Origin of the sequence: Marinobacterium sp. xm-d-564, from assembly GCF_013283345.1 — a bacterium.
Classification (GTDB): Bacteria; Pseudomonadota; Gammaproteobacteria; order Pseudomonadales; family Balneatricaceae; genus Marinobacterium_E.
The window spans coordinates 342,004-449,423 of the sequence record NZ_WBYO01000001.1 but is presented as its reverse complement, the minus strand read 5'-3'; the positions used below and the strand labels follow the sequence as shown (position 1 = coordinate 449,423).

Sequence of the window (107,420 nt, the reverse complement as noted above, 5' to 3'; positions counted from 1 at the left end):
TCAAGAAAAACATTACGCTAAATGAATTCACATATAGGTTGCTTGTCTTGTTAAGCTTTTGTGCTCAACCTCAACAAGCGCCCACACGCATTACCTGATTAATTGTTAAAGAGCGTGCCACCGATCTCTTGGTGGCTGCTTGAGTACTCGTCTCAAGCGAGGTGCGTATATTACCGACACCCAATTTTTATTCAACCCCTTTTTTGTAAAAAAACACACTTTTTTGAACATTTATTTTTACTGGGTTTGCAGTAATGAAAAACGCACCTTTAATAAGGTGCGTTTTTTGTAGGAGTGGGAGAAAGATTAGCGCTTACGCTTTTTATCTTTCGCTCGCTTCTTCATCTCTTTAATGTGCTGACGATGTCTCTCTTTTTTAGCCTCCTGGCGACCGGAGAGTTTATTCACTCTGCCAGAAAAAGGGTTATCGCCCGTTTTAAATTGGAAGCGAATCGGTGTTCCGCGCACTTTTAGAAGCGAGGTAAAGCGATTCTCAAGATAGCGCTTATAAGAGCCCGGCAGTGCGTTGGTCTGATTTCCATGCACTACAATGATAGGCGGGTTTGAACCACCCTGGTGAGCAAAGCGCAACTTAATACGGCGATTATTGACCGCTGGTGGATGATGATCAGCTACAACATCTTCAAGCAGACGAGTCAGCTCATTAGTCGACCATTTTTTCATTGCACAACGGTAGGCTTCGTTCACTGACCGATAAAGATCGCCAACACCCGTTCCATGCAGCGCCGAGATGAAGTGGAAACGAGCAAAGGTCGCAAACCCCATGCGGCGCTCTACTTGAGTCTTAACCTTCTCTTTTGCTTCATAGTCCATGCCGTCCCACTTATTCAGTGCAACTACCAGAGCTCGGCCAGAGTCGATCACGAAGCCGAGCATGTTTAGATCTTGCTCAGTGACACCATCACGCGCATCAATGATTGCGACAACAACATTGGCATCTTTGATAGCCTGAAGCGTTTTGATGATTGAGAACTTCTCTACCGCCTCTGTCACTTGACGACGACGGCGAACCCCGGCCGTATCAATTAGAGTGTATGGCTGGCCATCTCGCTCGTATGGAATGTAGATACTGTCTCGAGTCGTCCCTGCATGGTCGTATACCACTACGCGCTCTTCACCAAGCATTCGGTTTACCAGCGTAGATTTACCCACATTAGGGCGACCAACAATGGCGATACGAATATTGCCATCATCTTCCTCTTCCGGCTCTGCGCCCTCTTCAGGGTATGGCACACCGGCTTCATCTAATGTCATATCAATCAACTGACGAACACCGCGACCATGAGCCGCTGCAATGGAGAGCGGATCCCCAATACCCAGCGCATAGAAGTCAGAGCGAGCGATATCAGGATCCAATCCATCGGTCTTATTGACTACAAGGTAGACTTTTTTCTCGTGACGACGCAGATGATCTGCAATCATTTCGTCAGCTGGGTTGATACCTGCACGAGCATCCACAAGGAACAGAACGATATCGGCTTCATCAACTGCTTGAAAAGACTGCTGTGCCATTTCACGGTCAATACCGCTCTCGTCACCCGTGATACCACCAGTATCTATGACAATATAGTCTCGCTCCCCTAGATCACCTTCACCGTACTTACGGTCACGTGTCAATCCAGGAAGATCGGCAACCAGCGCATCACGCGATCTGGTCAAGCGGTTAAACAGGGTCGATTTACCGACATTAGGGCGCCCAATTAGGGCAATTACCGGAAGCATATTGCTCACCTGATTCCAAAAAACAGAAGGCGGCAACCCGCAAGTCAGGTCACCGCCTTATATAAAATTAAAAGGCTTTTGCTATTTTAGCGTTAAAGCACTCAATTTACCCGAGTTACTGAGTACAAATGTTGTATCCCCTACCACGACTGGATCCGCCGTGACAGGTGAACTACCCAAATTGACTCGAGCGATAGGACGCCCGTCGATTTGCGACAGGGCATGTAGGTAGCCCAGAGCATCCCCAAAAATTACTTCGTTACCGACCACTACCGGTGCCGATAAGCCTCGATTAGAAAAATCAGAGTTGCGCCAAACACTGGCTGACGACGAGACATCAAAGGCCTCAACCGCTCCCTTTGCATCTACCGCATAGACATTACCAAAACCGACCGCCAGCTCTTGATAAGTAGAGAAAGATTGAGTCCAGACTGTTGACGCCGTGCGCGGGTTGATCGCTACAACACGACCTTGATACCCGCCGGTCAGAATAAGATCGTTTGCTATTGCAAAGCCACCATCCAAATCCATTAGACGCTCAAACTCGGAACGACCCATCGCATCAGCAGCACGAATCTCCCAGGCTGGAATACCTGTTTCGCCCGCCAGTGCGACTACCTTACCGTTAGCAAATCCAGCTACGACACCATCACTCAGCATGAGGGGAGTACCGGTACCACGAAGCGTCAGTGCAGGCTCTTGAGCATCATAGACCCAACGAGATTCACCGGTAATGCGATCAAAGGCGGCTAGCTGACCATTCACCTGCTGAACAACAACCAGTGACGTGCCCACTTGTGGCTGAGCCGTCACTTCGGACTTCAGCTGAGCTCGCCACTGTTCCGAACCATCTTTTGCAGATAGCGCCACCAGTTCAGCGCTATCAAGAACCACTAATGCTAGATCAAACCCTGCACCGACACCTGCACTGATTTCGGCATCCAGGTCAACGCTCCAGTTCAGCGCACCCGATTCCAGCGCATAGGATGAGATTCGTCCTTGCTTATCAGAGATCAGTAACGAATCGTTTGTCACACCTGGCTTAAACTGGTGAAACTCATCCCCAAACGACGCACCCACATCTGCACTCCAAACAAGGTTGAAGGCTTTCTCTTGTTCAAACGCGACCAACTCTTGTGGGCCGGACTCTTTTTCACCAGAAAAAATACCGCAACCAGACAAAAGACTGGTTGCAGCTGCTACAACAAAGGCACGTCTAATGAGATTCATTACGATGCATCTCCAGTCGCTAAATCATCATATTTCAGTTTAATCACCTGCTTGCGCTGAGGATCGGCCGACGCCATTGCCGCTTCATACGAAGCTCTCGCTTCCGAAGCGTTTCCCATTGCAGCAGCCACATCTCCCTGAACCTCAGCAAATAGTGATGGGAAATCTGAGCCACTTAACTGTGCTAATGACGCTTTAGCTGCTTCAGCTTGCCCTAATCCTAATTGCACTTTCGCTTTACGGATTGTAGCCAAAGACTTCATATCTAATGGCGAGACTTCACTCGTAATCACATAATCGAGCTGCTCAAGCGCACCTTCTAAATCGCCAGCATTCACTGATACACGAGCTAACACCATTGCCGCCATAGGGGCATAAGCGCTCGATGCATAATCTGCGCGAAGATCTTTCCCAACCTGTATCAAGGACGTAACCGCGGCATCATCCAGTGGCAAAGCGGTTGCGACAGGATTGAGAATCGACTCATACATAGCGGAAGCGTTTGCAGCAAAGTCATCTTGATACTGATTCCAGCCACGCCACCCAAACACAGCAGCCACAGCAATTACGACACCCATGATTAGGGATTTACCGTTCTCTTTCCACCAACTTTTGAGCGCTTCAACCTGCTCTTCTTCTGTACGTAGCTCAGCCACTATACTCTCCAACCTAAAGACTAAATTTACCTTTCAATTCACTGACCAGTGAATCTTGAGCAACTCGAACTTGATCGCCATTACCACGCAGCGGTTTTAAACTCACTTCGGACGCAGCACGCTCATCGTCACCGATAAGAATGGCAAAATCTGCTCCACTCTTATCAGCCTTTTTCATCTGACTTTTAAATCCACCGCCGCCGCAATGCAACTGAACTCGAAGGCCCGCCTCGTGACGAAGCGTTTCAGCAACACTCATCGCGGTCGCTAGATTATCATCCCCCATTCCGATGACATAGACATCGATACGTTGACGAACACTCTCAGGAACCAGTTGCAGCTCTTCAAGGAGAAGAACCAGACGCTCGACACCCATTGCGAAACCGACAGCCGGGGTTGGCTTGCCACCTAATTGACTCACCAGTCCATCGTATCGGCCACCGGCACAGACAGTACCTTGGGCGCCTAACGCATCGGTCACCCACTCAAATACGGTCTTACCGTAGTAGTCTAGACCACGCACCAAGCGAGAATTAACACGGTATTCGATACCCGCAGCCTCGAGCAGTGACTTCAACTGTTCAAAGTGTGCTTTGGACTCTTCGTCGATGTAATCATGAAAATGAGGTGCATCGTTCAATAGCTGCTGGGTGTTTTGATCTTTAGAGTCCAATATTCTGAGTGGATTAGACTCAAGGCGACGCTGACTGTCAGCATCTAGCTGATCTTTACGAGCCGACAGATAGCTGACAAGGTCCTCTTTAAACCGTGCACGAGCTTCAGCTGAACCCAAGGTATTTAATTGAAGCTCAACGGAATTGATCAACCCTAAGCGCTTCCAAAGTTGAGCACTCATGATGATCACTTCTGCGTCAATATCAGGACCATCCATACCGAAAGCTTCAGCACCTACCTGGTGGAACTGACGATAGCGACCTTTCTGCGGGCGCTCATGACGAAACATTGGACCAGTGTACCAAAGGCGTTGGACTTGATTGTAAAGCAGGCCGTGCTGTTCTGCTGCACGAACACAACTTGCAGTCCCTTCCGGGCGAAGTGTCAAACTATCACCGTTACGATCTTCGAAGGTGTACATTTCCTTCTCAACGATATCGGTTACTTCACCAATTGAGCGTTTGAATAACTCAGTTTGTTCTACGATAGGGGTACGAATCTCAGCATAGCCATAAGCCTGCAGGACCGTTTTTACTTGAGTTTCTAGATACTGCCAGACCGGTGACTGGTCTGGCAGAAGATCATTCATACCACGAATGGCTTGTAGCTTTGCCAATTTTATAACCCGTAATGTGCGATCTAATTATCGCGATAATGTTAAACGGGCTACATTCTTTCTGGTATGAGGTTCTAAATCAACTGTTGAGCCATCAAAAGTTACAGAACTGACTGCATTCGCACGTCCAATGACAATTGAAAACGGGGCTTTACCTTTGATTGTCAGATCCTGTCCTTTTTTTGATAGCCCGTTAAACAGCGCTTCACCGGTAGCATCTTTGATATTCAGCCAACTGACATCGCTAAATTTAATCGTCACACCATCTGAACCACTCGTATTAACAGGTGAAGCGGTCAAGGGTTCGTTAGGCTCGGACTTTTCCGCCGGTTTGGGCTGCTCTGTTTTGACTGGAACGGCCGCCGTTTTAGATTCGAGATCAGGCGTTTCAGCAGGCTTAGGTAGCTCAATCGCTTTGGGCGCTTCAACCACCGCATCTTCATTAGACTCTTGAGTCATTGTTTTGATAGGTATTGAAAGACCCTCAGACTCTCCTGCCAATGGCGGAAGCGCCTGACTGCTCTGCTGCTCTTCAGGTTCAGAACCACCAAACAAACCGGACAGCCCAAGTGTCGGCCAATTAATTTGAGAAGCCCCAAAAGCAAGACCTGCTAAAAGAGCCGCAATGATGACCAACCGAAAGAGGAGTGTTAATAGCGAACTTGCACGACGCGGGTTGAGTTTCATCACCGTACCGGCGGTCGCTGAACCCGCTGATTTAATGGCTGAGCGGCGTTTAACAGGCCGCTGACCAATAGCCGCATTGTACTGTTCAACAAAGGTCTCAGGATCCAACCCAACTCGATTACAGTAGTTACGAATATAACCACGCGCAAACACCGGCTGACCCAATTGATCAAGGTCACCCGCTTCAATCGCAGAAAAAACAGCACTGGTTAGCTTCAGATCTCGCTGCAGCGCACCAGCAGAGATACCCAATGATTCACGGGCAGCAATCAGCTTGTGGTTTTCAAATCCTGAGAGGCTATCGCCCAATAGATCATGGTCTGTCACAGGCCAGTATCCTTAAATTTATTATACTCTTCGGAATTCGGATAAAGGTTCTTCAAAAGCAGCGCATAACTTGCCGCTTTTGATGGGTTCCCACTATGTCTGGCTAACCTTACACCAACCCAAAGACTTTTGGCAAAGTGCTGGGTCTCTTGAGCATCAAGTTGCTGTTGAAAGATTGCATAGTGTTGAGCGGCCAGTGAAGCCTGTCCTTTATCTAAGTAAAGATCTGCAAGCTCAATATGAGCCGTCACCCGAAGTGGTGACAGTGTCACTGAACGATTAAAGACGTGCTCCGCAGCGGAATCACGATCGATCAGACGGTAGCAGCGACCCAAGTTTTCAAATGCTTGTGCTCGCTGTGTATAGAAAGGATCTTCAGTTGATCTTGCTAAGGCTTTACAGGCCTCTTCAAACCGCTGCTGAGAAAAAAGAAAGGCGCCATAGTTGTTAAAGATCATGGCAGAGTTAGGGTCTGCTTGAGTGGCTCTTTGAAAATATTGATCGGCCAGTTCTGGTTCACGCTCGGCTTGAAACACCATTGCCAAACCATTCAACGCTGGGGCATAGCCAGGGTCGGCCAAAGCAGCCTGTTGAAGAGACTCTTTTGCCGATGCCGTATCACCCGCCTGGAGATATTGCATACCCAGCTTGGTGTAGGCTGCTAGGGCAGATTGATCTATTCGCCCTTTAGGTTGTTCACTCGATGAAAAAGCGGAACAGCCTGCCAAAGTAATAGAGCAAAAAAGAGTTACTGCTTTGAATAGGGACACAAAATACCGTTTAGAAACTTAAAGTTAGTTTCATTAACGATAGTAGAATAGTGTCAATAAATCTAGCTCGTTTGATTGTGAAGTTCGATGTACTTCGCGCTACGACGAGTCTTATCCTCAACCTGGCCGACGAGCTGGCCACAGGCCGCATCCACATCATCGCCACGAGTACGGCGAACGGTCGTTAGAATATTCCCTTTCAACATCTCAGACTTAAATGCCTGAATTGCCTGCTCAGAGGGGCGATCGTATCCAGAATTTGGAAAAGGATTAAATGGAATCAGGTTAAGCTTGCAAGGTACCTGACGAAGCAACTTAACCAGCTGACGAGCATGCTCACGCTGATCGTTCACACCAGCAATCAGTGTGTACTCGATCGTTGCTACACGTCGATCCGACAGCTTATCGAAATAGCGTTTGACCGAAGCCATTAGCTCTTCGATCGGGTAGCGCTTATTGATAGGCACTAACTGATCACGCAGCTCATTATTTGGGGCGTGCAGAGAGATCGCCAATGAGACATCAGCCCCCAATTCAGCAAGCTTGTCGATTTTAGGAACCACACCGGCCGTACTCAGGGTCACACGACGCTTAGAGAGACCATAGGCGTTATCTTCCATCATCAACTGTACTGCATCAAACACAGCATCAAAGTTCATCAGCGGCTCACCCATACCCATTAACACGACGTTGGATACGCGTCGTTCACCACTTGGGTCAAATGGCCCAAAGGAACGGATAGCGACACGAAGCTGAGCGATGATTTCGGCAGCGCTAAGGTTTCGGTTGAAGCCTTGCTTGCCTGTTGAACAGAAGCTGCAGTCCAAAGAACAACCCACCTGTGAAGAGACACAGAGCGTGCGGCGATCCCCTTCGGGAATCAAGACCATCTCAATCGCTGAACCACCATCCATCTGGATGACCCATTTACGGGTACCATCTTTGGACGTTTTATCCAGTAACACCTCTGGCTCACGAATTTCAGCAACCTCAGATAGGCGTTCACGTAGGGCTTTGCTGATGTTCGTCATCTCATCAAACGAACTGGCACCCTGCTGGTGAATCCACTTTAGAACTTGAGTTGCACGAAAACGCTTCTCACCCATCTCCTCAAAGAAATCTTCAAGTTTAGTAGGTGATAGACCGATAAGGTTTACTTTCTGTTCTGCCATGAGCTTTGGACCAAAAAAAAGGCGCCCTCCGATCAACGGAGAGCACCTTGGGCGTCATTATGCGCCGAAGAAGTATTCGATTTCGCGTGCTGCAGAAGTAGCAGAGTCAGAACCGTGTACTGCGTTCGCATCGATAGACTCAGCAAAGTCACGACGGATAGTGCCTTCAGCTGCTTCTTGTGGGTTAGTTGCACCCATTAGTTCACGGTTTTTAGCGATAGCGTTTTCACCTTCAAGAACCTGAACAACAACTGGACCAGACGTCATGAAAGAGACTAGGTCGCCGAAGAAAGGACGCTCTTTGTGCTCTGCGTAGAAACCTTCAGCATCAGCTTGTGAAAGCTGTTTCATCTGCATAGCAGAAACTTTTAGGCCTGCTTTTTCGAAACGAGAAACGATCTCACCGATAACGTTTTTAGCAACAGCATCTGGTTTGATGATAGATAGAGTACGTTCAGTAGCCATGACTGTGTAATCCTTTAATTAAATTATGGGTTAAAATTTGTGCGCGGATTATACGTTATGCGACGAAAGATAAATAGCCCTTCAACCACAACAAAAAAGGCCCGCTTTACGGACCCTTTTCAGAGATGCTTTAGAAGGATCAATGCCCTTCTGATACCTGATTGATGGTGTATTTAGGAATCTCAACAACAAGATCTTCATCACCGACAACGGCCTGGCAACTTAGTCTCGATTCAGGCTCAAGGCCCCAGGCCTTATCGAGCATGTCATCTTCTAACTCGTCGGACTCCTCGAGGCTATCAAAACCCTCACGGACGACGACATGACAAGTAGTGCAAGCACAAGATTTTTCACAAGCGTGCTCAATATGAATATCGTTCGCCAGTGCTGCATCACAGATCGTAACACCCGGCTCCACATCGATCACTTTGCCGTCTGGGCACAACTCTTCATGGGGTAGGAAGATCACTTGAGTCATTACATTTACCTAATCTAATTGATCAACGCGCTGGCCTTGCAACGCTTTTTGGATTGATTGATCCATTCTGCGGGCTGCGAAGAAGTCACTTACTTGGGCGAGATGCTCTACGCCGGACTCTATCGCTTTAGAGCTCGCACCATCACGAAGCGAACGCAGAACGTCAATTTCTGAAAGAAGATCCTGTCGCTCCTGATCGCTCAGCAACTGCTCGCCATCTTCAGCAATCGCCGCTTCAAGCGATACGATTAAACGATCTGCCTCAACCTGCTGTTCACGCAAGGCGCGCCGCTCTTTATCATCTGCAGCAAACTGATAAGAATCCGTTAGCATCTGAGTAATTTCAGAGTCACTCAAACCGTAAGAGGGTTTCACTTGAACCGCACTCTCAATACCGGTTGATAGCTCTTTGGCTGAGACATTCAATAGACCATCCGCATCAACCTGAAAGGTGACTCGGATTTTAGCGGCGCCAGCCGCCATAGGAGGGATACCGCGCAGAGTAAATTGAGCCAGTGATCGGCAGTCATCTACCAACTCACGCTCACCTTGCAGCACATGCACCAACATAGCCGTTTGACCATCTTGGTAGGTTGTAAACTCTTGAGCGCGAGCAACAGGAATCGGCGTATTGCGATGAATTACCTTCTCAACCAAACCACCCATAGTCTCCAACCCTAAAGAGAGAGGGAGCACATCTAACAGCAGCAGCTCTGCATCCGGTTTATTGCCCGCTAAAATATCGGCCTGAAGAGCTGCACCCACCGCCACCACACGATCAGGATCTATGTCGGTATGAGGCTGGCGATTAAAGAACGCCTCGACCCCAGCAACAACGGCTGGCACACGAGTTGAACCACCCACCATCACAACATCGTTGATCTCATCTGGCTTGATGCCCGCATCTTTTAAGGTACGTTTGCAGGCACGAAGCGTTTTCGACACAAGGGGTGCCGTCAACTGTTCAAACTGCTGACGCGTCACCAAAACTTCTTGATCATTAGCCAAGGTTAGAGTGACTGAATCTGAATCCGTCAGTGACTCTTTTGCACGGCGCGCTTGAACCATAAGAGATCGCATAACCGCAGGTGTACGCTCTAGCTCAGGCGCTTGCTCTAGCAACCATTCAGCTAAAGCGTGATCAAAATCATCACCCCCAAGCGCCGAATCTCCACCCGTAGCCAGCACCTCAAACACACCCTTAGTCAGGCGCAGTATAGAGATATCAAAGGTACCGCCACCTAAATCGTAAACCGCTACGACGCCTTTATCCTGTTGATCTAAACCGTAAGCGACCGCTGCCGCAGTAGGCTCATTCAGAAGGCGAAGAACTTTCAAGCCGGCCAGCGTGGCCGCATCTTTGGTGGCCTGACGCTGTGCATCATCAAAGTAGGCTGGAACCGTAATAACAGCCCCTTCAAGCTCACCACCCAAAGATTCGGCAGCACGAGCTGAAAGCGCTTTAAGAATATCCGCAGAGATTTGAACCGGACTCAAATCACCCAAGGCTGTTTTGAGGTAGGGCATCCCCCCCTCGCCTTCTGAAAACTGATAAGGAAGTTGATCGCCTAAAGTTAACACTTCATTTGAGGAGCGACCCATTAAGCGCTTAATGGATTGAATCGTGTTAAATGGATCGTCGCTTACTCTCGACAGCGCTTCAGCACCGACGATGGCACCAGCCTCTGAGTAGTGGACAACCGAGGGCAGCAAATGGCGCCCTGCCTCATCAGAAAGTGTCTCTGCAACACCATTTCTAACCGACGCCACCAGTGAATTAGTGGTGCCTAAATCGATCCCTACCGCCAACTTACGTTGATGGGGATCCAAACTCATTCCGGGCTCTGCAATTTGCAAAAGCGCCATGACTAAAACTCCTCATCGAGGCGATCTTCCATGGCCTCTATCTCAGACAGTAGTTTCTTTAAAAATTGCAGCTTGCGAACAGACTCTTCAGCCGACTCCAAATCACCACCCGCATAAGCCACCTGAAAATGATCAAAGCAGGCTTTTTCCAACGCCACAGTTTGTGACTCTAAAGCTTCTAGAGTAGCGAAAGGGTCTGCTGCTTCGGGCGCTTCAGCTAAGGTTTCGCGAAGCTCCATCTGCTGCATTAAAAAGTCCATTGGCAGCTGCTTTCTGGACTCTTCACCGGTCAGCACACCTTGTAATGAGAGAAGGTACTGTGCACGCGAGAGTGGTGACTTAAGCGTTTCATAGGCGGTGTTGAGGTGAGTACTGTTCTGCACAGCCTGGCGCTGTTCAGCATCACCTTTGTGAGCAAATCGGTCTGGGTGATACTCTTTTTGCAGCTCTCGAAACGCTGTATCGAGGAGTGTACGATCAAGAACAAAACCTGCTTCAAGACCGAAGAGTTCGAAATAGTTTTGAGAAAGATTCAAGAATTAAGCCTTAACCGGTTTAAACATGGAAACTTTCGCCGCAACCACACTCACTGGCGACGTTCGGGTTATTGAACTGAAAGCCTTCGTTGAGCCCCTCTTTGACGAAGTCGAGCTCTGTACCCTCTAGATAGACAAGGCTTTTTGGATCAACAACAACCTTAACGCCCTCAAACTCGTATACAGAGTCTTCACTGTTAAGTTCGTCAACATACTCCAGAACGTACGCCATGCCTGAACATCCTGAGGTCTTAACCCCTAAACGGATACCAATGCCCTTGCCGCGTTTTTCTAAATACTTAGCCACATGGTTAGCAGCTGCTGACGTCATCGAAATTGACATAAAAACCTTCTACCTAAACTGTCTACCAGAGGTTAAATGCGATTACTTCTGCTTGCCGCGGTAATCTTCAATGGCTGCTTTGATTGCATCTTCTGCCAAAACTGAACAGTGAATCTTAACGGGAGGAAGCGCTAGCTCTTCAGCGATTTTAGCATTTTTCAGCTCAGCCGCCTCGTCCAGTGTCATACCTTTGACCCATTCAGTCACTAATGAGCTAGATGCAATGGCAGAGCCACAACCATAGGTTTTAAACTTTGCATCCTCAATCACGCCGTCATCACTGACTTTGATTTGAAGTCTCATTACGTCACCACATGCAGGTGCACCGACCATGCCGGTACCTACGTGTGGATCATCACTTTCCATTTTGCCAACATTACGAGGATTCTCGTAGTGATCAATTACTTTATCGCTGTAAGCCATGCTGATCTCCTCTCACTGAGTATTAGTGATGTACCCACTCAACCTTAGTTAAATCCACACCGTCCTTGTACATATCCCACAAAGGCGATAATTCACGAAGTTTTTCTACGGCCACACGTGCTTGTGCCGCTGCGTAATCCACCTCTTCATCGGTCGTAAATCGACCAAAAGAGAAACGGATCGAGCTGTGCGCCATCTCATCATTGAGGCCCAATGCACGTAGCACGTAAGAGGGCTCAAGGCTTGCTGATGTACAAGCAGAACCAGAAGAGACCGCCAAATCTTTCAGAGACATCAGAAGTGATTCACCCTCAACAAAGGCAAAACTCACATTCAGGTTGCCTGGGTAGCGCTGCTCAACAGAACCATTGATATGAACCTCTTCCATATCGCTGATTTGTGACCAGAAACGATCACGAAGTTCAGCCAAACGCTTATGCTCTTGCTCCATCGATGCTTGAGCAATCGCGCAGGCTTCACCCATACCAACCAACTGGTGAGTTGCCAAAGTACCTGAGCGCATACCGCGCTCATGGCCACCACCATGTATTTGAGCTTCAATACGTACACGTGGCTTACGACGCACATACAGTGCACCGACACCTTTCGGGCCATACATTTTGTGGCCACAAAGTGACATTAGATCGACCTTCATCTCGGCCATATCGATTGGTAACTTGCCAGCACTTTGCGCAGCATCTACGTGGAACAGCACACCGTGCTTACGAGTCAATTCACCGATCGCCGCAATATCAGTAATCGTGCCAATCTCATTGTTGACGTGCATCAGAGAGACAAGAATGGTGTCATCGCGAAGCGCATCTGCCACCATCTGTGGCGTAATCAGACCGTCGCTACCCGGTGTTAGGTAGGTCACTTCATACCCTTCACGCTCTAATTGGCGACAGGTGTCGAGGACCGCTTTGTGCTCAATCTTAGAGGTAATGATGTGCTTACCCTTCTTATGGTAGAAGTGCGCAACACCTTTAATGGCCAAGTTATCCGATTCGGTAGCGCCTGAGGTCCAGACGATTTCACGAGGGTCTGCACCAATCAACTCTGCTACCTGGCGACGGGCAGTCTCAGCCGCCTCTTCCGCCTTCCAACCAAACAGGTGCGAACGTGACGCTGGGTTACCAAAGTTACCATCTGGGGTAAGGCACGCCATCATCTTTTCAGCAACACGAGGGTCCACCGGTGTTGTCGCTGAGTAATCTAGATAGATCGGCAGTTTCATACTCTCTCTCCAAAAACGTTAAACTGAGTTATGGCTCTTATGCGCTGGCAACAGAGGGAATTAACCCGTCAGCTGCCGTACTTTGGCTTTGACGATCTGCAACAGCCATTACATCCCTGCGTTTCAAAAGATCTGCAAGGCTAATATCACTAAGAAAGTTGTGGATCTGATCGCTAAGATCGCTCCACAGATGGTGCGTCAAACAGGTCTCACCGGCCTGACAGTTACCTTGGCTGTTACAGCCTGTAGCATCAATCGATTCATTAACCGCATCGATGATAGATGCTACAGTAATCTGTTCGCACTCCAGATTGAGCAGGTAGCCTCCACCTGGCCCCCGCACACTGGTCACCAGTGCGCACTTACGCAACTTGGCAAAAAGCTGCTCAAGATAGGATAAAGAGATACCCTGTCTTTCAGAAATATCCGCCAAACTGACTGGTCCTTTCTCTTTGTTGAGCGCCAAATCAAGCATCGCGGTTACGGCATATCGCCCTTTGGTTGTAAGTCGCATAAGACCTTCCTACACCCTATTGTGTTAAAGGTATTATCTAAAACCCTACAAAAACAGTCAACTATTAATCCTACAATTTTAGTCAACTATTAATCTTTACGGATTGAGCGATTTATCTTGGTCAAAATGCCACGCAAAATATTGACCTCTACTTTGTCTGGTACCGCCCTTAGTAGCAGTCTTCTTAACCGAGTCATTAACTGTCTTGGATTATCAGGCTCGAGAAACTTAATATCGATCAGTGTCTGCTCAAGATGATTAAACATCAGCTCAATCTCTTTTTGATCTGCCAACTCAATATCCCAATCCACACCCCATTGCGGCGCTTCTTCAACCACCGACTCTTGCAGCGCCATGCGCAGTTCATACGCGATCACCTGCACAGCTGCGCCGACATTTAATGAGCTAAAATCGGGATTGGTCGGAATATGAACATGCAGATGACAAGCGTGCAGCTCTTCATTGGTTAAGCCACGATCTTCACGACCAAACAGAATAGCTACTTTGAAATCATCTGAAGAGTGGGAGAGTCGCTCTGAAACTTGAGCTGATAACTCTCTAGGGTTAACGATCGGCCAAGGGATGTGACGACCTCGAGCACTGGTGCCCACCACCAACTGACAATCCGCAACTGCTTCCTGTAACGACTCAACGACCAGTGCAGATTCAAGAATATCATCCGCTCTCGAAGAGCGAGCATTGGCTTCAGGGTGAGGAAAGAGTTTGGGCTCTACCAGACAGAGTTCAGACAGCCCCATATTCTTCATAGCACGCGCAGCAGCACCAATGTTCCCTGGGTGGGTGGTATTAACTAACACGATTCGGATTTTATCTAACATCTGTCTCTCCCTGAGCGGGCGTGATTCTAACAGATGACGCCATGAATCACATCTGCTCGATAGTAGCGGTTTTGTAGCGGTCTGAGGTATAATGAAATTCGCTCTTTTAACAATTCCGGATACTTACTGATGCAACCAATGGTTAACATCGCCCTACGGGCTGCCCGTCAGGCTAGTGAACAGATCACTCACGCTTTAGAACGTCTCGACCTCATTAAAAGCGAGCAGTCGAGTGTCGCTACTTTTTTAAGCGATACGTGCAAAAACGTTGAACGCACTATTGCGTTTAACATCCAAAAAGCGAACCCACACCACAGCATCTTCGGTGAGTATTCAGGTGAGTACCCAGCTCAAGAAGAGGGCCCTAACCCTTGTGAGTGGCGAGTACACCCTATCGACAGTGTTGTTCACTTTTCAAACGCAATCCCCTCTTTTGCGCTGTGCATTACTGGAACTATCCGCGGTAAAGTTGAACACGCACTGATTCTTAACCCCATTACCGGTGAAGAGTTTACTGCGAGCAACGGTCAAGGCGCACAGCTAAACGGCAAACGCCTTCGTGTCAGCAACAGCAAAGCGCTTGATAGCACTCTGATCGGAACCGGTTTCTTGGGTCGTCCTTCAGACAAGAGCAACCTTGATCTACAACTGAACATTAACCGCGCACTGATTGAAGCGAACGCTGACATTTTCAGCACCGGTTCTGTCGCACTGAATCTAGCTTACACTGCAGCCGGTCGAATTGACGGCGTTGTTCAGAAAGGCGTGGTGGCAGAAGAGATCGATGCAGGCCTACTCATTCTTCGCGAAGCGGGTGGCCTATCGGCTGATTTTACAGGCGGAACTGACATCCGCGGCAAAGGTGAGCTGATCGCCGCTAACCCGAAACTGTTTAAAGCACTGGTTACCAAGGTTCATAGCCTTAAATAATCATTCTAAAGGCGGGTTGATCCCGCCTCTGTTTTTTCTATACTGGGTGTTCTAAAAACAAAAAGAACACAAAAGTGAACGCTCAATCGATATTTACCGCTTCGTCCAGCAACAGCGATCCCGAACTGGCCGTGAAAGAGCTGAAACATCAGTTCAACGATCCCTCAATTCAATTTGTACTGTTCTTCTGTTCAGCCTCTTTCAATCTTGCGAAGTTGGGCTATGCATTAAACGAACAGTTTCATGACATTGGCATTTCAGGCTGCACGACAGCCGGAGAGATAACCCCTAACGGCTATGAGCGCGGGTCGATTACAGCCATTGGTTTCTCTAACCAGGATTTTTGTGTTCAAGTCGGCTCCGTGAAGAACCTGAAACGCTTCACTCTAGGCAATGCTCAAACCATGCTGGATCAGTTGCGGTCACAGTGCACCCTTTCAAGCGCTGCACTGAACGGCTTTGCCATTACTTTGGTTGATGGCCTTTCAATTGACGAAGAGATCTTTCTTGCCACCCTCAACTCTGCACTTGGCTCAATCCCCAGCTTTGGCGGATCGGCGGGTGATGACGTCAATCTAGCCACCACCCATGTCTTTTTTGACGGTGATTTCCATACCGACGCGGCGGCCGTTTTGATGGTCAATACACGATTTGAGTTTGAGGTTTTTACAACCCACCACCTACTCCCAACCGATAACAAGTTTGTGGTGACGGACGCTGAACCGCAAAACAGAAAAGTCAATGAACTCAATGCCGACCTAGCGGCGACCGAGTATGCCGATGCACTTGAGCTATCAGTCGATCAGTTAAATAACGATATCTGCACGCTCAACCCCTTGGCTGTCAAAATTGGTGAGCAGTATTTTATTCGCTCCATCCAATCCATTGAGCCCGATTCCAGCCTGACGTTCTTTTGCGCAATGGAGAATGGCATCGCGTTAACACTGATGCAGCCCAAGGATTTAAAAGAGAATCTGATCGATCTATTCAATGGCATTGAGAGTCGCATTGGAAAACCACAGATAGTGATTGGCTGCGACTGTTTTTTACGACGCAGGGAAGCCGAACTTAAAGGTGAAGATCAGCAGGTTTCAGAACTTCTAAAAGCCTTTAATGTGATTGGTTTGAACACCTACGGTGAGCAATTCTCAGGCATGCATATTAACCAAACTTTTACTGCAGTCGCCATCGGACAGAGACGGTTGAATGAGTCAGTCTGAGTTAGACGCTGCGCAGAAAGAGAACGCAAAGCTGCGCAAGATCAACCAAGCGCTGATAGAGCGACTGGAGTCAGGCGCCGTTCAACTGGCAAACCCCTACTCCGCCTTTGAGCATTCCGTTACGCTTGCTGAACAGGTCAGAGAGCGCACCGATGCACTGAACCAAGCGCTGGAAAAGCTTAACCTAAGCCATAGAGAGCTGAGTCAAGCCAACCAAGTCGCCGAGCAAGCCAATCTCTCAAAAACGAAATTCCTAGCGGCCGTTAGCCATGATCTACTGCAACCTCTGAATGCCGCCAGACTGTTCGCCACCACTCTCGCCGAGCAACCCTTGGATGATCGTCCAAAGTCACTGGTAGATTCGATGACTCGTTCACTCAACGATGTAGAGAACCTTTTGAGAACGCTGGTCGATATCTCCAAGTTGGATGCAGGCGTTGTCCATGCGGATAAAACCAATATCAGAGTTGCACCGATTTTGGAGCAACTCTCAACGGAGTTTGAGGCTGCGGCTCAACATGCCGGACTGAAGTTTAAACATCGAACCTGTAACGCTTGGGTACACAGTGACTCGCTGCTACTGATTCGATTACTGCGCAATCTTCTGACCAACGCGATCCGCTATACCAAAACAGGCGGCGTCCTACTCTCCGCAAGGCAACGTGGTGACAAATTGCTGATACAGGTATGGGACACTGGTGAGGGAATTAGCCAAGAGGATCAGAAGAGCATCTTTGATGAGTTCAAACGACTACCCAATGCGGACAAAGCGCACGATAAAGGGTTAGGGCTTGGCCTATCGATCGTCGATAAAATTGCAAAGGTGTTAAACCATACGTTGACTGTGACATCGACACTGGGCAAAGGATCAGTCTTCAGCCTTGAGATCCCAATTTTAAATAGAGCACAGGAGCCGGCTAACGATCCATCCACCCTCCATCCTTCTCTCTCCTCATCCCTTCAGGGTAAACAGATCCTCGTGGTCGATAACGATGCGACCATTTGTGAAGCCATGAGTCAGCTTCTCACACACTGGGGGGCTAATGTCGCGACCTCACTGAACGGTGAAGCCTTAGGGGATAAGATCGATCTGGGAAGCGTTGATCTGTTAATCGTAGATTACCATCTGGATCAGGGTACCGGCATCGATCTAGCAAAGCGTTTACTTGAGCAGAGCTCCATCGATATTCCTGTACTGGTCGTGACGGCCAACCATAGCCAGAGTCTCAATGAGACGATTCGACAAGAGGGTTTTAGCCTGCTGCACAAACCGCTAAAGCCTTTACTCTTTAGGCAGCGCTTGCGACAGCTGTTGGGCTAGAGATAGATCGAAAAGTCTATGGAAGAGGCTTGATTAGCCGCCTGAACACGGTTATCGACACCCAATCGACGCAGTATTTCAGAGACGTGCGTTTTAATTGTGCTCTCTGAAAGGTTTAACTCATCACCAATCTGTTTGTTTGAGCGCCCTTGGGCAAGCTGCTCTAACACCAAAAGCTGTTTTCGAGTCAGCGCCCTCAGCGTATCGTGAAGCTGATGACTACTATTCTGCTGAGGTGACGCTTGGCGCAACAGCTCTGCAGGCATGTAGAGATCACCCGCCAGTATTTGCTCTATCGCCTTACCGAGGGCCTGCTTAGGCAGAGACTTGGGCACATAACCCACGGCTCCAAGTGCTAAAGCTTGCAGTACTAGTTGTTTATTCTCCTCTGCGGAGACAATGGCAACCGCAACATCGGGATGGTGAGATCGAATGTGTTGCAGTCCTGATAAACCTTGAACCCCAGGCATATTAAGATCCAATAGAACCAGGTCCGGCTGCTGCGCTTCAATGAGTTGATCAACCTCGCTGAATTGACCGCACTCGGCGACTTGCTCATCGGGGTAGAGGTCGATTAAAACATTAACGACCGCCTCTCTATAGAGGGGGTGATCATCAACGACTAGGAACTGGTAAGAAGGCATAGGTTTAAGCGTCTCGAATCATGCCAATGTGAGCAATACCGCACTCATCGTAGACTTCACCATAGGATTGAAAACCAAAGCGCTGATAAAACGCCTCGACGGGTAGTTGTGCCGACAAGCGAATAGCGACACCCGGCGCGAGGGTCTCCAGTATATGAATCGCCTCTTCTGTTAGGGTGTTTGCAAACCCTTTTCCCCGTTCGGCTTTGGGAACTAGGACCCTACCGATCGAGGATTCAGCATAGACTTGGTTGGGTAAGAAGAGTCGTGCATAGGCAACCAGTTCACCGGCACTGTTTTCTAACCAGAGGTGCTGCGCAATCTGATCTTTATCATCCAGATCTTCACATTGACAGCTCTGCTCTAAGAAAAAAACGTTCGAGCGGTGTTTCATGATCTTGTAAAGCTGATCAATCGATAGCTCGTCAAAAGTTTTGAGAAAACGTTTTGTGGTCACTGACTACTCCTTGAAAGTAGTTCGATTCTATCACTACTTTCCCGCACACCACATTGCTCTTTCAAAAACGGTACTTTAGTACCAATTAAAAAGAGCCTTATGGCCGATAGGGGATCTTATCGAAACTCTTCATAGTGAGGTCAGGCTAATCAATAGCCCCTCGACTAAAAAAAACAAATGAGGATTCTTCGATGATCTATGCAAATCCAGGCAGCGCAGGCGCTGTTGTCTCTTTCAAAGCAAAATACGGCAACTACATCGGCGGCCAATGGGTAGAACCAGTTAAAGGCCAATACTTCACAAACCACACTCCTGTAAACGGTGAAGCGATTTGTGAAATCCCACGTTCGACTGAAGAGGATATCAACCTAGCGATTGATGCTGCTGAAGCAGCTAAAGATGCATGGGGCACAACCTCTGTTACAGAACGCTCTAACCTACTGTTAAAAATTGCTGACGTTATCGATGCAAACAGTGAAATGCTGGCGGTTGCTGAAACTTGGGACAACGGTAAAGCCGTTCGTGAAACCCTAGCAGCCGATATCCCACTCTCTTCTGACCACTTCCGTTACTTTGCCGGCTGTATTCGTGCACAAGAGGGAAGCATTGGTGAAATTGATAATAAAACGGTTGCCTACCACTTCCACGAGCCACTGGGCGTGGTTGGACAGATTATCCCATGGAACTTCCCACTACTGATGGCTGCCTGGAAACTGGCACCAGCTCTTGCCGCCGGTAACTGTGTGGTTCTTAAGCCTGCAGAGCAGACTCCTGCCTCAATTTTGGTTCTAATGGAGCTGATTGGCGATCTTCTACCAGCGGGCGTACTTAATATTGTAAACGGCTTTGGTGAAGAGGCCGGTCAGGCATTGGCTAGCAGCAAACGCATTGCGAAGATTGCCTTCACAGGCTCTACGCCTGTTGGCTCACACATCATGAAGTGTGCAGCCGAAAACATTATTCCATCAACCACTGAGCTAGGCGGCAAATCACCTAACATCTACTTCTCGGATGTTATGAACGCTGAACCTGAATTTGTCAGCAAAGCCGTTGAGGGTGCGGTACTAGCCTTCTTTAACCAGGGTGAAGTGTGTACCTGTCCATCACGTCTTCTTGTACAAGAAGATATTGCAGACGAGTTCCTTGCGATGGTGGTTGAACGCGCTAAACAGATCAAACGTGGTAACCCACTGGATACTGACACCATGGTGGGTGCTCAGGCATCACAAGAGCAGTTCGATCGCATTCTTAACTACCTACAGATCGGTCGTGATGAGGGTGCAGAGGTATTGATGGGTGGTGACGTTCACGCAGTGGATGGCGATCTATCCAAAGGCTACTACATCCAACCAACTCTTCTTAAAGGCAGCAATGACATGCGCGTCTTCCAAGAGGAGATCTTTGGACCGGTTGTCTCAGTCTGTACCTTCAAAGACGAAGCGGAAGCACTGGCAATCGCTAACGATACCACTTTCGGTCTTGGTGCTGGTGTATGGACACGCGATAGCAACGTTCAATACCGTATGGGTCGCGGCATTCAAGCCGGTCGTGTATGGATGAACTGTTACCACCTCTACCCTGCTCACGCAGCATTTGGTGGATACAAGAAATCAGGTGTTGGCCGTGAAACGCACAAGATGATGCTGGATCACTACCAACAGACCAAGAACATGCTTATCAGTTACGACATTAACCCACTGGGTTTCTTCTAACGCTTCCAAAGTGCTTGCCCCCGCCAGGGGGCTTTTTTATTCCCAGGATGGGATGTATCCAGCGGTTTCAGGGATGAAATAGAGCTGGGCATATCCAGGATGGGATGTATCCAGCGGTTTCACGGATGAAATGGAGCTGGGAATACCAGCTTTGCTGGCAAAAAAAAGCCGGCTTATTAAGCCGGCTTTCTAGTATCAAGCAACGAATTACGCGTCGTAGGGATCACGTAAAACGATGGTTTCAACACGGTCTGGACCCGTCGAAACGATGTCGATAGGCGCTTCCATTAGCTCTTCGAGCTTAGCGATGTATGCACGCGCATTCTCTGGCAACTGTTCTAGAGTTTGAGCACCGATTGTCGACTCACTCCAACCAGGCACTGACAGGTACTGTGGAGTCACTTTTTCGTAATCTTCACTGCCGTTCAAAGAGTATACGTCGTTACCTTCAGCATCTTTATAGCCGGTACAGATCTTGATCTCTTCCAGGCCATCCAATACGTCCAGTTTAGTCAGACAGATACCAGACACAGAGTTCACTTGAATCGCATGTTTCAGTGCAACTGCGTCGAACCAACCACAACGACGAGCACGACCTGTAGTCGAGCCAAATTCATGGCCACGTTCAGCAAGGCGCTGGCCGATTTCACAATCCAATTCAGTTGGGAAAGGACCACCACCAACACGTGTCGTGTAAGCTTTAGTAATACCTAGGATGTAATCTAGGTAGAGTGGACCAAAACCAGAACCCGTAGAAGTACCACCCGCCGTTGTATTCGAAGAGGTTACGTATGGGTAAGTACCGTGGTCGATATCAAGAAGAGAGCCCTGCGCCCCTTCAAACATGATATTTTGACCCGCTTTACGCATTTCGTGCAGTTTATCGGTCACATCCACGACAAGCGGAAGCAACTCTTCTGCCATTTCGAAACACTCTTTAAGGACCGCTTCGTAGCTTACCGGTTCTACTTTGTAGTAATTCTCTAGCATGAAGTTATGGTACGCCATCACCTCTTCTAGTTTCTTAGCGAACATCTCGCGATCCTGAAGATCACCAAGACGTAGACCACGGCGAGATACTTTGTCTTCGTATGCTGGTCCAATACCACGACCTGTAGTACCGATCTTGGCATTACCGCGAGCGATCTCACGCGCCTGATCCAGCGCAATGTGGTAAGGCAGAATCAGGGGGCAAGCTGGGCTAAGACGTAGACGTTCACGAACAGGAACACCGGTCTCTTCAAGCTGCTTCATCTCTTTTAACAGAGCGTGCGGAGACAACACCACACCGTTACCAATCAAACACTGAACGTTTTCACGAAGAATGCCTGAAGGAATCAGGTGAAGGACGGTCTTTTCACCATCGATTACCAGAGTGTGGCCCGCATTGTGTCCGCCTTGAAAGCGAACAACCGCTGATGCTTTATCCGTTAGAAGGTCAACGATTTTACCCTTGCCCTCGTCACCCCATTGGGTACCGAGAACTACGACATTTTTGCCCATTAGTATCTCAACTATTCGTTTACTTAGAGAGTGGTAACAGTCCACTCAGAATTTTCTTTTACCAGACGACGATCGCAGTGCGTTGGCACTGCTGCATTGTCTAGCTCATAAACCACTCGTTCGCCCTGCGCACGCAGTGCTGCGACAGCTAGGACCAACGATGAATCTTCCATTTTCGGCGCCAAAATCGCCAAACTTGGCTCTGGCACTTCATCCAACGCCAATGTAACCAGTGTTTTCAGATCGGCACTGAAGCCAGTAGCGGGACGCGCACGACCAAAGTCCGCACCGATCTGGTCATAGCGACCACCTTTTGCCAGCGCTTGGCCAAACTTAGGCGAGTAGGCTGCGAAAACAACACCTGTATGGTAGCTGTAACCGCGCAGCTCACCCAGGTCAATGTAGATACCGATTGATGGGTGCGCTGTTTTAACACGATCAGCAATCGCAGCAACGTGATCGACAGCAGCAAGAATGGCCGCGTTATCCGCAAAGAGTTCGCGTGCACGCTCCAGCGCCTGCTCTGAGCCATTTAAGGTACCCAAGGCGGCAAGCTTGTTTTTGATCGAGTCTGATTGATCAAGCTGATCAACAAATTGCGACAGCTCAGGCAACGCCTTACGCTCTAGAATATCGATGTAGCTGGCAATCTCCGCTTCAGAAAGACCCGCTTCGGCAACCAATTCAGTGAATACACCTACATGGCCTAGATCCAGATTGATTGCTCCTTTGACACCGACCTGAACCAAAGTGTCGAGCATCAGAGCGATGACTTCTGCATCACTGTCAACGCCTTCGTGCCCGAACAACTCAGCGCCAATCTGCATGGGGTTGCGCGATGCCAACATATTCACCGCACGAGTGTGAAGTACTGAACCACAGTAACAGAGACGGCTCACGCCATCTGAACGCAGACGATGGGCATCAATACGCGCGACCTGTGGCGTAATATCCGCTCGAATACCGAGCATGTGACCAGAAGTCTCATCGGTCACTTTGAAGGTACGCAGACCTAAGTCACCACCCACACCGGTCAACAGTGACTCAAGGTGCTCAGCAACCGGAGGCATCACTAACTCGTACCCCCAGCCATGAAACAGATCCAACACTCGACGACGAACCAGCTCAACCTCGCGCGCAACGGGAGGGAGCAACTCTTTCATACCGTCAGGAAGTAGCCAGCGATCAGCCAACGCCATTATAAAAAACTCCGATACTCTTTATTTAGAAAGTATGAGTAGTGCAGTGCCTATTAACATAGAGGCCAGGCCAAAAGCACGAAGGGTCTTATCATTCACCATCGCCAGTTGACTCACCATAGAGCGCCAGCGGTGTGGATAGAGAAAAGGAATGATCCCTTCTATCACTAAAACCAAACAAAATGCGAGCCAAAGCTCGTGCCAAAGTTCAGACATCTTAAGTACTGCTAAATCACAAAAAAACCGGGGCACGCCCGGTTGATCAATTTTAACACGAAAACGGGTGCCAATGGCACCCGCTTTTTAACCCGACCTTGGTTTAGTTGGTCGCGTTTGGAGATGCGTTCTGCAGGTAACGGAAGAACTCACTATCCGGCTTCAGCAGCAGTACATCAGATCCATTATTGAATGACTCTTTGTAGGCAAGAAGACTGCGGTAGAAAGAGTAGAATTCACTGTCCTTGTTAAATGCTTCTGCATAGATACGTGCCGCTTCTGCATCACCCTCACCTCGAGTCACCTCCGACTCACGATAAGCGTTCGCTAGGATAACGGTGCTCTGACGGTCAGCATCTGCACGGATACCTTCTGCAAGCTCTTGACCACGTGAACGAAGCTCACGTGCCAGACGCTCACGCTCTGTGCGCATACGTTGGTAGACCGAGTTTGACACTTCAGACGGTAGATCGATTCGTTTAACACGAACATCAATCACGCTTAAGCCTAGCTCTTTTTCACTCAGCTCTGTCAGTGATGAAACGACGGTATCCATCACCTCTTCACGCTCACCAGAGACAACCTCAGTTAGTGTACGAGTACCAAACTGGTTACGCAGACTGGTTTCAATACGCGTCGACAAAAGATCTGCCGCACGGAACGAGTCACCAGAGGTTGCGGTGTAGTACTTCTCTACATCCGAGATAATCCACTTAACGTAAGAGTCTACCACTAGACGTTTTTTCTCTAGGGTAAGGAACGACTGTGGGCGAGTATCCAAGGTTTGAACACGAGCATCGAACTTACGAACGGTGTTCACAAATGGAATTTTAAAGTGCAGACCGGGTTTTAGATCGCTTTCGACCACTTCACCAAACTGCAGCTTCACGCCACGCTCGGTCTCTTTAACGATGTAGACCGAGTTACTAACAATCAACAACACCAATACGGCAAGTACCGATGTAAACATCGAAGTCGGTTTCATATTAACGACCCTCCCGTAGTGTACTAGTGCTTGAGCTGCCGATGCGGTTAATCACCTGCTGCGTTAACTCACGCATGCTGGAGTCATCTAAACGCACAGAGCGTGGCGTGTTAGCAATGGTATCTGCTTGGCGCTTCATCAATTGATCCAGCGGTAGGTACATCATGTTATTACCACCATCGACATCCACCATCACCTTAGGCGTTTTGCCCAACACCTCTTGCATCATATCGATGTAGAGACGTTCACGGGTGACACCAGGAGCCATCTGATATGCTTGCAGAAGTGATGTGAAACGATCAGCTTCACCGCTTGCTCGAGCAACGACTTCCTCTTTGTAAGCATTCGCTTCTTCGATCACACGCTGAGCGGTACCACGAGCTTCCGGAACAATACCGTTAGCGTAAGTTTCCGCCTCGTTTTTAACACGCTGCTCATCCTCACGCGCTTTGATCACGTCATCAAACGCATCTTGAACCTGCTGTGGTGCGGTTGCGTTTTTGATATTGACACGTGAAAGAGCAAGACCTGTGCCGTAACTGTCCATGTAGCTTTGTAGACGTGCCTGAACCTGTGTCGCGAGAATCTCACGACCTTCGGTCAAGATGCCGTCCAGGTTAGTCGAACCAACCGTATGGCGAAGTGATGATTCAGATGCATGTGACAGACTGGTTTCAGGGTCACGAACATTAAGAACAAATGCACGTGGATCACTGATCACATACTGAACCGTCATCTCTACATTTACGATGTTCTCATCACGAGTCAGCATCAAAGAGCCGTGGTCGTGGGTACGAACTCGAGTCACATTCACCTTAGTGACTTCATCCAGTAGTGGCGGGTTCCACTGCAGACCTGGCTGTACAGTTTCATGGTACTTACCAAGGCGAAGAACAACACCACGTTCCTGTTGATCGACTGTGTAGAAACCAAAGCCAGCCCAAGCAACCACTACAACCAGAGCAATGATGCCGAAGAAACCTGCACCAGGTCCTTTAACATCACCACCATTAGAACCACCAGAACCCCCAGAGCGTTTACCGCCAAAGATAGAGTTCAAGCGTTCTTGCAGCTTCTGCAACGCTTCATCTAGATCGGGTGGTCCCTGTTCAGGGCCGCCTGATCCACCACGGCGGCCATTATTGCCACCTGAGTTCCATGGATCCTGGTTGTCTTTACGACCACCGGGCTCATTCCAAGCCATAGTATTGCTCCATTACTTTAAAAATCTAAAACAAGCTAAACTTGTTACCACTGCTCTTCTTCAGCCGGCAGATAGCGCTCATGCGGAATATCTAAACGGCTTAAAATCTTTCTCAGCTCCTTCTCTTGGAGCCTTACCTCTAACCTAATACGACCCTCATCGGTAAACTGTTCATCGACCACCGCGTTTTGTGCAAACAACATGGCTCTGAACTGCCCCTGATTATGATCAAGCTCCACAATCTCGTGGAACATATCATTGGCCAGACGCTCGCGCAGCGCTTGAACAAGAAGATCAGTACCTACACCGGTTCTAGCCGATAACCAAACCCGAACAGGCACGCCTTGATCATCTCGATCGATACGAGGCTCTACACCCTCGAGTCCATCAATTTTATTGTAGACCTCCAGTGTAGGAACTTCATCCGCTCCTATCTCGTGTAACACATTATTAACTTGTGCAATGTGCTCACGACGCTCTTCATCTACCGCATCAATGACATGAAGAAGCAGTGTAGCTTCAACCGTCTCTTGAAGGGTCGCACGAAAGGACTCTACTAGTTTATGGGGGAGGTCTCGGATAAATCCAACCGTGTCAGCCAAAATAACTGAACCAATATCACTTAGCTCTAGCTTTCTTAAGGTTGGATCGAGTGTCGCAAACAGCTGGTCGGCCGCATAGACGTCCGCTTCGGTAATTCGATTAAACAGTGTCGATTTACCTGCGTTGGTGTAACCAACCAGAGAGAGCGTCGGAATCTCTGCACGGGCACGTGCTCTACGGCCCTGTTCTCGCTGCTTACGAACCTTCTCTAGGCGACCGGTAATCGCTTTAATTCTGGCGCGCAGTAAGCGTCGGTCGGTTTCAAGCTGGGTTTCACCAGGGCCACGCAGACCGATACCACCCTTTTGACGCTCAAGGTGGGTCCAACCTCTGATTAGGCGAGTCGACATATGTTCAAGCTGAGCCAACTCAACCTGCAGCTTACCCTCATGAGTTCGAGCGCGTTGCGCGAAAATATCAAGAATCAGGCCTGTACGATCAAGCACTCGACACTCAATTTCACGTTCGATATTTCGTTCTTGGCCGGGGGTTAGAGAATGATCAAAGATAACCAGCTTGGCATCATGCAGGCGCACGAGCTCTGCAAGCTCTTCAACCTTACCTTTGCCTAAAAAGAATTTTGAACTGGGTTCGGAGCGAGTCCCGAAGAGATACTCAACGGGATCAGCACCGGCAGAGAGAGCCAGCTCTTCTAGCTCTCTAGGATTGTCATTCGCATTAGGTCCAGGAAAATCAATGTGGACGAGAATCGCTGTCTCGCCCGATTCGGGACGATCGAAAAACAATTAGAAACCTCAGTCAGCTGGCTTTTCGTCAACCTGAGGTAGTTTTACAGGACGAGATGGAACCACTGTCGAAACAGCGTGTTTGTAAACCATCTGGCTAACGGTGTTTTTAAGCAGAATGACAAATTGATCGAAAGACTCAATTTGGCCTTGTAGCTTGATGCCGTTCACTAGGAAGATTGATACTGGAACGCGCTCTTTGCGCAGAACGTTCAAGTAAGGGTCTTGTAGGGTTTGCCCTTTTGACATAGTCATCACCTTTAGAGTAATCGTTATTAAGAATCTACAACCGCCGCCCAACATTTCAGGCTCGAGACAATCCTCGATACAGCCATTACGTAGAGATAAAATGATATTAGATTCATGGAATCAATGCCAAAGTTTTCTTAAAAAGATTTTCACCAAAGGGATCAATCACCTCTGCACCCTGCCAGCTGCGCAACCATGTCATCTGACGTTTAGCTAGCTGACGTGTCGCTACCACTCCTTTATGGTGCATCTCTTGCCAATCCAATTCACCCTCCAAATACTGCCACATTTGGCGATAACCAACACAACGCATTGAAGGCAGATTCAGATTCAGATCCCCACGCTGACGAAGCCTAACCACTTCCGCCTCAAAGCCTTGCTCCAACATCAGATTGAAACGCAGCTCAATACGCTGATGCAGTTGAGCGCGATCTTCTGGCATTAACGCGACGGGAATGAGGTTCCACGGCAACTCTAGGGCTTTCTGTTCCTGCCAGTGGCTCTCAATACTTCGGCCTGTCATCAGAAAGACTTCCAATGCACGCTGGATTCGCTGTTGATCGTTGGGCCCCAAACGCTCACCCGAAGCCGGATCTAACTGAGCTAAGCGAGCGTGAACGGCCGGCCAACCCTCCTGCTCAGCCTGAGCCTCAATCTCCGCTCTGATCTCTGCATTGGCTTCGGGGAGTTTTGCCAACCCTTCTGCCAACGCCTTAAAGTAGAGAATGCTCCCCCCCACAAGAACAGGCAACTTGCCCTGCGCGTGTGCTTGATCGATTAATTGACGTGCATCCTCAGCAAAGTCTGAGGCTGAATAGACCTCTGTTGCATCTAAAATATCCACCAACGCATGCGGGTACTTTTCCAATGTCTCGCGATCAGGTTTGGCCGTACCAATATCCATCTCTCGGTATATAAGAGCACTATCAACACTGATAATCTCAACGTCCATATGATCAAACAGATTAAGGGCAAGGTCCGTTTTGCCTGAGGCTGTTGGCCCCATCAAAAAGAGTACTGGCAACTTTTCGGCCACTACTGCCCCCTTAGGAAGAGCTTATCCAGCTCATTCATGGTCATCTGCACATAGGTAGGACGGCCGTGGTTGCACTGACCACTTCGTTCAGTCGCTTCCATATCACGCAATAGAGCATTCATCTCTGGAAGCGTAAGCTGGCGGTTGGCCCGAACCGAGCCATGGCATGCCATGGTCGCCAACAGCTCATTAATGCTCTCTTCAATACGACTGCTACTGCCATAAACCTTCATATCGGATAGAACATCACGAACCAAGAGCGACACATCCGATCGAGCCAGTGCAACAGGCACTTCACGAATCACAACAGACTCTTGACCCATTCGCTCAACCGAGAAGCCTAACTTAGCAAACACCTCGGAACGCTCTTCAGCAATATCCACTTCGGCTTCACTTAAATTCAGAGTAACCGGAACCAATAGCGGCTGACTGCGCAATCCATCGGACTCCCATGCACTCTTCATTCGCTCGTAAACAATACGTTCATGCGCGGCGTGCATATCGACCAAGATGAGCCCCTCTGCAGTTTGGGACAAAATGTAGATGCCATGCAGTTGCGCCAATGCAAACCCCATTGGGGGAATATCTTGAGTCTCTGACGACGGGTTCAATGAACCGACCTGACTCTGGCTAGAGTTAGGGTGCAGAGCCCCATAACCGGCCAACTGCTGCTTCACTTCACCGACTGAAGGCGTTGCAGGTCGAACGTAATTAGAGAAGTTAATCCCTGAAGTGCTCCCCCCTAACCCACTGTTTGAACCCGGTGACTGAAGTGAGATGCGCTGCTGATCAAACTGCTGCTGAATCGGTTGAGCCTGCCCCTGCAAAAGGGATGACACAGAGGTATCGCTGTTCTGTTCACCCGGACGCGTTTCCGCGATCACCCGGTGAATGGTACGGAATATGAAATCGTGTACTAAGCGCCCTTCTCGGAATCGAACTTCATGCTTGGTTGGGTGTACATTGACATCAACCAGCGCCGGATCGAGCTCTAGATAGAGAACATAACAAGGGTGTCGACCGTTATACAGAACGTCTGCATAGGCTTGACGAATCGCATGAGTCACCAGTTTGTCACGAATGATGCGTCCATTAACAAAGAAATATTGCTGATCAGCTTGCGAGCGTGAATAGGTTGGTAAACCGATCCAGCCCCACAATCTGAGACCTGAGGCTTCTGCACTGATGTCTAAGCTGAGTGCATTATCAATAAAACCCGACCCAAGTAGAGAGGCTATTCGGCGCTCGCGCATCTGCTCACTGTTGGCAGGCTTCAGTTGATGAACCACACGGTTGTTGTTACTTAGCTGAAACTGAAGATCGAAACGACTCAATGCAAGACGTTTAACCACCTCTTCAAGATGTCGATACTCTGTATTCTCTGTCTTCAAAAATTTACGGCGCGCAGGGGTATTAAAGAACAGGTCACGCATCTCAACGGTTGTCCCTTGCGGATGAGCTGCCGGTGATACCTCAGCGACCATGTCACGCCCCTCCGCTTTGACCTGCCAGGCGCTATCATCATCGACTGAGCGCGACGTGAGAGTTAAACGAGAGACCGAACTGATACTGGCCAGTGCCTCACCGCGAAAGCCGAGGCTTGCCACCGCTTCAAGATCCTCAAGCGCTGTGATCTTGGAGGTCGCATGACGACTCAACGCCAGTGGCAGATCCTCTTTATCGATCCCCTTACCATCATCACGAATACGGATCAGCTTCACACCGCCCTGTTCAACCTCGACCGAGATCTTTTCTGCACCCGCATCGATGGCATTTTCCAAAACCTCCTTGACGACGGATGCGGGGCGTTCTACCACTTCACCGGCAGCGATCTGGTTGGCCAACTGCGGCGATAAAAGATGTATTCGACTGCTCATATTAACCTGCAGGTATCTTTAGAACCTGACCTACTCTAATACGATCAGACTTCAAATTATTATAACGACGCAGTGCGTCCAAACTGACGCCATTACGCTCGGCAATCATTGAGAGACTGTCACCCGGAACCACTTTATGGCTACGATTAATATCCTTAGGCACTTTCCCCTGAGCCTTCAAAGAGGCGACAAGCGTAGCCGCGGGCGGGCGCTTCCAAAAATGACTAATAATGCCGTCAGCAATCGCTTTCGCCATCCGCTTTTGGTACTTAGGATCACGAAGCTTTTTAGCCTCTTGTGAATTCGAAATGAAGCCCGTTTCAACAAGAATGGAGGGGATGTCAGGAGATTTAAGCACCACAAACCCCGCTTTCTCCACGTAGCTTTTGTGCATTTTGGCAAAGCGCGCGATGTTCTGATGAACCGCTAGCGCCACCTCTGAGCTACTGGTACGCGCATAGGTCATCGACATATCCAGCAGCACACTGGCGAGCGTCTCATCTTTATCTTCAAGACTGACACTACCGACACCGCCGATTAAATCAGCTGCGTTCTCTTTTTTCGCCAGCCAACGACCCATCTCACTGGTGGCACCGCGGTTTGAAAGAACCCAGACAGAGGCTCCGCGTGCCCGTTTGTTTTGTGCGGCGTCTGCATGAATCGATACAAATAGGTCTGCATTTTTTTGGCGCGCTTTCTTGGTACGATCACGAAGGCGGATAAAGTAGTCACCGGTTCGTGTTAGCTCAGCACGAAAGCCCGGCTGCTGATCAATCAGCTTTTTAACCTCTTTGGTGATGGCGAGAACAACCTGCTTCTCTTTAAGGCGTCCGGGGCCAAGCGCACCCGGATCTTCACCACCATGCCCCGCATCTAAAACAACAACAATTTCGCGCTGCCCCGTAGGCAAAGTCACAGGCTTAGGCGCAGCAGTGGGTTTTAATTGCGCTCCACCTTGATGGGCCAGATCGATTACCAATCGATCCCCATACTTCTCATTGGGCGCTAACGTAAAACTCGAGGGTTTCACCGGTTGCGATAGATCTAGAACGATACGCAACTTATCACTCTGTTCACCGGTTCGAATGCGACTGATAGGACTTCCCGTCAAATCAACGGTACTAAAATTGGATTTCGCTCGACCCTTGGGTATATCAATAACAATTCGATCCGGATTATCGAGGGTAAACAGGGAGTGTTCGGTGGAGCTATCCAGATCAAAGACCAATCGAGTGCTGTCAGGCGACTGCCACAAGCGCAAACTATCAACCGAAGCAGCCCAAGAGAGCAGAGGAAGCACTAACAGAGCGCAACCAAAGAAGAGTCTCTTAAACTGATTCAACGCTGATTGATTCCTTAATAACATCATTAAGCCTTAACAGACCTCAACTCTTGGAGTCTCTGCACAATGGATTGACCTAACTCGGTGCGAGCGTAGATTGTTATTTTACGTCCCAATGCTTCGGGTTCAAGGAAGAGATCTAGATCAGCTGCCGGCAAGAAACCTTCGCCCTTCTCTGACCACTCCACCAAACAGAGCGAACTGTTCTCAAAATAGTCGCGAATCCCCATATACTCGAGCTCTTCAGGATCACCCAAGCGGTAAAGGTCGAAGTGATAGACCCTACGATCATCAAACTCATAAGGTTCTACCAACGTGTAGGTAGGACTCTTCACTGCGCCTTGATGGCCTAACGACTGAATTACACCACGTGCGAGGGTCGTCTTACCCATGCCAAGGTTGCCATGCAGAAAGAGGACCCCCGAACTCATTGCACGGGAAATCAATGCACCAGCAGCGATTGTTTCAGCCTCATCTGCAAGAGACCATGAGATCGATTGTGTCACGAATTCATTACCCTAATAAACTTCTGATATGAGGAAGAAGGTCTGTCGCAATCAACCCTCTTTCACCCTCGGCACTGGCCATATCACCCGCTTTAGCATGGAGCCAAACACCTATCTGCGCAGAATCTAACAGAGAGTAGCCCTGCGCCAAAAACGTTGCGATGATACCAGAAAGCAGATCCCCCATCCCAGCCGTTGCCATACCTGGATTGCCTAGGTTGCAGATAAAGGCTTTATGACCATTGCAGACAATGCTGCCGGCACCTTTTAACACGATGACACCACCCAACTGGCTCTGAAGCGCAAATGCACTCCCGACAGGGTCAGACTGGACTTCTGCTATAGAACAGCCCAACAATCTAGCAGCCTCACCGGGGTGTGGCGTAAAGACAGCATGAGGATGAAAACCAACTTTATTCTGTGCAATAAGGTTCAGTGCATCCGCATCCACCACAGTCGGTTTATCTAAAGAGTTGACCCTTTCTAAACAGCTGAGAGCCCAATCGCTCTGCCCCAAACCGGGCCCTATCGCGATGGCATCCATGGATTGAATCATCGACTCAAAGGCCGCAATGTCACTGGCTAAACGCACCATCACCTCTGGCGTACGAGAGAGCATCGCTGTGACCGCCGATTCACTATTGGTCAGTAGCGTGACCCGCCCCGCCCCTGTTCTGAGCGCAGCTTCACTCGATAGCATCTGTGCTCCGCCAAACCCAAAATCACCGCCAATTACTACGAGGGACCCTTGACTGCCTTTGTGCGCAGCGCGATTCAGTGGAGCCATTTGGCTCAATGGTTCAGAGATCAATTGACTCTGTGACTCTGGGAAGAGCTCTGCTGGCACGCCCAAGCTATCCACCATCACACGACCAACATAGTCACGCGCTTGATTGATAAACATCCCCTGCTTGGGAGCGATAAAGGTCAAGGTCGCATCGGCCTTAACGGCAGAACCCAAGACAGATCCAGTATCAGCCGACAGGCCTGATGGGATATCCAAAGAAAACACAGGCCTTTGCTGCCGGTTAATCCAATGAATAACAGCAGCTGAGTCTGAGCGAACCTCGCCATTTAGACCGATCCCTAGCAGAGCATCAACGATGAGATCTGACTCATCAGTAAGAGCACTATCAAAAGGGTGTTTTGGAAGGTCATCAGGCAGGTCATTCCACGCCTCCAGAGCTTCACCGGTTAGCTGAACTTCAAAATCAGTGCTAGCCAGAGTGATTGTCACAGCATGACCTGTCTCATACAGCAGCTTGGCTAAAGCCAATCCATCCCCGCCATTATTGCCTGCACCACATACAACAGTAAACGAGCTGGCCTTTGGGTAGAGTCTTGTGATCCAGTGTTGCGCTGATCGTGCAGCACGACACATCAATTGATAACCCGGTATCGGCATAGACTCAATGGCCAAACGATCAATCACTTTGCATTGAGCGGCAGTAAAGAGCGAAGAGCCAATTGGGGACTCATTCATTCGAGGCACTCCTGATGCTGACTTATTTGACGTATAGTAACACCTCATCATGAAAACAAGCTGATAATGACTCGCGTGCACAAGATCGAACTGTCCAATATTGCCGAAGGTTTAAAAGAGAGAGCGAAGCAGCTTGGATTTCAGCAGTGCGCAATCACCCTGCCAGATCTACAACATGAAGCGAGCCACCTGCGTAGCTGGCTGGATAAGCACTACCATGGCGAAATGAGGTTTCTTGCCGAACATTTCGAAAAGCGAATCGATCCAACCCTGCTGGTTGAAGGCACTCAGCGTATTGTTCTACTGCGTATGGACTACCTTCCCGCCGATGTCAGCCTGTTCAAAACGTTGACCAATGCCGACAAGGGTTACATAGCACGTTACGCATTGGGGCGTGATTATCACAAGTTGATTCGAAAACGCATTAAACAGCTTGGACAGTGGTTAGAAGAGCAGTGCCAAACCACGATTAACTTCCGCCCTTTTGTCGACAGCGCTCCGATATTAGAGCGCCCGCTTGCTCGTGACGCTGGTCTGGGCTGGATCGGCAAAAATACACTACTGCTCAATAAAAGCGCGGGGTCTTGGTTTTTTTTGGGCTCACTGTTTACCGATGTCGAGCTACCTATAGATCCACCAGAAACGGCTTCACACTGCGGATTATGCACCGCTTGTTTGGATGTTTGTCCCACCAACGCATTTCCCAAACCCTATGAGCTGGATGCTCGACGATGCATCTCCTATTTGACCATAGAGTACTCTGGCAGTATTCCAGAAGAGTTACGCCCGCTGATGGGCAATCGCATCTTTGGCTGCGACGATTGCCAACTGGTCTGCCCGTGGAACCGTTTTGCTCAGCACACCCAGGAGTGTGATTTCTCGCCACGCCATCAACTCGACGATATCGATCTGATTGAGCTGTTTCAGTGGAGCGAAGAGACCTTTCTACAAAGAACTGAAGGATCAGCCATTCGCAGAACGGGCTACCAGGGATTTAAACGAAACATTGCGGTAGCCCTAGGCAACAGTAAGGGTGGTGACAGAGTCATTGAGCTGCTTGAAGCTTGTTTAGCCTCTAACGAGAGCGCGCTAATAAAAGAGCACGCTCAATGGGCGGTTGAGCATTTAAGAAATCGAACGGCCGATGCGAACGCACTGAAAATTATCGATTTCCCACTTGCTCAACGTTTAGACCTGTAAAAAGTGCTCACGATAGACTTTTAACTCTTCAATGGAGTCACGAATATCATCCAGGGCTAAATGAGCCCCCTTTTTAACCACCTTTTCAGTCACATCAGGGCGCCAGCGGCGTGCCAGCTCTTTCAGCGTGCTGACATCCAAATTACGGTAGTGGAAGAAGGCTTCTAGTTCGGGCATGTAACGATGCAAAAACTTACGATCTTGATGGATAGAGTTTCCACAAATCGGCGAAGCACCCTGGTCGACATGCTCTCTCAAAAACGCCAACATCTGCTGTTCTGCTTCGGACTCACTGGTACGGCTCTGTTTAACTCGTTCAATCAAACCTGAGCCACCATGCTGCTTTGTATTCCACTCATCCATGGCATCAATCAGTGCATCGGATTGGTGAACGGTAATCACAGGACCTTCGGCTAGAGTGTTCAATTCAGAGTCGGTCACAATCGCAGCCATCTCAATGATGCGCTCACGCTCGACATCCAGACCCGTCATCTCTAGATCGATCCAGATAAGATTATCTTGTCGTGACATGCCAAAGCTCCCTTTAAAGTGTCTAATCTTTTATGAACAAAGTATGATGCACAGTATACCGACTAACACAGCGATTTAGCAGAGATTGAATGGCGCAACGTAAAGTTAATCGCCGCCAAGCATGGCGTATTAAGAAGATTCAAGAAGAGCGTGCCGCTCGAGCCAATAAACGTGACACTCAAATCGACTCACAACTCGAAGGGGGCGATTTAGGTGCCGAACAGCGTGGCCTGATCATCTCGCACTACGGAAAACAGGTCGATATTGAAGCCTTAGATGGCGATCGTAGCGGTGAAATCATTCGCTGCCATATGCGTACCCACCTAGGGCAATTGGTGACCGGGGATAGAGTGATCTGGCGTCCCTCCCCCGATGCGGGTGTGGTCGTCGCTGTTGAGGATCGCCACTCTGAACTTAAGCGCCCAAACAATCATGGTGAGTTGAAGCCAGTCGCAGCCAACATCGATGCAATATTAATAGTCATCGCCGTCGAACCCCATGCGCACGCCAACCTGATTGATCGTTACTTAGTTGCCTCTGAACTCTCTGGCATAGAGCCTATTATTGTCTTAAATAAGACCGATCTACTCGATGACAAGCATCGTGAACGATTGATACCTCTTCTGGATAGCTATGCCGAAATTGGCTACCGCACCATCTATGCATCCACAGAGAACTCCAACGGCTTAGATGAGCTGCACGAATTCTTAAAAGATCGCACGACCGTCTTTGTTGGACAGTCTGGTGTGGGTAAATCGTCGCTGGTCAATGCGCTACTGCCTGGCGTTGATCTGAAAGTGGGCGCCCTATCTGAGTCGAATCGAACCGGGAAACATACAACGACCACTGCTCGTCTATTCCACATACCCGAAGGGGGCGATCTCATCGACTCTCCTGGCATCCGTGAATTTGGTCTATGGCACATTGATCCTAACGATCTGATTGACGGATTTAAGGAGTTTCGCCAGGTCACTGGCCACTGCAAGTTCAGAGACTGTAAGCACGAACAGGAACCTGGCTGTGCCTTCTATGATGCGATCGATATGGGCGTCATCAGCGAGCAGCGTTTTTTCAGTTATAAACAGATTTTGGACTCCATGTTGGAGTCTGACTTCACGGTTCGATAGTGAAAAAGCCCTAGCTCAGGTATCATCTCTACTCAATTTAAAGAATCACTCAGGCGGAGTTTTTAGTGAAAGATAAACTGTTCATTCTGTTTCAATACATCGTGCCACAGCACTTGTTATCACGTGCCGTTGGTCGCCTAGCTGAGTGCACAAATAGTCGTATTAAGAACTGGATTATTCAACGATTTATTAAACAGTTTAACGTCGATATGAGTGAAGCGGAGCGCCAGCAACCGGAACAGTTCATCAACTTCAATGACTTCTTCACTCGCGCCCTTAAAGAGGGAGCTAGACCGATTGCTGAGGGCGAGGATGTCGTAGTTTCACCGGCTGACGGGGCAATCTCAGAGATGGGTACCCTTCAATATGGGCGTATTTTGCAAGCAAAGGGACATAGTTACAGCGCTGTTTCTCTGCTGGGTGGTTGTACCGAGCGAGCAAAACCCTTCATCAATGGCGAGTTCGCGACCATCTACCTATCACCAAAAGATTACCACCGCGTACACATGCCAGTAGCCGGCGCACTTAAAGAGGCCTACTACGTTCCTGGTGATCTTTTCTCGGTCAACCAAACCACAGCCAACAATGTTGACAGCCTGTTTGCTCGTAATGAACGCCTAGTCTGTCTATTTGAGACAGAGCGTGGCCCAATGGCGATGGTACTCGTCGGCGCAATGATTGTTGCCGGTATAGAGACCGTCTGGAGTGGCCAGGTAGCCCCTCTCAAAAAAGAGGCTATGAAACTGTTTAGCACAGAAGCTGACGCCCCTCTTCTACTGGAGAAAGGTGCAGAAATGGGCCGATTCAAACTCGGTTCAACGGTGATCCTTCTCTACCCTGAAGGCGTAATCAATTGGCGCGACCATCTAGCGGCCGGCGCACCGGTCAAGATGGGTGAAGTCATTGCCCATCAAACAGAGTCTTAAGTGATACCACAACCCTTTTTAGTGAGCTGAGCTATGAACATTGCGATAACGGATGCCAAACTGTTCTCCGTCGAAGGCGTTGATGCAGCCTCTTTTTTACAAGGCCAGCTGACTGCTGATGTTGCTGCACTTAACACTGGGGAGCACCTCATCGCCGCACACTGCTCAATTAAGGGAAGCATGGTTGGGCTCTTCAGAGTCATGCGCATCAGTGACGAATGTTTTTGGCTGCGGGTCCATCAAGAGATCGCAGAAAGCGCCTTTAACAACCTAAAAAAATACAGCATCTTTTCCAAGGTGGAGCTTAACTTCATAGATAACGCCAATGGGTTTTGCCTATCGAAAGACTATTTAGAGTCAATTAAAAGCTCAGAGAGTGACCGATCCTTTGCTGCTCAAATCGATGCCGAGCATGTTGAGTTCTGGACCACCGATCTTGAAGTACAAAACAGATTGGCCAAGGATGCTACCGACTCATTAGAGGCTTGGTATGAGATCAATGTCCGCGCCGGTATCTTCGATTTAAGAGAGGCTACCCAAGAGACATTCATTCCTCAGATGTGTAATTTACAAGCCATTGATGGCGTCAGCTTCAGCAAGGGGTGTTACACCGGTCAGGAGATAGTAACCCGTTTACAGCATCGCGGTATTTTGAAAAAAGCGATGTACGGATTCACGCTACCGCAGGGCCATTCCATCAGCATTGGGGAGCCACTGTTTAATGCTGACCAAGTTGAGGTCGGCACCGTTGTACTGACCAGTTCAACTGATCAAACCTCTCTACTTGCTGTCATTCAACAGTCAGAAAAAGAGGGGGTGATTTTCACAGAGAGTGGCGCAGCCCTAACCGCTTTGGAACTACCTTACACCCTAGATCCAAAGTTATTTGAATCCAAGCGTTAGCCATCAACCGAACAGATCTGCCTGTCCTATCACCGGCAGCTCCCAGTTGATCTCAGAAAAGCCCTTCTCAGCGAGCCAAGCGTTGGCTTTAGAAAACGGCTGACTACCAAAAAAACCTCGGTGTGCTGATAGTGGCGAAGGGTGAGGTGATTGAATCACCAAATGCTTTGCCTGATCGATCATGCTCGTCTTTTTCTGAGCATAGCTTCCCCAGAGGATAAACACCGTGCCCGTGGAGTGTTCGTTAACCTGCTGAATGATACGATCGGTGACACTCTCCCAACCCTTGCCTTGGTGTGCATTGGCGTTGCTATCCTCTACCGTAAGGACCGCATTGAGTAAAAGGACTCCCTGCTCTGCCCAGGCTTCAAGAAAACCATGTTCTGGTGCAGCTATTCCTAAATCACTACTCAACTCTTTGTAGATATTCCTCAGAGATGGTGGCACTTGAATACCGGGTAAGACAGAGAAACTTAAACCATGCGCCTGGCCTGCCTGATGATAAGGATCTTGGCCAAGAATGACGACGCGTGTCGACTCTAGCGGGGTCAGCTCCAAAGCACGAAACCACTGATCTTGAGGTGGGTATATTGTGACACCCTCAGCTGTTCGTTGATCCAGAAACGCCATAAGAGATTGATAGCTTGGTGTCTCGGATATCTCTTTCAGCAGCTGCTGCCAACCCTTAGAAAGCATCGGCACCTACCTTGAATGCGACTGATTAAAGCTAAGTTCGGCTGAGCTTTTTATGACTCGCCCGAAAAAGGGTGAGTAGTATCGAACCTTGCCAGGCGCATGTGAGAAGTAGCCTGAGATAATGACGATCAGACAGAACAGCACCGTTGTCAGGTGAGGAGCGTTCATCGCTAACAACAGTAGAAAAATTTTAGTAATGACTGCCAAACCCCGCAGTTGAATCAACCAAATTGCATCAACGTAGAGTTCGACCAGTAGCATTAAGGAGCCAGTCGTCAGCGCCAGTATGGCATAGGGCCGCCAAAGCGATTCGGGTAAGTCGTACAAGAAAAAGCCCGCAAAACCTGCAATCCCAAAAAGGTGCAGAGTTCGCAGGCTTATACTGAGATAGCGCTTCGCTGTGAAGTCACGTTTCTGTTTGGGAAACAGCCTCGACAACACAGCAAAACCCTTCTGTACGCTTAATTGCGCTTAAGCGCGTGGACGCATTGCAGGGAATAGAATGACGTCACGAATCGATGGTGAGTCAGTCAGTAGCATCACCAAACGGTCAATACCGATCCCCTCGCCTGCTGTTGGTGGCAGTCCATACTCAAGTGCCGCAACGAAATCAGCGTCAAAGTGCATCGCCTCATCATCACCTGCATCTTTCTCAGCGACCTGTTTGCGGAAACGTTCAGCTTGATCTTCAGCGTCATTCAACTCCGAGAAGCCATTTGCTAGCTCACGACCCGCGACGAAGAACTCGAATCGATCGGTCACAAATGGGTTGTTGTCACTTCGACGAGCGAGAGGAGAGACCTCGGTAGGGTATTCTGTAATGAAGGTTGGTTGCTGCAGAAGGTGTTCAACGGTCTCTTCAAAAATCTCAATCTGGATTTTACCCAGACCCCAGCTATCTTTTACGTCGATATCCAGACGCTCGGCAATCTGACGAGCGGCATGTTCATTCGCCAATGCTTCCGCTGTGATATCAGGGTTGTACTGCAGAATGGCATCAAATACTGACAATCGGGTAAACGGCTTAGCAAGGTCGTACTCAAACGTCTCTAGCACCTCACCCTCTTCATTACGAACCGTATTGATGATGGTTGTTGTGCCTAGCACCTGCTGTGCAACGGTACGAAGCATCTCTTCCGTTAGGTCCATTAGATCTTTGTAATCAGCATACGCCTGATAGAACTCGATCATGGTGAACTCTGGGTTGTGACGTGTTGAGAGACCCTCATTACGGAAGTTACGGTTGATCTCAAATACGCGCTCGAAACCACCGACAACCAGGCGTTTCAGGTAGAGCTCTGGCGCGATGCGAAGATACATATCGATATCAAGTGCGTTGTGGTGTGTCACAAAAGGACGAGCCGATGCACCACCAGGAATCGCTTGAAGCATTGGCGTTTCCGCTTCAAGGAAACGGCGCTCGCTTAAGAACTGACGAATCGCGGCAATCACCTTAAAACGCGTCTCAAACACATCACGGGATTCAGGGTTAGTAATCAGATCAACATAACGCTGACGGTAGCGCATTTCAGTATCTTGAAGCCCTTTGTGTTTATCTGGCAGTGGGCGCAAGCTCTTTGTCAGCAACTGGTACTCTGCCATATCAACGTAGAGATCACCTTTACCTGACTTGTGCAATTCACCGCTAATGCCGACGATATCACCAAGGTCTAGCTGCTTAGCAAAGCTACGAGCCTCTTTGTTAACGTACGCCTGGATGCGGCCAGACATATCTTGGATCACCATGAACGCGCCACGGTTGAGCATCACTCGACCGGCAATAGAGACCTTAATGCCTGCAGCTTCTAGCTCCTCTTTGCTCTTCTCACCGTGTTCAGACTGCAGATCCTCTGCGTAGCTGTCGCGACGAAAAGTGTTCGGGAAGGCTTGGCCCTGCTCACGCAGTGCAGAGAGTTTTTCACGGCGCTCTGCAATCAAGCGGTTTTCATCAAGCTGTGTGTTATCAGACATGGTGTCTATTTCCTGTGTTAACTTTTAGAGACCAGCTTTTAAGCTAGCTTCAATAAACATATCCAGATCGCCGTCGAGCACGCGATCACAATTCGACGATTGAACGCCGGTGCGAAGATCTTTGATACGCTGATCATCCAGTACGTAACTGCGAATCTGACTACCCCAACCAATATCGGCTTTAGTATCTTCAACCTCTTGGGCAGCCTCACGACGTTTCAGCATCTCCATTTCGTAAAGCTTGGAGCGTAACTGCTTCATACAGTTATCTTTGTTCTGGTGCTGCGAACGCTGCGACTGACTCTGTACAACAATTCCAGATGGACCGTGGGTAATACGGACCGCCGACTCAGTTCGGTTGACGTGCTGACCGCCTGCACCGGATGCACGATAGACATCGACACGAAGATCCGCTGGATTAATGTCGATCTCAACATTGTCGTCGATCTCAGGAGAGACGAAGACAGATGAGAAAGAGGTATGGCGGCGACCACCAGAGTCAAATGGGCTCTTACGAACGAGACGGTGAACACCCGTTTCTGTTCTTAGCCAACCGAAGGCGTACTCACCCTCAAAACGAATCGTTGCAGATTTAATACCGGCCACGTCACCGTCAGACACTTCCATCAACTCGGTTTTAAAGCCTTTGCTCTCACCCCAACGAAGGAACATTCGAAGCATCATGTTGGCCCAATCCTGAGCCTCGGTACCACCCGAGCCCGCCTGAATATCTAAAAAAGCGTTACTTGAATCCGCTTCACCCGAGAACATACGGCGAAACTCAAGTTGCGATAACATGCCGCCTAGACGCTCAACTTCACTGCGAACCTCTTCAACGGTATCTTCGTCATCCTCTTCAACTGCCATCTCCAGCAGCTCCAGGCAATCAGCAGTCCCCTCAGTCAGCTCATCGATGGTCTTAATCACAGACTCAAGGCTCGATCGTTCGCGACCTAGCTTTTGTGCATGCTCTTGATCATTCCAAATATTGGGATCTTCAAGCTCACGCTCAACCTCTTCAAAGCGCTCAAGCTTCTCGTCATATTCGAGATAGCCACGCAACTCTTTAGTGCGTTCGGCATACTCTTTAAGGCTGTTAACAATCGGATTAATTTCCATAGTCGAGCAAATGTCCAAAAGGTCTTAAAAAAGGGGGCACATTTTACAGGATTTATCCTCACCTTTAAATCACCGTCTCGGCCTTTATTTCAACGTTTTTCATGCACCTCTATTGAGATAACGGACAAGCTAGTCCATCGTATGGGAATGACAAATTTTATCGATTTAACAGGCACCCTATATGGCTACCTAGCGGTACTCACCTTCCTTGTCGGGTACTATTTTGTGATCAGCGAAGACCGCACTCACCTAGCCAAATCCAAGCCGATGATGGTGGCCGCTGGTTTAATCTGGTTATTAGTCGGCCTTAGCTATTCCATCAATGGCCAACCAGAGCAAGCTGGCGCACTACTGGAACAGACCCTGCTTGAGTACGCAGAGCTTTTTCTGTTCCTGCTCAGCGCCATGACATTTATCCACGCCCTTGAGGAGCGCCACCTATTTTTGGCATTGCGTAGCTGGCTGATTGCTAGAGACTTTTCCCTAAGAACCGTGTTCTGGGTCACGGGTGGGTTGACCTTTGTCCTATCCCCCATTGCTGACAACCTCTCGACAGCGCTACTGATGGGCTCAGTAGTGATGGCTGTTGGCACCAGAACAGCGTCGTTCGTAGTGCTCGGCTTGATCAACGTGGTTATTGCCGCCAATGCAGGGGGCGTTTTCTCCCCCTTCGGCGATATTACTTCACTGATGGTTTGGCAGCAGGAGAAACTAAAATTCCTTGAATTTACCCATCTTATTGTTCCCGCACTGATCAGCTGGTTCGTGCCTGCTTTAGTGCTTAACCATTATCTTCCGACAGGCCCAGCGCAACTCCCGCATGAACAACAATCCATGAAGCCTGGAGCGATCGGCATGCTGATACTCTTTTTAGCCACGATAACGGCGTCAGTGTTAATCCATTCACTTCTGAAATTACCCCCGGTAATTGGAATGATGACGGGGCTAGGCGCGTTAAAGATTTATGGATACCTATTGTCAAAACAGGATCCTCTGTTGCAAGAGAGTGAATTGCGTGGACACCACATGGGTGCGATGACAAAACACCTCAAAGGGGATCACGGTGAAGTCGTCATGCGTTTTGATAATTTCCGAGTGGTTGAACGCGCCAGCTGGGATACATTAATGTTCTTCTATGGCGTTGTACTGAGCGTTGGTGGTTTAGCTGCCCTGGGCTATTTAGCCCTGATCTCAACGTCGCTTTACGGCAACTTTGGAGAGACCACCACCCATCTAATCATCGGCCTAAGCTCCTCATTGATCGATAACATACCCGTGATGTACGCCATTCTGAGCATGGATATGCCGATGTCGACTAACCAATGGCTATTGGCGACCCTCTGTATTGGCATTGGTGGCTCTCTGCTATCGATTGGCTCAGCGGCAGGTGTGGCTCTGATGGGCCAGGCGAATGGCATCTACACTTTCAGAGCCCACCTCAAATGGAGTTGGGCGATACTCCTTGGGTATGCACTATCAACCGGATACCATATAGTTTTTACATTGTGATTTTGTATTCATTAGCGAGCTTATCAACATGCAGAAAAAAATTGTCACCGTCTGGGATCTAAGCACTCGACTCTTTCACTGGCTTCTTGTCGTGCTATTTGGTTTGAGTTGGTTAAGTGCCGAGCTGGGTGGCAACTGGATGATCTGGCACACACGCCTTGGATTTTTAGCAGCAGGCTTAATCACATTCCGCATCATTTGGGGAGTGATTGGCAGCGACTCCTCTCGATTCTCTCAGTTCGTAAAACGCCCAAGCAGCGTCATAGCCTACCTCAAGGGAGAGGGGCAAAGAGACTACAACACACACAACCCTGCTGGCGCACTCAGTGTTATCGCCCTATTAGGGTTAATATCACTGCAAGTGACGACGGGGCTGTTTAGTAACGATGACATTTTTATTGAAGGGCCATTAGCCTACTTAATCTCATACGACGCTCAACTAGCGATGACGGAACTGCATGAGGCGGTTTTTAATCTATTGATGCTGTTTATCGCCCTGCATCTGGCAGCCATTGTTTGGTATCAGCGCTTTAAAGGGGAAAAGCTGGTTCAAGCCATGCTGCATGGTAGGAAGGAGAGTGAAGAGGAAGCACCTAAGATTCGAGGCGGCCTTCCTCTTTTTGTAGCTATCCTAGTAGGAGCGACTGTCAGCTCACTCCTATTTTGGATCTGAATTAAAGGGTTAACGTTTCTCGCGGTAGTTGTCGTGACACCCTTTGCAGGATTTCGCTACAGCACCAAAGGCTGCTTTGGCATCCGCCAATTCACCGCCAGATACAGCGACTAGCTTTTCAGCGGCTTCAGTCATAGCAACAAAGCGCTGATTGACATCATCTAAATTCTCCCAGAGCTCATCTTTGGCAGACGTTTCACCAAAATCAGAACCTTCGATAAACCCCTCAGCCGCAAGCGGCGCTACCGCTAAGAACGACTTAGCGTGATGAGCAAATTGCTCTGCATCATAATCAACCTTACCGCGAACCATGGCACCCATAGCACCAAAGTGCCAACCGTAGGCTTTAAAGATCCCTTGGCGATATTCAATAGCATCTTCCGCTCGATCAGCCTGTGCCAAAGGCGAAGCCAGTAAAGCACAAGACAAAGTCGTTAATACAACTTTCTTCAAAGACATAATCTCTCTCCGAGTTAACACTTAAACTTACAATTGTGGATAGATCAGATTGAGCCAACGCTCAACACGGTCTTTTGTTTCAAAGGACTGTGTATCCTCATCCAAGGCCAAACCCACGAAGGCAGTCTCACAAGGGATTAGCGCTTTTGAGGACTCAAAATCGTAACCTTCGACAGGCCATTCACCTATCAGCTTAGCACCCTTTTGTGAAATCTGTGCGGCAACTGTACCCATCGCATCAAGAAACCAATCGCCATATCCCAATTGATCACCCAATCCAAACAGTGCTACGCGTTTGCCACTGAAGTCGATTTCACAAAAACTCGACCAAACTTCTTCGAAATCTTCTTGTAACTCACCAAAGTTCCAAGTGGGCACACCAATAATCAGTGACGAAGCCTGTTCAACATCGGCATTAATCATGCTATCGATTGAAATTAGCTTTAGAGGCACCTCCCCTGGCCAGCACTCAACCATGAGTTGCGCTACGCGTTCAGTATTGCCTGTAGTACTTCCGTAAATGAGAGGGATCAAAAACTATTTGCCACCCATCGATTGAGAGGCAATTTTTTGAATCTCCTCTTGGGCGTTTTGAACCGTTTTCATATTCTGCTCAGCAGCCGCTTTAAGTGCAGCCTCTAAGCGCTGTGTATACTCTTTTTGCGCTTCGATGAACTCTTCAGGTGATTTTAGACCCTGAAGTGAATTAGCCTGATTCATGGTCGCTTGGATACACTGCTGGGTGTACTCAATCTGCTGATTGGTAATGCGCTGTAGCATCTCTTGTTGAACCTTCGCCAACTCTTGAAATGATTCAACACTCTGTTCGAACAGCTTTGTCATATCTTGAAACATTTGATAATCCTCAATGTCCATTTAAATTGACAGGTTTAACCTGCGCTACATCAATCATTACGTTACTCATAATAGAAATTCAGAGCAAGCGCTGTGGATTATGCAGTGAAAAGGTTATGATAGCGCCACTTTGATAACACTAACGGTTATTGACCATTAATTTGTTGGAATAGAATAGGAGGTCAGGTTTGACCAAAGCTCGTCTATTATCACTAGCCTTTGCATTGGCTCTTCCAGTCATGTCTGTTGAAGCCGCATCCATCATCGCAGCTGAGCGTGCCATTCAGTCAGCCGATTACACCAAAGCCCTTGAAGAGCTTAAGCCTCTAGCCAAAGAAGGTGATTTAGATGCTCTCTATCTAATGGGTACGCTTTACCGTGATGGTCAAGGTGTTGAAAAGAGCAAAGAGGATGCCAAGCAGTACTTCAGCAGTGCCGCTCGCCAGGGCCACCTAAAAAGTATCAATGCGCTTCGCGTCATGCGAAATGAGGTATACCTTGCCGAGTTCACACAACTTCTTCCCAAAGCGGAAGCGGGTGATGCCGATGCACAAAACCGAATTGGTGAAATGTACGAGTTTGGCCAAGGCGTCGAACGCGATCTAAACCTTGCCCTGCAATGGTTCGATAAAGCCTCTCACAATGGTTCACTGGTCGGGCTTCACAACTTGGCTAGAAGCTACAACTTCGGAAGCGGTACCGAGCAAAACTTTGCACAGGCAGAGAAGCTATACCTGCAAGCTGCTGAATCGGGATACTCTGAATCGATGTTCTTCTTAGGCACGCTTTACGCTACGGGTAATGGTAATGACCTCTCTGTAAATCCAGACATTACTGCTTACGCATGGATGAAAGCGGCAGCCAATGCTGGCTCAACGACGGCTCAGACCATTGAAGCACGCCTGCTGATGAAACTGTCTGATACCGAACAGAGCGAAGCCAAAGCACTTGCTGACAAGCTCTCACAGCAGTACATAAAATAACCAATATCAGATGGGTCATGAAGAGCGCTACGGCGCTCTTTTTTATAAGTGAAATATTTTTAATAACTTATTTGTATATAAAATCACCAAACATTCTTGGAAGAGTTATTAAAAGATCATTAGTATTGCCACTCCTAAAAGGAGTCGAGCATGAATACTTTAAACACGACATCTACAGACTTTAAAACCCAGCTTCTTGAGCCAAACAAGCTATTTTGGCTTATGCTCTCTTCTGCTTTGTTGGTTGCTTCCGCTGTTTATGTGTTTAATGAGCACGGCACCTTTGAACTACTTGCTCTCATTTTAGGTGCAGCCCTGGGTGTCTGCTTGCTTCAAGCGTCTTTTGGTTTCACGACCGCATGGAGAGAGCTTATCTCTAAACGTCGTGGTGCGGGCATCCGCGCTCAGATGATCATGCTCTCCCTGAGTGTACTGCTATTTTTCCCGACCCTGGCCTCAGGCGAGCTGTTTGGACAATCGGTCGCAGGATTTGTTAGACCTCTCGGCCTCTCCGTTGTTGCCGGCGCGTTCATGTTCGGTGTAGGTATGCAGATCGCAAGTGGCTGTGCTTCGGGTAATCTTTACCATCTTGGCGGTGGACAACTGAGAGCCATTCCCGTCATGGCAGGCTTTAGTGCCGGTGCGCTATGGGCAACAGCTGACTATGAGTGGTGGACAACCTTGCCACAACTAGCGCCCATTGGATTGATCGAACTGCTGGGTCCAATCACCGCCATCGGTCTAAACCTGCTGTTATTCACTGCTATCTATCAGTTCACTAAACGTCTTGAAATTAAAGCTCACGGCTCGCTTGAAGAGTGTCAAAGTACTGGCACGACCAGCTTTGCAAGCAAACTGATTGCTGGACCCTGGCCACTGATTTGGGGAGCGGTTGGACTCACCATTCTAAACTTCGCGACGCTCGCTTTAATGGGCCGTCCATGGGCTGTCGCCCTGGCTTACCCTGTATGGGGAGCGAAAGTGGCTCAATGGTTAGAGCTCGATCTAGAGATCGACTTCTGGACCTACTGGATGGCACCTGGCCGTGAAGAGGCGCTCTACAACAGTCTCAGCCAGGATCCCGCGTCATTGATGAATGGTGGTGTCATCCTAGGCGCTTTCTTAGCGGCGGCGATCGCCGGCAAATTCACACTCAAGATGAAAATGCCGATTCAAAACTTCTTAGCCTCTCTGCTGGGTGGCGTGCTATTGGGCTACGGTGCAACCATCGCTTATGGGTGTAACATTGGCGCATTTGTAGGCGGTGTGGTCTCTGGCAGTTTACACGGCTGGCTATGGATCTTGTTTGCATTTGCCGGTTCAGTGATCGGACTTAAGCTTCGTCCACTGCTTCGTTTAAAGTAAACTTTTCAGTACACTACGGCTCCGACAAAGGAGTTCAGTATGCCCAGACCGTTTCACGATGATGCTAACCAACATCAACTACCCTCTCTAATCATTAGAGTGATGGCAATGTTCTATGACACTCTGATCATTCTTGCCATTTGGTTCTTAATTGGTGCTGTTGGAGTCATCCTAAATCAAGGTGAAGCGGTCGACAGCTTTCTCGGCCAAGCGGCCTTAAAGTCCGCACTGCTCTGCTCAACATTCCTATTCTTTGGATACTCTTGGACCCGTTCCGGTCAGACGATCGGCATGATGGCATGGCGACTGCGAGCGCAGAGTGAAAAGGGGTTTTCGTTAACCTGGACTCAGGCACTGATTCGCTTTTTTGGTGCCGCTATCTCTATTGTCACTCTAGGAGCCGGTTACTGGGCGACACTGTTAAGTGATGAGCGCCTAACCTGGCATGAGCGCTGGTCAAACAGTGTCACCGTTCGACTACCAAAACCTGCCAAAAAGAGTTAGCGAACTCTAGAGAGTAACCATAAAGCGATGGCAAAGCTGATCGCAATGGGTAACAGCGCGGCCAGTAACGGAGAAAATCCTAGCACCTGACTGGCCGGCGCCAAAAGATCCTGACTGAATTTAAATACCAGTCCAATCACGACACCGGTGATAATTCTTTGGCCTACCGTAACACCGCGCATCGGTCCAAAAATAAACGCAACGCCAATCATCACCAAAGCGATAATTGACAAGGGTTGTAGCAATTTATTCCAAAGGGCTAACTCATAAGAGGTTGAATCCACCCCTTGATCATTCAGATAGCTAGAGTAAGAAGATAGACCTGAGATAGGGAGTTCAACAGGGGGCACCAAAATGACTCGCAGCATCTCTTCCGTCAATTCGGTTGACCAAAAAGTCTCATCTAAATGACCTTTTTCAATACGCTGATCATTGATCAGTGCCGTTAATTCAACGTCAGTTAGCAACCAGCCTTGACGCTCTTCAGAGTAATACCCCGACTTGGCAAAACTGGTTTGTTTGAGCCTAAGCTCTGAATCAAATTGGTGACGAGTGACACCTAAAATTTGCCCGTCAGGAGTGATTGCAGAGACATGAATGTATTCACTCGGTTGACGATACCAGCCGCCACCTTCGAATAATTTCAAATTTTGATTCGCTGCCTTTAAAGCTCTAGCGCTTTGTTGAGCTTCAGGAATACCGATTTGATTTAGAAACAGTGAAAAGCAGGAAATTAAGAAGATGGGTTTTATGACGCCTAAAATAAGTTTTGACATAGAGACACCTGCTGCTCTCATGACTGTCAATTCAGAACTTGAGGCCAAAACCCCTAAACCGATAAGTGTTCCCACTAATGCACTGAGTGGAAGTAATTCAATACAAATACCAGGGATACTAAGAAGGGTGTAAATTATGGCATCTTTTGAAGTGTAACTACCCCTGACGTCTCCAAGCTCATCTAGATAAAGACTAATACCCATTAAACTGACTACAACTAACAAAACAACAAAAATTGCAGACAAGGTGTGAGCAGCGATATAACGATCCAAACGACTTAACATCAAAGAGCTCGCCTTTTAAAACTTTTAAGTCTAGGAAATTTCGGTAACCTTTCGAAAAAACGCTCAATAGCACCCTCAAAAACAAACATACTCAAAGCAATAATAAGCACTGCAATATGGACAAACCATATTAGCCAACTACCAGCGTCACCTTGTTCCACTTGCGCCCTTGCTGCAGTTAAAGCACCAACATAGACTTGGTATATTATGATTGCTGGAATAAGCTTCGAGTACCTACCCTGCCTAGGACTAGTCTTTGATAGCTGAACAGCCAATAAAACAACGATTATGGCCAAAAATGGTAGAGAAAGTCTCCAATGCAGTCTTCCAATATAAAAAGCTGAATCATTCTCTAATAAGGCAAGTGTAGGTAGAGCATCAAAGGCATTAATCGAGAACTGTCGCTCAACATCTCTCATTTTAAGCCCGTACTCATGATACTGAATCTCTTCAACTGAATTGTTCTCTGAAAAGTTATAACGATAGCCTTCCTCAAACACCAAGAAGCGCCCTTGATCGTCAAGAAATCTCTGCGAACCCTTCCTAGCAACTAGAATGTACCGTTCATCCTTCGCATCAATACCCGAAATAAAAACATCAACCAACTCCCCTTCATCACTGACCTGTCGAGCGTAAGTGACTTGTCTTTCGTTTTTACTGACCTGAAATTTACCGGGTAACAGCATATCCAGTTCACTTCGCTCTTTTTGCTCTGAAAGTATCTTTCTTGCCTCCGTCATGCCTGTAGGCGTTAGGTAAAGAGTCATTAAAGCAACTAACAAGGCGATGAAAACGGCTGGCCCAATTGCGTAGCTAGCCAATTTAAAGGGCCCTACACCACAGGCTTTCAAAACAATCATTTCACTATCTAAGTAGAATCGACCGTAGGCTAGCAAGACACCTAAAAACAGACCGAGGGGAAGAAGGAGCTCAAGAATTTTAGGGGTTCTGTAAATAACCAACTCAAGAATAACACTGGTTTGTATCTGACCAGCGGCAGCGTCATTTAGGTAGCCAATTATTCTGGCGCTGAGAATAATTAACAACAAAACAATCACAACAGCAAAAGTAGTCTTGAGTATGTCCAGACTTAGGTAACGATTTATAATCACTAATTAATCCGATAGGTGCATGGATATCCAACAGATGCGATACTGTAGGGCACATTATCACCTAAACCTAAGTGCTTGTCTTGTTAGAGGAAACAGAAATGGATTTTGAGATCGTTAACGGATCGATTGAGAGTGTAGAAGCAGATTGTATCGTTATTGCGATTGCGGCAGACGGTGAACTTTCGGACTCGGCTAAAGCGATTGATAAAGCCAGTTCAGGGGCCATAAGCGATGTTGTTGCATCGGGTGATTTTTCCGGCAAACAGGGCTCTCTGCTTCTACTGCGGAGCCTTCCTGGTATCAACACTAAGCGCATCCTGTTAGCTGGTGTAGGGGCACAGAGTGAACGAACCATCATCAAACAGCAGCAACTGATTAAAAGCGCGGTGGATACCATCAAAACTCTGGGTGTTAAAACACTCTGCTTTGCCCTGGATCGGATCAGCGGCAATAGCGACGACATCTACCGTGACACACGAACTCTAGTAGAAGCTTCGTCGGCCGCGCTCTACCAATACGACACCACCAAATCCAAGTCTGCACCTGCATTAACACTTGAGCACATTCATATCCACCTACCTGAGGAAGATACTGAATTTGGAGAGGGTGCCCTTCTGGATGGCGTTGCTATCGCCAATGGGGTATCAACTGCTCGTGAGCTGGGTAATTTGCCAGGCAATATCTGTACACCTCTCTACTTGGCAGAGCATGCTCAAAATCTTGCGGAAGAGTTCGACAGTGTCAGCTGTGACATTCTAGATGAGAAACAGATAGAAGAGCTGGGTATGGGTGCGCTTCTAAGCGTCGGCAAAGGCAGTGTCATTCCGCCTCGCCTAATTGTATTGAAATACCAAGGTGCAGAGGATGCTAATGAGGCTCCGTATGCTCTGGTTGGTAAAGGCATCACCTTCGATACCGGCGGCATCTCATTGAAACCAGGCCCTGAGATGGACGAGATGAAATTCGACATGTGTGGTGCAGCCAGCGTGTTAGGTGCCTTCGAATCAGTGGCAGAGATGAACTTGCCATTGAACCTTATTACGATCGTTGCTGCGGCTGAGAACATGCCTTCAGGTGAAGCCTCTAAACCAGGTGACGTGGTAACGACCATGTCAGGTCAAACAGTAGAGATCCTTAACACCGACGCTGAAGGCCGACTGGTACTTTGTGATGCTTTGACCTATGTGCAACAGTTCAATCCTCAAGCCGTCATCGATGTCGCGACCCTGACAGGCGCCTGTATTATTGCACTTGGACATCAAGCAACGGGAGTTCTTGCGAACGATAATGAGCTTGCAGCTAAGTTGCTTGATGCAGGTGAATTTGCTGGCGATCGTGGCTGGCAGCTACCTTTATGGGACGAGTACCAATCACAACTGGATAGCAATTTTGCCGATATGGCTAACATCGGAGGTCGACCTGCAGGGACCATTACCGCGGCCTGCTTCCTATCACGCTTTACCAAAGAGGTTAGCTGGGCTCACCTAGATATAGCCGGTGTTGCTTGGAGTAGCGGCAAAGCCAAAGGGGCAACGGGACGTTGTGTTCCTATGCTGACGCAATATCTTCTCGATATTGCTGAGCAGATTGAGGCCTAAACGTGCCTCGCGCAGACTACTACATACTCCCCAGCAGTGATCACGACAGTCGTGAACTGCTGGCGTGTAAACTCTGTGAAAAAGCCTTATCCCTTGGCCAACGCATCCATATACACACTGAAAATGAAGCTGATCTACATCAGCTAGATCAGACTTTGTGGAATTTTCGATCGGACAGCTTTGTACCGCATGCCATACTGGGTACTGAACTTAAATCGCCTGTCTCTATAGCCTGTGGTGAATTGCCCTCAGAACCTATTGATCTGTTTATCAATCTAGGCTTAACCGCACCAGAGGGTTGTCAATCAGCTTCTCGCTGCATCGAGATTGTCACTCAATCCGAAACAGTGCTTGCAGCCACACGACACTCTTGGGCCGCACGTAAAGCAGCCGGTTGGGAGCTACAGAGACAAGACCTTAGAGATCGATCTTAAATTTGTCCTACGGAGGATATTCAATGAAAAAACTGCTTATTCTCCCCCTCCTTGCTGCTGCGGTGATCAGCTACTCGCTCTTTTGGCCAGAGCCTCCAATCAGCGTTGAGTTAGTCCAAGTTGAACAGGGCGCAGTCGAGCAGATCGCCGCTAACAGTCGCTCAGGAACCATCACCCCCTGCCGTCAGTCCAGCTTATCCCTAACCATTGGGGGCATCATAGAGTCAATCAACATTGCTGAGGGCGAGGTGGTCGAAAAAGATCAGACCCTACTCACATTGAACAGTGATGTTCAAAGGGCTCAAATAAAACTATCCAAAGGGGAGTATCAAGCCGCAAAGATCGAAGAGGAACGAGCCTGCGAACTGGCGGATCTTGCAAAACGCGAGCTCGTCCGAGGTCAGTCCCTTAAGGAGAAAGGGCTCATTTCAAACGAACAATTTGATCAACAGGATAGCGAATCAGCCAGCAGCGCCCATATCTGTGAGTACCAAAGATCACTATCAAAACTCGCGGCAGACAAAATTAATCTTCTTAGCATTGATCAGAACCAGCGTACTCTAAAATCTCCGTTTGCCGGTACCGTTAGCAAGATCAACGGTGAAGTCGGTGAATACCTGACCCCCTCACCTCCAGGCATCATGACGCCAGCGGCTGTTGAGTTGCTTGATACCAGCTGCCTCTATGTGACCGCCCCAATTGATGAGGTCGAGGCCTCCCGACTTAAGATAGGTCAATACGCCCGTATAACCCTAGATGCTTTTAGAGGTGAAATCTTTGATGGTGTCATCAGCAAATTAGGCTCTCGAATTTCTGACAATGAGAAGCAGGCAAGAACGCTTGAAGTCGAGGCTGCCTTTATCAATTCTGATGAAGATATGACGCTTTTAGTGGGATACAGTGCTGATATCGAAGTGGTGACCTCATCAACAGGCAGTGTGTTAAGGGTTCCTACCGAATCTGTCATTGGCGGATCTGAAATCGTGATATTCAACGAAAAAACCAATGAGCTTGAAATTCGACCTATTAAAGTCGGCGCCTATAACTGGACGTGGAGCGAGGTGACGGAAGGACTCGATTTAAATGACCGTTTCCTGAAGAACACCAATGATGTTGAAAACCTTCTAAATCGACGAGTTATTCCACAATGATCGAGCTTAAGCATCTCTGTAGAAGCTATCCAATGGGCAGTGAAACGGTGAATGCGCTTCAGGATTTCACACTCGATATCGAGGCAGGTGACTACCTCAGTATCATGGGCCCTTCTGGATCAGGTAAATCCACACTACTCAATCAATTAGGACTGCTCGATTCACCAAACTCCGGTGAATACTGTCTGGATGGCACTGCAACGACTGAATTAAACGAAGCAGAAAAGGCTCGATTTCGAAACGACAATATCGGCTTCGTTTTCCAAGCCTATCATCTCATCAATCGACTAACGGCGTTGGAAAACGTTGAGTTGCCGTTAATTCTTAAAGGGATTCCTGCCAGCCAACGCCGAGAAAAAGCCTCCGAGTTACTGAAAACCCTGGGATTAAAAGATTTTCTTAACCGCAAGCCACAGCAACTCTCTGGTGGCCAGAGGCAGCGTGTTGCCATAGCGCGCGCTGTGGTCACTCAACCTAAAATACTTCTCGCCGATGAGCCGACCGGTAATCTTGATCGCGCATCAGGTCAGGAGGTCATTAACCTGCTTGAAACGCTAAACAGCCAAGGAATTACTCTAGTAGTGGTGACTCATGACAGTGATCTTGGCGCCCGAGCAAAACGCCAGATAACTATGGTTGATGGTCAACTCCTAGAGATCAAAAAGAGGGGATAGCCGTGCTCTTGATTGATCATCTTCGGTACAGCCTAGCGACCTACTCTCGGCAGGCATTTAAAGCGTTGATGATACTTCTATCGGTAAGCATCGGAGTCATGTCCGTTGTTCTATTAACCGGTCTTTCGGAGGGAGCAAGACAGTTTGTCTATCAGGAGTTCTCTCTGCTAGGGAAAGAGGTATTAATCGTTCTTCCAGGGCGCAAAGAGACGGAAGGCGGCATCCCTCCAGTGACTGGGGAGGGAACTCGCGACTTAACCCTTGATGATGCAAAGGCTATCCATAAACTGCCACAAGTGAATGAAATCGTTCCGATTATTGCAGGTATTACCGAGGCTCATAGCAACGGTTTAAATCGGGAGATCATCGTACTTGGGACCAACCAAAGCCTACTTACTATCTTTGGAATACCCGTAAAAACCGGAACCAATTTGACGCAAAGGGATGTTGATACGGCAGCGTCAGTCACCCTACTGGGTAGCACGCTTGCTCAGGAGATTTTCCCTAATGGAAACGCTTTAGGTGGGTGGGTCAAATTTTCTGATCGACGCTACCGGGTCATTGGTATTATCGAGCCCAGCGGCATCAACTTTGGTACCAACATGAATGAGACTGCCCTCATTCCTGTCACCTCTTCTCAAACCCTTTTTAACGCTCCCGGACTCTTCAGGATGCTAATCAAACTACAATCAGATCAACAGATTGAAGAGAGTCAGCAGCTTATAGAGCAGCTGATAATGGAGCGACATCAAGGTGAAAGAGACATCACTATCGTGACTCAAAACGCTCTACTTAACACCTTCAGTGACCTATTGAACAAGCTCACCCTGGTCGTCATCGCGATTGCTAGCATCAGTTTATTAGTGGCTGGCATATTGATCATGAACATCACTCTGATCAGTGTCTCACAACGGGTTCCAGAAATTGGGTTACTCAAAGCACTTGGCGCCTCACATAACACCGTCACTTCCATTTTCCTCTTGGACTCCATTTTAGTAGCCACAACCGGAGCCATAATCGGTGTTAGTCTAGGCATAGCTTCGCTGTATGCCATTCATCTGACTTGGCCAAGCTTTCCTTTTGCTATCCCTTATATGGCAACACTGGCCGCTCTTTTAGTATCACTCACGGTCTCTCTGATTTTTACCTGGCTACCCGCCAAAAAGGCTGCAACGGTCGATCCCGTTGCCGCATTGCGAGGTGAGATGAATGCCTATCGCTGATCTCATCAAACTGGCAGCGGGGACACTGACCGTCGATATTAGAAAGAGCTTTTTGACCGCCTTAGGCATTACAGTCGGTATCTTTATGGTGACATTGATCACCAGCTTAGGCAGTGGCCTGCAAAACTATATGCTCAATAGCTTCTCTCAATTTGGCACCCGAATCATCGCTATTACACCGGGACGTACACAGACGGGGGGCGTCGGTGGCCTCATCGCCAATACTCGCCCGCTCACGCTAGACGACGCCCAATCACTTAAAACCTTATCGGGTATCCGACAGGTAGTGCCCGTTATTCAGGGTAGCGGAGCGATTGAGTATCAATATCGCGTCCGTCATGTGGATATTCTTGGCGTCAGTTACAGCATGCCTGACGCCTGGAATTTCACCATTCAGAAGGGGCATTTCTTACCTGACAGCCGGGGGCGAACCCCTCTACCCTACGCAGTTCTTGGTGCAAAAGTAGCCAGTGAACTGTTCGGTAACCAGCCAATACTTGGGCAATTTATCAGGGTTGGTGGCGAGCGCTATCGGGTGTTAGGTGTACTCGAATCTAAGGGACAAATGTTGGGTTTTGACCTCGATGATATTGTCTATATCGACACCCAGAGAGCACTCACCCTATTCAACAGAGATGGCGTGATGGAGATTGACGTCACGTTTTCAGCCAACAGCAAAACGGATCAACTGATGCAATCAATTAAGGAGCACCTGAGCCTGCGCCACAACGCAGAGGATTTCACACTGACCTCCCAAGATCAGATGCTCTCTACGCTCAATAAGATTTTAGACGTATTAAAAATTGCACTGATAGGGTTAGCGGCCATTTCCCTACTGGTCGGGTCAATCGGCATTCTAACCATTATGTCGACACTGGTTGATGAGAGACGCAGCGAGATCGGACTGCTACGTGCTTTAGGCGCCAGTAAAAAAACAGTTGCATCGCTCTTTCTGACCGAAGCGATTATGTTCTCAATCATCGGCGGAATCGGAGGTATTTTGACTGCTTATGCTGCAATTTACGGCTTTAGGCAGCTCCTCCCAGGCTTACCTCTTGAACCGAATATTCTTTTCTTAGTTATTTCACTGCTGATTGCAGCAGCAACAGGACTACTCAGTGGCTTAATACCCGCCCTGAAAGCCGCCAAAATCGAACCTATAGAAGCGTTGCAGAGCGAATAAAGAACCGCTCAACCACTGTCTATAAGGGCTCTCAAAGGGTATACTCCCACCCTTTAAATTTTTTCCAAAAGTAGAGAGGAGCTATCCTCTGCTACCGAACTTGAAAACAGAGACTACAGCACCTCATGGATAAGACGTATCAACCGCAAGCAATCGAGCAAAAGTGGTACCAAGACTGGGAAGAGAAAGGCTTTTTCGCACCTTCAGGTGAAGGTGATGCCTACTCAATCATGATCCCACCGCCAAATGTCACGGGCAGCTTGCATATGGGTCACGCCTTCCAGCACACCCTAATGGATACTTTAATTCGATACCGTCGAATGCAGGGCCGCAACACGCTCTGGCAGGTTGGTACAGACCATGCAGGAATCGCCACTCAGATGGTAGTTGAGCGCAAACTAGCTGCTGAGACCGGCGAGAGTCGTTACGATCTTGGTCGCGATGCGTTCATTGAAAAAGTCTGGGAGTGGAAAGGCGAATCGGGTGGCACCATTACCCGCCAAATGCGTCGTCTAGGTAACTCTGTCGATTGGCCAACCGAACGTTTCACTATGGACTCTGGTTTTTACCATGCCGTTCAAGAGGTCTTTGTACGCCTTTACGACGACGGCTTAATCTATCGTGGTAAGCGCCTCGTTAACTGGGATCCTAAACTTCACACAGCAATCTCCGACCTTGAGGTGGAGAACCGCGAAGTGACTGGCAAAATGTGGTACATCCGTTACCCACTTGCTGATGGTGTGACAACCAAAGAGGGTAAAGATTACATTGTCGTGGGTACCACGCGTCCAGAGACACTGCTGGGTGACACTGGTGTCGCAGTCAACCCTGAAGATGAACGCTACGATGACCTAATCGGTAAAGAGATCCTACTGCCATTAGTCGGTCGTCGCATCCCGATTGTTGCCGATGAACATGCCAGCATGGAAAAAGGGACTGGCTGTGTAAAAATCACACCGGCGCACGATTTCAATGACTACGAAGTGGGTAAGCGTAACAAGCTGCCAATGATCAACGTTCTGACCCTTAACGCAGATATTCGTGATGAGGCTCAAACCTTTAACTTCGATGGCAGTGTCAACAAAGAGATCGATCCAACGCTACCTGAGAAATATCGTGGCATGGAACGTTTTGCTGCACGCCGTGCCATCGTCGCTGAACTGGAAGAGCTCGACCTTCTCGTGAAGATCGAAGAGAACGCGATGACCATTCCTTACGGTGACCGTGGCGGTGTGGTGATTGAACCGATGCTAACCGATCAGTGGTTCTGTGATGCTAAGACACTGGCTAAGCCAGCGATCAAAGCAGTTGAAGATGGCGACATTAAATTTGTCCCTAAACAGTACGAAAACATGTACTTTGCTTGGATGCGTGACATTCAAGACTGGTGTATCTCACGTCAGCTTTGGTGGGGTCACCGAATTCCTGCATTCTATGATGCTCAGGGTAACGTCTACGTTGCGAACTCAGCTGAAGCTGCGCGTGAAAAATACAACTTGGCGGCCGATTTAGAGCTCCACCAAGATGATGACGTACTAGACACCTGGTTCAGCTCGGCACTGTGGACCTTTGGTACTCTTGGCTGGCCTGAAAACACGGAACGTTTGAAAACCTTCCACCCTACCGACACCCTTGTAACCGGTTTTGACATTATCTTTTTCTGGGTTGCTCGCATGATCATGATGACCATGCACTTCATGAAAGATGAAAATGGCAAACCTCAAGTGCCATTTAAAAACGTCTATGTGACAGGTCTTATCCGCGATGAGAGCGGCGATAAGATGTCGAAATCGAAAGGCAACGTGCTTGACCCTCTCGATATGATCGATGGCATCTCACTTGAAGATCTGTTGGAAAAACGTACCGGTAACATGATGCAACCTCAGCTAGCCGAGAAAATCGGCAAACGTACTGAGAAACAGTTCCCTGAGGGCATTACGGCGCACGGTACTGATGCATTGCGCTTTACATTAGCAGCACTCGCTTCAACGGGTCGTGATATCAACTGGGATATGAAGCGACTAGAGGGTTACCGTAACTTTTGTAACAAACTCTGGAATGCTGCCCGCTATGTCATGATGAATACCGAAGGTGAAGATTGCGGCAACAATCAAGAGCCAGTGGAACTCTCACTGGCTGACCGCTGGATTATCAGCCAGTTACAACGCACCGAAGCGACCGTCACCAAACAGCTAGACGAGTACCGCTTTGACCTTGCTGCACAGACACTCTACGACTTTATTTGGAACCAGTACTGTGACTGGTACCTAGAGCTGTCAAAACCTGTTCTATGGGATGAGCAAGCGTCTGAAGCGGCTAAACGTGGCACACGTCGTACACTGGTTCGCGTTCTTGAGACGATTCTCCGTTTAAGCCACCCTATCATGCCATTCATTACTGAAGAGATCTGGCAGACAATCAAAGGGCTGGCCGGTGTTGAGGGTGAGACACTGATGCTTAAGGAGTTCCCTGTTGCATCAGAAGAGAAGATTGACGAGCAAGCAGAAGCTGACATCGAGTGGCTTAAGGGCGTGATCACAGCGGTTCGAAACATTCGTGGTGAGATGAAAATTGCACCATCACAGGATCTTGAACTTCTGCTATCTAACTGCAGCAGTGAAGACACTCGTCGTTTAGCTGAGAACCAAACATTCTTGATGAAACTAGCCAAATTGAGCAGCATCACGACCCTAAACGAAGGTGATGATAAACCTCTTGCCGCGACTCAGCTGGTTGGCGCAATGGAACTGTTGGTTCCTATGGCGGATCTTATCGATAAAGAGGCTGAAATGGCTCGCCTTCAGAAAGAGATTGATCGCCTACAAGGTGAGATTGACCGAGTTGATAAGAAACTGTCTAACGAGAAGTTTGTTGCCAACGCACCTGAAGCCGTTGTGACTAAAGAGCGCGCTAAGGCTGATGATGCTGCACGCTCTAAAGTTCAACTAGAGAAACAGTTAGAGTCGATTAAAAACCTTTAAGCGACGTTGATAGTTAAAAAGGGGCTCAATCTAAGATTGCGCCCCTTTTTTATACCTCTAGCGTTAGCGATACACCTCTATACTCCAGAGCCAAAATCGCCACTTTGAAGGTCTCTAATTGAGCCAATTCAACTAACAGTGTTTTATCTACTATCTCTGTATAGCTAGCCGATAGCTCTTCAGCCGCTACGGCAGCGATGACCTGTTGAATGTCAGCCTCTAGCTCGTAAGGATATCGGATCTGGCACTCAATCTTAGGAGCACATTCAATGGTCGGCAGATGTTCTGAGAGCTCACTAACCGAGGCACCATAGGCTCTAATTAACCCACCGGCTCCCAGTTTAGTGCCACCAAAGTAACGTGTCACGACGACACCGATGTCTCCCAAATTTTTATGCATGAGGATATTAAGCATCGGCTTACCCGCTGTACCACTGGGTTCGCCGTCATCACTGGAGCCAGCGGCCTTAGGTGCCTGAGGTGCGCCTAAAATATAGGCCAAACAGTGGTGGCTGGCTTTAGGGTGCAGACGCTGCATCTCTGATTGCAGCTGATAGAGTGCATCAGTGGAACTAAGAGGGATTGCGGTCGCTATGAAACGACTTTTTTTGACTTCGATCTCATACTCAAATCGATCGACTGGGGAGAAGTAAGCAGCCATAAGCCTCCTTAAAGAAGAGGCTTAGACTACTGACATGAAGAGGAATGTAAAGTGATTACTTTTTCTGATCTTCGTTCATCAGGTTCTTCACTTTGAAGAAACCCCAAGTCATTACACCTGCCATTGCAGCCACACCTAGAAGGCTTGGCCAAACTGTTTCAAAAGTGTATGCATCAATACCGAACATTTCGTTACTCCTAGTTATCAAGTTTTAATAACTGTAACTCGAAGGCGGCAACAATATATTGATATAACTCAAGCTTGCAGGGCAGACTCAAGAACATTCGGATTTAACAGGGTCTGTTTTATAGCCAATAGCAATATTACTCGGCTAACTCGGCTAGCTCCTCTTCAGTGGCCATGCGGACATCAATCACCTCAACATCAAAGTTTAAATCCTGCCCTGCAAATGGGTGGTTAAGATCAACCTTCACCTCGCGGATATCGATCTCTGCAACTCGACCCAAGCGCGGCTCGCCATCTTCATCCTCTAGCTGAACCAACATCCCTTTTTGCAAACCTGGCATATCAGCAAAGGCCTCACGAGGAAGTACATCGAACAGCTCCTCATCACGTTCGCCATAGCCGCGACCCGCTTCTACAAGAACCTGAAAATGATCACCAGCCGATCGCCCGTCTAGCGCCTGCTCAAGACCCGGCACCAGCATCTTGTAACCATGGACGTAGGTGAGCGGTTCATCATTTCTCGAACCATCTTTTACCTCACTCTCATCACTTACAATGGCGTAGTGAAAGGTGACGTAAGCATCTTTACAAATATTCATTATCCAAAATCCTTAAGGTTGCAGGCGGGTAACGACCCAACCTGTGTCTGATGGTTCAAAACGAAAACGGTCGTGCAGGCGACTTTCACGCCCTTGCCAAAACTCAAAACGGGTCGGTACAAGTCGATAACCGCCCCAGTTATCGGGACACGGAACCTCAGTCATATCTGACAGCTGATTGACCGCTTGTTCAAGCACAGCTCGAGATTCGACTGGCTGACTTTGATGAGACACAGCAGCACTTCTCTGGCTACCCACTGGGCGAGAGTGGAAGTAGGTTTCACTCTCAATGCGATCGATCTTTTCAACCTGTCCGCGAACGCGAACTTGACGCTCTAACATCGGCCAGTAGAAAAGAAGTTCTGCTTGCGGATTGGCCGCTAACTGCTCCCCTTTCTCACTCGAATAGTTAGTAAACCAGGTAAACCCTTCTGAACTAAACTCTTTTAACAGAACAATACGCGCACTGGGCATCCCCGACTGATCAGAGGTCGCCAGAGTCATAGAGGTAGCATCTTTAGGATCCACAGCCAATGCATCCTGCATCCATGCATCAAACTGCTGAATCGGATCTCTGACTAAATTATCTTCATGAAGACCTGCCACGAGGTATTCACGACGCACATCACTTAATTGGGTTGTCGACATCGAAACTCCTATCATTCAGATTTTCGAGCGTTATACTCTAAACATTATCTGATCAGGATCCCAGCTCAAATGGCTAGAACTGCACAAATAGTGACGCTCATCATGGCACTCGCTCTTAGCGGCTGTGTCGGTGTTCAAAACAAAGAGCTTCGCCTGCAGAATCTCGCCAAGTCTGACGTCGATATGATCGTTGATCAACACATTAAGACGATCAACGCGATGAGTCGTGAACTCACCATCAAACTCTACAAACGCAACCCACGCGAACTCAAAAAAGCGGCCGCTGGTACGACCGTTGAGACGCGCCTGAAACAGCTTTTAAGTTACCCAAGGCCCATCAGTCATCGAGAACTAAATAACCTCTACGGAGTTGATGCGCTCAAACTGGCTTTTGATGAGGAGTATCAAGGGGACCGAGTCTTCGCTCTAATGGTGGCTATCACAGGTATGGTTCACGCCTCATACAACTACCGTGAAGAGTTCTTTATGCTCAACGAAATCGATTCGCAAAAGCTATATAACTCAGCACGTAATTTAGAGAAGATCGCTTGGCAACTGCACAACTTCAAAACATCGAGTGGCGAACTGTTCATTCTGACTGACAGCATGAATGAGGGAGTCATCAACCTCAGCTACGAGCGACTCTTCGGGAAGATGATTGCCACTCAGGATATGCTCGCTGAGATTGTTGCGCAGACGACGGACCGAACCATCAATCGAATTGTGCTAAGCGTCGCTACAGCTCCCTTTCTGCCCATTTAAGGCAGTATAATCTTCTCAATCTTGTGGTTGGCATTCAGCGCTAACGTAATGTCCGCTCGTGTTGGAATCTCATCGAGCATCCAACGCGTCAATCGCTCATAGTGCGCTATGAAACGTGTAATCTCAGTGCCATCCATAATCCGCAATGGGTCTGCAGGAGCTATTTCGTCATACAGCAATGAGGCTCGATCTTTGAGTTTCTGCTCTTGGACCGTACGCCAATCGTACACCGCCTGCATGTTGGGCACTTTGAGCATGACGAGCATATCTAAGAAGCTGAACAACTCTTGATAAGAGGTTGCCAGCTGTTGATTGACATACTGTCGCCAGACACCCTCAGGGTCTTCGAGCGTCTCTAACTCATTAATAGGTGAAGCGAGCGACTCTTCAGGCTCGGCGATACCACCGACACACCAACCATCAAAAATAATGACATCCGCTGAACCATGCCATTCATGCCACATCTGTTCTGGCACACGCTCATCGGTTGATTTATCAAAGATAGGGATACGAGTAAGGTCGTCTGGCCCCGCGTGCTTGAGTCGATTTAATAGTTCTATACCCAAATCGACATCATGGGTACCAGGCACTCCACGTGTTTTTAAAAGAGGGTGAACGGACTGTGCCAACGCGTCCCTCTCAGCACGTGTCAGATAGAGATCATCAATCGAAAAACCCGTCACCTTTAACCCAAAACCCTCGGTGAGAATCACCTCTAGGAGGTTATAAAGTGTCGCTTTTCCCGCCCCTTGTGCACCATTAATTCCGACAACCAAAGGGGAACCCGGCATTAGTCGATCCAATATAGAGCAAGCAACGGGCACGTAGATCTGCTCAAACAGCTCATTCAAACCAAGATCGACATCTAAAGACTCGACGGTCGGCGCAAATGCTCGAGTGACCGCATCAAGCGCCTTCGCTCTCATCTCTGGGGAACCAGGCAGCCTATGTTTAGGCCAGGTCACTATGCTGCCCATCAGGCATCACTCCTTTTAAGAAACTCTGTAATTGCTTGGACCTCAAAGGGCGTCATTAGAGGCGGCGCGTGTCCAAGACCCTGTAACTGCAACAACTCCAAATCGGGCTTGTGTTCAAGCATTGCATCCACAATCTCTTGCGTCAGCAAGTCAGATGCGGTGCCGTGAATCAGCATCTGCGGGCACTCTATCACTTGCCATAATGGCATAAGATCAATGTCTTCGTTAGAACCCAAGCGAACGTTAGTGGCAATGGCTGGGTCATAGTGAAGATGCAGGCCATCATCAGCCTGTCGTGAACCATATTGAGCCACTCGCTGCCATTGCACTTCGGATAAATCGCGAAAACTGGGGTAAGTGCGTTTGATGTGATCAATAAGCGCCTGTTGATCGGTAAACAGAGGATCTTTAACGTAGGCTGCAATGCGCTGCAGAGACGCTTTGGGTATGTGACAACCCACGTCGTTCAGAACAAGTTTTTCAATATTGGCTAGCTTCAGGCTTGCGGCAGCCATAGCCAGAATCCCACCAAGGGAGGTACCCACCCAATGGACAGGCCGATTATCTACAGCGTTCAACACCGCACTGATAGCCGGCAGATAGCTCTCTGGACTGTACTGCTCAGGTTGTTTCAACCAATCACTCTGACCACGTCCAGGCAGATCAATAGCAATACAAAGAAAATCATCCCTTAGTGCTTCGATCAACTCATCAAAATCACGACTACGGCCTAACAGTCCGTGAACACAAAACAACACTTTTTTTGCCAAAGGAGAACCACTCTGCCAATAAGCGACACGATAGCCGTCACCGTCCAAATGATAGGTAGTCGATTTTAATTCCATGAAATCTCAAACGCTGGGTAAAGTTTTGTAAAATCTTGCCTGATCTCATTGAAACGGTCCAGTTTCGCTGTGCGAACGTAGATCTCAAGCGGTATACTTACTGACAATTTAATTTAACTTTGTAGGGAGAAAAGCCTCCGTGAAACGGTTACTGAAATGGCTTCTACCAATCATCATTCTTGGCATCGCTATTGCTGGATTCATCTCGTTAAAATCAAGCAAACCCAAAATGCCACCCAAACCGATCACGGAACGATCTTGGAGCGTTAATGCAATTGCCGCGTCACCTCAATCGATCGCGCCAGAGATTGAGCTCTATGCTGAAGTTGAAAACCCCCGCCAAGTGGTTCTGCGCGCCTCGATTGCTGCCGATGTTCAATCGGTTGAAGTGCGTGAAGGGGCAACGATTAAACAGGGTGATCTACTGATTCAACTCGATACCCGCGACATCGATCTTCAAATCGCTCAACAGCGAGCCCAAATCGATGCTCTAAAAGCACAACTGTCGGCAGAACTGCTTCGTTTTGAAACCGATAAAAAGGCCTTGGCGATTGAAGAAGAGATGCTGGTGATTGCGCAACGCTCTCAACAGCGCCAACTTAACTTATCAGGTAAAAAACTCGCCAGCCAAGAGCAGCTTGATACCGCTGAGATGAACACCCAACAACGTCAATTGAGCCTTGTATCTCGCAAGCAGTCTTTGGCGGACCACCCCAACCGCGTTGCGCAACTCAGAGCATCGATTGCCCAGTCACAGGCTCAATTAGATAAATCTCTGCTTGATCGTGAACGTGCTTTCGTAAAAGCACCTTTCGATGGTCGTGCAACCAAAATTTCAATTGCCGTCGGTGACCGCCTAAGAGCCAATGATGCGCTTGCCTCTGTCTATCCGAACTCAGATCTTGAAGTTCGTGCTCAACTACCTAGCCGTGCGCTAGCACTTATTAAGAGTCAATCGTCACTCGCTGACCTTGAGGCTGTCGCAAAGATTGATGGTCAGCAGTTCGAACTTGAACTTGATCGTCTCAGTGCCGAAGTTGCGACTGGATCGACCGGTGTGGATGGCCTGTTCCGTTTTGTCGATTCTGACTACCTACCCGAGCCTGGTCGCACCATCAGCGTTGCACTGACGCTACCAGAGCTGAATGATGTCATCGCACTGCCGCCAGTGGCGCTTTACGGCACGGATCGCATCTATCGTGTCACCGACTCTCGACTCGAAGCGGTCACAGTCAACCACCTCGGTTATCGAACTAACTCAGATGAGAAGCGTGAGATTTTGATCAAAAGCGATCAGCTCAACGCCGGTGATAAAATCATTACAACCCAGCTACCCAACGCGGTCAGCGGCATGTTGGTTGAGGTGAAACAGTGAGTCAGGCTACCGGTCTAAAAGGGTTTGTCAGCCTATTTACGACCCACCGGGTTGCGGCAAACCTGTTAATGATATTGATGTTGGCAGCAGGTCTTTTGGGCCTTAACCGTCTTAACATCCAGTTCTTCCCAACCTTTGAGCTCGATATTATCAACATAACCGTTCCCTGGAGCGGTGCCAGTGCTGAGGATGTGCAGACCTCTATCGTGGTTCCTGTAGAGGAGGAGCTTCGTGCGCTTGAGGGGATCAAAAAGCTCTCGGCCATTTCACGTGATGGCAGCGCCGTTTTTCGTCTAGAGATTGAAGATGGTACCGATGTAGATTACACCCTATCAGAGGCAAAGCAGAAGATGGATGCTGCACGTTCAGCACTGCCTTCTGATGCAGAAGACGCTGTTGTACAGCTACTGACGCGATACGACAACATTGCTGATCTTATCGTCACCAGTGATCGCGCCTCTCTTGAAGAGCTAAGAACTCTCGCGCGCACCTACGAGCAGCAACTTCTTCAGAGTGGCATTCGTAAAATCGATTTTACCGGCATGCCTGAGCAAGAAATTGCTATCCAGTTCAGTCCAGACAACCTTAATCAACTAGGCCTTACGCTGAGCGATATTTCGGGATTAATTCGCCAACGCTCAGTTGACCTACCTGCTGGCGTTGCAGCACAGGATGATGGCGCTCGAAGAATTCGCAGTTTAGGCCAACAACGCGATGTTACCGGCTTTGAAGAGCTACCTCTGATCACTGCAGGCCAAGGCAAACTGGTTCGCCTTGGCGATATCGCGTTGATCGAGCAGCGTGACAAAGAGGATCAAGTACGCCTCTACCATGAAGGTAACCCAGCAATTGTTCTAAGCCTGAAACGAACGGAATCAGAGAACAGCTTAAAGACGGCCAATCTGTTTAACACTTGGCTGGAAGAGACCCGCCCTACTCTGCCAGAAGGCGTTGAACTGCTGACCTACAATGAGCAGTGGACACTGATCAAAGACCGTATCGATCTTCTTATCGAAAACGGTGCGAGCGGCTTGGTTCTAGTTGTCTTGATTCTATTCCTCTTCCTAAACGGCCGTGTCGCGTTCTGGGTGACCATTGGTATTCCAACTTCCTTTATGGCGACCCTAGCGGTGCTCTACTTAGTAGGCGGCTCGATCAATATGATTTCGCTGTTTGCACTGATCATGGCACTGGGCATCATTGTCGATGATGCGATTGTCGTTGGTGAGGATACCCTCGCACATGCTCAGATGGGAGAGAGCTCTCGACGTGCTGCTGTTGGTGGCGCGCTTCGAATGCTCGCCCCTGTGACCGCCTCATCGATGACCACCATCGCGGCCTTTCTGCCACTGATGATGATCGGCGGTATCATTGGCAACATTCTGTTTGATATCCCGCTGGTGATTATCTGCGTCATTATCGCCTCGCTGGTTGAGAGCTTTTTGGTGTTGCCAGGTCACCTCCACCACTCATTAGCACGAGGGGATGCCGCCCACCCATCGAAAATCCGAATCAAGCTCGATAACGGGTTTAACTACTTCCGAGACCGCATCTTCAAACGTTTCGTTGAAACGGCAATCAACTATCGTTGGGCATCCATTGCAACCGGTGTCGGTGTACTGATCTTTGCTGTGGGCCTGCTTGTCGGTGGTCGAATTCAATTCACCTTTTTCCCAAGTACCGATCAAGACACCTTCTCGATCAACACGCAGTTTGTCTCTGGCACCAGTGGTGATCAGGTCAGTGAGTTTCTCTTCTACATCGAAGATCAACTTCACAAAACAGATGAAGAGCTGGGTGGTGGCATTCTTAAGTTTGCACTTATTCGCCAAAACATCTCCCAACCATCACGTAATGCGTCGCCTAAACGCGGTGATATTTATGGGTCGATACAGGTTGAGCTGACGCCGGGAGACAACCGGGAGGTCTCGACCAAAGCGTTTACACGAGCACTGCGCAAAAACATTGAGCAACCTGCCGGCCTAGAGCGCTTATCGATCGATGTCGATCGAGGTGGCCCTCCAGGTAAACCGGTTGAAGTTCAACTCACTGGCAGCAATATCAACCTGTTGAAACAAGCCTCACTTGAGCTCCAAGAGAAGCTGAAGGTTTATAACGGGCTCAGTAATATCGATGATGACCTCCCGTTTGGTACTTCTCAGCTAATCTACACCCTGACTCCGGCTGGTGAAGCGGCAGGTTTAAGACTTGAGCAGGTTGGACGTCAGTTAAGAGCTGCCTTTGATGGCCAAGAGGTACAGAGCTACTTTGAGGGCCGTGATGAGATCAGTGTGCGCGTTCAGATGCTCGATGAGCAGAAGAATCAACTAAGCTCGCTCAGTCAGCTACCGATCGTGTTACCGGATGGTCGAGTGACACCGGTATCCAACGTCGTCAACTTCACCGCACGTCAGGGTTTCGATTCACTGCAGCGTATCGATGGTCTTCTGTCGATCAACGTATCGGCTGACCTTGATGAGAGCGCCAACAATGCCAATGAGATCATCGCTGACCTGCAGCAGAAGGTGATGCCTGAGATCCTTGGTAAGTATGGAGTTGACGCGAGCTTTGAGGGTAAAAACCGTGATCAACGCGAAACTCTGGGTGATATGAAAACCGGCCTAGTCATTGCATTGGTGCTGATCTACGTGATTCTGGCTTGGGTCTTTGGTTCCTACAGCTGGCCAATCACGATCATGTTGACCATTCCGCTTGGATTAACCGGCGCACTATTGGGGCACTGGGTACTAGGACTGGATCTGACCATCCTGTCACTGTTTGGCTTCTTCGGTCTTTCCGGGATCGTGATCAATGACTCAATCGTCTTGGTGACGTTCTACAAGAAGTTACGTGAACAGGGTATGGCGATTAAAGAGGCGGCTATTGAAGCCTCCTGCCAGCGCCTGCGTGCCGTACTGCTAACATCGCTAACAACCATTGGCGGCCTGACACCCATCCTATTTGAAACCTCCATTCAAGCTCAGTTCTTGATCCCAATGGCGGCTGCCATCGTATTTGGATTAGGTTATGGCACTCTGTTAATACTGGTTGTGGTTCCATCCCTGCTGACGCTGATCGAAGGAGGTCGGGAGAAGCTAGGTATGAAGCCGATCAGCTCTTACTCGGTCGATACACCTTAAAGCAAATTACGATCTGTGTTCTAGGGCGGCGATCCATTTATTGGATCGCCGCCTTACGTTATACTGTCGCACCCATTTTTAATGACTAGAGCGCTTGGTCGCTTGAGACACTGTTTATGAATCGAGATCTTTCGTTACTGCAGCCTTATCCCTTTGAAAAACTGGCAAAGCTATTGGGCGGTCTAAAACCACCTCAAGAGATGGAGCACATCTCATTGGGCATCGGTGAACCGAAACACCCAGCCCCTGAGTGTGTGACTAAGGTGTTAAACGAAACCGTCGATCTTGTTGCAAACTACCCAACGACCAAAGGCAGTGCCGAGCTTCGCGATACGATTGCCGCTTGGGCCACACGACGCTTCAAACTTAAAAGCGATAGCCTGACTGGAGAGCAGAACGTGCTACCGGTAATGGGTACTCGTGAAGCGATCTTTGCTTTCACTCAGTGTGCAGTCGATCGCAAACCTGGGGCTTTGGTACTATCACCGGACCCTTTCTACCAGATCTATGAAGGGGCTGCTTACCTAGCGGGAGCAGAGCCTTACTTCTTACCCACTCTGGCTGAAAATGGGTTTATTCCAGATTACGATTCGATCACTGATGATATTTGGGAACGTTGTGAGCTGCTATTTATCTGCTCACCCAACAACCCAAGCGGTTCAGTCCACTCTGCAGAGACCATCAAAAAGCTGATCGCGCTAGCGGATAAATTCAACTTTATCCTAGCCTCTGATGAGTGCTATTCCGAGATCTATTTTGACGAAGCGAACCCACCCGTAGGTCTTCTAGAGGTCTGTGCACAACTTGGCCGTCACGATTACAAAAATTGTGTCGTATTCCACAGTCTTTCAAAACGCTCCAACCTGCCTGGACTTCGCTCAGGTTTTATCGCCGGTGATGCCGCTCTAATCAAGCCGTTCCTGTTGTTCCGCACCTACCATGGATGTGCGATGCCACTTCAGGTTCAGAAAGGCTCCATTGCTGCTTGGAATGATGAGACTCACGTCCAAGATAACCGTGAACAGTACCGTCAGAAATTTGCGGCCGTTCTTGAGATTCTTGCACCGGTTATGGATGTCAAAATGCCGGATGCTAGCTTCTACCTTTGGGCGAAGACACCGATCGATGACGACGCTTTTACCGCAGGACTGTTTGAACAACAAAACCTAACAGTGCTACCCGGTCGTTACCTATCGCGTGAAACCGATGCAGGTCTCTACCCTGGTGCCGGTTATGTTCGTATGGCACTGGTAGCAACGGTTGAAGAGTGTGTCGAAGCGGCTTGGCGAATTCGCCGTTACATCGAGTCGCTGTAAGGATGGCTATGAACCTTTACGGCATTCCAAACTGCGACACGGTAAAAAAAGCGCGCAAGTGGCTCACTGATCAGGGTGTGGAGTTTACCTTCATCGACTTTAAAAAGAGCCCACCCACAGTTGAACAGATTAAGCAGTGGGTTGACGCGGCCGGTATTGAGGTTGTCCTAAACAAACGCGGTACAACCTGGCGCAAGTTGGACGATGCCACAAAAGCGATTACAGATGAGTCTGTATTGATCAATTTGATGAGCGAACAGCCCAGCATGATCAAACGCCCAATTTTTGAATTCAATGGTCAGATTGAGGTCGGTTTTACCCCTGATACTCAATCGGCATTAACGATTTAACACGAGGATATAGAGATGACTAATTTTGCATTTGGCCTAGGTGTAGGTACTAAATCAGCGGCTGGCGACTTGCTAGAGGTCTACTACAACCAACCACTGCTTAATGCAGACTCAGCACTGGTTAATGCTGCAGGTAAAGCCGTGGGTTACACCGGTGGCAACGCTGCGATCGAGGTAGATGCCGCTCAGCTAAAAGCTCTAGAGGCTGCATTTTTGAGCGTTGGCGCTGAAGATCAAGCCGAGATTGTCGAGGTTCTTGAAGGAACCGCACAGCCCGTCATCTTGACGATCCTTGAATCTGACGATGCACCAACGACCACGGCTGAAGTCTACCTTAAGCTGTCATTGATCTCGCACCGTCTCGTTAAGCCTCACGGCCAGAACCTAACCGGTATCTTTGGTCTGCTACCGAACATCGCCTGGACGAACGAAGGTCCAATCGCGGTCGATGAGCTCTCTAAGCGCCAGCTAGCCGCTCGTGCACAGGGTCGCATGCTTCACGTTCACTCAGTCGACAAGTTCCCACAGATGGCGAACTACGTTGTGCCAACGGGTGTTCGTATCGGTGCCGCATCTCGAATCCGCCTAGGTGCTCACGTAGGTGAAGGCACCACTGTTATGCACGAAGGCTTCATCAACTTCAACGCAGGCACTATGGGTGTCAGCATGGTTGAAGGTCGTATCTCTGCCGGCGTCGTCGTAGGAAACGGCTCAGACCTAGGCGGTGGTTGTTCGACTATGGGCACTCTCTCTGGCGGCAACAATGTCATCATCTCTGTTGGTGAGAACGCACTGCTAGGTGCCAATGCAGGTCTAGGCATTCCACTAGGGGATCGCTGCACACTGGAAGCGGGCCTCTATGTAACAGGCGGCTCGAAAGTGACCATTCTTGATGACCAAAACAACGAAGTAACCACGGTTAAAGCGTCTGAACTGGCTGGCAAGTCGGATCTACTGTTCCGTCGTAACTCACAAAACGGCCGTATCGAAGTTAAAACAAACAAGTCAGCAATTGAGTTGAATGAAGAGCTACACGCTCACAACTAATCCTGAAAGACAAAGGTAGATAGAAGATGACTCAGCGCTCCGCCACTCTCGAACTTGCTTGCGATCTAATCAGCCGCCCTTCTGTTACCCCAGAGGACGCAGGTTGCCAAGCAATGATGTGTGAGCGCCTTGAAGCGCTGGGCTTCACTATCGATCACATGCCGTTTGAAGAGGTGACCAACTTCTGGGCACGTCGTAACCAAGAGGGTCCTGTACTCTGTTTCGCTGGACACACAGACGTCGTACCAACCGGCCCTATTGAGCGCTGGAAAACGCCACCCTTTGAACCGACCATCATTGATGGGCAGCTGCACGGGCGCGGCGCGGCGGATATGAAAGGCAGTATTGCTGCCTTCATGACGGCGCTGGATCGATTCGTTGCTAAACATCCGGATCATAAAGGCTCTATCGCCCTTCTGATTACCAGTGATGAAGAGGGTCCTTACGTCAATGGCACAACGCGAGTCATTGACACATTGGAAGCTCGCAACGAGAAAATCACCTGGGCGATTGTGGGTGAACCATCGAGCACAACCTTGGTTGGCGATGTCATCAAGAACGGTCGTCGTGGATCCCTTGGCGCCACCCTCAAAGTGAAAGGGGTTCAAGGCCATGTCGCCTACCCTCATCTGGTTCGCAACCCCATTCACGAATTCGCGCCAGCATTAGCCGAACTGTCACAAACCGAGTGGGATCAAGGCAACGACTTCTTCCCACCCACCAGTTTTCAAGTCTCTAATATCAACGCAGGCACCGGTGCGACCAACGTTGTACCTGGCGAAGTCGAAGTAAAATTCAATTTCCGTTTCTCAACTGAGGTGACTGACACTGAACTGCGAACGCGTGTTGAATCGATTCTAGAGAAGCACAAGGTTGAGTATGAAATTGAGTGGAACCTATCGGGTCAGCCTTTCCTAACGGCAGCCGGTGATCTCGTCGATGCGGCTCGTGATGCCATTCGATCGGTCACAGGCCGAGAGACCGAACTATCGACCAGCGGTGGTACATCAGACGGTCGCTTTATCGCTCCGACAGGTGCACAGGTGGTTGAGCTAGGTCCTGTTAATGCCACCATTCATAAGATTGATGAAAACGTTTCTGTCGCCGATCTAGACACCCTCTCCGAGATTTATGAACAGGTCATGATCAACCTGTTGACTGACGCCTAACATGGAGCTGATCTGCCCTGTCTGTCAGGAGCGACTATCACTCAACGAGCAAAAGAAAACGCTCCGATGTGATAACAATCACAGCTTTGATCGAGCCAAACAGGGCTACTGGAACCTGCTTTTAGTGCAAAACAAACGCAGTAAGGATCCTGGTGACAACCCCGAGATGATTGCTGCGCGAAGTGACTTCTTGAATGCCGGCTATTACGCCCCAGTCTCAGACACTTTGAACGAACTAGCTCGGCAATATACTGACACCCACCCAAGCGTTATCGATTTAGGCTGCGGCGAAGGCTACTACACCCTCGCACTGCAAAACACCTTAGATCAGGCCGAGATTCTAGGCTTAGATATTTCCAAACACGCCATCAAAGCGGCCTGCAAACGCTCGAAGTCAATCACCTGGGTGGTTGGATCATCAGCTAACATCCCAACAGAGAATCACAGCTTAGATCTCGCTGTCATCGTATTCAGCCGCATACTCGGCGAGCCTATCGCAAACGCCCTGAAAGAAGATGGACACTTAATCATTGCCTATCCAGGCGAGCGCCACCTCTACTCACTGCGCGAAGCGATCTACGATGAGGTGCGAGAAACCGACTCTTCACCCGAAAGCGCTTTAGGTACACAGTTCGAACGCATTGATGAGCGACGTGTTCATTTTGAGATTGAACTCACCTCACGCGACGCACTGCATAACCTATTTATGATGACCCCCCACGGCCAACGCGCAGCAAAACAGCTGGCTGATTATCAACAATTCACGACCGAAGTGGATATTCATCTCGCAGTTTTCAAGAAAAGCGCCTAAATTACCCCTATACCCTGTCATTCGCGTTAAGGAACAGTGATGAGCGAGCAACGCCACCCCGACATCGAGGTCTACGTCAAAGAGCGCACAGCCCAACAGATCCTAGAGTGGGTCCAAACACTCGGCACCCTGACAACCGATAAGAGCACTAAAGAGTCGATAAAATCTAAGCTCCTCATCGGCGATGTTGAAATCCCCGTTTTGATTCAACAGCGTGTTATCGGTAAAGCGTGGAGCTCTGTTTGGTTTGATAGCAGCGAGACACCCTGGGCAACCGATCTCGAATGTGCGCATCAAATCGCGAAAGAGATGGAGACTCAAACTCGCTGTATCGCCTCCGGCTGGCAAGAGGGAGATGAGCCCGATGAGTGGTATAAAGTCCACCAGGGGGTCGAGGAGAAAATTGTATGGAATACGAACTAAAACAACCTGCACTACTCCACGCTCTTTTGCTAGATGGTCAGGGCGGTGCTATTGCACTGAATTCTGAACAGATCTCTCAGCGGAGTGAGCTTGACGGTGAAGTTTGGATACATTTGGACTACACCGAAAAAGAGAGCCACACCTGGCTAGAGGAGCACTCAGGTCTATCGCAATCAGCGATCGATACCCTTCTAGCTGATAAGGTTCGTCCAAGAACAACCAGACTCGATGATGAACTGCTCATCGCATTGCGAGGGGTCAACTTAAACGTCAATTCTGACCCTGAAGACATGGTCTCTATACGCCTTCTTCTTAAACAGAATTATCTCATCACGACACGCAAGCGTCGCCTACAATCTGTGACACAACTGGTTGAACAGCTCCAACAGGGCAAAGGTCCACACACCCTCTCGGATCTGATCACAGAGTTGGCAGACGGTCTGACAGAACGTATTGGTCGTTTAGTAGAAGAGTTAGATGTGCGGCTTGAATCCCTTGAAGAGCAACTGGAGCAGCAGGGCTCAAAGAGCCTGCGTGAACCGCTGGCAGAGATGCGTACGACTAACGCTCGACTCAAACGTTATTTAGGCCCTCAAAAAGAGGCTCTGACACAATTGATAGCCTCTAAGAGCACTCTTCTCAATGACGATCATCGCGCCTCGCTGTTTGAGACGAATGACCACCTCACTCGTCATATAGAAGATCTAGACATGTTGCGAGAACGCGCAGGTGCGGCACAAGATAGCATCATGGCCCAGCTGTCAGAGCAACTGAATGAGCGTCTATACCTTCTCGCCATCATCTCAGGACTCTTTCTACCCTTAGGATTTTTAACCGGTCTACTCGGAGTAAATCTTGGTGGTATACCCGGTGCTGACAACAGTTCAGCGTTTTTCATTTTCCTAGCGGCTCTATCGGGTACGACCGGCTTACTGGTCTACCTACTTAAGCGCAAAGGCTGGCTCTAATGGGCCGTTGGCGTCCCCCTGCAGAGAAGAGCTCCCCCTACATTACCAAAGAGGGGTATGAGCGCTTGAATGCAGAGCTAAAACATCTGTGGAAGGTAAGGCGCCCCGAAGTCACACAAGCTCTCAAAGAGGCCGCTGCTGAAGGAGACCGCTCAGAGAATGCTGAGTACATCTATCGTAAAAAAGAGCTCAGAGAGATCGATAGGCGCGTCCGATACCTCGCTAAACGTATGGATCACTTTAAAGTGGTCGAACATCTGCCAGAACAACGCGATACCGTCTTCTTTGGTGCCTGGGTGACCCTGGTTGATGAAGAGGATAACGAGATTGAGTACCGAATTGTCGGAGCCGATGAGATCAACCCTAAACTCGGTTATATCAGCGTTGACGCCCCACTGTCGCGAAAACTGCTAAAGCGTCAACTGGGCGAAGAGATAGAGCACAATACACCAGACGGAAGAACACTCTGGTATGAGATATTGGCGATACGATATGAGTAGCAAGAAATGGTGGGTCGTATAGGATTCGAACCTATGACCAATTGATTAAAAGTCAACTGCTCTACCAACTGAGCTAACGACCCTGAACAGGTAATGTGAGATTTGTGAGAATGGTGGGTCGTATAGGATTCGAACCTATGACCAATTGATTAAAAGTCAACTGCTCTACCAACTGAGCTAACGACCCACTCCAAATCTCGGTTTGGCTCCTCGAGCTGGACTCGAACCAGCGACCAATAGATTAACAGTCTACTGCTCTACCAACTGAGCTATCGAGGAATAAACCTTGGACATCCTAATGGCGGAGGGACAGGGATTCGAACCCTGGGAGCCTCTCGACTCGTCGGTTTTCAAGACCGGTGCTTTCGACCACTCAGCCATCCCTCCGTTAGGATGGGCGCAGATGTTACCGTCCTCAGTTTTTCTGTCAACCATTAGCCACAAAAAATTCACAAAAAAGTGAAAAAAAGTTCTTTTTTGATCACCCAATGATCAGTTTGTTCAAGGATTGATCAGACAAGCGACATAAATCGGAAATCTTCCAACAAACGCCTTAGCGAATTGTGATGAATGTCAGTACTTGCAGCGACCGCCCTGTGATAGGATTCGACTAACAATTTCTACATTGAGTAACGCTATGTACAACATTCCTCAGGTCAATCTTCGGGGCAAAGTATCCGATATCGAGTGGCAAACGCGCATCGATTTAGCCGCAGCCTACCGACTGGTCGTACTGCATGGTTGGGATGATCTTATCTATACCCACATCTCGGCACGCATCCCAGGTACAGAAGAGCTACTGATCAACCCGTTCGGCCTACGATTCGATGAAGTAACCGCTTCCAATCTGGTCAAGATCGACATTGATGGCAATAAAATCGATCCAGACTTTCCGTACGACATTAACCCTGCAGGTTTTACCATTCACAGCGCGGTGCACCTTGCACGTCACGAAGATCAGTGCGCATTTCACTTGCATCACCCCGATCTGATAGCAGTTGCGACTCGCAAAAAGGGACTACTGCCATTAAGTCAGTACTCAGCCTTTGCGCTAGCCAGCATCGCCTACCACGAGTACGAAGGTTTGGCGGTTAACCCAGAAGAGATAAAGCGTCTTCAGGATGATCTTGGCACCGCCAACTTCTTCATGTTGCGAAATCATGGTGCGCTGACAATGGGCAAAACCATTGGCGACGCTTTCATGCACATGTACGACCTGATTATGGCCTGTGAAGTACAGGTCAAAATGCAGCATAACGCGACTGATATTGTTCCTGTTCCACAAAGCGTGATCGATGGCATCAAAGCCCAGGCAAATGTCGTACATACCGGAACAACGGGTGGCCAAAAAGCTTGGCCAGCGATGCTACGAAAAGTTAAACAAGCTTACCCAGAATTTGATCAATAATTATTAGAGTTTAAGCAATGAAAATCACCGAAGTAGAGATTTTTGATATTCACTGTCCAGAGCGCCCGCCCTGGAACCCTGTCTTTGTCCGCATTCATACCGATGAAGGTATTCACGGCCTCGGTGAAGCGGGCCTCGCCTACGACTGGGGACACAGTGCAGCGGCCGCAATGGTTAAAGAGATCGCCGAAGCGGTTTTGATCGGCTTTGACCCGTTTAAGACAGAGCTTTTATGGTCACGCATGCTACGTGAGAGCTTCTGGGGACTTGGCGGAGGCCCTGTTCTCTATTCGGCGATGAGTGCCATCGACACCGCACTGTGGGATATCAAAGGTAAAGCACTGGGTCTGCCTGTTTACCAACTTCTCGGTGGTAAGACGAATGACAACCTGCGCACCTATGCCAGCCAACTACAGTTCGACTGGGATAAAGATTGCACCAAGATGCTGACGCCTGCTGATTACGCCCGTGCGGCCTCCAAGGCGATGGCAGAAGGCTATGATGCCGTTAAAGTCGATCCGATCGTCTACGATGCTAACGGTGATTCAAGCTTTGACCGCACCAAGCTCTTTAAACCAGCACAGATGAAGCTGTTTGGGGATCGACTGCGTGCCATTCGTAACGAAGTCGGTGACGAAGTCGACATTATCTTCGAATCACACTCTTTAATGGGTGCCGCATCGGCCATCCAGATGGGTAAAGTGATCGAAGAGGTGGGCTGCATGATGTACGAAGAGCCGGTGAACTACCTCAACTCTAAAGTGCACAAAAAAGTATCCGAGGGTGTTAACGTGCCCATCGCAGGGGGTGAACGCCTATATCACCGCTGGGATGTTCGTCAGTACTTTGAAGATCAATCGATCGATGTACTTCAGCCTGATGTCGGCCTCTGTGGCGGCTTCACTGAAGCTAAGAAGGTGTGTGACTACGCCGATGTCTACGACATTCGCATTCAAGCCCACGTGTGTGGTGGACCCGTAGCAACCGCCGCGTCACTGCAACTGGAAGCGGCGATACCTAACTTCCTTATTCACGAGCACCACACCTATGCCATCAAATCGTGGAACCGTGAGCTCTGTATTCAGGATTATCAGCCAGTAAACGGTAAGTTCAGTGTTCCAGACCTTCCTGGTATCGGCATTGAACTGAACGATGAGATTGTCTACCGCTCACCGAATGTGAAGGTTAAGTAGTCAAATAGAAGACTAGAATCGGTAGATCTCACGCGCGTTGAGGTCTACCAACTTTTCAATTGGCAAACTTGCCTCTTGCAACACTCGCACAACCATCGACCAATAGTCGCTATAGCTCATAGAGAGTGTAATCAGAGGAAAGTTGGAAGCGACCATCACCCTACTCTCACCAAAAATCGAAACGACAGTTTCAATCGTCTGCTTAAGTGTTTTTTCGGTAAACGACCGATCGAGCATTTCAAAGCCAGAACATTTCACTTTTAGATTAGCCAATCCAGATAGCTTTTTAAGTCCAGCCAGCCACATCTCACTCTCTGTCTCAGGCAAAGCAGATGAACCGAAACCCTGATGGTTCAGAACAACTTGAAGTGCAGGAAATTGTTTAAAGAGATTAAACACCTTATCAACATCATCGAGCTCGGTAACATCAAACTGCAGTTCAAAGATAAGGTCAGCCTGCTCTAAACTTCGCAAATTAAGCAGGGTATTCGGGCTACTAAGAATCGTATCTAGCTGATCATCAAAAATATCTCTAACTCCAACAAGTGAAGTGCGTTTAGACAATTCAGATAGCTGCTGATTAAACTGGTCAGGGCTTACACAAAGATCAACACAACCCACTGTCTTGATGGGCAGCGCTGCTTGAGACTCTACCCAATCAACCTCCAACCAAGATTTTGAATTATTAAAGCCCGCCTCTATATGAGAGTATCCAGATAGGCTTAGCCCATCAGATAGAAACAGATCAGACGCTCCAAAATCCCTGAGTAGTTTCGATTTATCAGGCCAGTATGGGGCTGAGTTTGGCTGCAACCAACCATACTCACCTTCAGCAAGATTAAACAGATGCAGGTGCGGATCAGTAATATTGATCATTAGCGCGTGGTGTATCCGCCATCAATCGGCAACATGGCACCGGTGACAAAACCCGCCTCATCACTGGCCAAGTAAGCCACCATTGCGGCCACCTCATTAGGTTGCCCAATGCGCCCGATAGGCTGCTCATTGGCCTCTGCCTGATGCACTTCATTGAGATCTGAACCTGAGCGAGCACAATAGGCTTCAACCGCTTTGGTGTAGAGCGGCGTCTCGATCGTACCTGGGCAGACAATATTGGAGCGGATATTAAACTGGGCGTAATCGATTGCAGTGGTTTTGGCGAGTGAGGCCAGAGCGTGCTTGGTCATGTTGTATGCACAGGAGTTCGACTTAGCGACTGACGATTGATCTGAACCGATAAAAATGATCGAACCGCCCTGCTCTTTCATGTGCGGCACAGAAGCTTGAACAAGCGAGAAGGCACCCTTCACGTTCAGATCAAACATCGAAATAAAATCCGCTTCGCTCGTCTGTTCAATATTAGCGGATAGATGACGCCCAGCGTTGGATACAACCACATCGATGCTGTATTGATCGGCAATATGATTAACAGCGTTCGTTACCTTTTGATGATCCGTCACATCGCAGATCAACGTCTCGCCAACGGCGCTTGGGCTGATGTCGAGGTTAAATACCCTATCGCCCAGCTCAGCAAAGCGCTCTGCAATCGCCAAACCTATCCCCGAAGCACCACCTGTAATCACAACTGTTCGCTGCATAACTCACCTATCTAGATTGATGAGCCATTGTAACCAGCCAGTGCCAGACAGGTCTATAAACCTGTCTGGCACTGTTTGATAAGGGTTTAGCTATATATTATTTGGCCAACCAAGCCTCTAGATCGTCAGCTCCACCCACTCGCTGACCGTCAATGAATACCTGAGGGGTGGTTCCCTGACCAGTAACAGCGGCTAGTGTCGAGTAACTTAGTCCTTTCGCACCTAGGTTGATCTCTTCGTAGCTTAAACCAGCATCACTCAATGCTTTCTTAGCACGTGTACAGTGTGGACATCCTGGTTTGGTAAACACAGTGACGCGTTTAGGCTGCTCCGCATTGGCGTTGATGTAATTCAACATAGTGTCAGCATCGGACACTTGGAATGGGTCACCTGGCACATCCGGTTCGATGAACATCTGCTCGATGACGCCATCTTTAACCAGCATCGAGTAGCGCCAGCTGCGCTTACCAAAGCCAAGATCCGCTTTATCAACCAACATACCCATGCCGTCGGTAAACTCGCCATTTCCATCAGGAAGCATGTAGATATTCTCTGCACCCTGATCCCCCGCCCAAGCATCCATCACAAATGGATCATTCACTGATAGGCAGATGATGCTATCCACACCCTCTTTGGCGAAGACAGGAGCCAATTCGTTATAGCGAGGCAAATGGGTGCTTGAACAGGTCGGTGTAAATGCACCTGGTAATGCAAACACAATGACCGTTTTACCCATGAAAAGATCATCTGTTGTGACTTTAGCCCATTCGTTATTGTCACGAATTGGAAATGTAACCTGTGGGACTGTTTGTCCTTCTCGATTCATCATGGCTTGACTCCTTTTATGTAAAGCTCGTTCGTTTCGATAGATTTAGAATATGAGAAACAGTGCCTTTAATAAAATTAATTAAAACTAACCACTCCATAATTAAAACCTATAGCAACAATAAATAGAGAGCCCTGTTGCCTAATCTGATAGAATCGCGCCATTCATTTATGTAGGAACTTTGCGTGTTTAGCGAACTCGATATCAGTGATCGTATCTTAAAAGCGATCGACCAAATGGGCATTACTCAACCCACCCCAGTGCAACAGGAGAGCATCCCTGTCGCGTTAGAAGGTAAAGACCTTCTGGTTGGTGCAGAAACAGGCAGCGGTAAAACACTCGCTTTTGTTGTGCCACTGCTACAAAAGCTGCTCGATACGCCTAAACCTCGCTCGGGCACACGCGGACTGATTCTGACCCCTACACGAGAGTTGGCTGAACAGGTCGAAAATATGTGCGCCGAGCTAGCGGCATTCACACAAATTCAGGTTCAGAGCGTATGTGGCGGTGAAAACTGGTCAAACCAGGTTGCTCGCCTACGTAAAAACCCAGAAATTTTAGTGGGCACACCAGGTCGCTTGAAAGAGCACCTTGAGCGCAACACCCTCGATTTTGATGATCTTGAGTACCTTGTTCTTGATGAAGCCGATCGCATGCTCGACATGGGCTTTAAAGATGAGATGAGCTTTATTATTGATGCCTGCCCTACAGAGCGTCAGACGCTACTGCTCTCTGCAACGCTCAACCACAGCAAACTTCAAAGCCTGATCAATGTTGGTCTCAAAAAGCCGGTTCGATTGCAGCTAGCGACTGCACAAGATGCTGTTGAGACGATCACACAGCAGATGATCCTAGCTGATCACCCTGGTCACAAAGAGAAGATACTACTTTGGCTGCTAGATAACGAAGAGCATGAGAAAGGGATTATCTTCTGTAATACCCGTGCCTTTGCAGAGCAGCTTGGTACTAAATTACAACGTGAAGGTCGTCGCATCGGCATTCTTCATGGCGAGATGGAGCAGCCGGAACGTAAACGTATTCTCCAGCTATTCAGAGATGGCCGCATCAACCACCTAATCGCAACCGATGTTGCTGCACGTGGATTGGACATTGAAGGTGTCGACCTCGTCATCAACTTTGATATGGCGCGTAAGGGTGACGAGTACGTTCACCGTATCGGCCGCAGTGGTCGACAGGGACGCAAAGGTTTGGCCATCAACCTGATCATGTCGAACGAGTGGAACCTATCCGCGACCATCCAGCGCTACCTTAAGGTGACGTTTGAGATGCGATCCATTGCGGGACTGAAAGGTCACTACAAGGGACCTGAAAAAGTTCGTAAGAACGGCCGTGCAGCGGGTACTAAAAAGCGCAAAGAGTCTGATAAACGTAAGAGCAGCGATAAGCCTAAGGTTAAACAGCGCGCTCGCGATAAGAAGGATATCGGCAAGCGTCGTCAACCAGCAGCTGCTGCATTAGGCGATGGCAATGCACCAATGATGCGCCGTAAGACAACGGGACTGGATCCAAACGACTGATGAAACAAGCACTGCCCTCTTTCTATCTGAGCCACGGCTCACCGCTTGATGCATTGGTGTTCGGGGAATCTGAACAGCAGCGCCTTGATGAGCTAGCAAAATACCCGCAACCCAAGGCGATACTCATCATGTCGCCCCACTGGTTTACTGGCGGGATTAAACTGACCTCATCACTCCAGCCTGAAACCATTCATGATTTTTACGGTTTCCCTGATGAGCTGTTTGCCATTCAATACCCTGCCAAAGGGGATTTAGAGTTGGCGATTTACACGCAGTCGCTACTCACCTTTGCCGGTTATGAAGTGGAGTTGGATACACAACGCGGTTTAGACCACGGAGTCTGGGCCCCGCTTAGACATCTCTACCCAGAGGCAGATATTCCGGTTGTGGCTCTCTCTATGCCAAGAACCAGCACGCCTGAATCACTCTACAAAATGGGGTATGCACTGCGTTCCTTAAGACAAGAGGGTGTGCTCGTCATTGGATCCGGCAGCACGACCCACAATCTAAGAGATGTTCGCCAACCGGGTCAGCCTGAGTACGTAACCGTGTTTACCGACTGGCTAAAAACTCGACTGGAAAAACGTGAACTGGCCACTCTACTAAACTACCGTTCAGTGGCCCCTTATGCCCAAGCCGCCCACCCCACTGATGAACACCTTATCCCGCTCTACTTCGCACTGGGTGCGGCCGGTGATGAGTGGATCAATCTAAAACATATGAACGACGAAGTCCGACACAGTGCTATCGCCATGGACTCTTGGATGTTTGGCATCAATGCTGAGTAAGCTGTTTAAATCAAACATCGACAGACTCAAAAAGGCTCTACTCAAAGAGGATCTCAAAGGCTTTAGGGAGATCCTAAACCGAGTCGACCCTGCTGATCTATCAGCTGCATCCACACAGCTCATTGAAGCGACGATTAACGAGTCCGCACCTGACTATCTAGAGTTACTTCTGCAGAAACTGCAGATCGCTGACACTGAGACACTGCTCAATTACGGGCTATTAGCCTGCACTACTGAACAGCCGACCAAGACCCTAAGAGTGTTATTAAAAGAGGGGTTAAATCGCATCTCCAACCAACAACTCAATCAGCTGAGTACGTTTATTGTAAATAACAGAGAGAGTGATCGAATGGCCCTGCTCAGTCTAGTGTCACAACATGGCTGTGACCTCAACGGTGCGACTGAAGCGGCTATATTCGCAGTTAAAAACGAAGATAGAGAGCTGATTAAGTTTCTGATTGAGTCCGGTGTCAAACTGAACGAGCAACAGTTAACTGAAGCCTCTGAAACCTTTCAAAGCTACGCCAGCCGCATTATGGCTGACAAAACATTGAGAGACAGTTGGCTTTAAATCCAACTAAGATTTAACCACAGACCTCACAAGTTGCTCGCTTAGATAACTTCAACGTTTGAAATTGCATCGTCTTGGCATCAATAAGCAGTAACCGCCCTTCTAAAACCTCGCCGATGCTAGCCAACACTTTGAGAGCTTCCGCTGCTTGAATCGTACCGACCATACCGACAAGTGGGGCAAACACTCCAGAGGTTGAACAGTTTTGATCAACATTGGCATCCGCAGGATAGAGGCACTGATAGCAAGGTGTTTCAGGGTGGCGAGGATCATAAACACTGACCTGCCCTTCAAAACGAATCGCAGCACCTGAGACCAGAGGCTTACCGGCCTTAAAACAGGCTCGATTTAGAGCATGGCGGGTATGGAAGTTATCGGTACAATCAACGACCAGATCCACACTACTGACGGTACGTTGCAACAACTCACCGTCTAATCGATCAGTGATCACGCTGACCTGGGTATTGGGATTGATTTCAGCAATCTGCGCTTGGGCCGACTCCACTTTAAACTCACCCAATCGTTGATGCGTATGGATCACCTGACGCTGAAGGTTGCTTAGCTCGACTCGATCATCATCAGCCAATACCAACTCCCCCACACCCGCCGAAGCTAAATAGAGTGCAACTGGGCTGCCTAACCCACCCAAGCCAACGATCAAAACTTTGGCGTTTAACCAAGCCTCTTGACCGGCCGCATCGACTTCCGGCAACAGAAGGTGTCGGCTGTATTGCAATAACTGTTCATCATTTAACATCAGACTCTCCAACAACCACCGGTAATTCTGGGATTACCCCCATAATCTTGCCGTGTTTCAACCTGTTCAAATCCAACCTGTTTGAGTTTATTGGCCACCTGCTCCGCTTGATCATAGCCATGCTCTAGTAGTAGCCAACCGTCACCCTTCAAATAGGCTGGAGCTGTCTCAATAATATAGAAGAGATCGGCAAGCCCTTCATCCTCGGCAGTCAATGCCGTTAGGGGCTCAAAGCGGACATCACCTTGCTCTAAATGAGTATCTTTAGGATCAATATAGGGTGGATTTGAAACGATTAAATCGTATTGACCGGCCAAAGGTTCAAACCAAGAACCGGATAGCACCGTTAAATTAGAGGCGCCTAAACGAACTGCGTTTCGTCTTGCCAACTCAGCAGCCTCTGCAACGAACTCCACAGCACTCACTTGCCATGCAGGGTTTTCCAGCGCCAACGCGATGCCGATAGCACCCGTACCCGTACCCAGGTCGACTGCCGATGCTTTCGAATTGAGAGGCAACTCAAGAGCCCACTCAACCAAAGTTTCGGTATCAGGACGAGGGATTAACGTGTGTTGATTGACCTCTAGATCAAACGACCAGAAACCACGTCGCCCCGTTAAATGAGCGACAGGAGTGCCCTGTGACCGTTTAACTAAGAGTGAATCAAACTGGCTAAGCTGCTCTGCTGTCAGCTCTTTTTCAGGCCAAGTTCTAAGATAACTGGGGCCTTTTTGTAGGACAAAGCAGAGTAGATGTTCTACATCGACGCGGGCAGAGTCTGATTTCAGCTCTGCCGATTTCGCTAGGGCCTCGTCGATGCGCATCAATTAATCGTCAGACAGCGCCGTTAGCTGCTCTGCCTGATACTCCTGCATTAGCGTATTGAGAACCTCATCCATATCACCCTGCATCACCTCATTTAGTTTGTAGAGGGTCAGGTTGATACGGTGATCGGTCAGACGACCCTGAGGGTAGTTGTAGGTACGAATACGTTCTGAACGATCGCCCGATCCAACCAAGCTTTTACGGGCGCTGGCCTGTTCAGCTTGCACCTTATCGATCTCTGCCTGCTGCAGGCGTGAGGCGAGCAGCGCCATCGCTTTAGCACGGTTTTTGTGCTGCGAACGCTCCTCCTGACACTCAACCACAACACCCGTTGGGATGTGCGTAATACGGATTGCGGAATCTGTTTTGTTGACGTGCTGACCACCGGCACCGGATGCACGGAAGGTATCAACACGCAGGTCCGCTTTGTTGATATCGATCTCAGCCGACTCATCCATCTCAGGCATGACAGCAACGGTACACGCAGAAGTGTGAATGCGTCCCTGGGATTCGGTTTCAGGCACACGTTGCACACGGTGCGCACCCGATTCGAACTTCAGTCGAGAGTAAACGGCATCCCCGATAACACGGGTGATGATCTCTTTGTAACCGCCATGTTCACCCTCATTCGCACTGATGACCTCTACCCGCCAACCGATCTTCTCGGCATAGCGTGAGTACATTCGGAACAGATCACCAGCAAAAATAGCCGCCTCATCACCACCAGTTCCCGCTCGAATTTCAAGAAAGACGTTACGACCATCATTAGGGTCTTTGGGCAGCATCAAAATTTGTAGATCGGCATCAAGCTGCTCTTCTAGTGCTTTCGCCTCTTTGAACTCCTCTTGCGCCATCTCTTTTAGATCAGCGTCGTCCTCTTCCATCATCAGAAGCGCGGTCTCTTGATCCTCTTTCGCCTGATTCCACTGATTAAACGTGGCAACGATAGGCTCTAGATCCGAATATTCACGTGAGTAATCACGGAACTGATCTTGATTGCTAATAACACTCGGATCGCTCAGCAGAGCCGACAGCTCTTCAAAACGATCAACCAACGACTCCAGTCGCTGACGTATGGATTCTTTCATTTTTAATTTCCGACGCTAATCTTTCGATTGCGGATTGAGTTGAAACAGCTCTTGAACCGATCGCTGCAGATCGTCACGACCCTCGGCAGACGCTTTGCGCAACTGCACACTTGGCTCGTGTAAAAACTTGTTGGTTAAACCATTCGCTAAACGCTTTAGCACCTCTTCAGGTGACTTACCGTTTTGCAGTTGCGATAGCGCCTTCTCTAGCTCTTCATCGGCTATGCTCATCTGCTGCTGTCGAAGAGCAGTCAATGTATCGACGGCATCCAGCTCACGCAATTGACGCATGAAGAGTTCGGCACCCTGTTCAATGATCGCCTCAGCCTCTTGCGCGGCCTCCTGACGTGAGCGCTGATTCTCTTCGATCACCTCCGTCAGGTCATCAACGGTGTAGAGGTACACATCCTCAAGATCACCCACCTCGGCTTCGATGTCACGAGGAACGGCAATATCCACCATAAACATAGGACGGTGGCGACGAACCTTGAGCGCACGCTCAACACTGCCTTTACCCAAAATAGGCAACTGCGATGCCGTAGAGGTAATCACGATATCAGCGTTAGGAAGCTCATCAGGTATAGAAGCAAACTCAACCGCTTTACCATCCACCTCATCAGCCAATGCCAGTGCACGAGATAGCGTTCGGTTCGCGATGGTAATCGATTTAATTCCAGCATTCTTTAGGTGTCGAGCCACCAGCTCGATGGTTTCACCGGCACCAATCAGTAGCGCTCGGCTATCCGCCAAATCGGCAAAAATGTGCTGCGCCAGGCTAACTGAAGCATAGGCAACAGAGACTGGGTTCTGTCCAATACTGGTCTCGGTTCGAACCTGTTTGGCCACAGAAAAAGTCTGTCTAAAGAGTCGACCTAACTCTGCGTGCGCTCGTCCCGCCTCTTGCGAGACAGAGTATGAGTCTTTCAACTGCCCGAGGATTTGTGGTTCGCCCAACACCAAGGAGTCCAAACCCGATGCGACACGCATCATGTGACGTGCAGCACCTAAATCCCAGTGCTCATAGATACAGTTGGCGAGTTGTGACTTATCGACCTGGTGATAGTTGGCCAACCAGTTGAGCAACTGATCTGATCCATCACCCTCTAAACGGCAGTACAACTCTGTACGGTTGCAGGTAGAGAGTATCGCCACCTCTTCAAGTGAGGCCTCTTCACAGGCTTGCTTTACAGCATCAACCAAAGACTCGGGCGCAAAGGAGACACGCTCCCTGATCTCAACCGGAGCGGTTTTATGGTTAATCCCTAAAGCGAGTAAAGACATGAATCCCTTTTGAACCTAAATATTACAGGTCGCTAATAATACACGGTAAAGTCTAGGGAGCCTACAGTAAGTCCATGACATCTCAGGCTTACAATCAAATTCAGCATCAAGGCGGGTTTTTGAAGGCCTAGCGGGCTAAGTCGAGAAAGCACAACACAGAGGATGGATTTGATTGTAAGCCCCGTAGGGCGTGACCTGAAACATCCGTCTACAGCGTTGGATCGCTTACTAAGGACGACGGCCATTAGCTGCGCAATCCGCCTTGTATCTGAATGTTTCAGATCACGCTGAGAAATCATGGACTAACTGTAGGCTCCCTTAAGCCCTAGACCACTGTTTTTGTTCTGTTTTGCAGCTTATACACATGACAACACCCGATCGGTTTTCTATAGTGATGAGATTGGTAACCTAGGAGTTGAGATTTGAGATCGACATTATTCAGTGCATTGGCCCTTTCGGCTCTTCTAGCGGGTTGTACTCCTACAAAACCAAACAGCCCTTCAGAGCAGGCAGAACTTAAAAGCGCCGACTCGACTACCATCTATACACCGGGCGAACTAAACCAAGAGTCTTTACTTGATTTGATCAGCGCTGAGCTCTATGGTCAGAATCGGGACTTTGCTCAATCCCAAGCACTTTTTTACAAGCAAGCACAACTCTCGCAAAGCCCTGAACTGGCTGAACGCGCTACTCGCATTTCACAATTCATGCGTGATGCAGAGCTTGTCGAGCAGTCGGCAACACTATGGCAAACGCTCGATCCAAACAAAGCCTTACCCTTTCAAATTTTGCTTAACCTCTACTTTCAAGAGGGCAAAATCGATCAAGCGTTGGAGCTCCTAGCAAGCCGTTCCGAATTTAGTGCTGAGACTTATGGCCTGATCGAAAGCCACCGTGCAACCTTACAACCCACGGAACTCAATGCACTGTTCGATCTCCTTCAGCATCTAGGGCCAGAGCAACAACAAAAGCTACCCAATATTCTGCTTCAAGCGCGCATCCAACGCTCACTTCAGCAACCCAACAAGGCCATTGATCTACTTGATCAGGGGCTGGCCATTGATCCTAATAATGCTGATCTTACTCTGGATAAGGCACGCATCATTGGCATCGACCTTGAAGAGATCGCACGCGCACTGGATCTCATGCAGCCTGCACTTAAAGAGCATGCAGACCACAGAGAGCTTCAGGCTTTCCAAATTCGACTGCTTCTAATAGAGAGCCCAGATCAAGTCCCTAATCTAGTTGAGTCGGCCATCAACGAGAGTAATGAAGATCCACAACTGATCTACTACTACGCACTGTTACTGCTGGAAAACGAATTGCTCGACCCGGCTGAGCGTTGGATAGACCGCCTGATTGCCATGGATCCAGAGAACAGCGATATCTACCTCTACAAAGGGGCTATCGAGCAACAGCGTGGCAACACCGAAGCGGCTCTGATCGCTTACGGCAAGGTTAAATCAGGTGACAATTTACTAAACGCTTTTGCAAGAACCTTAGAGCTCATTGATCCAACAACATCTAGCAGTGAGTTAGAGGTGCGCCTAACGACGCTCATCAAACAAGATCCAGAACGTATAGAGCCTTTGACCCGCATCGCCGCCGAATGGTTACTGGATCAACAACGCAACCAAGAGGCGATCGATCTGATCGACGAACAGCTAAAAATTGTTCCACAAGCCAACTCGCTGATTTATGCGAAAGCGATCGCTTTTGAACCGATCAATCCTGAGCAGATGCTGATCAACCTTGAACTAGCACTCTCATTGGATGAAGAGAACCCAAGCCTGAAGAACGCTCTGGGCTACTCAATGCTGCTCTATTCAGACGATTTTGAGAGGGCCTTCAATCTGATTAAAGAGGCATATCAGTCAACCCCGGACGATCCAGCAGTCATCGACTCTATGGGATGGGCGTTTTATCTATCAAATAACTATGAAGAGGCTCTGATCTACATCGAACAAGCCTTTAAAGCTTTTCCCGACCCAGAAGTCGCTAAACACTATATTCAGGTACTGGCCAAACTGGAACGGATTGACGAAGCTAAGACATTACTGGACACTCTGCTTCAAGATCACCCTGAAAACCGTCATACCCTTGAGGCCGAGCAGTGGCTAAACAGCTTGTAAAACTTTTCATACTGATCAGCTCAATCGCGTATCTAAGCGGGTGCATAACAAAACCAGAACCTATTCCTGCACAACCGCTGACTGAACCCGTTCACCTCACCTTTAGTGTGAGCGGTAAACTCGGTGTACGTGGTGATCAGATCAGCGAAAGCGCCCGCTTTAACTGGACCCAAAACCAACAGACGTTCGACCTAGCGCTGATCGACCCCTTTGGCCGCCAGGTCATGAGGCTAACCGGCAATGATCGTTATGCAAAGCTCGAGACAGACGATCAACAGAGCTACGTAGCAGACTCTGCTGAATCCTTGATGCAGGAGTTGCTGGGCTGGCAACTTCCAGTAAACCATGCCCTTTACTGGATTCAAGGCAGACCCGATCCTAGACAACCCTTCGTTGCAAAAGAGCCGGGGCAATTTCTGCAAAACGACTGGCAGATCAGTACGCTCGCACAAACGACACTCAGTAGTGGCAAGACAGCACCGCGCAAGCTCAAAATGAGTCACACTCAACTGGATGTCACGTTAATCATCTCCAACTGGCAATTCCCACACTGATTCTGTGTAAAAAACAGTCAACAGGGGTTGATTTATAGCGCCTCTAATTTAAAATATGCGCCTCTTAAATTTAGTGGGAAACCACTGGAGAGCGCTAGGGGTATAGCCAAGTTGGTAAGGCACTGGATTCTGATTCCAGCATTCGTAGGTTCGAGTCCTGCTACCCCTGCCATTAATTACGATGACAGATCCTCAACAAACGACTTCATCATACATTTCTTTTGACAAAGAGCAGGACTACGACGTGTCTAAGATGATGGTATTTACTGGCAATGCAAACCCAGCATTGGCAGAACGTGTAGCAGAGCGCCTAGATTTGGATCTTGGCCAAGCGACAGTATCCCGCTTCAGCGATGGTGAAGTAAGTGTAGAGATTCAAGAGAACGTTCGCGGTAAAGACGTTTTCATCGTGCAGTCGACCTGCGCACCGACAAACGACAACCTAATGGAGCTTATGGTCTTCATTGATGCTATCCGTCGTGCGTCAGCAACACGTATCACAGCGGTAATTCCTTACTTCGGTTACGCTCGTCAGGATCGTCGTCCGCGTTCAGCGCGTGTACCAATCAGTGCTAAAGTTGTGGCAACCATGCTAACCAACGTAGGCGTTGACCGCGTTTTGACCGTAGATCTGCACGCAGACCAGATCCAGGGCTTCTTCGACATCCCTGTTGATAACGTCTACGGCTCACCTGTTCTTCTAGACGACATTAACGACCAGAACTATGACGATGTTGTGGTTGTATCACCAGACATCGGTGGTGTTGTTCGTGCTCGCGCAGTCGCCAAACAGCTTGATACGGATCTTGCGATCATCGATAAGCGTCGTGAGCGTGCGAATGAATCACAGGTTATGAACCTCATCGGCGACGTTGAAGGTCGTACTTGTATTCTTGTTGATGACATGTGTGATACAGCAGGCACACTGTGTAAAGCAGCAGCTGCATTGAAAGAGAAAGGCGCGAAACGCGTTGTCTCTTACATCACACACCCGGTTTTCTCTGGCCCAGCCATTGATAACATTGCAAATTCTCAGCTTGATGAGATGGTTGTTACTGACAGCATCCCACTAAGCGAAGCCGCGAAAGGCTGTAGCAAAATTCGCCAACTTTCACTGGCACCCATGTTGGCAGAAGCGGTACGCCGTGTCTGCAACGAAGAATCAATCAGCGCGATGTTCCGTTAAGAACAGCTGATTTTAAGAGCTTCGGCTCACTAAACGCCCTTCGGGGCAAACAAAGCTGTAGAGATCTGGTCGCGGGTCCCTGCAGTTTTTAAATTTATATAGGTATATAAAATGTCTAACTTCACTCTAAATGTAACTGCCCGCGAAGATCAGGGGAAAGGTGCGAGCCGCCGCCTGCGTCGCGCTGGCCAAGTACCAGCAATCGTTTACGGTTCAGCTGAGCCACAGAGCATCAGCCTAAGCGCAAACGAACTAAGTAAAGCACTACAAAACGATGCGTTCTACTCATCGCCAATCGCGCTAGACCTAGACGGTACTAAGACAGTTGTAATCATCAAAGATCTACAGCGCCACCCTGCGAAGCCTGTTGTTCTTCACGCTGACTTCCAGCGCATCGATGACAACCAGCGCATTAAGATCCGCGTTCCACTTCAGTTCGTTAACTTCGAAAAATCAGCGGCTGCTAAAGCATCTGCTAAATTCGCTGCAGAAACAGCTGTTGTAGAAGTAACTTGTCTAGCTAAAGACCTTCCTGAGTCAGTCTCTTGTGACCTTTCTCAGATCCAGACTGGTCAGATTGCTCACCTTTCAGACATCGCTCTGCCAGAAGGTGTTGAAATCGTTGCTCTGCGTCGCGGCGAAGACCACGACCAAGGCATCGGTTACTGTTACTCACCACGCGGTGCTAAAGTAGCAGGCTAATAGCCTAATACGTGCCAGCTTATGGAAGGTATCAGCCTCATTGTCGGACTAGGCAACCCAGGTGCTGAGTATCACGAAACACGCCATAACGCTGGTGCAGAACTGGTTGAGCAGCTCGCTGCTCAACACAGTTCACCTCTTCAGCCCAACAAAAACTACTTTGGGCTCTACAGCAAGATCCTAATCAACGGACAACCCGTTCATCTATTGGTCCCAACGACCTTTATGAACCGGTCAGGCAAAGCCGTTGCAGCACTTGCAAACTTTTTTAAGATTCCCATTCAATCCATTTTGGTCGCTCACGATGAGCTGGATCTACCACCGGGTGTATCACGTCTAAAAAAAGGCGGCGGTCACGGTGGACACAATGGTTTGCGTGACATTATTGCCAGCATGGGCAATAACAAAGATTTTTACCGCCTCCGTTTAGGTATTGGACATCCGGGCAGCGCTCAACAGGTTGCAGGATTTGTACTGCGCAAAGCACCGATTGCTGAACGTAACTCTACCCAACAGGCGATTGATGAAACGTTGAGATACATCCCGATGATTGTCTCAGGGGATCATGCCAAAGCAATGAACACACTTCACAGTTTTAACGCATCAGCGAAATAGGACAGTATCATGGGATTTAAATGTGGCATCGTCGGCCTACCAAACGTCGGCAAATCAACGCTCTTTAACGCGCTTACTAAAGCGGGTATCGATGCAGAGAATTTCCCATTCTGTACAATCGAGCCGAACTCAGGCATCGTGCCTATGCCAGATCCACGCCTAAACGCACTGGCGGAGATCGTAAACCCAGAGCGCATCTTGCCAACCACGATGGAGTTTGTTGACATTGCAGGCTTGGTAGCAGGCGCCTCTAAAGGCGAAGGTCTTGGTAACAAATTCCTTGCTAACATTCGTGAAACGGATGCCATTGCACACGTGGTTCGCTGTTTCGAAGATGAGAACGTCATCCACGTCGCTAACCGCATCCACCCACTAGAAGACATTGAGACAATCAACCTTGAGTTGGCTCTGTCAGATCTAGAGTCCTGTGAGAAGCAGCTACAGCGTGTGCAACGTTCAGCTAAAGGCGGTGACAAAGAGGCAGTGGCACAGAAAGCCCTGCTGGAAAAACTGATCCCTCACCTATCAGAAGGTCAGCCAGTTCGCTCCCTAGAGCTCTCTGACGACGAGCAGAAGCTAACGAAGGGATTCCACCTACTAACGACTAAACCGACTATGTACATCGCTAACGTCTCTGAAGAGGGCTTTGAAGATAACCCTCATCTAGATGCGGTTCGTGAATTTGCCGCTAATGAGAACGCTGAAGTCGTTGCGATCTGTAACAAGCTAGAGTCTGAAATCTCTGAACTGGAAGATGACGAGCGCCTTGAGTTTCTACAAGACATGGGCATGGAAGAGCCCGGCTTGGATCGTGTGATTCGCGCTGGTTACCAGCTACTGGGTCTGCAAACCTACTTCACAGCCGGTGTTAAAGAGGTCCGCGCTTGGACCGTCAAGATCGGCGCTACCGCGCCACAGGCTGCAGGCGTCATCCACACCGATTTCGAAAAAGGCTTCATCCGCGCTGAGACGATCAGCTACGATGATTTCATCGAATATAAAGGTGAAAAAGGCGCTAAAGAGGCGGGTAAAGCTCGCCTAGAAGGTAAAGATTACATCGTCAAAGATGGCGACGTTATCCACTTCCGTTTCAACGTTTAAAACGAAAATTTGTGAATTGATCAGCGATTGATCGATTCACAATTTTATCAGGCCGAATTTGGGTTTTTCCCTTAGATTCTATTGACATAGAAGCCTATAGAAGGAATAATTCGCGGCCTTGAAAGATGGCAATGTAGCTCAGTTGGTTAGAGCAACGCATTCATAATGCGTGGGTCACAGGTTCGAATCCCGTCATTGCCACCATCTAGGGGTATAGCCAAGTGGTAAGGCAGGAGGTTTTGATCCTCCCATGCGCAGGTTCGAGTCCTGCTACCCCTGCCATCTAAGTCTTTCAAGCATGGCAATGTAGCTCAGTTGGTTAGAGCAACGCATTCATAATGCGTGGGTCACAGGTTCGAATCCCGTCATTGCCACCATTCTAGGGGTATAGCCAAGTGGTAAGGCAGGAGGTTTTGATCCTCCCATGCGCAGGTTCGAGTCCTGCTACCCCTGCCATTTTTTTGAGTAATACTGCTTCATCACCACATCAATCTCATATTTCCATCGCGACCTTTTCAAGGACGCTCCAACAGTTAAAACTAAACACTAATGACTTTAGCATTGTTGGAGCCTTATCGCAGATGAGGCGATTTTCTAGGTATTGATCGCGACCTTTTCAAGGACGCTCCAACAGTTAAAACTAAACACTAATGACCGTATGCTTTGTTGGAGCCTTATCGAAGATGAGGCGATTTGCTGACTCTGTGATACTTAATTATGAACGCTCCAACAAAAAACCTCGCCGAAGCGAGGTTTTTTGATTCAGACGCTCAATCACACATCCCGATCGCGGAAACCAATCAAGTATAGAATGCCATCTAGACCTAGGGTACTGATCGACTGTTTAGCATTCTCACGCACTAGAGGTTTGGCTCTAAAGGCAATGCCTAAGCCAGCGATAGAGAGCATTGGCAGGTCGTTTGCACCATCCCCCACTGCGATGGTCTGTTCTAGAGAGACACCCTCTTTGGCGGCAATCTCACGCAGCAGTTCTGCTTTACGCTCACCATTGACTACCGTACCGACCACTTTACCGGTCACTTTGCCATCTTGGATGTCGAGCTCATTGGCGTGAATGTAATCAAAACCTAAACGCTTCTGCAGGAACTTGGCAAAGTAGGTAAAGCCACCTGAAAGGATCGCGGTCTTATACCCCGTGCGTTTAAGCTGCGACATTAGCTGCTCGGCACCTTCGGTCATTTTCAGGCGCTGAGCGATGCCTTCAAGGACCGACTCATCCAACCCTTCCAGAAGAGCCACACGACGCTTAAAGCTCTCATTGAAGTCGATCTCACCGCGCATAGCTGCTTCGGTAATCTCTGAGACTTGTTCACCGACACCGGCCTCTTTGGCCAGTTCATCGATCACTTCCGCTTCAATCAGTGTCGAGTCCATATCGAACACCACCAGACGGCGGTTACGACGATAGATGTCGTCACGCTGGAAGGCGATATCCACACCCAGCTCTGATGCCAAAGTTAGCAGAGTCGCTCGCACTTCAGCTTCATCCGCAGACATATCACGTACAGAGAACTCGACACAGGCCTTGCTGCTTTCCTCTTCAACCTCATCAATTGAGACACGGCCAGATAGGCGTGAGATGTTATCGATATTAAGATCGTAGCGCGCAGCCACCTCAGTTACTTTGGCGATATGCTCAGCCGAAATGCGTCGCGCTAGCAGAGTGATGATATGACGTGACTTACCCTGTGCACCGACCCAGCTTTGGTACTCTTCTAGAGTGACCGGTTCAAAGCGCGGCACCATGTTCATCTCGTGCGCTTTGAACAGCAGATCACGCAGCAGCGGTGAAGATTCAGCCTCATGAGGTACTTTTAACAGTAAACCTAGGGATAGGGTGTTGTGAATGACTGCTTGACCGATGTCTAGAACCTCAACATCGTATTTAGCCAAAATCGTAGTAATACCCGCGGTGACGCCCGGTTTATCGGAACCAGACAAGGTCAACAAAATCAGTTCGTTCATTCTCTTACTCGAGTCAAAGAAAGCTGTATGCGATTATACCCAGTTAAGAGCGCTTGCGCTTAGACGCGCCGCTCTTTTTTGCTCCACGGCTTTTGCTGGCTGTCTTACCGCCAAACTTTTCACCAGAGCCGCCGCCTGAACGACCACCGCTTGAACGCCCAGAGCCTGAACCCTTTCCGCGCGCACCTGATTTAGCACCGCCCTTACCTTTCTGATCAAACAGCCCCATGGCCAAACGCTCTCGGACTGATGGTTTTTTCGTCGGTTTATTTTTCTCTGAATCGAGCAGTTCGAAATCAATCTTGCGCTCATCCAGATTGACCTGTGCAACGCGCACGCCTAATCGATCGCCTAGCTTAAAGACGCGTCTTGTACGTTCGCCGATCAAACGCTGCTTGCCCGCTTCGAACTGGTAGTAATCACTTGGTAGACTGGTGATATGAACGAGACCATCGACAAAAAGATCGTCCAACTCAACAAACACACCAAAGCCTGTTACCGCAGAGACAACGCCAGTGAACTCTTCACCAATCTGGCTCTGCATGTACTCACACTTCAGCCAAGAGATCACGTCACGTGTCGCCTCATCGGCACGACGCTCAGTCATCGAGCAGTGTTCACCGAATTGCAGCATCTGCTCTGCACTGTAGTTCATGACAAAGCTAGGGTTGCGTACAAAACCATCCGGTCTCGCGGCTCCTTTAATCTTCTTATCTTCGTGAATCGCTGATCGAATCATCCGGTGGACAAGAAGATCAGGGTAACGTCGAATCGGTGAGGTAAAGTGAGTGTACTCCTCATACGCCAAACCGAAGTGGCCATGGTTATCTGGGCTATAAACAGCCTGCTGCATAGAGCGAAGCATCATGGTTTGGATAATGTGTCGATCTGGGCGATTTTCGATCGCTGACGCCAGTTTTAGATAGTCCTTAGGCTCCGGTGAATCACCACCCGGTAGCGCCAGACCCAACTCTCCTAAAAAGGCACGCAGGTTTTCCAGACGCTGCTCTTTAGGGCCGTCATGGATGCGGTAAATAGCAGGCTTTTTACGCTTCGCTAAGAACTTTGCCGTTGCCACATTGGCGGCCAACATACACTCTTCGATGAGCTTATGCGCATCATTACGTGTCACGGGTACTATGTTCTGAATCTTACGCTCATCACTAAATACAATGCGTGTTTCGGTGGTGTCGAAATCGATAGCTCCACGATCATCGCGCGCTTCGCGAAGCCGGTGGAACAACCCATGAAGCGTCTGTAGGTGAGGTAACACCTGTTTATATTGATCACGCCACAACTCAGCGTCAGCCGAATCATCATCTCGATCCAACATAGCACCCACTTTGGTGTAGGTCAGACGGGCTTTTGAGTTAATGATTCCTTCAAAAAACTCCGCATCACCGATTGAACCGTCTCGTTTAATATTGAGCTTACAGACCATCGCCAAACGATCAACGTTGGGATTCAGCGAGCAGAGTCCGTTGGATAACAGCTCAGGCAGCATCGGCACAACATACTCTGGAAAGTAGACCGAGTTACCGCGTTTAACCGCCTCTTTATCCAGCTCGCTGTTCGGTTTAACGTAGTAAGAGACATCGGCAATCGCTACCCATAGGCGCCAGCCGCCCATACGCTTCTTCTCAGCATAGACAGCATCATCAAAGTCGCGTGCATCTTCACCATCAATCGTGACAAACGGAAGATCACGCAGATCAACACGATTGGTCTTGTCCTCTTCCCGAACTTCCGGAGTTAAATCACCGATCTCTTGATGAACGCCGGCATTCCACTCATTGGGAATGTCGTGGTTATGAATGGCAACTTGAATCTCCATTCCCGGCGCCAAGTGATCACCCAGTACTTCAACCACTTTGGCGCGCGCGGGGTGGCGCTTATCCGGTTGTTGAACCAACTCAACAACAATCAGTTGACCATCTTCATATTTAAGATCTTTATCAGGATCAGGCATCACCACAATCTGGTTGGTAATACGCTGGTTCTCTGGAATCAGTGAACCGAAGCCATTCTCCCCATCAAAGCGTCCCACCACCTTTTTCAAAGGGCGTTCTAGCAGCTCGATAACTTTGCCTTCTGGACGGCCACGATGATCAGAGCCGATCTCTTGAACAAGAACACGGTCGCCATCAAATAACTGTTTCATCTGGCGAGCACTGATAAACAGATCATCACCACCCGCATCGGGCTTAACAAAGCCGAAGCCATCTCGGTGACCAATGACACGACCAGGTATCAGATCCATCTTCTCAATCAAACCGAATTGATTGCGACGATCCGATATCAACTGCCCATCACGGCACATTGCGATCAAACGACGACGCACCGCTTCAATATCATCAGGATGACTGAGCTTTAGCTCTGCACAAAGGTGCGCATGGCTTATAGGAGCCCCCCACTTTCGAAGAAACTCAATAATGTAGTCTCGACTGGGCACAGGTCGGTCGTATTTACCCGCCTCTTCCTGTGCGTTGGGGTCGTTATCGCGCCACTGTTTACTCATTAATCATCCAATCCATAATAGTGTTTCAGTCATATTAACCTGAAATAAAAAAGCCGGCATCAAGAGCCGGCTTTAACATTAGGGCATTTCGTCTATTTCTGACTCTTCTTTAGGCGGAGGAATCAGATCCTCTTTCGTAATCTTGAGTGCCAACAGCAGATTCGCTGCGACATAGATTGAAGAGTAGGTACCAATCACAACGCCCGCAAGCAGCGCAATGGCAAAGCCACGGATGGTCTCACCACCGAAGACCAACAGCGCAACCAATACGAGCGCTGTGGTTAAAGAGGTCACCAATGTACGGCTCAACGTCTGTGACAGCGAGCTGTTCATTATCTCGATCGGACCACCTTTACGCATGATGCGGAAGTTTTCACGGATACGGTCATAGACAACAATCGTATCGTTCAACGAGTAACCGATCACCGCAAGCACCGCCGCCAAGACCGTTAGATCGAAATCCAACTGCATGATCGAGAAGAAGCCGAGCACGATGGTCACATCGTGAACCAAGGCCAATACAGCACCAAGAGAGAACTTGAATTGGAAACGGAACGCTAGGTAGACCATGATCATCGCTAGCGCCAGCAGCATGCCTAAGCCACCCTGCTCGCGAAGCTCTTCACCGACCTGTGCACCGACATACTCGTTACGACGCAACTCGACAGCAGAACCATCGGCTTTTAGCGCCTCAACTACTTTGTCACCTAACTTAGGGTCGTGCGTCTCACCCAAGCGGATTAACACATCGGTACTGGACCCAAAGTTTTGCACAACGGCATCTTGATAACCCGCCGTCGACAGCTGCTGACGAATAAGGTTCAGATCCGCTGACTCTTCATAACCCACTTCAACCAAGCTACCGCCTGTGAAGTCGAGACCAAAGCGAAGACCGTTAACCGCTAATGTCGCGACTGAAGCGATCATCAAAACGATCGAGAAGATACCAAAGACCTTACGTAGGCCCATGAAATTATAGAGTTTGTGAACTTCTGACATCTCTAGACCTCCTTACAGCTTGATCGACTTAAGTTGTTTGCCGCCATACACCAGATTCACCATCAGGCGAGTCACAAGGATGGCTGTAAACATTGAGGTCAAAATACCGACTGACAGCGTAATCGCGAACCCTTTCACTGGTCCCGTACCCATCGCAAATAGGATCAACGCTGCGATCAATGTCGTGACGTTGGCATCCAAAATCGTTGTGAAGGCACGTGCAAAACCGGAGTGAATCGCTGATTGCACCGGCATACCGACCTTAAGCTCCTCTTTGATGCGCTCAAAGATCAGCACGTTGGCATCTACCGCCATACCGACGGTCAAAACAATACCCGCGATACCCGGCAGGGTCAGAGTGGCCGATAGAATCGACATAACCGACACCAGCATCACCAGGTTAAGTGTCAATGCAATGTTGGCGATTAAACCAAATACACGGTAGTAAGCCAGCATAAAGAGCATCACCACAGCGAAACCGATTTGAACGGACGTCAAACCAAGCTCGATGTTTTCAGCACCCATCGATGGACCTACGGTACGCTCTTCGACGAAGTAGATAGGTGCTGCTAGTGCACCAGCGCGTAGCAACAGCGCCAACTCAGACGCTTCTTGCGGGTTATCTAGACCGGTAATACGGAAACTAGAGCCCAACGCACTCTGAATCGTTGCAAGGGAGATGATCTTCTTCTCAACGTATGGCACACGTTTTTCAACCTGCTGACCATCAACCGTCTCAGTCACCATACGCGCTTTAAACTCGACAAACAGAACCGCCATGCGACGTTGAATAGCATCACGCGTCGTGCGGTTCATCAGCTGTCCCCCTTTGGAATCAAGGCTGATTGATACCTGAGGCATGCCGTTCTCATCGAAGTTCGACTGCGCATTAGAGACGCTAGAGCCGGTAATGATGACATCACGTTCAAGGTTCGCTTTACGGTTCTCATCTGAACGGAATGAGTAGGTCTCAGTCAGCGCACGAGAGGTGTCAGGTTTTGCTTCTAGACGGAACTCAAGGTTAGCGGTTTTACCAATGATACGTTTAGCGGCGGCCGCATCCTGAATACCCGGCAACTGAACCACGATACGGTTACGACCTTGGCGCTGTACCAGCGGCTCAGCCACACCCAGTTCGTTGACACGGTTACGCAGCGTTGTCAGGTTCTGCTTAACGGCATAATCTTCAATATCACGCAGTGTCTGCTCACTCAAAGAGATCTGCAGGCTCGAGTAGTCCTCTTCATCCAGATCAGTGATCAAAAACTCCTGGTAGCTCTTTCTGAGTAGCGAAGAGGCCTCATCACGCGTAGCAGCATCGGCAAAGCGAACCGCTAGCGTACCATCATCCAGAGTCTCTACCTGACGGTAACGCAGACGCTCTTTACGCAGGTTAGATTTGATCTCACTGACGTACACTTCAAGACGCTGAGAGACGGCAGTCACCATATCCACTTCTAGCAGGAAGTGGACACCACCTCGAAGGTCCAGACCCAGTTTCATTGGGCCGGCACCGATGTCTGTCAGCCAGCTAGGTGTCGTGGGTGCTAGGTTTAAAGCTACGGTGTAATTTTCACCCAGGATACGGCCGATCACTTCACGGCCACGTAGCTGAGCATCACCATCGGCAAAGCGGATCAGACCTTTACCCTCTTCTGCTTCAAGCGATTTGTACTCGATCTGGTTGTTATCCAGAGCAGCCGTCACGCGAGCAAGAGTGCGATCATCCACTTTAAAATCTTGTTTGGAACCCGACACTTGAACCGCAAAGTCGTCAGGGTAGAGGTTTGGCATAGCGTAGATAGCTGCGAACAAAAGTGTCACAACAATCATCAAGCTTTTCCAAAGAGGAAAACGATTGAGCATTACAGGCCCATCCTTTTAAAAACAGAAAAGCGCCGTTACCGTTCAGTAACAGCGCTGTAAGCAAGGTCGATTAAATACCTTTAATAGTGCCTTTTGGCAGTTCAGACGCAACGTGAGTCTTCTGGAACTTAAGCTCAACACCTTCTGATACTTCAAGTGCAATGTAGTCGTCAGACACACGAACAACCTTACCGATGATACCGCCAGCGGTGATCACTTCATCACCTTTAGCAAGACCAGATACCAGTGCTTTATGCTCCTTCTGACGTTTTGCTTGTGGGCGCCACATGAAGAAGTAGAAGATCAAACCGAAACCCAGTAGGAAAATAAGGTTAAACATACCTGGATCGGTAGCACCAGCTGCACCTTCAGCGTAAGCAGGTGAAATAAAGAAGCTCATTAAAAGCACTCCTGTAACATCATTTATATAAGTTTATTTAAGTCATTCAGCCAACGCTGGCGTTTCCATGCCACGTCGACGGTAGAACTCATCTACGAAGGCGGTCAATGTACCCTGTTCAAGGGCTCCACGCAAACCTGCCATCAAGTCTTGGTAGTAGTGCAAGTTGTGAATCGTATTCAACTGCGAGCCCAGAATCTCGCCACACTTATCAAGGTGGTGCAGGTAAGATCGACTGAAGTTCTGACAGGTGTAACAACCGCACTCCGCATCCACTGGTCCAATATCTGTTTTATGGGACGAGTTACGGATTTTTACAACCCCTTCACGGGTAAATAAAAAGCCGTTTCGTGCATTTCGAGTTGGCATGACACAATCGAACATATCAACCCCACGACGCACCCCTTCCACCAAATCTTCAGGCTTGCCCACACCCATCAGATAACGTGGCTTATCTTCCGGCATCTTATGAGCCAAATGATCCAACACTTTGATCATCTCATGCTTAGGCTCACCCACCGACAGACCACCAATGGCATAGCCGTCAAAGCCAATATTGGTGAGCCCCTCTAGAGATTCATCACGCAGGTGTTCATACATACCACCCTGCACAATACCGAACAACGCCGAGGGACTGTCACCGTGCGCATCTTTAGATCGCTGTGCCCATCGCAGAGAGAGACGCATAGAGTCAGCCGCCTCCTGCTCAGTGGCAGGGTAAGGTGTACACTCATCAAAAATCATAACGATGTCAGACCCTAGCTTGCGCTGTACTTCCATCGAGACTTCGGGGCTGACAAAGACCTTGTCACCATTCACAGGCGATTGAAAAGAGACGCCCTCTTCTGTGATCTTGCGCATTTTACCTAGGCTAAATACCTGGAAGCCGCCTGAGTCAGTCAGTATCGGTTTATCCCACTGCATAAAGTCGTGAAGATCGCCATGAAGTTCGATCAGATCGGTACCAGGACGTAACATCAGGTGGAATGTATTACCCAATAAGATATGAGCACCTGTCGCCTCGACATCACGCGGCAGCATGCCCTTGACGGTTCCATAGGTACCCACAGGCATAAATGCAGGGGTTTCGACCTCACCACGCGGGAAGGTCAAACGACCACGACGCGCTTTACCTTCGCTCGTAATCGTCTCAAATTTCATAAAACAGTGACGGCTCATCTACTTTCCTGCTTAACCTTGGGTGTTGCGCGTTAAGAACATCGCATCACCGTAACTAAAAAATCGATATTTCTGCTCAACGGCCTCTTCATAAGCCGCCATGGTCGTTTCATACCCCGCAAACGCAGAGACCAACATCAACAGTGTCGACTCCGGAAGGTGGAAATTGGTGACCAGAGCATCCACCACTTTGTATTGATAGCCTGGGTAGATAAAGATCTGCGTATCGCCAAAGGTTGGCTCAATACGCCCTGATTGGGCTGCTGATTCAAGCGAGCGCACACTGGTCGTGCCCACCGCAATGACTCGATTACCTCTAGCCTTGGCCGCGTTTACCGCATCACATACCGATTGATCGACCTCGATGTACTCGGCATGCATCTCATGGGTCTTAATGTTATCCACCTTAACCGGACGAAAGGTACCCGCGCCGACATGCAGAGTGACAAACGCACGCTCTACACCTTTGGCTTCTAACTTAGCGATCAACTCATCATCAAAGTGCAGACCAGCAGTTGGCGCTGCGACAGCCCCTGGCTTTTTGTTGTAAACAGTCTGATAACGTTCACGGTCAGAGAGTTGGTCCTCACGTTTGATATATGGCGGCAATGGCATGTGGCCAACACGCTCTAGCGCTTCAATGATCGACTCGTCAATATCAAACTGCAGATCGAACAGGCCATTTTCACGACCTACGACCTCTGCGTTTATACCCCCTTCGAACTGCAGTTTAGCGCCCTCTTTTGGAGTACGACTGGCACGCAGATGGACAAGGGCACGCTTCTCACCGATGACACGCTCTACCAACAACTCAACCTTACCGCCACTCTCCTTCTGCCCAAACAGACGTGCCGGAATGACCCGAGTATCGTTAAAGACCATCAGATCACCAGGTTCGACCAGATCGAGAATGTCGCCAAACGAGCCATGCACACGTTCACCCGTATTCCCATCGACCTGCAACAGGCGACTGGCGGTACGTTGTTCTAACGGGAAGTGTGCGATCAACTCTTCAGGCAGATCAAAATCAAAATCACTAAGCTTCATAGATACCGAGCGTTAAAATTGCGGGGCGCAAATATTAACAAAATCTACTTAAAAACGTCACAGAAGATTGACCTATTCTGAAACCCGCTTATAATGCGCCACACTCTCTGCCGGTGTGGTGGAATTGGTAGACACGACGGATTCAAAATCCGTTGCCTATAAAGCGTGTCGGTTCGAGTCCGACCATCGGTACCATTTAATTTTGGTATAGATTACAGAGAGACACTTTAGAAACCTTGAGATCCCTTAAGGTATCCCATTGTTTTCCTTGCGAATCCTCATGATCCGCGTCCCAGGAGTAGACAATGGCGTATACACAAAAGCATCCTTCGTACACCTTCGTTAAAGACTCTATCTATTATTTTTCTAGAGCTGTTCCTAGCGATCTTAGACATCACTACAAGTCTTCAAGGATTGTTCAGAGCCTTCGTACCAAATCCTCTAAACGAGCAGCAACAGCATCTAAACTGCTTTCATCTCGCTTAGATGACTACTGGCTAGGTCTGCGTTTAAAGGAGATGAACGTGCCTGCAGCTCACCTACTGACATCTCAAGCAACCACGAATCTGGACTCCACTCTTCCTACAATAGATGAAGCTATGGAGACTTACCTTTCAATTAAAGGACGGAGCAAAGGAAAGTATTTCTTTAGCCACACCAAGAGAGCTATTGGCTACCTGAAGGAATGTTTGGGAATTCGCCGCTTAGACCAATACACAACAGCAGACGCATCAAAACTAAGAGACTGGCTGCTTGATCGTGGGTCTCAAATGAGTTCCATTCAGCGTAATTTCGCGTGTATTAAAGCTGTTGTGTCTTTTGCAATTAATGAGCTTGGACTTGAGTGTAATAACGCCTTCCAAGGTGTTTACCTTGCTAATGATAGTGAGAAGCAAAAACGCCTACCTATTCCATTAAATAGCATCCAAAAGATTCAACAGGAATGCATGGTTTTAGATGATGACCTAAGACATCTCATAGCTCTCATCAGTGACACAGGTATACGCCTAGGAGAGGCTGTAGGGCTTCTTAGAACGGATATTATCCTTGAAACAGAAACACCGCATATCATAATCCAAAAGCACTCACACAGGCCCTTAAAGACCTCTGCAAGCGCTAGAGTTATTCCTCTCGTAAGGTCTTCATTGTGGGCTGCTAAACGACTCCTAGAGAGCCCCCTAAATGAGTTTTGCTTCCCAAGATATGCAAACCAAAATGAATGTAAAACAAACTCTGCAAGCGCCGCTTTGAACAAGTGGATAAAAATAATTGCAGGAAAGGACGCCGTTATTCACGGACTACGCCACAGTTTTAGAGATAGATTGAGAGCATCAGATGCACCTTCAGAACTTATAGACCAACTAGGTGGCTGGAGTGTTCAAAGTGTTGGGCAAGGCTATGGTAATGGCTATCCACTTAATGCCTTGCACAACTGGATGACCAGAGCTATGCGCGTTAATGATAACGACTAACGGCACTAAGGCGTCATCTACCTCGGACCGGGAGATGGCGGCTAAGCGCACATTCCTGACGTTAATCCAATGTAAAGATCGAAGGTATTTTCCCTGAAGCGGACATGACGCTTGTCAAGCGGAAGGGCAAAGTTCCCGGAATAGCTTCCTGGACTATCTCAAGCTTCATTTCTGGCGTGTAGCGACGCCGGGGTGGAAGTGTGGATTCGAGCACAATAAGTTCCCATTAAAATTTAGGGTAAGCGGATTAAATGGTTGATCTTACCTTTGCATGAGAGTGAGACAGACCGGCATCTCATCGGATTATCTGGTTGATGCTTCACCTACTGCTGGTGCATGTTTCCTTCGCTAATTCCAGCAAGAACCCCACACGCCTCAACTTCCCGGTCATCGTTGCAACTCGCTCTCAGTGAAACGAGTTGTTTCTCAAGCGCTTGCAGAGCGGTTATCTGCGACCGCACATGAGAGATGTGATCATCGAGCAAGGTGTTGACGGCGGTACAAGGCTGATGAGGGTCGTCCTGATAGCTCTGTAGTTCGTGAATCTCAGCCAGTGACAGGCCCAGGATTCTGCAGCGACGGATGAAGGCCACCCCCTCACCATGCTTCTCGGTATAGACACGGTAACCGTTGTCCTGCCGATCAGGCGGCGGCAACAAGCCCTGCTGTTCATAGAAGCGGATCGTCTGTGTTTCGACCCCTACCAACTGCGCCAACTGACCAATGCGCATCAGCCTCCTCCCCAACGGATTCTTTACTCTATTGACCTTATAGTAGCTTTATAGTTTTAAATGGTACCACAACATTGTTCAAGTGGAGTCGTATCATGAGCAAATCCTGTGGTGGCGCCTGTGGCGGTGATGCAACGTCCGCAGCGGATACCGATATACAGGCCTCCTCCGAGGCGCCAGGGAGATGGGTCAGTGTTTATGCCGTGCCGAAGATGGACTGTCCATCAGAAGAACGAATGATTCGCCTAGCCCTGAACGGCTTTGAGGAGATTCGGGCGCTGTCCTTCGACTTGTCGAACCGCCGGCTGAAGGTCGTGCATGACGGCGAGGTCGAGCCCGTCACCTCGAAACTGAAGACCTTGGGGCTAGGCGCCTCGCTTCAGGAAACCGTCGCTGCAAATCTGGAGACCATCAAGGCCGCCGAGTTTTCGGCAGCTTCTGCTAAGCAAGAATCCGGGACCCTGCGCTGGTTGCTCGGCATCAATGCACTTCTGTTCGTGGTGGAAATGACTGCCGGTCTGATCGCCCGGTCCACCGGCCTGATTGGAGAATCCCTGGACAATTTTGCCGATGTGGCGGTGTACGGGCTTGCCCTTTATGCGGTTGGACATAGCGTGAAAATGCAGGTACGTGCCGCGCATCTTGCTGGTGTACTGCAACTGATCTTGGCTGTGGGCGTGCTCGTAGAGGTGGTGAGACGCTTTGTATTCGGTAGTGAGCCTGAATCGCTGGTGATGATGGCTATCGCATTCGTCGCATTGATTGCCAATACCAGTTGTCTGCTGCTCATATCCAAACATCGGGAAGGCGGGGCGCACATGAAGGCAAGCTGGATATTCTCGGCCAACGACGTGGTGATCAACCTGGGGGTCATCACCGCCGGCGCCCTGGTCGCGTGGACCGGTTCCAATTATCCGGATCTGATTATCGGCACCATCGCGGGGGGCATTGTACTTAACGGTGCCAGACGCATTTTGGCGTTGAAGGGTTAAATAATGCTCATTATTGGCAAAAAGCTCTCGCCGTATGCCCTATTGTCCATATCGGGCCTGCTGGCAGCGTCTGATCAGGCTGTAAAGTGGCTGGTGCAGCAATCAATGGCCTATGGCGAGTATGTTTCGGTGACCCCGTTCTTTAACTGGGTGCACCTATGGAACACCGGTGCCGCATTCAGTCTTTTTGCGAATGGTGGAGGCTGGCAGCGCTACTTTTTTATCGGAATCGCGGTAGTGGT

Annotated in this window: 106 protein-coding genes and 10 tRNA genes (1 of these 116 running past the window's edge); 51 read left to right on the top strand and 65 right to left on the bottom strand. The window is 48.9% G+C overall.

The features are described 5' to 3' along the window. Positions 1–306: 306 nt before the first annotated feature. The 16 genes from der to XMD564_RS02255 form a co-directional block, all read right to left on the bottom strand. Positions 307–1,743 (bottom strand): ribosome biogenesis GTPase Der, encoded by a 1,437-nt coding sequence (gene der, locus XMD564_RS02330; protein ID WP_173507725.1) that lies wholly within the window; start codon positions 1,741–1,743, stop codon positions 307–309. Positions 1,744–1,824: 81 nt separating this feature from the next. Beyond that, on the bottom strand, positions 1,825–2,973 hold the full coding sequence (gene bamB / locus XMD564_RS02325) for an outer membrane protein assembly factor BamB (protein WP_173484545.1): 1,149 nt from the start codon (positions 2,971–2,973) through the stop codon (positions 1,825–1,827). Next, the gene (locus XMD564_RS02320; protein ID WP_173483754.1) at positions 2,973–3,629 is read right to left on the bottom strand and encodes a tetratricopeptide repeat protein; all 657 of its coding nucleotides are present in this window, start codon (positions 3,627–3,629) and stop codon (positions 2,973–2,975) included. Before XMD564_RS02320 ends, bamB begins: the two co-directional genes overlap by 1 nt. Positions 3,630–3,642: 13 nt before the next feature. Next, positions 3,643–4,920 carry a histidine--tRNA ligase gene (hisS, locus tag XMD564_RS02315; protein WP_173480722.1) on the bottom strand — a complete coding sequence of 426 codons (1,278 nt, stop codon included), beginning with the start codon at positions 4,918–4,920 and terminating at the stop codon, positions 3,643–3,645. Positions 4,921–4,947: 27 nt separating this feature from the next. Further along, positions 4,948–5,934, bottom strand: a complete 987-nt coding sequence (locus tag XMD564_RS02310; RefSeq protein WP_173480721.1) for a RodZ domain-containing protein — start codon at positions 5,932–5,934, stop codon at positions 4,948–4,950. Further along, entirely contained in the window at positions 5,931–6,704 is a 774-nt protein-coding gene (pilW, locus tag XMD564_RS02305; protein ID WP_217363716.1) for a type IV pilus biogenesis/stability protein PilW, read from the bottom strand. Before pilW ends, XMD564_RS02310 begins: the two co-directional genes overlap by 4 nt. Positions 6,705–6,766: 62 nt before the next feature. After that, positions 6,767–7,876 (bottom strand): 23S rRNA (adenine(2503)-C(2))-methyltransferase RlmN, encoded by a 1,110-nt coding sequence (rlmN, locus tag XMD564_RS02300; RefSeq protein WP_173480720.1) that lies wholly within the window; start codon positions 7,874–7,876, stop codon positions 6,767–6,769. Between the two features lie 57 nt (positions 7,877–7,933). Further along, entirely contained in the window at positions 7,934–8,341 is a 408-nt protein-coding gene (ndk, locus tag XMD564_RS02295) for a nucleoside-diphosphate kinase (RefSeq protein ID WP_169450197.1), read from the bottom strand. A gap of 139 nt (positions 8,342–8,480) precedes the next feature. Then, entirely contained in the window at positions 8,481–8,819 is a 339-nt protein-coding gene (gene fdx / locus XMD564_RS02290; RefSeq protein WP_173480719.1) for an ISC system 2Fe-2S type ferredoxin, read from the bottom strand. A 9-nt stretch (positions 8,820–8,828) separates the two neighbouring features. Beyond that, positions 8,829–10,685 (bottom strand): Fe-S protein assembly chaperone HscA, encoded by a 1,857-nt coding sequence (hscA, locus tag XMD564_RS02285; protein WP_173483756.1) that lies wholly within the window; start codon positions 10,683–10,685, stop codon positions 8,829–8,831. Between the two features lie 2 nt (positions 10,686–10,687). Beyond that, the gene (gene hscB, locus XMD564_RS02280) at positions 10,688–11,221 is read right to left on the bottom strand and encodes a Fe-S protein assembly co-chaperone HscB (protein WP_173505608.1); all 534 of its coding nucleotides are present in this window, start codon (positions 11,219–11,221) and stop codon (positions 10,688–10,690) included. A gap of 19 nt (positions 11,222–11,240) precedes the next feature. Then, entirely contained in the window at positions 11,241–11,564 is a 324-nt protein-coding gene (gene iscA / locus XMD564_RS02275) for an iron-sulfur cluster assembly protein IscA (protein ID WP_173480716.1), read from the bottom strand. Positions 11,565–11,606: 42 nt separating this feature from the next. Then, positions 11,607–11,987 (bottom strand): Fe-S cluster assembly scaffold IscU, encoded by a 381-nt coding sequence (gene iscU, locus XMD564_RS02270; protein WP_173480715.1) that lies wholly within the window; start codon positions 11,985–11,987, stop codon positions 11,607–11,609. Positions 11,988–12,009: 22 nt separating this feature from the next. Then, entirely contained in the window at positions 12,010–13,224 is a 1,215-nt protein-coding gene (locus XMD564_RS02265) for an IscS subfamily cysteine desulfurase (RefSeq protein ID WP_173480714.1), read from the bottom strand. Positions 13,225–13,261: 37 nt separating this feature from the next. Next, a complete protein-coding gene (gene iscR, locus XMD564_RS02260) occupies positions 13,262–13,738 on the bottom strand; it encodes a Fe-S cluster assembly transcriptional regulator IscR (RefSeq protein WP_173480713.1) in 477 nt (158 codons plus the stop codon). 89 nt (positions 13,739–13,827) lie between these two features. Beyond that, positions 13,828–14,577, bottom strand: a complete 750-nt coding sequence (locus XMD564_RS02255) for an RNA methyltransferase (protein WP_173480712.1) — start codon at positions 14,575–14,577, stop codon at positions 13,828–13,830. A 129-nt stretch (positions 14,578–14,706) separates the two neighbouring features. On the opposite strand from XMD564_RS02255, the gene XMD564_RS02250 reads away from it, so the two are divergent. From XMD564_RS02250 to XMD564_RS02240, 3 genes are all read left to right on the top strand, one after another. Beyond that, complete coding sequence (locus XMD564_RS02250; RefSeq protein WP_254442795.1) at positions 14,707–15,507, top strand: inositol monophosphatase family protein; 801 nt, start codon at positions 14,707–14,709, stop codon at positions 15,505–15,507. Positions 15,508–15,581: 74 nt separating this feature from the next. Continuing rightward, positions 15,582–16,727, top strand: coding sequence for a nitric oxide-sensing protein NosP (nosP, locus tag XMD564_RS02245; RefSeq protein ID WP_173507724.1), 1,146 nt, complete (start codon positions 15,582–15,584; stop codon positions 16,725–16,727). Continuing rightward, on the top strand, positions 16,714–18,048 hold the full coding sequence (locus XMD564_RS02240) for a hybrid sensor histidine kinase/response regulator (RefSeq protein WP_173483758.1): 1,335 nt from the start codon (positions 16,714–16,716) through the stop codon (positions 18,046–18,048). The genes nosP and XMD564_RS02240 overlap by 14 nt, the downstream gene beginning before the upstream one ends. Here XMD564_RS02240 and XMD564_RS02235 read toward each other — a convergent pair. Next, positions 18,045–18,692 (bottom strand): response regulator transcription factor, encoded by a 648-nt coding sequence (locus XMD564_RS02235; RefSeq protein WP_173480709.1) that lies wholly within the window; start codon positions 18,690–18,692, stop codon positions 18,045–18,047. The genes XMD564_RS02240 and XMD564_RS02235 overlap by 4 nt on opposite strands. Positions 18,693–18,696: 4 nt before the next feature. Continuing rightward, on the bottom strand, positions 18,697–19,149 hold the full coding sequence (locus XMD564_RS02230) for a GNAT family N-acetyltransferase (protein ID WP_173480708.1): 453 nt from the start codon (positions 19,147–19,149) through the stop codon (positions 18,697–18,699). Positions 19,150–19,340: 191 nt separating this feature from the next. Here XMD564_RS02230 and XMD564_RS02225 point away from each other — a divergent pair, with 191 nt between their 5' ends. Further along, complete coding sequence (locus XMD564_RS02225; RefSeq protein WP_173480707.1) at positions 19,341–20,861, top strand: aldehyde dehydrogenase family protein; 1,521 nt, start codon at positions 19,341–19,343, stop codon at positions 20,859–20,861. 207 nt (positions 20,862–21,068) lie between these two features. Here XMD564_RS02225 and XMD564_RS02220 read toward each other — a convergent pair whose 3' ends face one another. The 12 genes from XMD564_RS02220 to XMD564_RS02165 all read right to left on the bottom strand — a co-directional run bounded on the left by XMD564_RS02220 (position 21,069) and on the right by XMD564_RS02165 (position 33,810). Next, positions 21,069–22,364, bottom strand: coding sequence for an adenylosuccinate synthase (locus XMD564_RS02220; protein WP_173495259.1), 1,296 nt, complete (start codon positions 22,362–22,364; stop codon positions 21,069–21,071). A 23-nt stretch (positions 22,365–22,387) separates the two neighbouring features. Next, complete coding sequence (locus XMD564_RS02215) at positions 22,388–23,563, bottom strand: ATP phosphoribosyltransferase regulatory subunit (RefSeq protein WP_173483579.1); 1,176 nt, start codon at positions 23,561–23,563, stop codon at positions 22,388–22,390. Positions 23,564–23,584: 21 nt separating this feature from the next. Then, entirely contained in the window at positions 23,585–23,779 is a 195-nt protein-coding gene (locus XMD564_RS02210; RefSeq protein WP_173480704.1) for a DUF2065 domain-containing protein, read from the bottom strand. Between the two features lie 103 nt (positions 23,780–23,882). Then, positions 23,883–24,764 carry a protease modulator HflC gene (gene hflC, locus XMD564_RS02205; RefSeq protein ID WP_173483577.1) on the bottom strand — a complete coding sequence of 294 codons (882 nt, stop codon included), beginning with the start codon at positions 24,762–24,764 and terminating at the stop codon, positions 23,883–23,885. A 1-nt stretch (position 24,765) separates the two neighbouring features. Beyond that, positions 24,766–25,968 carry an FtsH protease activity modulator HflK gene (gene hflK, locus XMD564_RS02200; protein WP_173480702.1) on the bottom strand — a complete coding sequence of 401 codons (1,203 nt, stop codon included), beginning with the start codon at positions 25,966–25,968 and terminating at the stop codon, positions 24,766–24,768. Positions 25,969–26,012: 44 nt separating this feature from the next. Continuing rightward, positions 26,013–27,317, bottom strand: coding sequence for a ribosome rescue GTPase HflX (gene hflX / locus XMD564_RS02195; protein ID WP_173483576.1), 1,305 nt, complete (start codon positions 27,315–27,317; stop codon positions 26,013–26,015). A 9-nt stretch (positions 27,318–27,326) separates the two neighbouring features. Beyond that, positions 27,327–27,566, bottom strand: a complete 240-nt coding sequence (hfq, locus tag XMD564_RS02190) for an RNA chaperone Hfq (protein WP_173480700.1) — start codon at positions 27,564–27,566, stop codon at positions 27,327–27,329. Between the two features lie 112 nt (positions 27,567–27,678). Further along, positions 27,679–28,602: a tRNA (adenosine(37)-N6)-dimethylallyltransferase MiaA gene (miaA, locus tag XMD564_RS02185; RefSeq protein ID WP_371731766.1), complete on the bottom strand. Its 924-nt coding sequence runs from the start codon at positions 28,600–28,602 to the stop codon at positions 27,679–27,681. Beyond that, complete coding sequence (gene mutL, locus XMD564_RS02180) at positions 28,602–30,479, bottom strand: DNA mismatch repair endonuclease MutL (protein WP_173507723.1); 1,878 nt, start codon at positions 30,477–30,479, stop codon at positions 28,602–28,604. Before mutL ends, miaA begins: the two co-directional genes overlap by 1 nt. Position 30,480: 1 nt before the next feature. After that, complete coding sequence (locus XMD564_RS02175; RefSeq protein ID WP_254443137.1) at positions 30,481–31,821, bottom strand: N-acetylmuramoyl-L-alanine amidase; 1,341 nt, start codon at positions 31,819–31,821, stop codon at positions 30,481–30,483. Between the two features lie 26 nt (positions 31,822–31,847). Beyond that, the gene (gene tsaE / locus XMD564_RS02170; protein ID WP_173483573.1) at positions 31,848–32,327 is read right to left on the bottom strand and encodes a tRNA (adenosine(37)-N6)-threonylcarbamoyltransferase complex ATPase subunit type 1 TsaE; all 480 of its coding nucleotides are present in this window, start codon (positions 32,325–32,327) and stop codon (positions 31,848–31,850) included. A 7-nt stretch (positions 32,328–32,334) separates the two neighbouring features. Beyond that, a complete protein-coding gene (locus XMD564_RS02165; protein WP_173507722.1) occupies positions 32,335–33,810 on the bottom strand; it encodes an NAD(P)H-hydrate dehydratase in 1,476 nt (491 codons plus the stop codon). Between the two features lie 66 nt (positions 33,811–33,876). Between XMD564_RS02165 and queG the strand changes: the two genes are divergently transcribed. Beyond that, positions 33,877–35,010: a tRNA epoxyqueuosine(34) reductase QueG gene (gene queG, locus XMD564_RS02160; RefSeq protein WP_173480695.1), complete on the top strand. Its 1,134-nt coding sequence runs from the start codon at positions 33,877–33,879 to the stop codon at positions 35,008–35,010. On the opposite strand, the gene orn is transcribed toward queG, so the two are convergent. Continuing rightward, positions 34,999–35,541, bottom strand: a complete 543-nt coding sequence (gene orn / locus XMD564_RS02155; RefSeq protein ID WP_173484552.1) for an oligoribonuclease — start codon at positions 35,539–35,541, stop codon at positions 34,999–35,001. The genes queG and orn overlap by 12 nt on opposite strands. 89 nt (positions 35,542–35,630) lie before the next feature. Here orn and rsgA point away from each other — a divergent pair, with 89 nt between their 5' ends. The 3 genes from rsgA to XMD564_RS02140 all read left to right on the top strand — a co-directional run bounded on the left by rsgA (position 35,631) and on the right by XMD564_RS02140 (position 38,497). Then, the gene (gene rsgA, locus XMD564_RS02150) at positions 35,631–36,668 is read left to right on the top strand and encodes a small ribosomal subunit biogenesis GTPase RsgA (RefSeq protein ID WP_173480693.1); all 1,038 of its coding nucleotides are present in this window, start codon (positions 35,631–35,633) and stop codon (positions 36,666–36,668) included. A gap of 65 nt (positions 36,669–36,733) precedes the next feature. Then, the gene (asd, locus tag XMD564_RS02145) at positions 36,734–37,594 is read left to right on the top strand and encodes an archaetidylserine decarboxylase (RefSeq protein WP_173480692.1); all 861 of its coding nucleotides are present in this window, start codon (positions 36,734–36,736) and stop codon (positions 37,592–37,594) included. Between the two features lie 33 nt (positions 37,595–37,627). After that, a complete protein-coding gene (locus XMD564_RS02140; protein ID WP_173488643.1) occupies positions 37,628–38,497 on the top strand; it encodes a folate-binding protein YgfZ in 870 nt (289 codons plus the stop codon). Between the two features lie 3 nt (positions 38,498–38,500). Here XMD564_RS02140 and ung read toward each other — a convergent pair whose 3' ends face one another. From ung to prfB, 4 genes are read right to left on the bottom strand one after another with little or no spacing between them, the layout of a single operon-like run. After that, positions 38,501–39,193: a uracil-DNA glycosylase gene (gene ung, locus XMD564_RS02135; protein WP_173507721.1), complete on the bottom strand. Its 693-nt coding sequence runs from the start codon at positions 39,191–39,193 to the stop codon at positions 38,501–38,503. Positions 39,194–39,199: 6 nt separating this feature from the next. Beyond that, a complete protein-coding gene (locus XMD564_RS02130) occupies positions 39,200–39,634 on the bottom strand; it encodes a hypothetical protein (RefSeq protein ID WP_173483568.1) in 435 nt (144 codons plus the stop codon). Positions 39,635–39,664: 30 nt separating this feature from the next. Continuing rightward, entirely contained in the window at positions 39,665–41,164 is a 1,500-nt protein-coding gene (gene lysS / locus XMD564_RS02125; RefSeq protein WP_173507720.1) for a lysine--tRNA ligase, read from the bottom strand. Positions 41,165–41,188: 24 nt separating this feature from the next. Further along, positions 41,189–42,283, bottom strand: a complete 1,095-nt coding sequence (gene prfB / locus XMD564_RS02120) for a peptide chain release factor 2 (protein WP_173480687.1) — start codon at positions 42,281–42,283, stop codon at positions 41,189–41,191. Between the two features lie 147 nt (positions 42,284–42,430). On the opposite strand from prfB, the gene nhaD reads away from it, so the two are divergent. Further along, the gene (nhaD, locus tag XMD564_RS02115; protein ID WP_254442793.1) at positions 42,431–43,792 is read left to right on the top strand and encodes a sodium:proton antiporter NhaD; all 1,362 of its coding nucleotides are present in this window, start codon (positions 42,431–42,433) and stop codon (positions 43,790–43,792) included. Between the two features lie 28 nt (positions 43,793–43,820). Further along, positions 43,821–44,465, top strand: coding sequence for a cytochrome b/b6 domain-containing protein (locus XMD564_RS02110; protein ID WP_173488640.1), 645 nt, complete (start codon positions 43,821–43,823; stop codon positions 44,463–44,465). A gap of 9 nt (positions 44,466–44,474) precedes the next feature. On the opposite strand, the gene XMD564_RS02105 is transcribed toward XMD564_RS02110, so the two are convergent. From XMD564_RS02105 to XMD564_RS02095, 3 genes are read right to left on the bottom strand one after another with little or no spacing between them, the layout of a single operon-like run. Continuing rightward, the gene (locus XMD564_RS02105; protein WP_173480684.1) at positions 44,475–44,924 is read right to left on the bottom strand and encodes a cytochrome c; all 450 of its coding nucleotides are present in this window, start codon (positions 44,922–44,924) and stop codon (positions 44,475–44,477) included. Positions 44,925–44,951: 27 nt separating this feature from the next. After that, a complete protein-coding gene (locus XMD564_RS02100; RefSeq protein ID WP_173480683.1) occupies positions 44,952–45,458 on the bottom strand; it encodes a flavodoxin in 507 nt (168 codons plus the stop codon). A gap of 3 nt (positions 45,459–45,461) precedes the next feature. Further along, entirely contained in the window at positions 45,462–45,779 is a 318-nt protein-coding gene (locus XMD564_RS02095) for a phasin family protein (protein ID WP_173480682.1), read from the bottom strand. A 188-nt stretch (positions 45,780–45,967) separates the two neighbouring features. Between XMD564_RS02095 and XMD564_RS02090 the strand changes: the two genes are divergently transcribed. The 3 genes from XMD564_RS02090 to XMD564_RS02080 all read left to right on the top strand — a co-directional run bounded on the left by XMD564_RS02090 (position 45,968) and on the right by XMD564_RS02080 (position 48,631). Next, positions 45,968–46,762 (top strand): tetratricopeptide repeat protein, encoded by a 795-nt coding sequence (locus tag XMD564_RS02090; protein WP_173480681.1) that lies wholly within the window; start codon positions 45,968–45,970, stop codon positions 46,760–46,762. Between the two features lie 150 nt (positions 46,763–46,912). Next, positions 46,913–48,127, top strand: coding sequence for a YeeE/YedE family protein (locus tag XMD564_RS02085; RefSeq protein WP_173480680.1), 1,215 nt, complete (start codon positions 46,913–46,915; stop codon positions 48,125–48,127). A 39-nt stretch (positions 48,128–48,166) separates the two neighbouring features. Next, complete coding sequence (locus XMD564_RS02080; protein ID WP_173507719.1) at positions 48,167–48,631, top strand: RDD family protein; 465 nt, start codon at positions 48,167–48,169, stop codon at positions 48,629–48,631. On the opposite strand, the gene lptG is transcribed toward XMD564_RS02080, so the two are convergent. Then, on the bottom strand, positions 48,628–49,692 hold the full coding sequence (lptG, locus tag XMD564_RS02075) for an LPS export ABC transporter permease LptG (RefSeq protein WP_173480678.1): 1,065 nt from the start codon (positions 49,690–49,692) through the stop codon (positions 48,628–48,630). The two genes, XMD564_RS02080 and lptG, sit on opposite strands and share 4 nt — an antisense overlap. Then, positions 49,692–50,804: an LPS export ABC transporter permease LptF gene (lptF, locus tag XMD564_RS02070; protein WP_173480677.1), complete on the bottom strand. Its 1,113-nt coding sequence runs from the start codon at positions 50,802–50,804 to the stop codon at positions 49,692–49,694. Before lptF ends, lptG begins: the two co-directional genes overlap by 1 nt. Positions 50,805–50,902: 98 nt before the next feature. On the opposite strand from lptF, the gene XMD564_RS02065 reads away from it, so the two are divergent. From XMD564_RS02065 to XMD564_RS02035, 7 genes are all read left to right on the top strand, one after another. Next, entirely contained in the window at positions 50,903–52,402 is a 1,500-nt protein-coding gene (locus XMD564_RS02065; protein ID WP_173507718.1) for a leucyl aminopeptidase, read from the top strand. 2 nt (positions 52,403–52,404) lie between these two features. Continuing rightward, entirely contained in the window at positions 52,405–52,836 is a 432-nt protein-coding gene (locus XMD564_RS02060; RefSeq protein ID WP_173480675.1) for a DNA polymerase III subunit chi, read from the top strand. A 23-nt stretch (positions 52,837–52,859) separates the two neighbouring features. Then, positions 52,860–53,987 carry an efflux RND transporter periplasmic adaptor subunit gene (locus XMD564_RS02055; RefSeq protein WP_173480674.1) on the top strand — a complete coding sequence of 376 codons (1,128 nt, stop codon included), beginning with the start codon at positions 52,860–52,862 and terminating at the stop codon, positions 53,985–53,987. Positions 53,988–54,019: 32 nt separating this feature from the next. Continuing rightward, positions 54,020–54,661, top strand: a complete 642-nt coding sequence (locus XMD564_RS02050) for an ABC transporter ATP-binding protein (RefSeq protein WP_254443720.1) — start codon at positions 54,020–54,022, stop codon at positions 54,659–54,661. 2 nt (positions 54,662–54,663) lie between these two features. Next, positions 54,664–55,884: an ABC transporter permease gene (locus tag XMD564_RS02045; protein WP_371740236.1), complete on the top strand. Its 1,221-nt coding sequence runs from the start codon at positions 54,664–54,666 to the stop codon at positions 55,882–55,884. After that, the gene (locus tag XMD564_RS02040; RefSeq protein WP_173480672.1) at positions 55,871–57,067 is read left to right on the top strand and encodes an ABC transporter permease; all 1,197 of its coding nucleotides are present in this window, start codon (positions 55,871–55,873) and stop codon (positions 57,065–57,067) included. The genes XMD564_RS02045 and XMD564_RS02040 overlap by 14 nt, the downstream gene beginning before the upstream one ends. A 125-nt stretch (positions 57,068–57,192) precedes the next feature. Then, positions 57,193–60,048: a valine--tRNA ligase gene (locus XMD564_RS02035; RefSeq protein ID WP_173480671.1), complete on the top strand. Its 2,856-nt coding sequence runs from the start codon at positions 57,193–57,195 to the stop codon at positions 60,046–60,048. 49 nt (positions 60,049–60,097) lie between these two features. Here XMD564_RS02035 and XMD564_RS02030 read toward each other — a convergent pair whose 3' ends face one another. From XMD564_RS02030 to pdxH, 4 genes are all read right to left on the bottom strand, one after another. Continuing rightward, positions 60,098–60,709 carry a YigZ family protein gene (locus XMD564_RS02030; RefSeq protein WP_173484565.1) on the bottom strand — a complete coding sequence of 204 codons (612 nt, stop codon included), beginning with the start codon at positions 60,707–60,709 and terminating at the stop codon, positions 60,098–60,100. Between the two features lie 55 nt (positions 60,710–60,764). Further along, entirely contained in the window at positions 60,765–60,896 is a 132-nt protein-coding gene (locus XMD564_RS11465; protein ID WP_256368167.1) for a hypothetical protein, read from the bottom strand. A gap of 136 nt (positions 60,897–61,032) precedes the next feature. Beyond that, complete coding sequence (locus XMD564_RS02025) at positions 61,033–61,494, bottom strand: peptidylprolyl isomerase (protein WP_173480669.1); 462 nt, start codon at positions 61,492–61,494, stop codon at positions 61,033–61,035. Positions 61,495–61,506: 12 nt separating this feature from the next. Beyond that, positions 61,507–62,142: a pyridoxamine 5'-phosphate oxidase gene (pdxH, locus tag XMD564_RS02020; RefSeq protein WP_173483552.1), complete on the bottom strand. Its 636-nt coding sequence runs from the start codon at positions 62,140–62,142 to the stop codon at positions 61,507–61,509. Between the two features lie 69 nt (positions 62,143–62,211). On the opposite strand from pdxH, the gene XMD564_RS02015 reads away from it, so the two are divergent. Beyond that, positions 62,212–62,904, top strand: coding sequence for a hypothetical protein (locus XMD564_RS02015; protein ID WP_173483551.1), 693 nt, complete (start codon positions 62,212–62,214; stop codon positions 62,902–62,904). Here XMD564_RS02015 and XMD564_RS02010 read toward each other — a convergent pair. Continuing rightward, a complete protein-coding gene (locus tag XMD564_RS02010; protein ID WP_173507717.1) occupies positions 62,901–63,881 on the bottom strand; it encodes a hypothetical protein in 981 nt (326 codons plus the stop codon). The two genes, XMD564_RS02015 and XMD564_RS02010, sit on opposite strands and share 4 nt — an antisense overlap. Further along, positions 63,881–64,726 (bottom strand): alpha/beta fold hydrolase, encoded by an 846-nt coding sequence (locus tag XMD564_RS02005; RefSeq protein WP_173484566.1) that lies wholly within the window; start codon positions 64,724–64,726, stop codon positions 63,881–63,883. The genes XMD564_RS02010 and XMD564_RS02005 overlap by 1 nt, the downstream gene beginning before the upstream one ends. A 139-nt stretch (positions 64,727–64,865) precedes the next feature. Here XMD564_RS02005 and XMD564_RS02000 point away from each other — a divergent pair, with 139 nt between their 5' ends. From XMD564_RS02000 to greB, 10 genes are all read left to right on the top strand, one after another. Then, the gene (locus XMD564_RS02000) at positions 64,866–66,101 is read left to right on the top strand and encodes a biotin/lipoyl-binding protein (protein ID WP_173484567.1); all 1,236 of its coding nucleotides are present in this window, start codon (positions 64,866–64,868) and stop codon (positions 66,099–66,101) included. Next, complete coding sequence (locus XMD564_RS01995) at positions 66,098–69,241, top strand: efflux RND transporter permease subunit (RefSeq protein WP_173507716.1); 3,144 nt, start codon at positions 66,098–66,100, stop codon at positions 69,239–69,241. Before XMD564_RS02000 ends, XMD564_RS01995 begins: the two co-directional genes overlap by 4 nt. Positions 69,242–69,357: 116 nt before the next feature. Beyond that, positions 69,358–70,557 carry a succinyldiaminopimelate transaminase gene (gene dapC / locus XMD564_RS01990; RefSeq protein WP_173495247.1) on the top strand — a complete coding sequence of 400 codons (1,200 nt, stop codon included), beginning with the start codon at positions 69,358–69,360 and terminating at the stop codon, positions 70,555–70,557. An 8-nt stretch (positions 70,558–70,565) separates the two neighbouring features. Next, a complete protein-coding gene (locus XMD564_RS01985; protein ID WP_254445557.1) occupies positions 70,566–70,907 on the top strand; it encodes an arsenate reductase in 342 nt (113 codons plus the stop codon). A 15-nt stretch (positions 70,908–70,922) separates the two neighbouring features. Beyond that, positions 70,923–71,954 (top strand): 2,3,4,5-tetrahydropyridine-2,6-dicarboxylate N-succinyltransferase, encoded by a 1,032-nt coding sequence (gene dapD, locus XMD564_RS01980; RefSeq protein WP_173480660.1) that lies wholly within the window; start codon positions 70,923–70,925, stop codon positions 71,952–71,954. Between the two features lie 26 nt (positions 71,955–71,980). Continuing rightward, a complete protein-coding gene (dapE, locus tag XMD564_RS01975; RefSeq protein ID WP_173507715.1) occupies positions 71,981–73,123 on the top strand; it encodes a succinyl-diaminopimelate desuccinylase in 1,143 nt (380 codons plus the stop codon). Between the two features lies 1 nt (position 73,124). Then, positions 73,125–73,934 (top strand): putative RNA methyltransferase, encoded by an 810-nt coding sequence (locus tag XMD564_RS01970; RefSeq protein ID WP_173505624.1) that lies wholly within the window; start codon positions 73,125–73,127, stop codon positions 73,932–73,934. Positions 73,935–73,973: 39 nt separating this feature from the next. Further along, on the top strand, positions 73,974–74,357 hold the full coding sequence (locus XMD564_RS01965) for a hypothetical protein (RefSeq protein ID WP_173480657.1): 384 nt from the start codon (positions 73,974–73,976) through the stop codon (positions 74,355–74,357). Then, on the top strand, positions 74,342–75,325 hold the full coding sequence (locus XMD564_RS01960; protein ID WP_173483543.1) for a zinc transporter ZntB: 984 nt from the start codon (positions 74,342–74,344) through the stop codon (positions 75,323–75,325). Before XMD564_RS01965 ends, XMD564_RS01960 begins: the two co-directional genes overlap by 16 nt. Then, positions 75,325–75,825, top strand: a complete 501-nt coding sequence (gene greB, locus XMD564_RS01955) for a transcription elongation factor GreB (protein ID WP_173507714.1) — start codon at positions 75,325–75,327, stop codon at positions 75,823–75,825. The genes XMD564_RS01960 and greB overlap by 1 nt, the downstream gene beginning before the upstream one ends. Before the next feature lie 7 nt (positions 75,826–75,832). Here the strand turns inward: greB and XMD564_RS01950 are convergent. The 4 genes from XMD564_RS01950 to XMD564_RS01935 form a co-directional block, all read right to left on the bottom strand. Further along, a tRNA-Lys gene (locus tag XMD564_RS01950) sits at positions 75,833–75,908 on the bottom strand. A 28-nt stretch (positions 75,909–75,936) separates the two neighbouring features. After that, a tRNA-Lys gene (locus XMD564_RS01945) sits at positions 75,937–76,012 on the bottom strand. 16 nt (positions 76,013–76,028) lie between these two features. After that, positions 76,029–76,104: transfer RNA gene (locus XMD564_RS01940), tRNA-Asn, on the bottom strand. Between the two features lie 20 nt (positions 76,105–76,124). After that, positions 76,125–76,212, bottom strand: a tRNA-Ser gene (locus XMD564_RS01935). Positions 76,213–76,462: 250 nt separating this feature from the next. Here XMD564_RS01935 and XMD564_RS01930 point away from each other — a divergent pair. Then, on the top strand, positions 76,463–77,233 hold the full coding sequence (locus XMD564_RS01930; RefSeq protein WP_173480654.1) for a class II aldolase/adducin family protein: 771 nt from the start codon (positions 76,463–76,465) through the stop codon (positions 77,231–77,233). A gap of 17 nt (positions 77,234–77,250) precedes the next feature. After that, a complete protein-coding gene (locus tag XMD564_RS01925) occupies positions 77,251–78,426 on the top strand; it encodes a mandelate racemase/muconate lactonizing enzyme family protein (RefSeq protein WP_173480653.1) in 1,176 nt (391 codons plus the stop codon). A gap of 12 nt (positions 78,427–78,438) precedes the next feature. Here the strand turns inward: XMD564_RS01925 and XMD564_RS01920 are convergent, their stop codons facing one another. The 3 genes from XMD564_RS01920 to XMD564_RS01910 form a co-directional block, all read right to left on the bottom strand. After that, on the bottom strand, positions 78,439–79,302 hold the full coding sequence (locus tag XMD564_RS01920; RefSeq protein ID WP_173480652.1) for an amidohydrolase: 864 nt from the start codon (positions 79,300–79,302) through the stop codon (positions 78,439–78,441). Further along, positions 79,302–80,024, bottom strand: coding sequence for an SDR family NAD(P)-dependent oxidoreductase (locus XMD564_RS01915; RefSeq protein WP_173480651.1), 723 nt, complete (start codon positions 80,022–80,024; stop codon positions 79,302–79,304). The genes XMD564_RS01920 and XMD564_RS01915 overlap by 1 nt, the downstream gene beginning before the upstream one ends. A 97-nt stretch (positions 80,025–80,121) precedes the next feature. Further along, a complete protein-coding gene (locus XMD564_RS01910; RefSeq protein ID WP_173507713.1) occupies positions 80,122–80,853 on the bottom strand; it encodes a glutathione peroxidase in 732 nt (243 codons plus the stop codon). A gap of 182 nt (positions 80,854–81,035) precedes the next feature. Here XMD564_RS01910 and XMD564_RS01905 point away from each other — a divergent pair, with 182 nt between their 5' ends. Genes XMD564_RS01905 through XMD564_RS01895 form a run of 3 tightly spaced genes read left to right on the top strand, consistent with a single transcriptional unit; the run spans position 81,036 to position 83,747 of the window. Further along, entirely contained in the window at positions 81,036–82,388 is a 1,353-nt protein-coding gene (locus XMD564_RS01905) for a DEAD/DEAH box helicase (RefSeq protein ID WP_371740234.1), read from the top strand. Then, positions 82,388–83,176 (top strand): class III extradiol ring-cleavage dioxygenase, encoded by a 789-nt coding sequence (locus XMD564_RS01900; RefSeq protein ID WP_173507712.1) that lies wholly within the window; start codon positions 82,388–82,390, stop codon positions 83,174–83,176. The genes XMD564_RS01905 and XMD564_RS01900 overlap by 1 nt, the downstream gene beginning before the upstream one ends. Further along, positions 83,166–83,747, top strand: coding sequence for a hypothetical protein (locus XMD564_RS01895; RefSeq protein WP_173507711.1), 582 nt, complete (start codon positions 83,166–83,168; stop codon positions 83,745–83,747). Before XMD564_RS01900 ends, XMD564_RS01895 begins: the two co-directional genes overlap by 11 nt. Positions 83,748–83,760: 13 nt before the next feature. Here the strand turns inward: XMD564_RS01895 and XMD564_RS01890 are convergent, their stop codons facing one another. The 4 genes from XMD564_RS01890 to hemA are packed head-to-tail and all read right to left on the bottom strand — an operon-like array spanning position 83,761 to position 87,698. After that, positions 83,761–84,504 (bottom strand): molybdopterin-synthase adenylyltransferase MoeB, encoded by a 744-nt coding sequence (locus XMD564_RS01890; RefSeq protein ID WP_173507710.1) that lies wholly within the window; start codon positions 84,502–84,504, stop codon positions 83,761–83,763. After that, positions 84,504–85,328, bottom strand: a complete 825-nt coding sequence (gene prmC, locus XMD564_RS01885) for a peptide chain release factor N(5)-glutamine methyltransferase (protein ID WP_173507709.1) — start codon at positions 85,326–85,328, stop codon at positions 84,504–84,506. The genes XMD564_RS01890 and prmC overlap by 1 nt, the downstream gene beginning before the upstream one ends. A 3-nt stretch (positions 85,329–85,331) precedes the next feature. Next, complete coding sequence (gene prfA / locus XMD564_RS01880) at positions 85,332–86,417, bottom strand: peptide chain release factor 1 (RefSeq protein WP_173480645.1); 1,086 nt, start codon at positions 86,415–86,417, stop codon at positions 85,332–85,334. Positions 86,418–86,432: 15 nt separating this feature from the next. After that, positions 86,433–87,698, bottom strand: coding sequence for a glutamyl-tRNA reductase (hemA, locus tag XMD564_RS01875; protein WP_173507708.1), 1,266 nt, complete (start codon positions 87,696–87,698; stop codon positions 86,433–86,435). Between the two features lie 422 nt (positions 87,699–88,120). On the opposite strand from hemA, the gene XMD564_RS01870 reads away from it, so the two are divergent. The 11 genes from XMD564_RS01870 to XMD564_RS01820 all read left to right on the top strand — a co-directional run bounded on the left by XMD564_RS01870 (position 88,121) and on the right by XMD564_RS01820 (position 94,444). Continuing rightward, the gene (locus XMD564_RS01870) at positions 88,121–89,830 is read left to right on the top strand and encodes a tetratricopeptide repeat protein (protein WP_173507707.1); all 1,710 of its coding nucleotides are present in this window, start codon (positions 88,121–88,123) and stop codon (positions 89,828–89,830) included. Next, positions 89,812–90,384: a lipoprotein insertase outer membrane protein LolB gene (gene lolB / locus XMD564_RS01865; protein ID WP_173507706.1), complete on the top strand. Its 573-nt coding sequence runs from the start codon at positions 89,812–89,814 to the stop codon at positions 90,382–90,384. Before XMD564_RS01870 ends, lolB begins: the two co-directional genes overlap by 19 nt. A gap of 96 nt (positions 90,385–90,480) precedes the next feature. After that, positions 90,481–90,556 (top strand) — tRNA-Gln (locus XMD564_RS01860). A 72-nt stretch (positions 90,557–90,628) separates the two neighbouring features. Further along, entirely contained in the window at positions 90,629–91,570 is a 942-nt protein-coding gene (locus XMD564_RS01855) for a ribose-phosphate pyrophosphokinase (protein ID WP_173480641.1), read from the top strand. Positions 91,571–91,681: 111 nt separating this feature from the next. Continuing rightward, positions 91,682–92,272, top strand: coding sequence for a 50S ribosomal protein L25/general stress protein Ctc (locus XMD564_RS01850; protein WP_173480640.1), 591 nt, complete (start codon positions 91,682–91,684; stop codon positions 92,270–92,272). Between the two features lie 21 nt (positions 92,273–92,293). Next, positions 92,294–92,887, top strand: a complete 594-nt coding sequence (gene pth / locus XMD564_RS01845) for an aminoacyl-tRNA hydrolase (RefSeq protein WP_173480639.1) — start codon at positions 92,294–92,296, stop codon at positions 92,885–92,887. A gap of 9 nt (positions 92,888–92,896) precedes the next feature. After that, positions 92,897–93,988 (top strand): redox-regulated ATPase YchF, encoded by a 1,092-nt coding sequence (ychF, locus tag XMD564_RS01840; RefSeq protein ID WP_173495051.1) that lies wholly within the window; start codon positions 92,897–92,899, stop codon positions 93,986–93,988. 127 nt (positions 93,989–94,115) lie between these two features. Continuing rightward, a tRNA-Met gene (locus XMD564_RS01835) sits at positions 94,116–94,192 on the top strand. Between the two features lie 3 nt (positions 94,193–94,195). Continuing rightward, positions 94,196–94,270, top strand: a tRNA-Gln gene (locus XMD564_RS01830). Between the two features lie 18 nt (positions 94,271–94,288). After that, a tRNA-Met gene (locus tag XMD564_RS01825) sits at positions 94,289–94,365 on the top strand. A gap of 4 nt (positions 94,366–94,369) precedes the next feature. Continuing rightward, positions 94,370–94,444, top strand: a tRNA-Gln gene (locus XMD564_RS01820). Between the two features lie 318 nt (positions 94,445–94,762). On the opposite strand, the gene serB is transcribed toward XMD564_RS01820, so the two are convergent. From serB to queA, 7 genes are all read right to left on the bottom strand, one after another. Further along, on the bottom strand, positions 94,763–95,974 hold the full coding sequence (gene serB, locus XMD564_RS01815) for a phosphoserine phosphatase SerB (RefSeq protein WP_173507705.1): 1,212 nt from the start codon (positions 95,972–95,974) through the stop codon (positions 94,763–94,765). A 43-nt stretch (positions 95,975–96,017) separates the two neighbouring features. Then, on the bottom strand, positions 96,018–98,492 hold the full coding sequence (gene rnr / locus XMD564_RS01810; RefSeq protein ID WP_173507704.1) for a ribonuclease R: 2,475 nt from the start codon (positions 98,490–98,492) through the stop codon (positions 96,018–96,020). A gap of 78 nt (positions 98,493–98,570) precedes the next feature. Next, positions 98,571–99,491: a protein translocase subunit SecF gene (gene secF, locus XMD564_RS01805; protein WP_173507703.1), complete on the bottom strand. Its 921-nt coding sequence runs from the start codon at positions 99,489–99,491 to the stop codon at positions 98,571–98,573. 12 nt (positions 99,492–99,503) lie between these two features. Next, positions 99,504–101,357 (bottom strand): protein translocase subunit SecD, encoded by a 1,854-nt coding sequence (gene secD / locus XMD564_RS01800; RefSeq protein WP_173507702.1) that lies wholly within the window; start codon positions 101,355–101,357, stop codon positions 99,504–99,506. A 70-nt stretch (positions 101,358–101,427) separates the two neighbouring features. Then, a complete protein-coding gene (gene yajC / locus XMD564_RS01795) occupies positions 101,428–101,757 on the bottom strand; it encodes a preprotein translocase subunit YajC (RefSeq protein WP_173480633.1) in 330 nt (109 codons plus the stop codon). A 42-nt stretch (positions 101,758–101,799) separates the two neighbouring features. Next, positions 101,800–102,918 (bottom strand): tRNA guanosine(34) transglycosylase Tgt, encoded by a 1,119-nt coding sequence (gene tgt / locus XMD564_RS01790; protein WP_173483636.1) that lies wholly within the window; start codon positions 102,916–102,918, stop codon positions 101,800–101,802. 30 nt (positions 102,919–102,948) lie between these two features. Further along, positions 102,949–103,983 carry a tRNA preQ1(34) S-adenosylmethionine ribosyltransferase-isomerase QueA gene (gene queA / locus XMD564_RS01785; protein ID WP_173488631.1) on the bottom strand — a complete coding sequence of 345 codons (1,035 nt, stop codon included), beginning with the start codon at positions 103,981–103,983 and terminating at the stop codon, positions 102,949–102,951. Between the two features lie 109 nt (positions 103,984–104,092). Here queA and XMD564_RS01780 point away from each other — a divergent pair. Then, positions 104,093–104,178: transfer RNA gene (locus tag XMD564_RS01780), tRNA-Leu, on the top strand. 110 nt (positions 104,179–104,288) lie between these two features. Beyond that, complete coding sequence (locus XMD564_RS01775; RefSeq protein WP_173507701.1) at positions 104,289–105,455, top strand: DUF6538 domain-containing protein; 1,167 nt, start codon at positions 104,289–104,291, stop codon at positions 105,453–105,455. A gap of 323 nt (positions 105,456–105,778) precedes the next feature. Here the strand turns inward: XMD564_RS01775 and cadR are convergent, their stop codons facing one another. Next, positions 105,779–106,186 (bottom strand): Cd(II)/Pb(II)-responsive transcriptional regulator, encoded by a 408-nt coding sequence (gene cadR / locus XMD564_RS01770; RefSeq protein ID WP_173507700.1) that lies wholly within the window; start codon positions 106,184–106,186, stop codon positions 105,779–105,781. Positions 106,187–106,281: 95 nt separating this feature from the next. On the opposite strand from cadR, the gene XMD564_RS01765 reads away from it, so the two are divergent. Together XMD564_RS01765 and lspA are read left to right on the top strand one after the other, a co-directional pair. Then, entirely contained in the window at positions 106,282–107,178 is an 897-nt protein-coding gene (locus tag XMD564_RS01765) for a cation transporter (RefSeq protein WP_173507699.1), read from the top strand. 3 nt (positions 107,179–107,181) lie between these two features. After that, positions 107,182–107,420, top strand: partial view of a signal peptidase II gene (lspA, locus tag XMD564_RS01760; protein ID WP_173480186.1) — the 5' end (the start) only. Its footprint extends 274 nt past the window's final position; the window shows 239 of its 513 coding nt (coding positions 1–239); it begins with the start codon at positions 107,182–107,184; its stop codon lies beyond the right edge, outside the window.

Coding starts and splice junctions, on each gene's coding strand:
- der (WP_173507725.1), bottom strand. CDS start 1,743: ATGCTTCCGGTAATTGCCCTAATTGGGCGCCCTAATGTCGGTAAATCG.
- bamB (WP_173484545.1), bottom strand. CDS start 2,973: ATGAATCTCATTAGACGTGCCTTTGTTGTAGCAGCTGCAACCAGTCTT.
- rlmN (WP_173480720.1), bottom strand. CDS start 7,876: ATGGCAGAACAGAAAGTAAACCTTATCGGTCTATCACCTACTAAACTT.
- ndk (WP_169450197.1), bottom strand. CDS start 8,341: ATGGCTACTGAACGTACTCTATCTATCATCAAACCAGATGCTGTTGCT.
- fdx (WP_173480719.1), bottom strand. CDS start 8,819: ATGACTCAAGTGATCTTCCTACCCCATGAAGAGTTGTGCCCAGACGGC.
- hscA (WP_173483756.1), bottom strand. CDS start 10,685: ATGGCGCTTTTGCAAATTGCAGAGCCCGGAATGAGTTTGGATCCCCAT.
- iscA (WP_173480716.1), bottom strand. CDS start 11,564: ATGTCAATTTCGATGACGTCAGCAGCTGCTAACCATGTGGCTAAGTAT.
- iscU (WP_173480715.1), bottom strand. CDS start 11,987: ATGGCTTACAGCGATAAAGTAATTGATCACTACGAGAATCCTCGTAAT.
- XMD564_RS02265 (WP_173480714.1), bottom strand. CDS start 13,224: ATGAAACTGCCGATCTATCTAGATTACTCAGCGACAACACCGGTGGAC.
- iscR (WP_173480713.1), bottom strand. CDS start 13,738: ATGCGACTTACAACCAAAGGGCGATATGCCGTAACCGCGATGCTTGAT.
- XMD564_RS02255 (WP_173480712.1), bottom strand. CDS start 14,577: ATGTTAGATAAAATCCGAATCGTGTTAGTTAATACCACCCACCCAGGG.
- XMD564_RS02250 (WP_254442795.1), top strand. CDS start 14,707: ATGCAACCAATGGTTAACATCGCCCTACGGGCTGCCCGTCAGGCTAGT.
- XMD564_RS02240 (WP_173483758.1), top strand. CDS start 16,714: ATGAGTCAGTCTGAGTTAGACGCTGCGCAGAAAGAGAACGCAAAGCTG.
- XMD564_RS02235 (WP_173480709.1), bottom strand. CDS start 18,692: ATGCCTTCTTACCAGTTCCTAGTCGTTGATGATCACCCCCTCTATAGA.
- XMD564_RS02225 (WP_173480707.1), top strand. CDS start 19,341: ATGATCTATGCAAATCCAGGCAGCGCAGGCGCTGTTGTCTCTTTCAAA.
- XMD564_RS02220 (WP_173495259.1), bottom strand. CDS start 22,364: ATGGGCAAAAATGTCGTAGTTCTCGGTACCCAATGGGGTGACGAGGGC.
- XMD564_RS02215 (WP_173483579.1), bottom strand. CDS start 23,563: ATGGCGTTGGCTGATCGCTGGCTACTTCCTGACGGTATGAAAGAGTTG.
- XMD564_RS02210 (WP_173480704.1), bottom strand. CDS start 23,779: ATGTCTGAACTTTGGCACGAGCTTTGGCTCGCATTTTGTTTGGTTTTA.
- hflC (WP_173483577.1), bottom strand. CDS start 24,764: ATGAAACCGACTTCGATGTTTACATCGGTACTTGCCGTATTGGTGTTG.
- hflK (WP_173480702.1), bottom strand. CDS start 25,968: ATGGCTTGGAATGAGCCCGGTGGTCGTAAAGACAACCAGGATCCATGG.
- hfq (WP_173480700.1), bottom strand. CDS start 27,566: ATGTCAAAAGGGCAAACCCTACAAGACCCTTACTTGAACGTTCTGCGC.
- mutL (WP_173507723.1), bottom strand. CDS start 30,479: ATGAGCAGTCGAATACATCTTTTATCGCCGCAGTTGGCCAACCAGATC.
- XMD564_RS02165 (WP_173507722.1), bottom strand. CDS start 33,810: ATGAATGAGTCCCCAATTGGCTCTTCGCTCTTTACTGCCGCTCAATGC.
- queG (WP_173480695.1), top strand. CDS start 33,877: ATGACTCGCGTGCACAAGATCGAACTGTCCAATATTGCCGAAGGTTTA.
- orn (WP_173484552.1), bottom strand. CDS start 35,541: ATGTCACGACAAGATAATCTTATCTGGATCGATCTAGAGATGACGGGT.
- rsgA (WP_173480693.1), top strand. CDS start 35,631: ATGGCGCAACGTAAAGTTAATCGCCGCCAAGCATGGCGTATTAAGAAG.
- XMD564_RS02140 (WP_173488643.1), top strand. CDS start 37,628: ATGAACATTGCGATAACGGATGCCAAACTGTTCTCCGTCGAAGGCGTT.
- ung (WP_173507721.1), bottom strand. CDS start 39,193: ATGCTTTCTAAGGGTTGGCAGCAGCTGCTGAAAGAGATATCCGAGACA.
- lysS (WP_173507720.1), bottom strand. CDS start 41,164: ATGTCTGATAACACACAGCTTGATGAAAACCGCTTGATTGCAGAGCGC.
- prfB (WP_173480687.1), bottom strand. CDS start 42,283: ATGGAAATTAATCCGATTGTTAACAGCCTTAAAGAGTATGCCGAACGC.
- nhaD (WP_254442793.1), top strand. CDS start 42,431: ATGACAAATTTTATCGATTTAACAGGCACCCTATATGGCTACCTAGCG.
- XMD564_RS02110 (WP_173488640.1), top strand. CDS start 43,821: ATGCAGAAAAAAATTGTCACCGTCTGGGATCTAAGCACTCGACTCTTT.
- XMD564_RS02105 (WP_173480684.1), bottom strand. CDS start 44,924: ATGTCTTTGAAGAAAGTTGTATTAACGACTTTGTCTTGTGCTTTACTG.
- XMD564_RS02095 (WP_173480682.1), bottom strand. CDS start 45,779: ATGTTTCAAGATATGACAAAGCTGTTCGAACAGAGTGTTGAATCATTT.
- XMD564_RS02085 (WP_173480680.1), top strand. CDS start 46,913: ATGAATACTTTAAACACGACATCTACAGACTTTAAAACCCAGCTTCTT.
- XMD564_RS02080 (WP_173507719.1), top strand. CDS start 48,167: ATGCCCAGACCGTTTCACGATGATGCTAACCAACATCAACTACCCTCT.
- lptG (WP_173480678.1), bottom strand. CDS start 49,692: ATGTTAAGTCGTTTGGATCGTTATATCGCTGCTCACACCTTGTCTGCA.
- XMD564_RS02065 (WP_173507718.1), top strand. CDS start 50,903: ATGGATTTTGAGATCGTTAACGGATCGATTGAGAGTGTAGAAGCAGAT.
- XMD564_RS02055 (WP_173480674.1), top strand. CDS start 52,860: ATGAAAAAACTGCTTATTCTCCCCCTCCTTGCTGCTGCGGTGATCAGC.
- XMD564_RS02050 (WP_254443720.1), top strand. CDS start 54,020: ATGGGCAGTGAAACGGTGAATGCGCTTCAGGATTTCACACTCGATATC.
- XMD564_RS02040 (WP_173480672.1), top strand. CDS start 55,871: ATGCCTATCGCTGATCTCATCAAACTGGCAGCGGGGACACTGACCGTC.
- XMD564_RS02035 (WP_173480671.1), top strand. CDS start 57,193: ATGGATAAGACGTATCAACCGCAAGCAATCGAGCAAAAGTGGTACCAA.
- XMD564_RS02030 (WP_173484565.1), bottom strand. CDS start 60,709: ATGGCTGCTTACTTCTCCCCAGTCGATCGATTTGAGTATGAGATCGAA.
- XMD564_RS11465 (WP_256368167.1), bottom strand. CDS start 60,896: ATGTTCGGTATTGATGCATACACTTTTGAAACAGTTTGGCCAAGCCTT.
- XMD564_RS02025 (WP_173480669.1), bottom strand. CDS start 61,494: ATGAATATTTGTAAAGATGCTTACGTCACCTTTCACTACGCCATTGTA.
- pdxH (WP_173483552.1), bottom strand. CDS start 62,142: ATGTCGACAACCCAATTAAGTGATGTGCGTCGTGAATACCTCGTGGCA.
- XMD564_RS02015 (WP_173483551.1), top strand. CDS start 62,212: ATGGCTAGAACTGCACAAATAGTGACGCTCATCATGGCACTCGCTCTT.
- XMD564_RS02010 (WP_173507717.1), bottom strand. CDS start 63,881: ATGGGCAGCATAGTGACCTGGCCTAAACATAGGCTGCCTGGTTCCCCA.
- XMD564_RS02005 (WP_173484566.1), bottom strand. CDS start 64,726: ATGGAATTAAAATCGACTACCTATCATTTGGACGGTGACGGCTATCGT.
- dapC (WP_173495247.1), top strand. CDS start 69,358: ATGAATCGAGATCTTTCGTTACTGCAGCCTTATCCCTTTGAAAAACTG.
- XMD564_RS01985 (WP_254445557.1), top strand. CDS start 70,566: ATGAACCTTTACGGCATTCCAAACTGCGACACGGTAAAAAAAGCGCGC.
- dapD (WP_173480660.1), top strand. CDS start 70,923: ATGACTAATTTTGCATTTGGCCTAGGTGTAGGTACTAAATCAGCGGCT.
- dapE (WP_173507715.1), top strand. CDS start 71,981: ATGACTCAGCGCTCCGCCACTCTCGAACTTGCTTGCGATCTAATCAGC.
- XMD564_RS01970 (WP_173505624.1), top strand. CDS start 73,125: ATGGAGCTGATCTGCCCTGTCTGTCAGGAGCGACTATCACTCAACGAG.
- XMD564_RS01965 (WP_173480657.1), top strand. CDS start 73,974: ATGAGCGAGCAACGCCACCCCGACATCGAGGTCTACGTCAAAGAGCGC.
- XMD564_RS01960 (WP_173483543.1), top strand. CDS start 74,342: ATGGAATACGAACTAAAACAACCTGCACTACTCCACGCTCTTTTGCTA.
- greB (WP_173507714.1), top strand. CDS start 75,325: ATGGGCCGTTGGCGTCCCCCTGCAGAGAAGAGCTCCCCCTACATTACC.
- XMD564_RS01930 (WP_173480654.1), top strand. CDS start 76,463: ATGTACAACATTCCTCAGGTCAATCTTCGGGGCAAAGTATCCGATATC.
- XMD564_RS01925 (WP_173480653.1), top strand. CDS start 77,251: ATGAAAATCACCGAAGTAGAGATTTTTGATATTCACTGTCCAGAGCGC.
- XMD564_RS01920 (WP_173480652.1), bottom strand. CDS start 79,302: ATGATCAATATTACTGATCCGCACCTGCATCTGTTTAATCTTGCTGAA.
- XMD564_RS01915 (WP_173480651.1), bottom strand. CDS start 80,024: ATGCAGCGAACAGTTGTGATTACAGGTGGTGCTTCGGGGATAGGTTTG.
- XMD564_RS01910 (WP_173507713.1), bottom strand. CDS start 80,853: ATGATGAATCGAGAAGGACAAACAGTCCCACAGGTTACATTTCCAATT.
- XMD564_RS01900 (WP_173507712.1), top strand. CDS start 82,388: ATGAAACAAGCACTGCCCTCTTTCTATCTGAGCCACGGCTCACCGCTT.
- XMD564_RS01895 (WP_173507711.1), top strand. CDS start 83,166: ATGCTGAGTAAGCTGTTTAAATCAAACATCGACAGACTCAAAAAGGCT.
- XMD564_RS01890 (WP_173507710.1), bottom strand. CDS start 84,504: ATGTTAAATGATGAACAGTTATTGCAATACAGCCGACACCTTCTGTTG.
- prmC (WP_173507709.1), bottom strand. CDS start 85,328: ATGCGCATCGACGAGGCCCTAGCGAAATCGGCAGAGCTGAAATCAGAC.
- prfA (WP_173480645.1), bottom strand. CDS start 86,417: ATGAAAGAATCCATACGTCAGCGACTGGAGTCGTTGGTTGATCGTTTT.
- hemA (WP_173507708.1), bottom strand. CDS start 87,698: ATGTCTTTACTCGCTTTAGGGATTAACCATAAAACCGCTCCGGTTGAG.
- XMD564_RS01850 (WP_173480640.1), top strand. CDS start 91,682: ATGTCTAACTTCACTCTAAATGTAACTGCCCGCGAAGATCAGGGGAAA.
- pth (WP_173480639.1), top strand. CDS start 92,294: ATGGAAGGTATCAGCCTCATTGTCGGACTAGGCAACCCAGGTGCTGAG.
- ychF (WP_173495051.1), top strand. CDS start 92,897: ATGGGATTTAAATGTGGCATCGTCGGCCTACCAAACGTCGGCAAATCA.
- serB (WP_173507705.1), bottom strand. CDS start 95,974: ATGAACGAACTGATTTTGTTGACCTTGTCTGGTTCCGATAAACCGGGC.
- rnr (WP_173507704.1), bottom strand. CDS start 98,492: ATGAGTAAACAGTGGCGCGATAACGACCCCAACGCACAGGAAGAGGCG.
- secF (WP_173507703.1), bottom strand. CDS start 99,491: ATGTCAGAAGTTCACAAACTCTATAATTTCATGGGCCTACGTAAGGTC.
- secD (WP_173507702.1), bottom strand. CDS start 101,357: ATGCTCAATCGTTTTCCTCTTTGGAAAAGCTTGATGATTGTTGTGACA.
- yajC (WP_173480633.1), bottom strand. CDS start 101,757: ATGAGCTTCTTTATTTCACCTGCTTACGCTGAAGGTGCAGCTGGTGCT.
- tgt (WP_173483636.1), bottom strand. CDS start 102,918: ATGAAATTTGAGACGATTACGAGCGAAGGTAAAGCGCGTCGTGGTCGT.
- queA (WP_173488631.1), bottom strand. CDS start 103,983: ATGAAGCTTAGTGATTTTGATTTTGATCTGCCTGAAGAGTTGATCGCA.
- XMD564_RS01775 (WP_173507701.1), top strand. CDS start 104,289: ATGGCGTATACACAAAAGCATCCTTCGTACACCTTCGTTAAAGACTCT.
- cadR (WP_173507700.1), bottom strand. CDS start 106,186: ATGCGCATTGGTCAGTTGGCGCAGTTGGTAGGGGTCGAAACACAGACG.
- XMD564_RS01765 (WP_173507699.1), top strand. CDS start 106,282: ATGAGCAAATCCTGTGGTGGCGCCTGTGGCGGTGATGCAACGTCCGCA.